Here is a 92,435-nt window from a genome sequence, read left to right as displayed (position 1 = left end):
TTAAGGCCACCTTACGGGCGTCACACGCCCGTAAGGTGGCCTTAACGGCATGACGTGCCACCGGGGGCGGAAGGTAGTGAAGGCCTCCTTCACGGCGCTGAGCGCTGTGAAGGAGGCCGAACGCGAGAATCAGGCGGGGTGTTCGGCCAGGAGGTTCGCGCAGCGGATCAGGCCCAGGTGCGAGTACGCCTGCGGGTGGTTGCCCAGCGAGCGTTCCGCGATCGGGTCGTACTGCTCGGGGAGCAGGCCGGTCGGGCCCGCCGCCGCCACGATCTGGTCGAACAGTTCCTGCGCCTCGGTGCGCCGCCCGGTGAGCAGGTACGCCTCGATCAGCCACGCGGCACAGATGTGGAAGCCGCCCTCGCCGCCTGGCAGACCGTCGTCGCGGCGGTAACGGTACACAGTGGACCCACTGCGCAGCTCCGCCTCGATCGCGGTCACCGTCTGCTGGAAACGCTGGTCCGACGGGTCGATCAGGCCGGTCAGGCCGACGAACAGCGAGGCCGCGTCGAGATCCGTGCCGTCGTAGGCGGTGGTGAAGGCCTGGACCTCGTCGTTCCAGCCGTGCTCCAGCACGTCGGCGGCGATCTGGTCGCGCAGCGCGGGCCAGCCGCCGGGAATCCCGCGGCCGTACTTCTCGCCCAGCTTCACCGCGCGGTCGATCGTCACCCAGCACATGACGCGCGAGTACACCCGGTGCCGCGGCACGTGCCGCTCTTCCCAGATGCCGTGGTCGGCCTCGTTCCAGCGCCGCGTGACGGCCTCGGCCATCGCGCGCACCATCTGCCAGTCCTCGTCACGCAGCTCGCCACGCGCCTCGGCGAGGGTGCCGACCAGCTCGACCACCGGCCCGAAGACGTCCAGCTGCACCTGGTGGTTCGCCAGGTTGCCGACCCGCACCGGCCGCGAGCCCGAGTAACCCGGCAGCGATTCGATCACCGCTTCGGCACCGATCACGCTGCCCGCCAAGGTGTACAGGGGGTGCAACCGTTCCGGTCCGGCCAAAGTGGACAGAACGCCGTGCAGCCAGCGCAGGTAACCCTCCGCCTCCTCGATCGAGCCGAGGTGCACCAGCTCGCGCACGGTCATCGCCGCGTCGCGGATCCAGCAGTAGCGATAGTCCCAGTTCCGGACGCCGCCGATCTCCTCGGGCAGCGAGGACGTCGCCGCCGCCAGCACACCGCCGCTGTCGGTGTTGCACAACCCGCGCAGTGTCAGCGCCGAACGCAGCACGAGGTCGGTCTGCACGCTGGGCAGCCGCAGTTTGGTCGCCCAGTCGCTCCAGTACCGGCCCGCGCGATCGCGACGCTCCACTTCGGACAGTTCATGCGGGCGGGTGTCCCTGGTGCCGCAGCGCAGTTCCAGCACCACCGGCGCGTCGGCGGTCGGTTGTACCAGCGCCGTCGCGGTGTCGTGCAGACCGTCCGAGGTGATCGTCCACTCGACACCCGGCGAGCGCAGCGCGAACGGCTCCGACGTTCCGAGCACGCGCAGGCCACCCTCGACCTTGGTCAGGGTGACCGGCACGCCACCGAATTCCGGGCGCGGGGCGAACACGACGTCGGCCGCCGCCTCACCGGAGATGACCCGGACCAGGTCCGTCCGATGTGGAGCGCTCTCCGGCTCGAGGTAGTCGGTGACGAGCAGGCGTGACCAGCGCGTCTCGACGGTCATCGTGTTCGGCAGATAACGCTGGCCGAGCGGAAGACCGTTGCGGTGCGGCTTGATGGAGAAGTGACCCGCGCTCTCGCTGCCGAGCAGATCGGCGAACACCGCGGGCGCGTCCGGGCCGGGGTGACACAGCCAGGTGAGCTTCGCGTCCGGCGTCAGCAGCGCGACCGAACGCTCATTGGCCAACATGGACAGTCGCTCGATCGGCGGCGCCGATTCGCCGTACAGCCAGTTCCGCCGCTCCTCCAGCAGGAACGCCAGCACCATCGCGACGTCGACGGTGTCCGGAACCCGGTACTGCGCAAGGGTTTCCCCGTCGCCGACCTTGATGCCGAGGTCCGGACCGGACAACCGGGCAAAGGCTTTCTCGTCCGTGACGTCGTCCCCGAGGAAGATCGCCGCCGTCGCCCCGACCTGATGGCGCAGGATGTCGAGCGCGTGCCCCTTGTCGGTCTGGACCACCGCGAGCTCGACCACCTCCTTGCCGTCCGTGGTCGACACGCCCTCCCATGTGGACGGTCCATTGTGTACGGAAGCCAGCACGCGGCGGCCCGCCTCGTGCTCGGCTCGGCGGACGTGCACGGCGATGCTCGCCGGCTTGACCTCCAGCGACACCCCCGGCACGTCCAGTACCAGCTGTTCCAGCTCGGCCTCAAGCCTGCGGTGCAGTTCGCGGGCCTTCGCGTCGAGCGCGTGTATGAACCCGATGTCGAACTCGGACCCGTGGCTGCCGACGAGGTTCACCTCGGCGGGCAAGCGCGACAGTGTCGCGAGGTCACGCAGGGCGCGGCCGGAAATGACCGCGGTGGTGGTCTCGTGCAGGCCCGCGAGGGACCTCAATGCGCCTACCGATTCGGGCAGCGGCCGGGCTTCGTCCGGGTTGGCCGTGATCGGAGCCAGCGTGCCGTCGTAGTCGCAGGCGACCAGCAGGCGCGGAGTACGGGCGATCTGCACGATCGCACGCCGTAGCTCGGCGGGCAGTGCCTCGGCGGTCAACACTCCTCCTGGAGAGCTCAGGGGGTATGGGGATCGGTCTAGTCGACCGGTTCGGCACCCAACGCCTGCAAGAACGAGCGCGCCCACCGATCGACGTCATGGGTGAGGACCTGGCGACGCATGGCGCGCATCCGGCGACGGCCCTCGGCTGGGTCGAGAGTAATGGCAGCCACCAAAGCGTCCTTCACCCCGTCCAGATCATGCGGGTTGACCAGGAACGCACTGCTGAGCTCGGCCGCCGCGCCCGCGAATTCCGAGAGCACCAGCGATCCGCCGAGATCGTGTCTACACGCGACGTACTCCTTGCACACCAGGTTCATCCCGTCACGCAGGGGTGTCACGACCATGACATCGGCGGCGGAGAAGAACGCGGCCAGTTCGGTGCGATCCACCGATTGGTGCAGATAGTGCACGACCGGGTGGCCCACACGCGCGAACTCGCCGTTGATGCGCCCGACCATCTGCTCGATCTCGCCACGCATGCGCTGGTAGTGCTCGACGCGTTCGCGGCTCGGCGTCGCGAGCTGCACGAAGGTGACGTCCTCCGGCCGGAGACGGCCTTCGTGCAACAACTCGTGCAACGCCTGCAAACGCAGGTCGATGCCCTTCGTGTAGTCGAGCCGGTCGACGCCGAGCAGCACGGTCTTCGGATTGCCGAGGTCACGGCGCAGCTGCGCGGCGCGGTCGGCGACTCCCTTCGTGCGGGCCAGCGTGTCGAGGCCGTTCGCGTCGATGGAGATCGGGAACGCGCCGACCCGGACGGTCCGGTCGCCGACCTGCATGGTGCCCGGCCGGGTGCGGATGCCGACCGCGCCGCGCGTCGATTCGAGCCCGATCAGCTGACGGCACAGCCACAGAAAGTTCTGCGCGCCACCCGGACGATGGAACCCGACCAGGTCCGCGCCGGTCAGGCCGCGCACGATCGGGGCGCGCCACGGCATCTGCATGAACAACTCGACCGGCGGGAACGGGATGTGCAGGAAGAACCCGATCCGCAGGTCCGGCCGCAGCTCGCGGAGCATCGCGGGCACGAGCTGCAGCTGGTAGTCCTGGATCCACACCGTCGCGCCCTGCGCGGCGACTTCGGCGCTGGCGCGCGCGAAGCGCTGGTTGACCTTGACGTAGCTGTTCCACCACGCGCGGTCGAACACCGGGCGCTCCACGACGTCGTGGTAGAGCGGCCACAGCGTGGCGTTGGAGAAACCCTCGTAGTAGTCGCTGTACTCCGCAGAGGTCAGCGACACCGGGTGCAGCACGAGCCCGTCGTCGTCGAACTCCTCGACGTCGACGTCCGGGACGCCGGGCCAGCCGACCCAGGCCCCCTTGCGGGAACGGAGGAACGGCTCCAGCGCGGAGACGAGCCCGCCGGGGCTCGCCGTCCATCGCTGCCCGCCGTCCGCGGTGGGTTCGAGGTCGACCGGCAGCCGGTTCGCCACCACCACGAAATCCGCGGAGTTCTTCGTGCCCCGGTCTGCCAGTACCTCGTTGGAGAATGCCTCGTCCGACACAGCTGCTCCCTCGTTTCCCGGGTCGCGGCCCGGGGGAAACCCTATCGCGAGCCAGGTGACCAGCCGGTGATCGAAGGGTTACTCCAGGCGCCTCTCCGCCGGTTCGAGCGGCCCTGCCATCCGCGGACCGGCCAGCCGGCGTTCCAGCCTGCCCAGCCCGGTGCGCACCGGCTGCGCGAGGTACTCGCCGAGGACAACGCCCGCTGCCAGGGCGAGGCCGATCGCGACCGCCGTCATCAGCGTCGAGATGTTGCCGCCCGGTTCGACGCCGAGCTGGTACAGCCCACGATAGGTCGACAGGCCGGGAAGTAGCGGGGTGATCCCGGACACGGCCACCACGAGTGGGGTAACCCGCAGCCGCCTGGCCATGACGCCGCCACAGAAACCGACCAGCGTCGCCGCGATCGCGGACGAGCTCACCGCGTCGAACTTCGTCAGCATGAGCGCGCCGTACACGACCGCCCCGATCGCGCCCGCCGCCGCGGCGACGAACATCGCGCGGATCGTCGAGTACGACGCGAGCGCGAAGCACGCGGCCGCCCCGGCGCCGCCGACGACGATCACCGGCAGGTGCTGCGGGGTCGAGCTGACGACCTCGGGCAGCGGGGTGCGCGGCATCTCGAGCATGACCGCGATCCGCAGCGCGAGCACGACGCCGGTGATCAGCCCGGCGGTCATCAGCGCCGTCTCCATCGTGCGCCCCGCGGCGGTGACGTTGAAGCCGGTGATCGCGTCCTGCACCGCGGACACCGTGGACAATCCGGACAGCAGCACGGTGACCGCGGCCGCCACCACCAGCGTCGGCTGATCGGTGGTGAGGATCTTGGTGTTGACGATCGCCATCGCGGACAGTGTCGCGAACAGGCCGCCGACCACCTGCTGGAAGAAGAACGGCAGCGAGTACCGGTTGAGCAGCCTGCCGATCCGGTCGATCGCGGCGCTGATCACCACCGCCACCAGCGCGATGTCGATCCCACCGCCGATGATCAGCGTGATGAACCCGGCCAGCCCGCCCCAGGCGAGCGTGGCGACCCAGCGCGGGTACGGGTGCGGCGCCGAGGTGATGCGGCGCAGCTCGGCCTGGGCCTGCTCCGCGCCGACGTGCCCGCGGACGATCTTGCGGACGAGGATCTCGACGTCGGTCAGGCGGGTGTAGTCGAGGCTGCGGGACCGGACCACGCGCAGCGCCGTCACCGGCTCGAGCTCGGTGCCGCGATGACACGTCACGGTGATCGACGTGAAGATGACGTCGACCTCGCAGTGCGGGAGACCGAGCGCGGAGGTGAGCGCGAGGATCGTCGCGGTGACGTCCGAGGCACCCGCGCCGCTGGCCATCTGGACCTCACCGATGCGCAGCGCGAGGTCGAGCACGAAGTTGACCGTCGCGTCGTCCGGCAGGGCGGGGCCGATCGCCTCGTCGGAGTCGACCGCGGGCTGTTCCGCGGTGGGCGCTTCGAGGATGTGCCAGGCGCGTCGGCGCAACAGGGGCCGATGTGTCCGGTTGGTGCTCTTCCTGGAACGCTGCTTGCCGTCACGCTGCCGCGGTGGTTCCAGGATCGGCCACTGCGTGGTGTGCGTTGTCGTCTCGGCGTCCTCTTCGGCGCGGCCGTTGACACTCATGCGTCAGCCACCTCCTCTCGTGCTCATCGGGTTTCCCGGGGGACCATCGACGGGCCTGCCCCGACCGTTGCATGGATCAGGAAGTGGCGTCCACCACGTTCGGGGAAGATCATCCGCGACGGCTCTTCCAGCGGCCTGCTTTCGGCCCTGAAGATCGCCTTGACCAGGGGATCTTGCGATAGCCGGGTCAGTGTCGGACCTGAGTGAAGAGTCAAGACGATCACCCGTCCGGACGCACCGGCTGCCGGGGTTCACGCACCGTGCCGTCGTCAAAGGCTGGGATGGTCATCCGGCGGCCGCTCCGGTCGGCCGACCGGTCCACCGATATACTGGGCGTGCTCCTCGGCGTGTGCCGGGGTGGCGTCGGCCGGTATAGCTCAGTTGGTAGAGCATCTGTCTTGTAAACAGAAGGTCAGGGGTTCGAGCCCCCTTGCCGGCTCCCTGCTTCCTTGCCCTGCCGCCGTGCCCGCGTTTGCCTCGATGTGCTGAAGGACGCCTTCGGTGCATCCAGCGCACTGAAAGCGTCCTTCAGCTCGCTCAACGCACTGAAGGCGTCCTTCGGCTCTCCCGCCCTCGCGAAGTCCACAGTGGACGGAAAGCGGGGTCAGTGGCCGGGTGTCTTGCCGAGTTCGAGGACGCGCTGGAACTGTGCCCAGGCGTTCGAGAAGCGCCCGGCCGCGACGTAGCACTCGCCCAGTCGCCGCCGGATCTCCCGCTCCAGCTCGACGCTGGTCTGGTCGGTGACCGCGGTGAGCGCGCGCTGGTGCAGGTCGAGGGCTCGCGGGTGGTTTCCCAGCCCCAGTTCGGCCGAGCCCCAGCGGGTCAGGCAGGAGGCCTGCAACGGCAGGTCACCGACCTGCTCGGCGAGTTCGGCGGCCTGGCGTAACGCCGCGACGGCGTCGGGGTGCTGGTCGAGATCGAGGTGCAGATCGCCGATGAACCGGAGGACCTTCGCGATCAGCCGCGGATTCTCGGCCTTCTCGGCGTAGCGCATGGCCTGGCCGAAGCAGTCCAGCGCCTCCTCGTGCCTGCCGAGGCAGTGCAGCACTGCGCCGAGGTCATTGACCGCCATCCCGGTGAGGCAGTCGTCCTCCAGCCGCAGCGCCAGTTCCCGCATCCGCACCAGGTACGCGACGGACTCGGGATACCAGCCGGACAGCCGCGCGACCACGCCGAGCCCGTTCAGTGCCCGTGCCTGCTCGCGCAGGTCACCGGCCCGGCGGCTGATCGCCAGCGCGTCGGAGAACCAGGCGCGCGACTGCTCGTACCGGTCCTGCATCCCATACGCGATACCGAGGCCGGTACGCAGCGACGACACCATGCGCTGGTCGGACGCCTCATCGACCAGCGGCAGCGCGAGATCCAGCGCAGCGCGGCTTTCGTGGTGACGGCCCTGCCTGCTGAGGTAATGGACGAGGCTGTCGGCGATCCAGCAGGCGTAGTCGGCTTCGCCCACCGCCGCCGCGTACGCGACGACGTCGGTGAGGTCACCGGCGGACGCGTCCAGCCAGGCCACCGCGTCCTGCCAGCCGTCGAACGGGACCGGTCCCAACTCCGGCCCGGTCGGGAAACCGGCCGGGCCCCAGTCGCTCGCGTAGCGGCCCGCGGCGAGGTAGAGCCGGAGGACACCGGTGCGGGCCGCGGCCACCAGGTCGGCGGAGTCCTGCTCGGCGAGGCGCCGCGCGTACACCGCGACCAGATCGTGCAGCCGGTACCGGCCGGCACTGGGCTGTTGCACCAGGCTGGTGTCGACCAGGCTTTCCAACGCCAGCTCGGCATCCCGCGGCGACCAGCCCAGCATCGCCGCCAGCGCGTGCCCGTCGGTCGTGGGCGTCGGTGACAGGCCCAGCGCGCGGAAGGCACGTTGTTCGGGGCTCGGCAACTGCTCGTAGGACAACCGGAACGCCCCCTCGACGCTCCGGTCCTCCGCGGTCAGTTCGCCGAGCCGCCGTTCCCCGTCCGCCAGCCGCGTCACCAGGTATTCGAGCGTCCACATAGGACGGTTCTGCAGCCGCGCGCCCGCGATGCGCAACGCGAGCGGCAGCCGTCCGCACAGCCGCGCCAGATCCCGCACCGCGTCGCGCTCCCGGTCCGCGCGGGACTCCCCGACGATGCTGCTCAGCAGTCCCTCGGCCTCGTCGAGGGCGAGCGGGCCGAGGGAGACCCGCCTGCCGACGTCCAGCCCGGCGAGCCGCCGCCTGCTGGTGGCCAGCACCCGGCTGCCCGTCCCGGCCGGGAGCAGCGGGCGGATCTGCTCGGCGCCCGCCACGTCGTCCAGTACCAGCAGCAGCCGCAACGAGGCCGTCGCGGCCCGCCAGGAAGCCGCGAGTTCGTCGAGGTCGTCCGGCACGTTGTTGACGTCGACGCCGACCGCGCGCAGCAGTCGCCGCAGCGCGCGGTGCGGGGTCAGCGCCTTCCGGCCTTCGGTGTGCCCGTGCAGGTCCACGAACAGACAGCCGTCGGGATAACGCTCGCGTACGAGGTGAGCCACCCGCACTGCCAGCGCGGTCTTCCCCGACCCCGCGACGCCGTCCACCGCGTCGACCGCCGGTGCCCCCGCATCGCTCGGCGCGGTGAGCAGCGCCAGCTCCGTGCTGCGGCCGACCAGTTCGGCGACGTCGGCGGGCAGCTCGTCGCGCACTCGGCTGACCGGCGCGGACGGCCGAGGAGCGGTCGATGGCGGGAGGGTGATTCCGAGGCCGGAGTCGTTGCCGCGCAACACATCCTGATGGACCCGCCGCACCTCGTCGCCCGGTTCGACGCCCAGGTCGTCGATGAGACGGCGGCGCAACTGCGTGTACACGGCCAGCGCGTCGGCACGACGGCCGGAGGCGTACAGGGCTCGCATCGACAACACCGCGAGCGGCTCACTGTGCGGGTACGCGGGCAGCAGGGCCGACAACTCGCCGACCGCGTCCGCGTGCCGTCCCAGTCGCAACTGACGGTCCACTTTCTCCTGAACCAGCGAGATCCGCCGCTCCGCCAGCCGCAGCCGCTGCCCCTCTGCGAACGGCCCCGGCAGCCCGGCGAGGGGCTCGCCCTGGAACAGTTCGAGAGCGTCGGCGTACCGGTCCACCGCGGTCGGCAGATCACCGGACCGCTCGGCCGCACCGGCCTCGGCGACGATCTCGTCCAGCCGGGCGGCGTCGACCCACACATCACCGCTGACGAACCGGTAACCGCCGCGGCTGCGCCCGATCAGCTCCTCCGGGGCGGCTTGCAGGCAGCGGCGCAGGCGGTGGACGTAGACGGGCACGACCTTGGCACCGGTGCCCGGCGGCTCCAAACCCCAGACGCCGTCGAGCAGTTCGTCCCGGCTGACGGTCATGTCCGGCCGCAGCACGAGCGCCGCCAGCATCGCCTGCTGACGGATCGGCCCCAGGTCCAGCTGCTCTTCGCCGTGCCAGGCCCGTAGCGGGCCGAGCACCGAGAACCGCAGCCGAGGCTCGGTCACGAGGGAACGCGGAATAGTCATTTCTTGGCCGTCCTAGCCAGGCGTGACGATGCCGTGGTCGAACGCGTAGACGATCGCCGCGGCACGGTCACGCAACCCCAGTTTGGTGAAGATCCTGCCGATGTGGCTCTTCACGGTGAGCTCGGAGATGACCAGCGCCTCCGCGATCTCCGAGTTGGTCAGACCCCGCCCGAGCGCGCGGAGCACGTCGTGTTCGCGCGGGGTGAGCAGTTCGGGCGCCGGGCCACCGCACCTGGGCGCCGGGGCCTGCCGATACGTCGTGAGCACGCGCGTGGTGACCGTCGGGTCGAGCCACGCGTCGCCCGCGGCGACCGCGCGTACGGCACGGATCAGATCCTCGGCCGCGGAGTCCTTGAGGACATACCCGGCGGCGCCCGCGCGCAGCGCGCCGGCCAGCAGCTCGTCGTCGTCGAACGTGGTCAACGCGAGCACCGGCGGACGGGCGCCGGCCTGCCGCAGCCGCCGCGTCGCCTCGATGCCGTCGACGTCCTTCATGCGCAGGTCCATCACGACGACGTCGACTTCGCCCTCGGCCAGCGCCGCGGGCACGTCGGCTCCGTCGCCGCATTCCCCGGCGATCACGAACCCGTCCCGGCGGCGCAGGATGCGGCGCAGCCCCGACCGGACCAGTTCCTGGTCGTCGACGAGCAGGACGCGGATCTCGGTCTCGGTCATGGCGTCACCTCCTGGCGGGCGTTGGTGGCGGGTTCGTTCTGTTCGGACTTCTGTTGTGGCGGGCTGGGAACCGCGACTTCGACCACCCAGTGCCCGCCGCTGGGCCCGGCGCGGAGGTCGGCGCCCAGCTGGGTGGCCCTGGCGCTCATGCCCGCGATACCGGACCCGCTGGCCGTCTCCGTTGGCGTCCCGGCGGGCAGTGTGTTCCGGATGGTGAGCGTGGTGCCCGTCGCGTCGACACGCAGGCGGACGCGCGCCGCCGCGGTGGGCGCGTGCTTGGCGATGTTGGCCAGCGACTCCTGCGCGATGCGGTAGAGGCCGAGGCCCGCGGACGCGCCGACGACGCTCAGATCGCCGTCCTGCTCGTACCGGACGTCGAGCCCGGCGGCGCGGGTGCGCTCGACCAGCCCGGCGATGTCGTCGATGCCGGGGAGCGGCCGCGTGCCCGTCGACGTGCTGGCGAGCAGCCCGACCGTCCGGCGGATGTCGGCCATCGCCGCGCGGCCCACCCGCTCCGCTTCGGTGAGCGCCTCGACGGCTTCGTCGATGTCGCGGTCCTGCTGGAGGCCGTGCCGGGCCCCGGTCAGATGCAGCAGGGTGATGCTGAGCGAATGCGCGACCACGTCGTGGACTTCGCGTGCGATGCGCTGGCGCTCGGCGAGGATCGCCTGCTCGCGCGCGGCGTCCTGCTTGCCGCGTTCGGCGTTCAGCGCCCGGTGGTACCAGCGGAGCGTCACCCCGCCGCTGAGCCCGAGCAGCACCGCGACGATGTACACCGGATAGCCGGACAGCCCGTTCCACACCTGGGCCACGATCAGTTCCGCGATGCTCAGGCCGGTCACGGTGAAGGCCAGCGTGAGGCTGGCGATCGCGGCGACCTCGGTCGCGAGCAGTACCAGCAGGACCGGCGCGAAGTCCGGGGTCACCGGGTCGGTGAGCAGGATCGGCACGCCGACGAGGACGGCGATCGCGCCCAGCCACGGCGGGATCAGGTTGCCGGTGACGGGCCAGAACATGAACCGCACCAGGATCAGCAGCCCGGCCAGCGCGATCGGCGCCGGCGGGATCAGCGCGTGCCGCTGCACCAGCGCGACGATCACGCCGACGGCGTTCATCACCGTGGTGCAGGTGGGGAGCCACCAGGGCAGGGACACGTCGTAGCGGGCGAGGCTGTCCTCCAGCCGCGCCCGGTACCTGTCCACCAGAGTTCCCCGCACCGCCCCAGCGTAGAAACTCCCGGGGCGTCCCGTCTTGCTGCGGTGGTCGGCACCGGGTATCCGACCGTGGTAGGAGGCCGACTGGGTACCACAGCGCGAGGTGGCCCACCGGTTTCCGGGGCTACTGTCGAGTATCCACTTGGCCGGACCGACCCGGGGGTGTCCGATGACCAGCAGTGATCACCGTTTCGAGCCGAGGATGACGCGCCCGGTGGCGGCCACGCGGTCCGCCGTGGCGTGGGTGCTCAAGTACGGCTTGGCGGGGCTCGCCCTCCGGGTGGGGGCACGCCAGGGCGATCTGCTCGCGCGCAGCGTCGTCGACCCGGCACGCCGGGCCGACCCGTTCCCGGCCTACGACGAGATCCGGGCCAGGGGACCGCTGCTGCCCGGCCGGTTCGTCATGGGGACCGCGAGCCATGCCGCCGCGAACGACATCCTGCGCGGCGACCGCTTCCTGGCCGCGCCCGCGGCGGCGCCGACGAAGTCCCTCGACAAGCTGCTCGACCTCGTGACCGACCCGCGCGCGCTCGGCCCGGTCGATCCACCGTCGCTGCTGGCGATCAGCGCGCCGGAGCACACCCGGATCCGCAAGCTCGTCGCGTACGCGTTCACCCCCAGGGCCATCACCGCCCTCACCGGCCGCGTGCAGGAACTCGCGGACGAGATGCTCGACAAGATCGCGGCCGAGAACACGGTCGACCTGATCGAGGCCTACGCGTCGCTGTTGCCGGTGACCGTGATCGCCGAGATCCTCGGCGTCCCCGAAGAACTGCGGCGGCCGTTCGTCGAGCTGGTGAACGAAGCCGCGCTGTCCCTGGAACCCGGACTGTCCTATCGGGACTACCGGCGTGCCACCGAGGCCGTCCGGAACGGGCACCGGTTCCTCGACGAGCACATCGCGCGGCTGCGCCGGAATCCCGGCGACGACCTGCTCAGCCGGATGATCGAGGCGGCCGACGGTTCGGACAGGCTCACCGACACCGAACTGCGGGTCACCGCGCTCCTGGTGCTCGGAGCCGGGTTCGAGACCACGGTCAATCTCATCGGCAACGCCGTGACGCTGCTGCTCGCCCACCCCGACCAGCTCGACCGGCTCAAGGCGGAACCCGACGGCTGGCCGAACGCGGTCGAGGAGGTGCTGCGGTACGACTCCCCGGTGCAGGTCACGCTCCGAGTGTCCAAAGCGGACACAGAGGTCTTAGGTGTTCCTGTGCGCGAGGGGCAGGCCGTGGTCGTCATGCTCGGCGGCGCCAACCGCGATCCCGACGTCTTCACCGACCCGAACCGCTTCGACACCACCCGCGCCAACGCCCGTGAGCACCTGGCCTTCTCCGCCGGGCCGCATTTCTGCCTCGGGGCGCAGCTCGCCCGGCTCGAAGGGGCCACCGCGCTGCGGACGTTGTTCGAGCGGTTTCCCAATCTGGCGTTGGACGGCTCGCCGACGCGACGCGGTACGCGGGTTCTGCGCGGCTATCGGCGTCTTCCGGTGCGAGTGGGGGCGTAGCGCGGTTTTCGGCATGCTGGGGATGTGACGCGATTTCTGGGGTTGCTGTTTTCGGTCGTGCTGGTCGCCGGTCTCGCGGGCGCGGCACCGACGGCTCGTCCGGTTCCTGCCGTTTATGCCTATCTGGACGGTGCTATCGCGCTGATTCGGAAGAACGCGCTGGACCGCGACCGGGTCGACTGGCCGGTGGTCCGGGCGAACGCGCTCCGGATGGCGGGAGACGCGACCACCACCGCGGACACCTACCCGGCCATCGAGTACGTCATCGCCGCACTGCACAACCGGCACAGCTTCCTCCGCAGGCCGGGCACGATGACGCCTCCCGGTGCGGATGTCATCGAAGTGCCTTCGGGCGGTATGGCAGACGAGCGCGTCGCGCACCTCACCATTCCCCATTTCCAGCTGGATCCGGCCGGTGAACGCCGGTACTTCGAGGCGGGCGTCGCCGCTGTCCGGCAGTTGGACAGCGCCGCGCTCTGTGGCTGGATCGTCGATCTTCGCGACAACGGCGGCGGCAACATGTGGCCGATGCTCACCGTGCTCGCGCCGCTGCTCGGCGACGGGACGCTCGGCGCGTTCGCCGGGCCGGACGGCACGCGAACCGATTGGGTGCTGCGCGATGGCCGGGTGAGCGTGGGCGGGGAGGTCGTGGCAGCGGAGACGAACACCACGCGGCTCGCGCGCCCGCGACCGCCGGTGGCGGTTCTGGCCTCCTCGAACACCGCCAGTTCCGGCGAGGCGACCTTGATCGCGTTTCGCGGGCTGGATCGCGTGCGGACTTTCGGGCAGGCTACCGCGGGATTCGCCACCGCCAACGAGATCTACCCGCTCAGTGACGGTGCGCGGATCATCCTGACGATCGCCCGCGACGTCGATCGCACGGGGCGTGTCTACGACGGCGGTCCCATCGCGCCGGACGTGTCCATTCCCGCGAAAGCGCCGCCCGGCGACGTCGTCGAGGCGGCGCGGGCGTGGCTGCACACTCGGTGCTGAAGTCCATTGAGGCCTTCACGGACCGATCGCCGCGCGTTTGCGGCGCAGCAGTGCGCGTTCGGCGGCGTTTTCGGTGCGTTCCACGGCCGCGTCGTAGGCCTGCGCGGCCTCGGTGTCCCGGCCGAGCCGGTGCAGCAGATCGGCGCGGATCGCTTGGTACAGATGGAAATTCGCCAATTCCAGTTCGTCTACAAGGGACAGTGCGACGGCGGGGCCGTCGATCTCGGCGACGGCGACAGCGCGGTTGAGCGCCACGATCGAGGTCGGGGTGAACGTCAGGAGCTGGTCGTAGAGCGTCACGATCTGCGCCCAGTCCGTGGCCGCCGCGATCGGCGCGTCGCTGTGCACGGCGTTGATCGCGGCCTGGATCTGGTACGGCCCCGGCTGGTCCCGTCGCAGGCAGCGCCGCACGATGCCCTGCCCCTCGGCGATGAGCACGCGATCCCAGCGGTCACGGTCCTGTTCGGACAGCAGGACGAGGTCGCCGCCGGACGTCGTGCGTGCCGCGCGGCGCGACTCGATCAGCAGCATCAGCGCGAGCAGACCCCAGACCTCGGGTTCGTCGGGCATCAGTTCGGCCAGCAGCCGACCGAGCCGGATCGCCTCCGCGCACAGGTCCTCGCGCACGAGCCGGTCGCCCGAACTCGCGGTGTATCCCTCGTTGAAGACCAGGTACACCACCGCGAGGACGGCCCGCAGCCGATCCGGGAGGTCCGCGTCGCCGGGCACGCGGTAGGGGATCCGCGCGTCCCGGATCTTGTTCTTCGCCCGGACGAGCCGTTGTGCCATGGTCGGTTCGGGCACCAGGAAGGCGTGCGCGATCTCGGCGGTGGTGAGCCCGCCGAGCAGCCGCAGGGTGAGCGCGACCCGGACGGCGGGAGCGAGCGCGGGGTGGCAACAGGTGAAGATGAGCCGGAGCCGGTCGTCGCGCACGGGGCCCTCCTCGGCCGGTTCGTCCTCGGCGTGGAGGAGCGCGGCCTGTGCGTGCCGGTCCTCGCGGGACGCTTCGCGCCGCAGCCGGTCGATGGCGCGATTGCGGGCGGTGGTGATGATCCAGCCTGCCGGGCTCGGTGGTACGCCCGACGTCGGCCATTTCTCGATCGCGGCGGCGAAAGCGTCCTGGACCGCCTCCTCGGCGATGTCGATGTCGCCGAAGACGCGGACCAGGACAGCCACCGCACGTCCGTACTCCGCGCCGAAGACGCGTTCGACGTCGGTGGTTTCACGCCTTGTCACGGCCGGCAGTCGTCCGGGGATTCGTCCTGCAGCGGCCGGACCTCGATCGGGAGCATCCCGATCGCCTCGGCGAGCTTGCGTCCCCAGCCGAGCGCCGTGTCGAGGTCGGGCGCCTGGATCACGGTGAACCCGCCGAGATGCTCCTTGCCCTCGGTGAACGGGCCGTCGGTCATCAGGACGTCGCCGTCCTTCACCCGGACGACGGTCGCCGAACTGGCCGGATGCAGCCCACCGCTGAACACCCACGCGCCCGCGTCCCGCATCTCCTGGTTCAGCGCGCGGAGGTTCTTCATGATCGGTTCGAGCACCTCGGGCGCGGGCGGCTCGCCGTCGGGCTGGTAGATGCTGAGCAGGTACTGCTGCATGGGGGCTCCTCCTCGTCGGCTCCGGCACCGTGCCGGATTCTCACCCCCTATACGAGCGGCCGCCGCCCGGATCGACAGATTGCCGAAGGGGACTTTCATCCCCGTCGTTCGCGCTGGAGGGCCGCGGTGATGTCGCTCGAGGTCAGGATCATCGCGACCAGGAAGTCGACGAGGTGCTCCCGCGTCACCTCGACCTCCCCGCGCAACCACGTCACGAGCAGGTCGAGGCAGCCGTTGACCATGGTCAGCGCGGCCAGCGTCTGGTCGACCGGATCGGGGACCGCGGCGCCGAGCATCTCGCGGCCCTGCTCGGCGACGATGTCGGCGACCTGTCGCACGCTGGCGTGACGACGGCGGCGCAGCGCCTCGGTGGTCTGCGACTCGATCAGCAGTCGCGCATACCGCTTGTCTCCCGCGAAGAACGTGACGATGGCTTCGATGACGGCCCGAACGCGCGAAGGAGGGTCCGGCTTCGTGGTCTCGATCGCCACGGTCAGCGCGCCCAGCGCGTCGGCCGTGACGACGTCCCACGCGGCGGGCAGCAGTTCGTCGCGGTCGCCGAAGCTGGCGTAGAAGTACCGGTCGTTCAGCCGGGCGTGCGCGCAGACGCGGCGGACGGTGATGGCTTCCGGGCCGTCGGTGGTGAGCAGGTCGAGCGCCGCGTCCAGCAACGCCGCCCGCCGCGCGGCCTTCCGCTGCGGGCCGGTCGCGCCCGCGTAGTTCCGCTCGGACACCGGACACCTCCGATCTTGACGTCCGGATGGTATCTGGGGGACAGTGTCCCCAGATATCTGGTGACGGTCGTACCCACAATGATCGTGCCCGCACGTCGAGGAGGTTCGCGCCATGACCGAGGTGCAGGAGAAACCGCGATCGGCCATCGCGCGGCCGGAACGTCGTCCGTTCGGGCCGGGCGGTCTGCTGTGGGAGACGCAGGGGCTGGTCACGTTCTCGCTGTCCACCGGGGCGGCGTTCCTGCTGCAGACCATGCATCCCACCGTCGGCGAGGTCGTCGCCGAGCATTCGGTGTACCGCACGGACGCACTCGGCCGCGCGGCGCGCAGTATCGCGTCGGTCATGACCTGGGTCTACGGCGGCGAGGAAGCGCTTTCCGAAGCCGACCGGCTCCGGAGCATGCACGCCACTTTGAACACCACCGACGCGGACGGCGTCGCCCATCACGCGCTCGCGTCCGGGCCGTGGGCTTGGATCATCCTCACTGCGCCGTACGCGCTCACGACGTCGTCGCGGTATTTCTCCCGCCGTCCGTACACCCGCGAGGAAACCGAGCAGCTGTACGCGGAAATCGTCCAGCTGATGCGGAATCTGCATGTGGCGGAGAAGGAAATCCCGCCCACGTACGACGAATACCTCGCCCGGTTCGACGAGATCATGGAAAACACCCTCGTCGCGCATCCGACGGCGTATTCGTTCCTGGAGACCACGCGGCACATCCCGCCGCCGATCCAGCTGCCGACGCCGCTCCATCCACTGTGGAGGGTCGTGGCACTGATCCCCGGCCGCGTCCAGTACTTCGTCACCGTCGGCACGCTGCCCGAGCGGGCTCGCGCGAAGCTCGGCCTCCCGTGGTCGTCGCGTGACGAACGCAGGCTCCGGGCGCTGGGCCGGACCGTCGCCCGGATCGTGCCGTTGCTGCCCGAGCGGCTGCGGTATCTGCCGATCGCCTACGAAGCGCGTCGCGCCGAACGCGCCAAGCGACGGCTGCGGACCGCGCTCGCCCGGCGTCCGTTGTGATCAAAGGGAACGCGGCATTTTCGGATATCCGGGCACGCGCGCTCCACATTACTGTGATCGTCGGCTGGAGGGCAGACAAGTGGCGATCACACAACAACGCTGGGACGCGGTCCGGGTGGCCCTGCCGCAGGCGGGCGCCCGGTTCGCGGACCTCGTCACCGGGGCACCGGACCCGGCCACCGCGGTGACCGCGGACTGGGACATCACGCAGACCGCGGCACACGTCGGCTACATCGCGCTCCTGTACACGACCATGGTCCGCGGCACGGACGAGCCGTTGCGGCTGCCCGGGCTCGCGGAGTCGATCGCGCGGGCCCGCACCGACAGCGTCGCGGCGATGAACGAACTCGCGTTCGGGGAGTACCGGGAACGGGATCCGGTGCGGTTGAGCGAAAACCTGCGCGCCGACATCGACGAGATCCTGCGCGAGAGCGCGGATCTCGACCCGGAGAAACCGGTGTCCTGGCTCGGCGGTTCGCTCGTCCCCGTCGCCGGGGTCCTCGCGCACCTGCTCAACGAGTTGCTCATCCACGGCCTCGACATCGCCCGCGCGGTGGGCGTTTCGTGGCCGATCCGGTCGGCCGACGAAGCGCTGTTCCTCGAACTGTTCCTGATCGGTATGACGCGCAACGGTGTCGGCACTTTGCTCGACGGCGCGGTGCCATCCCCGCGCCGGATCGCGGTGGAGTTCCGGTCCGCGTACACGGAACCGGTGGTCATGGCGCTTCAGCACGGCCACGTCACGGTCGAGGAGCCGGACGGCGCGAGCGACGTCCGGCTCTCCTTCGATCCCGCGGTGCTGGTGCCGATGATGTTCGGCCGCATCGGAAAGCTTCGCGCGGTGTTGAGCCGCGGAGTCGTCATTCGCGGACCGCGGCCGTGGCTCCTGCGGGAGTTTCTCAAGACGGTCCGGATGCCCTGAAAGGACTCGTGAGCGTTCCCGCCGGTAAGAACCGGCCGGAACGCTCACGAGTCCGGCCAGGCGTCACCCCATTCGACGTCGCGCGCGGCGCGGTAGAGAGCGCCGTGGCGCTTGGAAACCGTCGTCTCGGTCAGCGTCGCCCCGGCGGTGCACAGGTCGAGCACGACGAGGCCCTTGCGTTTGCGCGGGTGCCGCACGATCCGCGCTTCGGGCAGCTTCGCGGCCTCCGGCGACGCGGCGACGTAGGAGAACTTCTCGTCCTCGAAACCGAGCGTGCCGGACTTGAGCTGGCGGTGCAGCCCGGTGCGCGACAGCCGCGCCGAGAAGTGGCACCAGTCCTCGCCGGGGACGATCGGACAGCCGTGTTCGTGCGGGCACGGCGCGATCAGGTGCGCGCCGGACGCCGAAAGAATGTCCCGCGCGGCGCGGATCCGTTCGAATCCGGCCGGTGTTCCGGGCTCGATCAACACGACCGTCCGCGCCTTCGCTGCCAGCCACCGGACGGTGTCCTCGCGGATCCGGTCCGGGAGTTCACCGAGCACATAGGACAGCGTGACGAGGTCGGCCTCGGGTGGCGGCGACCCGGGATCGATCAGTCCGCGTCGCCACTCCGCCGTCCGCACCGATTCCGACGTCGCCTGCGCGACCAACCGCTTGCCGAGCGTGATCGCGGCCGGAACCTGCTCGATCACCGTCGCCTTCTCCAGGGACGGCCAGACGGAAGCGGCGGCCCAGACGGCCGCGCCCGTGCCACCGCCGACGTCCACCTGTGTACGCGGCGCGAAGTCCGGAGTGCGGGCGGCCGTCGCGGCGAGCGCCGCGTGAACGGCCGCGTACGTCGCGGGCATCCGGTACCCGGCGTACGCGGCGACGTCGACATCGGAGGCGAGGATCGGCGCGCTCGCGGCGCCGCCCTGCCGGTACCGCGTGCTGAGCCGCTCGACGGACTGCGTGAGCCGCTGCTGGGGATACCGGGAGAGTTCGCCGTCGAGCGCGGACCGGAGGTCTTCGGGGAGTGCCGCCACGGTCACGGATTCTCCCACCCGGGTGAGTTTTGTCCGTTCCCCGGTGCCTGACCTGCTAGTTTCGTGCGCGACGAACTGGGTGGAAAAAAGTTCAGCCGTCGTGTCGATCCCGCGCCCGCCCGGTCGACGCGTTGGTGAAGCAGGAAGACCAGAACGACTTAGAGGAGTAACCCCATGCGGTTCATGGTGATCATGAAGGCGTCCGAGGAGTCCGAAGCGGGCCAGCTGCCCAGCACCGAGCTGCTCACCGAGATGGGCAAGTTCAACGAGGAGCTGGTGAAGGCCGGTGTCATGCTCGCCGGCGAGGGACTGACCGCCAGCTCGGAAGGCGTGCGGGTGCGGTTCTCGGGCAACGAGGAACCGCAGGTCGTCGACGGCCCGTTCGCCGAGACCAAGGAGCTGATCGCGGGCTTCTGGATCCTCCAGGTGCGGTCGAAGGAAGAGGTCGTCGAGTGGGTCAAGCGGGTGCCGAACACCGACGGCGCCCACCACACCATCGAGATCCGGCGCGTCGCCGAGCCGGAGGACTTCGGCGAGAACATGACGCCGGAGATCCGCGAAGCCGAGGAGCGGCTCCGCGCGGCGACCGAGCAGCGGTAACGGCATGCGGTTCGCGGTACTGGTCAAGGGCGATCCGGAGGTCGAGGCGGGGCGGCTGCCCACGACCGAGGAACTCGCGACGATGACCGAGTTCAACGAGGAACTCGCCCGTTCCGGGATGCTGGAGCTTGCCGAGGGACTGCAACCCACCGTCGAGGGCGCCAGGGTGTTCTTCGCCGGTGACGCCGAGCCCCAGGTGACGGACGGTCCGTTCGCCGAGACCAAGGAACTGATCGCCGGGTTTTGGATCTTGCGGGCGGACTCGATGGCCGAGGTGGTCGAGCTGGTGAAGCGGGTGCCGAACCCCGAGGGCAGGGACGGGGAGATCGAGATCCGGCCGATCGCGGAGTTCTGACCCGCTTGCCTTGGCCGCGGCGACGCTGTCTTATGGCGTCGTGACGGCAACGGCGACCGATGCTCGCGGAGCGATCGAGGCGGTGTGGCGGATCGAGTCGGCGCGGCTCATCGCGGGGCTCGCGCGGATGGTCCGCGACGTCGGCCTCGCCGAGGAACTCGCGCAGGACGCCCTGGTCGCGGCCATGGAACAGTGGCCGGGCGAGGGCGTCCCGCGCAATCCCGGCGCGTGGCTGATGACCACGGCGAAGCGGCGCGCCATCGACCTGTTCCGCCGCAACGAACGTTTCGAGCGGAAACTCGACGAGCTGGGTCGCGAGCAACAGCTCGGCGAGGGCGTCCTGCCGGACTTCGACGCCGTGCTCGACGACCGCATCGAGGACGATCTGCTGCGGCTGGTGTTCACCGCGTGCCACCCGGTGCTGAACACCGGGGCACGGGTCGCGCTGACGTTGCGGATGCTCGGCGGGCTCACGACCGACGAGATCGCGCGGGCCTTCCTGGTGAAGGAATCGACGATCGCCCAGCGGATCGTGCGGGCGAAGCGTTCGCTCGCGGAGGCGAACGTCCCGTTCGAGGTTCCCGAGGGCGAGGAGCGGATCAACAGGCTGTCTTCGGTACTCGAAGTCATCTACCTGATCTTCAACGAGGGCTATTCGGCGACGCGCGGCGACGACTGGATGCGTCCCGCGCTGTGTGAGGAGGCACAACGGCTCGCGCGAGTGCTCTCCGGTCTGATGCCGAACGAGCCCGAGGTGCACGGACTCGCGGCGCTGGTCGAACTCCAGGCGTCGCGCAACGCCGCCAGGACCGACGCGAACGGGGACCCGATCCTCCTGCTCGATCAGGACCGTTCGCGGTGGAACCAGCTGCTGATCCGCCGTGGTCTGGACGCGCTCACCCGTGCCGAGGAACTGGCCGAAGGGGCGTACGGTCCCTACGCGGCGCAGGCGGCGATCGCGGCGTGTCACGCCAGGGCACGTACGCCGGAGCAGACCGACTGGGTCCGGATTTCGGTGCTGTACGCGGGTTTGGCGCGGTTGCGGCCGTCACCGGTCGTGGAGCTGAACCGCGCCGTCGCCGTTTCGATGGCGTACGGACCCCAAGCAGGACTGGACCTGGTGGACCGATTGGTCGACGAGCCCGCGTTGAAGGGGTATCACCTGTTGCCGAGTGTGCGGGGAGACCTCCTGGCGAAACTGGGCAGGCATGCCGACGCGCGTGCCGAATTCGAGCGCGCCGCGGCGATGACCGGCAACGCGCGGGAACGCGCGCTGCTGCTCAACCGGGCGGCCGAACAGGGCTGAACCTCACGCCTCGATGAAGACGATCCGTTCCGGTTCGACGGTGAGCTGAAGTGTCTGGCGGCGCACCGAAACGAGCGTTTCGAACTCCGTCGCGTGTCCGTCCGGGATGGTGAACAGCCGGTCGTTGCGCGTGCTGAGGTAGTGCGAGAAACCGGCCAGCGACACCCCGCCCGACTCGTCGATCGACAGGTAGTCCACGAGCCTGCGGAACAGTTTCGGCAGGATCACCAGGTCGGTGCTCAGCTGCGTGCGGGACTGCAGCCGGAACCCGGAATTCGTCACGTCGTGTTTCCACACCCCGCTGCCCGAACCCCGGGCCGCGACGGCAGCGTCGGAAAGCGCCTGCCGGAGATCGGGGTAGAGCAGGGAATAGAACGTCGGGTAGACGAGGCCCTCGGCGAGCAGCTGGTAATTGGCGGAGTTCTTCAGTGCCTTGACGTCGAGGTGGACGTCGCTCAGATCCGTCGACCGGCCGGGCCGCTGGCCGGGAAAGGCGAAGGCGACCGCGCGGCCGTATTTGTCCGCAAACCGGGTCAGGATGTGGCCGGTGACCTTCGGCGGGACCGCCCTGGTGACGGTGCCGTTCTCGTCGCGTTCGGCCTTGGTGAACCCGAGCAGGGCGAGCAGCCTGGCGGACGCGGCGTCGGCGAGTTCGGCGGGCTGGTGCAGCATCGCCCCGTGGCCCTGCGGCCGGTAGTGCGTCTCCAGCGCGTCGATCGCGTCGAGCCGCAACTGCATCCCGCCGCGCGAATTCAGCCGGACCTTGAGCCCGGCCTTCTTCGTGGCCTGCGGGTCGTCCGGATAGAACCGCACCGAATCGCCGTCCGGTGAAGCCCCGACGATCTGGAACGTTCCTTTGATCAACGTCATCGGCATGACCTCTACGTTAGGTCGCGGACGCGTGGTTTCCTCCCCGGTTCATCCGGACAGAGCAACGTGGACGCCTTCTGTCCACTTTGGATTCGCGCCGAATTCGCCGGATGCGGCGAAAGCCGTGACCGAATTCCCGGATCGCCCGCGGCGAGGTGAACTGTGGACGGCGCCGCCGCGGTTTCCGCGCGGGCTGGAAGGCCGTGAATGGCGCGTTGGTGATTGAACCTGGGTCGGCAATCCATCGCGCCCTCAACGCTCCGTTGGTGGGGAGAACGTCTCGAACGCGTCGTTCGGGACATCCTGGGCGCCGCCGGGTCGATGTGCCGAGGGACGCCCTTGGTGCGCTGAACGCACCGAGGGCCCCCTTCGTCACAGCCAACGACCGAAGGCGTCCCTCGGCACCTCTGGCAGCACGAACGGACCGTTCGACACCCAGCTCGGCCGCACTACAGGCGTCGCGAACGACGCGTTGGGGACGTTCAACGTCGCGACCGCGTCGTTCGCGACAGGCGTGCCGTCGCGCGAGACCCGCGTCATCGCGGTCCCGGCGCCCCGCCCTAAGGCGACGGGATCATGAAGCTCAGCACCGTGGCCTGGAGCAACGAGAGCACCCCGACCACGGCCGTCAACGCCAGCGACCACAGGAAGGTCTGGCGCAGCAAGGATCCTTCCTTCCCGCTCTGCCCGATCGCGGTCGCCCCGATGGACAGGTTCTGCGGGGAGATCATTTTGCCCATCACGCCGCCGGACGTGTTCGTCGCGCCCGCGAGCACCGGGTCGAGGTGCAGTTGTTGCGCGGAGATCACCTGCATCGGCCCGAAGAGGCTGTTCGTCGAGGCGTCCGAGCCGGTGAGGAACACGCCGAGCCAGCCGATGTACGCCGAGAAAATCGGGAACAGCACGCCGGTGGTGGCCAATGCGAGGCCGAGGGTTTGGGTCGCTCCCGAGTAGTTCATGACGAACGCGATCGCGAGGATCATGAAGATCGTCGCGAGTGCCCAGCGCATCTGATATAGCGTCTGCCGGTACGCGCGCAGCAGTTTGTCCGGACGGGCGCCCATCACGAACCCGGCGATCACCGCCGCGAGCAAGGCGACGGTTCCGGGGGAGAACAGGAAGTCCACGGTGAGCGTCGCGGCGTACGGACTGTTCTTCGGGGTGATCGGCGGATGCTGCACGACCTGGTTGTGCAGGCCGGGCCAGGCGAACACCCAGTCCGCCTTGTGCAGCACCTTGGTCAGGTCCAGCCACACCGGCAGGTTCTTGAAGATCGTCCCGATCCGGGAAAGGAAGATCGCGAGAATCAGGATGATGTAGGGCGTCCACGCGTACAACGCGCCGCGCCCGGACGAGGCGGCCGCGCCGACACTGCGAGACTCGCGTGTCGATTCGCCGTCGAAGCGCCAAACCGTTTTCGGCTGCCAGAAACGGGTGAGAATCCACAACGCGGCCATGGCGGCGAGCGCGGCGAGGACGTCGACCAGACTGGGACTCACGAAGTTCGAGGCGACGAACTGCATCACGGCGAAAGCGACCCCGGACGACACCACGGCGGGCCACACCTCGAGCATGCGCTTCCAGCCCGCGAGCACCACGACGAGGAATGCCGGGATGATCAGCGCGAGAAACGGCACCTGGCGGCCGACCATCGCCGAGAACGCGTCGGTCGCCTGGTCCGGTTTGAGGTGGATGATCGGCGCGGTCAGCCTGCCGAGCACGATCAGCGGATTCCCGAGTCCGCCGAACGCGACCGGCGCGGTGTTCGCGAGCAACGCCAGCACCACGGCCTTGACCGGCGGGAAACCGAGGGCGGCCATCATCGCCGCGGTGATCGCGATCGGCGAGCCGCCGCCCGCGACACCTTCGAGCAGCGCGCCGAAGCTGAACGCGATCAGCAGTGCCTGCAGGCGCCGGTCCTCGCTGAACCCGGAAAGCGCGCGTTTGATCGACTCGAAGCGGCCGGTCGCGACCGTGACGTTGTGGAAGTACACCGCGTGGAAGGCGATCCAGGCCACCGACCACACGCCGAACACCACACCCATGGCCGCCGAGCCGAACGCCAGCCCGGCCGGCATCCGGTAGAGCAGCAGCGCGACGCCGAGCGCGGTGATCAGCGCGAGCGCCGCGGACAGATGTGCCGACAACCGGACGACGCCCAGCGAAACCAGCAGCACGATGATCGGCAACGCCGCGAGCAGCGCGGAAATCCACAAGCCGCCCGCGGGCTGGTAGTCCTGGAGCCAAGCCACGGGGTCAGCCCCGGGGAACGCGAACGTAGCCCAGCCGCATGGACAGCGCCGCCGCGGTGCCCGCGACGGTGGCGCCGAGTTCCTCGACGCGGCGCAGCACCCGCGCCGCGGGCCCGGCGACGCTGATCGCCGCGATCGGCCTGCCCGAGTGGTCGCGCACGGCCGCGGCGACGCAGCCGACGTCCGGCTCGTTCTCGACGTCGTCGACGGCCCAGCCGCGACGGCTGGTGCGCGCGAGGTCGTCGAGCAGCCGGGCCGGATCGACGATCGTGCGCAACGTGAGACTGTCCAGCCGCATCCGGCGGACCCGCTCCAGCCGGTCGGCCTCCGGCAGCGCCGCCAGCCATGCCTTGCCCAGCGACGTCGCGTGCTGCGGACGTCGCGTGCCCAGCCGGCAGGCCAGGGTCACCGCGCTCGCGCTGCGCTCGGTGGCGACGTAGACCATCGCGTCGTTGTCCGGCACCGCGAGGTAGGTCGTCTCGCCGGACCGTTCGGCCAGCGCGGAGAGGTACCGCGGCGCGCAGCGGTGCAGGTCCGTCGCGGCCATCGCCCGCGCCCCGAGTTCGACCAGCCGGGTGCCGAGGCGGACCCGTCCGGTGGCTTGATCGGCTTCGAGGTAGTCGAGATTCTTGAGCGTCCCTACGATGCGGTAGGTCGCGCTGCGCGAAAGGCCCAGTTGCCGGGCGATCGCGTTGGTGGAAATCTCCTGGTGGCGGCCGACGTGCTCGAGCACCGCGAGCCCGCGTTCGAGCGTGCCGCTCTGGTCGAGTCCGTTCTTGCCGATTCCGCGGTCCGGCTCCATGTTGCCCTCCGAGGGACGCCCGAGATCCCGGTCAGTGGAAACTCGTTCCGCTAAGCGGGGTTCGGACGGTAACACCTCCGATGTTTGCCAGGGAAGGGCTCTTAACAAAGTGGCAGCCAACCCGACTTTAGGGGTGGTCCATCTGGTTCAACCTCCGATCGATAACTTGACTTACGAAGGGCGGTGGGAGAGCCCGATCACGTACTCAGGAAAATCACAGTCTATGACGGGCAAGGTGCAACCGATGACTGCTCGCAGCCCCCTACGCACGCGTGCGTCCGTGGCTGCCGGACGGGCGACGGCGTGGCTCTCACGCAAATCCGGATTCGGCAGTGGCGGAATGATCGGCGGACGGGTCACGCTCAAACTGGACCCGCAGGCGTTGCGCCGGCTGGGCCGGGAGCGGACCGTTCTGCTGGTCACCGGCACGAACGGCAAGACGACGACGTCCCTGATGCTCGCCCGCTCCGTCGAGGCCCTCGCCGAGGTCGCGCACAACAGCGAGGGCGCGAACATGCCCGACGGCGTGCTCTCCGCTCTCGCGCGGCGCCCCTCGGCCCCGTACGCGGTCTTGGAGGTCGACGAGACCTACGTCCCGTGGGTGGCCGAACAGGTCGACCCCGCGGTGCTGGTCCTGCTCAACCTCTCCCGTGACCAGCTCGACCGCGTCGGCGAGGTCCGCTCGCTCGAACGCGACCTGCGCGCGGCGATCGCCAAGATGGAGAACACCCACGTCGTCGCCAACTGCGACGACGTCCTGGTCACCTCGGCCGCGTCGGCCGCGGCGAAGCCGGTCTGGGTGGGCACCGTCCGGCGCTGGACGGACGACTCGACGTCGTGCCCGCGCTGCGGTGGTCCCATCGTCCAGGACGGCAGGCAGTGGAGCAGCGAGTGCGGGCTCGTCCGGCCGCACCCCGGCTGGCAGCTCGACGGCGACCTGGTGCACACGCCCGAGGGCAAGTCGGTCGACCTCGACCTGCGGCTGCCGGGCGACGCCAACCGCTCGAACGCGGCGATGGCGCTGGCCGCCGCGAACTGTGTCGGCGTCTCGCCGCACACCGCCGCGAGCAAGTTGAGCAGCATCACCGACATCGGCGGCCGGTACCGCACGGTCCGCCGCAGCGAGCACTCCGTACGGCTGATGCTGGCGAAGAACCCGGCGGGCTGGGCCGAGACGCTGCACGTGCTGGAAAAGGACTCGCCTGTGGTGGTCGTCGTCAACGCCCACGAGGCCGACGGCCGCGACATGTCGTGGCTGTGGGACGTCCGTTTCGAGGAACTGAAGGGCCGCAAGGTGATCGCCGCCGGCGAGCGCTGCGCCGACCTCGCGGTGCGCCTGCGCTACGCCGAGGTCGACTACGTCATGCAGCCGGATCCGCTCGCCGCCATCGACGCGGTGCGGCCCGGTGGAGTGGACCTGGTGGCGAACTACACCGCGTTCCGTGACCTTCTGGGTAGGCTTCCGAATGACAACTGACAGTGATCGGCGCGGCCAGATCGTCGCCGAGCCCGCGAAGAAGAGTTCGATGTCCACCGCTCGAATCGGCCTGATCCTGCCGGAGGTGCTCGGCACCTACGGCGACTCCGGGAACGCCCACGTCCTGTGCAAGCGCCTCGAATGGCGCGGGTACGACGCCGAAGTCGTCCCGGTGCTGCTCGGCGAACCGGTGCCGCACGGGCTCGACATCTACCTGCTCGGCGGCGGTGAGGACGGCGCGCAGGCGCTGGCCACCGAACACCTGCGCAAGCACATCGGACTGGGCAAGGCGGTCGAGAACGGCGCGATCGTGCTCGCCATCTGCGCCGGTCTGCAGGTGCTCGGCACCCGGTTCCGCGGCAGCGACGGCGTCGACCACGAGGGTCTCGGCCTGCTCGACGTGGTGACCGAGCCCGGCGAACCCGGCACCCCGCGCGCGGTGTCCGAGCTGGTCGCCGAGGGCGGCGCGATCCTCGGCGGGGAAGCACTCACCGGGTTCGAGAACCACCAGGGCCGCACGAAGCTCGGCGAAGGCAGCATCCCGCTCGGGCGGGTCGTTTCGGGTACCGGCAACGGCGACGGCACCGAGGGCGCGGTGACCGGCCACGTCGTCGGCACCTACCTGCACGGGCCCGCGCTCGCGCGCAACCCGGCGCTCGCCGACCTGCTGCTGACCTGGCTGGTCGGCCACGAACTCGAGCCGCTGGACATGCCCGAGGTCGAGAAGCTGCGTGCCGAGCGGTTCGCGGCGGCCAAGCGCCGCCGGTCCTGATCTCGGCCGGAGCGGAGGAGCGACACCTTCGGGGTAGCGGTGTCTACGCTGCCCTGGTGAAAGCGGGACGGCTGATCGCGGCGACCGGCGTGCGGATGCGCACCACGGCGGTCGCCGTGTTCGTCCTGGCGCTGGCCATGGTCGTGGCCGGGGTGCTCGTCGTGCTGCTGCTCGAAAACTCGCTCGACCGCAACGTCACCGAAAGCGCGCGCAGCACCGGTCTCCAGGTCGCCCGGCAGCTGGCCAAGGTGGGCGCGGCGGGGCTGAGCGACACCGGCGTCGCCGCGACCGGGGACGCCGAGGCCGTCACCCAGGTCCTCGACGCGCGCGGCCGCCCCGCGACGAGTGATCCGGCCATCGCCGACCATCCACCCATCACGGACGCGCGGCCGGCGCCGGGCCAGGAAATCGTGGAGACACGATCGCTCGACATCCACGGCGACGTCAGCAGCTACCGGACGGTGTCGCGGCTGGTGAACGGGCCCGGCGGGCCCTACACGGTGATTTCCGCGCGCTCGCTGGTGCCGGTGACCGAGGCATCGACGCGGTTGACGCTGCTGCTCGCCCTGATCGCGCTCCCGCTGCTGGGCATTTCGGGGCTCGCGGTGTACCGGTCGGTCGGTTCGGCGCTGGTGCCGGTGGAGCGGATGCGGCGCACGGTCGCGGAGGTTTCGACGCGGGACCTGAGCGCGCGCGTGGCGTTGCCGCCGGGCAGCGACGAGGTGCACCGGCTGGCCGCGACGTTGAACTCGATGCTCGACAGGCTCGCCTCGGCCCAGGCCGCGCAACGCCGGTTCGTCGCCGACGCGAGTCACGAGCTGCGCTCGCCGTTGTCCACGATCAGCGCCGCGCTCGACGTCTCCAGCCGGCACCCGGAGAGCATGGGCACCGACGAGCTGGTGCCGGTGATCTCCCGCGAGACGGCACGGCTGCGCGAGCTGGTCGACGATCTGCTGATGCTCGCGCGCACCGACGACGCGACCGACCGGCCGTCCCGCACCGAGGTCGACATGGACGACATCGTGCGGGCCGAGGCCGAGCGGGTGCGCGGGGAAAGCACCCTCGAAATCGAGGTCAGGGCCTGGCCCGCCAAGGTCCACGGCAGCGAGGCGCAGTTGCGCCGCGCGGTGCGGAACCTGGTCGACAACGCGCGTGAGCACGCGAAGGAGCGGATCCGGGTGAGCAGCTCGGTGCTCGACGATCGCACGGTCATCGAGGTCGGCGACGACGGGCCCGGCGTGGCACCCGCCGACCGCGAGCGGATCTTCGAGCGGTTCGTCCGGCTCGACGCGTCCCGCCAGCGCTACCACGGCGGCACCGGGCTCGGGCTGTCGATCGTGGCCGGGATCGCCGCCCGGCACGGCGGCCGGGCGTACTACGCCGACGAGGTCGAGCCGAACTATCCTGGGGCGCACTTCCGGATCGAGCTGCCCCGGATACACCTTCCGGTGGACATCGACCTTCCCGCGGAGGACTGATGCGGCTGCTGATCGTCGAGGACGAGCGCGAACTCGCCGAGACGTTGCGCAAGGGGCTGGTCGCGGAGGGCTTCACCGTCGACGTCGCGCACACCGGCAAGGACGGTCTCTGGTCGGCCACCGAGGGCGACTACGACGCGGTCGTCCTCGACATCATGCTGCCCGAGCTGTCCGGGTACGAGGTGCTGAAACGCTTGCGGGAACAGCGGAACTGGACGCCGGTGCTGATGCTGACCGCCAAGGACGGCGAATACGACGAGGCGGACGCGTTCGACCTCGGCGCCGACGACTACCTGAGCAAACCGTTCTCCTTCGTGGTGCTCACGGCCCGGCTGCGGGCGCTGCTGCGTCGCGGCGCGCCCGCTCGTCCCGCCGTACTGGCGGCCGGTGACCTCCGGCTCGACCCCGCCGCCCGGACCGTCCACAGGGGACAGCAGCGGATCGAGCTGACCGCGCGGGAGTTCGGCCTGCTGGAGTTCTTCCTGCGGCGCCCCGGCGCGGCGCTGACCAAGAACGAGATCCTGAACCACGTCTGGGACGCGCACTACGAGGGCGACGAGAACGTCGTCGAGGTCTACGTCGGCTACCTGCGGCGCAAGATCGACGCACCGTTCGGGACACACACGATCGAGACCGTGCGGGGCGTCGGCTACCGGCTGGCCGCGGACTAGGTGAGCTGGAACGGAACAGTTCCTGAACTCGCGCGGGCGACCTACTTTGGTCCCTGGCTCGGCGGCGGCGGCCGCGCGATGCTGTGCCCGTGCCAACCGGGACACTGGTCAGCGACGCCTCCTCGGTCGAGCAGGGCGAGCGGATCACCTTCAGCTACTCGACGCCGCCGTCGACGGTGGCCCCGAAGAACTGGGTCGGGATCTACGCCGATCCAGGCAACGGGCCCGTCGACCAGCGTTACGTCGGACCTTCGACGCTCTGGGAGTACACGCCGCTGGCGAGCGGGACCGTGTCGTTCTTCTCGGGGGCGCTCGCGCCGGGCAACCACATCGCCTTCTACCTCGCTGACGACGGCTACGCCTGGCTCGCCGATCCGGTGCGGTTCAGCGTCCGGGCGACGCCGCAGACCGCGCCGCCGGTGTTCCGCGACGCGTTCGGACGGCGCGGTCCCGGGCCTGGTCAGTTCAGCAGTCCGGCGGGCGTCGCGGTCGACGCTCGCGGCCAGCTGTGGGTCGCCGACACCGGCAACGACCGCGTCCAGGCGTTCACCCGCAGTGGCAAGCTCGTGCGGGTGCTGGCCGGCCGGCTCGACGCCCCGCAGGCCGTCGCACTCGACAACGCGGGCAACATCTACGTCGCGGACACCGGGAACAACCGGGTCGTCGAATATTCGTGGTGGGGCGGGTTCGTCCGGGAGTTCGGTGCGGGCGAGCTGGACAATCCGCGCGGGGTCGCGATCGACACCGCGGGCCGGCTCTGGGTATCGGACACCGGGCACCAGCGCGTCGCCCGGTTCGACACCCGCACCGGTGCGGCGCTGGCCGACGTCACCGAGAAGGTCAGCTCGCCGCAGGGGATCACCAGCGACGGCGCCGGTGGCGCCTGGGTCGTCCACAATGGACGCGCGGCGAGCGGGAACGTCGCCGTGGTGCGGTATTCGGCCTCCGGCAAGGCGGTCGCGTCGATCGGCGCGTCCGGTGGTCTGGCCACCCCGGCCGACGTCGCGGTGAACGCGGGTGACGATGCCTACGTCGTGATGCCCGGCTACGGCGGGGTCGCGCAGTTCCGGGCCGCCGGTCGCTGTCGCGCCGACTTCGGCACGGACGGGCCGGGAGCGCTGAGTTCCCCGCTCGGTGTCGCCGTCGATACGGCAGGCCAGATCTTCGTCGCGGACACCGGAAACCACCGCATCGTCCACTTCGGAGTCCCGGTGTGAACGGTCCTGCCGCCGAACGTGCGCAGGGCGATTGCCGAACCGTCGGCCAAGGGCGCCAAGACCACGGCGTACCACGACGCGAGGACCTCGGCGTTCCGCTTCAACCGCCCGCCCATGGGTTTTCCGCAGGACAATGCCGATTTCCGTTATCCCGCAACGGTTTCCAAGATGCTTCAGGCTCAGGTCGATGTCCGCGGCAACCCTGCGCCGAGCGTGCCTGCCGACCCCGGCACATGCCATGAGCCTGCTTCACTCTCCGGGGCGCGCGGGTGCTGACGTGGCCGCCCTCCGGTCCTGCGCGGCGAGCCAGTCGCGCAGGTTGGCGTGCCTGAACTGGTAACTCCGTGCCGCGATGCGGAGCAGGTACGGGCGGTGCGCTTCGACCTCGCAGAGGAAGCGGACGAGCCGCAGCGGGGTCCCGTCTCGCGCGGCCAAGTACAACTGGGCGACGGCCGCGGCCCAGACCCGCGAGTTCGCCAGTCCGGCGGCGATCCCCAGCGGGATACCCAGTACTGGACCGAACAGGAACCAGCCGGTGTTGGCGGACCGCAGCAGCACCATCGCCGTGCCGGTGGCGAGACCGACCACGACGCCGAACACGAGCCCGGTCTTGAGCGAGGACGAAAGATCCGTCCACCAGGCGTCCGCCGGTCCGGCGGTGTCCGTGGTGGTGAAGTGCGCGGCGAGCCCGGCCGCGAGCGCGACGGCGACGCCGACAAGTGTCCCGCCGGCGAGCCCGAGGTCGCCGCCAGGCGGAACTCCGGCCGCCGTGCCCGCCACCAGCGCGACCGTCAGCTTGAATTCGGGCAGTTGCGGCGACACGAGATGCCGCCATACCCGGAGCGGGCGACGGGCGTGCTTTCTCCCGCCGAAGACGGCGATCACGAGTCCCCCGATGGTCCCGAACGCCGGGCCGTAGACGAGCCCGCCCACGAGCCAGGCGGACAGCGGGGCCGGGTATCCGTACATGATTCCGTGCGCGCCCAGGTACATGAGCCCCCACAGCAGGCCGAACACACCGCCGAGTGTCGCGCCGAGAACGGCGTTGAGGACAATGCGCGGTGTGTTCGGGACCCAGTCCGGGAGCTGCCACCAGTCGAGATCGTGGGCGCCGTCCTGCTTGAGTCTGCGGGCGAGAGTGGTCAGGGCGGTGCGGACGGTTTCCGGGGCATATCCGCCAGGGCGAGCCTCGCAGACGAGGGTGGTCGCCTTGCCGAAGAGATGATTTCGGATGTCTTCGGGTTTCCGGAAGGTCTTTCCGTCGAGAAGCTCGTCGACGGGGTCGCCGAGGTGATAGACGTCGAGGAGGAAGGCGACGTTCAGCGGCGTGTCGAGGGCTTGGGCGAGACGGCTGCGAGGATGTTTTTCGACCTTCGCGATCACCTTCTTCCACGCGGTGGGCACAGGACGTAAGGGGTCCTGGATGTAGGCGCGGAGGTAGGCGGCCACGACTTCTGCCTCCAGCGGCTGGAGTTCCAGCGCGATGGCGTTCCTGAGCACGCCGTTCTTGGCCGCCTCTTTCAGTTCGCCGGTGCGAGACAGCAGCACGAGCCGGAAGGTGGTCTCGTCCAGCGCTTCGAGGGCCGCGCTCCGATGGTTTTCGGGCATTTCGTCGAGCCCGTCGAGGAACACCGCGATCCGGTCGTTTTCGAGCAGTGCGGCGGCCTGCCGGCGGCTGAGGTTTCCCACCCGCGGGAGTTCGGTGATCTTGCCGATCAACCACTCTTCCAGCTGAGTGGTACTCCGCCAGCCGCGCATCGTGAGAATGACCGGGACAGGGATCTTGCGGACGTCGTCCGGGTTCGCTTTGTTTCCGTGCTCCAGGACATCCAGGAGCAACAGGATGGCGGCGGAACTCTTTCCCGCCCCCGGCTCACCGACGATGATCAGCCGCCGATCGCCCAGTCGCTCATAAATCTTGTACAGGTCACGATAGTCACCGCCCCTGTTCAAGAGCGCTTCCGGGGCTCGCCCGGCGCCCGGTTCGGCGAAGAGTTCCCATCGGACACTCAACGGCGGTCTCTGAAGCCCGCGGCTCCTCGCACTGCGCCGTGATTCGTTGGTCGCGGCGCGGGCGACCTTGGCGGCGAGACGGTCCAGTTCCGCCGTGTCCGGGTCCTCGGCCGCCTTGGTCATCCGGTCGAAGACGGTCACCGTCGGGACGACCGTGCCGAACGCCAGTGCGATGAGAGCGACGGCGAATTGACCACGGCCGGTCGCGTCCGAGTGAAAAGCCCACCCGATCAGGCCACAGAATACGAGTGCTCCGCAGGCGAAAATCCAGGTTCGCTTCCGGGCGCACACCCGGTTTCGATTCCGCACGAAAACATCATGGCGTACCCGGCGGCAGCGGGGTGTCAACCTGAGGCGTTTTGGGAAATGCTCGCGACGGCACGGACGACGGCGGTGCAGCGGTCCTCGACGTATTCGAGCCCGCCCTCCTCTGCGATGCGGCGTGCCTCGGCGGAGACGATTCCCTGCTGGAGCCACAGGGCTTTCGCGCCGATGGCGACAGCCTGTTCGGCGATGCCCGGGGTTTCGGCCGCGGGACGGAAGACGTCGACGAGGTCGACCGGCCCGGGGATGTCCGTCAGCGACCGGTAGACCTTCTCGCCGAGCAGTTCGTCGGCGGAGGGATGTACCGGGATGATCCGGAAACCGTGTGCCTGCAACACCGCGGGCACGGCGTGTGCTTCCTTCGCCGGATCCCGGCTCAGGCCGACGACCGCGATCGTGTTCGCGCTCGCGAGGATCTCCTCTGGCTTCATACCGGTGGAACGCTCAACCACGGGACGGCATTCCGCTACAGCTTCCAGAGCCGCAGTCCGCGAACCCGGTACACCGGCCACAGCACGTGCCACGGTTTCCGCCGGGCGAACGTCGCAGCGCAGGTCAGGAAGTTGCGGGCGGCGGTCGTCGCGACCTCGTGCCGGTCCGGCCAGACCTCACCGCGGGTGCCCACGGCGATCCGGAACACGGTGAGCAGGCCGCGGCCCTGCAGGTCGTACTTGGCGCCGGTGTCTCCGGAGGCGGGAGTCAGTGTCGCGATCTCCGCCCCGAACGCCCTCGCCGCACCGGATCGGGCTTCGGCGGGAACGGCGCCGACGCTGCGGGTGATCGCCTTGCCGTGGACGCGGCGGGCGTACCGGGCCAGCAGCGCGCGCTCCCAGCGCGGCAGGAGACGTCGATGCGCCAGCAGCGCCGCGCATTCCGCGTGCCCGATCGCGAAGATGTCGGCGAGTTCGTCATAGCTGCCGTTGGGCACCGGCTCGTTGAGGTGCAGGCGTACCTCGAAGCGGCTGCGCGCGACGAGTTCGTCGAGCTGTTCGCGGCGATCGAGCCGTGCCTTCGCCTGGGACTGCGACCAATCGGACATCGGACCCCCAACCTTGGTTGGCGGAAAGGCTAGGCGTCGCGGGGGCCCGAAACCACAGTTCAGCCGATTTTTTCGCCGTACATCTCGCCGAGCGGGTCGGAGATGAGTTCGAGCCGGACGCCGTCGGGGTCGGGCAGGTAGATCGAGTTCTCGCTCTCCAGCTGGTAGGCGACTCCGGCCTCGTCGAGCCGCTTGCGCGCGGCTTCCCAGTGTTCCGGCGTCACGGACAGTGCGAGGTGGTGCAGGCCGCCGAGCACCTCGGCGTACGGGCCGAGGTCGAGGCCGGGCAGGTCGAAGAACGCGACCGCGTTCCCGTTGCCGACGTCGAAGAAGAAGTGGCTGGACCCGGGGTAGTCGCGGTTCTCGAACAGTTCGGTCAGCGGGAAGCCCAGGATGTCCTGGTAGAAGGTGATCGTCCGCTCGACGTCGCTGGAGATCAGCGCGGTGTGGTGGATGCCGCGCCCGATGGTGGCGGGCCGTTCCGCCGCCGGGTGGAGATGACGTTCGCGGAGGTCGTCCCGGACTTCGGCGAGCTTCGCGACCTCGGCTTCGGGCAGTGCCACGGTGACCACGTCCTTTCTCTCTGCGGACGACGGTACGCCGATAATGTCTCGCGCGCAAGAGATTGTCTTGCGAGAGGTTTCTGTTCTGCTCAGTGGAACGAGGGTCTTGTCTGGTCCCGTCCCGCGCGGCAGAGTTCGCGTGTCGGAAGGACCCCATGGACGCACCTGCGCTGCAAGAAGCCGCCACCAGCCTGCTGAGCGCCTACGAGACGCGGAAGCCGATCGAGCCGCTCGTGACGAGCTACCCCGAGGCGACCGTGGAGGACGCCTACCGGATCCAGCAGCGGGTGGTGCGGCACTGGGTCGAACGCGGCGACGTCGTGCGCGGGCACAAGGTCGGCCTCGCCTCGGCCGCGATGCAGCGCCAGATGGGCGTCGACCAGCCGGACTACGGTCACCTCACCGGCACGATGTTCCACCTGGAGCACCAGCCGATCCCGAGCGGGCACTTCCTGCAGCCGAAGATCGAGCCCGAGGTCGCGTTCGTGCTCGGCTCCGCGTTGCGCGGACCCGGCGTCACGGTCGCCGATGCCGTGCGGGCCGTCGATTTCGTGCTGCCGGCGCTGGAGATCGTCGATTCGCGGATCCGGGACTGGCAGATCTCGCTGGTGGACACGATCTCCGACAACGCCTCTTCCGGCGGTGTCGTCCTGGGCAGCAGGCCGACCGCGCTCGGCGACGTCGACCTGCGGCTCGCCGGATGCGTCCTGCACGCGGACGGTGAACTCGCGGCGACCGGGGCGGGGGGCGCCGTGCTGGGCTCCCCGATCAACGCGCTGGTGTGGCTCGCCAACACCGTGGGCCCGCTCGGGGTGACGCTCGAACCCGGCCACGTGGTGCTGCCCGGCTCGATGACGCGAGCCATCCCGGTCCGCCCCGGCGGCACGGTGGTCGCGACGATCGCGGGACTGGGCAGTGTCACCGCTGTCTTCTCCGAGGAGGAAGAAGCCTGATGAGTCTCGGAGTGAGCACCGCCGCGGAACTCCTGCTGGCGGCGGCCGACGCGGTCGCCGACCGGGAGCCGCTGACCGACACCTGGCCGGAGTTCGACCTCAGCACCGCCTACGCCGTCCAGGACGAGTCCCTGCGCCTGCGGCGTGCCAGGGGCGAGACGCCGATCGGCGTCAAACTCGGCCTCACGTCACGGGCCAAGCAGCAGCGGATGGGTATCGATTCGCCGTTGCTGGGCTGGCTCACCGACGCGATGGTGCTCCCGGCGGGCGAACCGGTGCCGCGGGCCAAGCTGATCCATCCCCGCGCCGAACCGGAACTCGTTTTCGTACTGGGCAAGCGACTTGCGGGCCCTGGTGTGACGGCGGCGAGCGCGCTGGACGCCGTGTCCGCGGTGTACGGCGGGGTCGAGATCATCGACAGCCGCTACCGCGACTTCCGCTTCCAGCTGCCGGACGTGGTCGCGGACAACGCCTCCTCGGCCTACTTCGGCCTCGGACCCGTCGGTCTCGATCCGTCCACAGTGGACCTCTCGCTGGAGGCGGCCCTGGTGGAGGTCGACGGCCAGATCGTCGACACCGCCACCGGAGCCGCCGTCCAGGGACATCCCGCGCAGGCGCTCGCACTGGCGGCCAACGCCCTCGGCGAACGCGGCCTGGCACTGGAGGCGGGCTGGCTGGTGCTGACCGGCGGGATGACCGACGCGGTCGAGGTGCGCCCTGGCTCCCGGGTGGCGGTGCACTTCTCGCACCTCGGCTCGGTGACCCTCGCGGGCTGACACCGTCGCCCCGAGGGGCGCCCTGGGTGCACCCGACGCACCCTGCCGAGCGCTGTGAAGGACGCCTTCACAGCGCTGAGCGCACTGAAAGTCCCCTTCAGTCCCTCAGTGTCCATAAAGGACCACCATGGTGTGAAGGGAACCGTCATCGCGAAGCGCGGAGCCTGCTGATGGTTACCGGTGCGATCTGGATCCACCGCGGTGTCCTGAACGCTCCGTTGGCGACAGTGAACGTCTCGAACGCGTCGTTCAGGACATGGGCACGGCAGCCCTGGGTGTCGCGTCCCTTGTCGCGAACGCTCCGTCGTCACGGACAGTCCCGTGGGCGCCACGTACCCCACGTACCCCACGGAGGCGCATCCCCGCCTCGCCGAATGCCCCCAGGGAGCCTTCGCGGCACTCAATGCCCGCCGGGGGACCCTTCGCGGCATAACCATCCACAAAGGACAAACCTGGTGGCCCCGAATGCCGCCCATTCGAGCTATCCGGGCGGTGGAGCCAGCGAAACGCCGTTCATGCTCCCCGCCCGTCGGGGCCCTTGCTCCGAACGCGTCGTTGAGGACGCTCACCCTGTTTGTCCTTTGTGTATTGATGGGCCGGTAAGGAGGCCTTCACGGCATGGTGGACGCTGCGTTTGAGCACTGCTGTGTCGCCAAGGTCCATCCCCAGTCGTCATATGCAGTCTATCGGTATATACTCCTGACATGACTGACGGTGCTTTGCGGGAGCCGACCTTCCTGGTCCTCACCGCGCTTGCCGCCCAGGCGCAACATGGTTATGGCGTGTTGCGTGATGTCGCGGCGATCTCGGACGGACAGGTCACACTGCGGGCCGGAACCTTGTACGCCGCGCTGGATCGGCTCTCCGCGGAGGGCTGGGTCGAGGTCGATCGTGAGGAAGTGGTGGAGAGCAGGCTGCGCCGCTACTACCGCCTGACCGAAACGGGGGCCGCCCGGCTGGCGGCCGAGGTGCAGCGGAGGCAGAGACACACGAGCGCCGCCGAACAGCGGCTTCAGCTGCGTGGTGCGGGAGGGCTGGCGTGAACGAGCGCGATGCGGGACGTACCGCGATAGAGCGGCGCTACCGACGTTTGCTGGCCGTGTATCCGCGTGCGCACCGAGCCGCCCATGGTGAGGAAATGCTGGGCGTGCTGCTCGACGGTGCCGCCGGCCGGAGCCGCCCGGGGACGGCGGAGACGGTGGACCTGGTGTGGGGCGCCGTCCAACTGCGTTGGCAGCACGCCCTGGGCGGGCATCGAGGGCGGGACCGGCGAGACACCCTGGCGATGGTGAGCCTGGTGGCGCCGGTGCTCCTGATGCTCGGGGCTTCCTGGTCACTGCGCGAGATCGTGGGTTTGGCCCGAGCGGACGTGTGGGTGCAGCGGCTTTGGCTCGGCGCGCTCGCCGACGTACTGGTCTTCTCGGCCTGGCCGGCAGCACTTGTGCTCGGCTTGTTGGGCATGCGCCGAGCTTCGGTGGTTCTCGCCTGGCTGGCCACCGCCGCCTTGATCATGGTCATCGTTGTCGACCTGGGCCTGCACTGGCCGGCGGAGCTGGCAGCGGGCTGGGTGCTGCTCAGTGTGTTCGCCGCGGTCGCGGTGACCGTGTCGCCGGGGCCTCGCCGTGGCCGGGACCTGCTGGGCCTGTCACGAATGATCATTCTCGTCGGCACGGTTGCCGTCTTGTTTCTGCTCACGGCGACCCGGCTGGGCACGTACCTCCCCCTCGCCGAGCTGGTGCGGATGGTGGTGCTGGTGGGCGGCGTCCTGGCCGCCTGCCGCCCGAGAACGCGAAGCGGCCGCCGCACGGCGCCGATAGTCCTCACGCCACTCATCGCGGTACCGGTCGCCAGCCGGATGTTCGGAAAGTTCGAGGCGTACCGGATCTTCACCGACTCGATTCTGTACCTCCTCACCTACAGTGCGCCGGTGGTCGTCATGGTGGGAATCGCCGCCTTGCTGCACCGCTTCGACCGACACCCCCACCCCGGACCGGACCTCGGCCGGACGGCTCCCTGACGCGGCGGCCGGGGTGAGGATCGGCTGACCGGTGTCAGGCCGCCTCACCCCGATAGGCGCGGGCCTGGATTTCGTACAGTTCGTGGTAGAGACCTCCGGCCGCGACGAGTTGCTCGTGTGTGCCCTCCTCGACGAGCCTGCCCTTGTCCAGCACCAGAATCCGGTCGGCGGTGCGGATGTTCGCCAGCCGGTGCGTGACCAGGACGGTGGTGCGCTTGCCGCCCTCGGCGGCGCTGGCGCGCTGGAGCCCGGCGAAGACGCGCGCTTCGGCGCGGGCGTCCAGCGCGGCCGTGGGTTCGTCGGCGACGAGCACGGACGCGTCCCGGTAGATGCCGCGGGCGATGCCCATCCGCTGCCACTGCCCGCCGGAGAGATCCCGGCCGTCCTCGAACTGCTTCGACAGCACGGTTTTCTCCTTGTGCGGCAAGGAAGCGATCACCTCGTCGGCGCCGGAGGAGGTGATGGCCTCCTGCCACGAGGCGCGGCCCGGATCGACCCTGCCGAGCCTGCCGACCGTGACGTTGTTCTCCGCCGTCATCGGCCATTCCGCGGGCTCCTGCGCGATGACCGCGATGTTCTCGTGCACCGACGCCGGATCCGCCCGCGCGAGATCGACGCCGTCCCAGTGCACCGTGCCCTCCGACGGTGGATACAGGCCGGTGAGCAGCTTGCCCAGCGTCGTCTTGCCGGATCCGTTCTCGCCGACCAGCGCGACCACCTCGCCGCGCCGCAGGGTCAGCGAGATGTCCTGTAGTGCGGGGTTTTCCTGGCCAGGGTAGGTGAACGACACACCGTCCAGCCGGATCTCGGCCGGGTCGGCGGGGGCGCGCAGGGTGGACGGTGCCGGTCTGCGCTTGGCGGACTCGGCTATCAGCTCGTGGTAGAAGCCGATGTAGAAAGAGTCCTCGTAGAGCGAGTTGACCGCGCGAATGGTGTTGGACAACGCGTTCGACGCGGTGCGCATCGCCAGTACCGCGGTGCCCGCCAGCGCGAGCTGCATCCCACCGGCGTAGAGGAGCCAGCCCAGGACGAGGTAGGCGACCGCGGTACCGACCCCCGCGGCGGCTCGCCCGGTGGTGCGGATCAGGTTGCTGCGATGCGCCAGTGCCACCTCCTCCCGCATCAGGCTGGCCGAGATCCGTTGGTACTCCGCCAGAAGCGGCTCCTGCAGGGTGAGCGCGTGCCGCTCCAGCGCCATGGTGCGCCAGGTCGCCACCTCCTCGACGATGGACTTGCGGATGTGCCGGCTCACGGTGTCGAGGAAATGCCGGTAGTTCAGCTTGGCCACGCGCGCGGACGCCCAGCCGTCGGCGGCCGCTGCCAGCAGCAGCACCGGGGCGAGCCACGGGTTCAGCAGCGCCGCGGTGATCATCGCGGCGAGCAGGGAAATGAGCGAGGACGTCAGATCCGCGAGCCTGCGCAGGCTCGTTTCGATCGCGCGGACCCCGTGCCGGGCGCCCTGTCTGGCCAGTTCCCGGAAATCGGCGTCCTCGAAGGCGAGCAGCCCGACACGGACCACCGACGCCGTCACCGCGTGGTCCGCCGCGGTGGTGATACGCGGGCGCAACGCCCCCTCGACAGCGGCGACCGCGGCGTCGAGCAGCGCGCGTGCCGCGTAGGAGGCGGTGACCACCGCGAGCGCGGGCAGGGAGTGCAGGACGCGCTCCGGGGTCGGGCCCTGCGTCAGCAACGCGGTGAACACGTTGGCCGTGGCGAGCAGGCCGAACGCGGTCACACAGCCGGACACCACGTGCACGACCGCGGCCAGCACCGTCAGCCGTGGGGCGGTACGCCAGGCCAGGCGCAGCACGACCGCGATCGCGGTGGGCAGCGCGCGCACGGCCTGGCCGAACCCGGCGGCGGCCACGCGTTCGTCGACGCGGGCCCACTCGGGCATCTTGACGTGCTCCACCCCGATCAGCGGGGCGGAGCCGCTCGGGGTTTCGGCGGTTCTGCGCACGCCTTCATCTCTACTCCGGGGGTCCGACAATTTCGGCGTCGCGCGTGTATCGGGCACGCAGGAAAGGGCTGAAAGTTTCCGCTTCACCCATTCGGACGTCGATGTCGTGCCGGAGGACGCCGCCGTCCGGGGTCAGCCGGTGCACGGCGGTGCCGCGCGGGGTTTTCTTTTCCAGCACCAGGGTTCCGCCGTCCCAGCCGCCGCGGGCCGCAGCCTCGGGCGGGAAGCCGTAGCTGTCGAACCCGTACCAGAGGGTTTCGCCGGTTTCCGGGTCCGCGGTGAACACGTTGTGCGCCAGGAACTCCGGCCCGCCATCGGCCCGAACCTGCCGGTAGTCCTGGACGACGGCGAACCCGTCGAGCGCGGACCGGTACTCGCACCACGCGGTCGCACTCGTCGCGGGTGCCCACGGCGAAGCGGCGATTTCCTCGGTCCCGGACCATTTTCCGATGAGCGCCGTGAGCGCGTGGTGCGCGGTGCCGATGCTGGGCATGCCCTCTCCTTTCGACAGGTACCTGTCAATATGGGAGACTAGCATCATGCCCCGACGCACCGCACGCGCGCAGACGTTCACCGAGGTGATCAACGAGGTCTTCCTGGTGAACGGTGAGCTGCTGGCCGCGGGTGACGCGCTGACCGCGCCGGTCGGGCTGACGGCCGCGCAATGGCAGGTGCTCGGCTTCCTCGAACACGGCCCGTCGACCGCCGCCGAACTCGCGCGGCGAAGGGGGCTGCGGCGGCAGAGCGTCCAGGAAACGGTGAACCGCTTGCTGCGCAACGGAATGCTCGAACGCTCGGTGAACCCCGGCGATGCCAGGGCGCCGTTGTTGCGGCTCACCGACCGGGCGCGGACGGCGCTGCGGCAGCTCGGGGAGTCGCAGGTGTCCTGGGCCGACGGGGCCGCCGCCCAGGTTTCGCGGGACGACCTGGAGACGACATTGCGGACATTGCGCCGGCTGCGCGAAGTCCTGCGGGAGGGCTGAGCGAGCGCTGGTGCTTCAGCACCTCCCGCCCCCAGCGGCGCCGGAGTGTCGGTATCCCCGCCTAGGCTGTTTGGCAGGGGGCTTCAGGGTGTCCCGAACGACGCGTTCGCGACAGACCCAGCCGTCCCGGGAAGACCCGGCCGGAGGGTGACGGGAACCCGTTACGGCTTCGTGCCCAGTAAGGCCAGGAAGTCGCGGAAGCTCTGTGGCATGTCGACCTCGTCCGGGTCGAGCAGCCACTGCAGCTGAAGCCCGTCCAGCACCGCGATCGCGATCGGCGCGAGCTGCTCCGGGGTGAGCCCCGGCGGCAGGAGTTCGCGGTTGCGTTCCAGCAGCCGGGTCATCCCGGCGCGCACCCGCCGGTACCGGTCGTGGAAGTACTGCCGTGCCGGATGTCCTTCGGTGACGCTGTCCGCGGACAACACGGTGTAGGTCTGCACTATCCCCGGCCGGGTCGCGTTGTAGTCGACGAGGTCGGCGAGCTGGGTGGCGGTCATCGCGGGCGGGGCGGCGGACTGGCCGAAGTTGAGCAGGTCCCATTCGTCCCTGGTCTCGAGCACCGCGGTGAGCAGGTCCTCCTTGGTGGGGAAGTAGTGCATCAGGCCCTGCTGGGTGAGCCCGACCCGTTCGGCGACGGCCGCCAGCGACGTGCCGCGATAGCCGCGTTCGGCGATGACCTCGAACGCGGCTCGGATGATGCTCTCGCGACGATCGGTGCCCCTGGCGCGGCTCATGATTCGAAGCCTACGGGACGGTAGCGATAATCACAAATATGTAACGACACCTACCGATCACCAGGGTGCCCGGTAAGGCTGGTGGGACCAGGCCTCGACGACGGGGAGGTGTCCGTGCCCGAATCGACTCCGGCGGCCGGATGGATCCGGCAGCCGCGCGCCTTCGCCGTCAAGCTCGGCCTCGCCAACCTCGGGCTGTTCACCGCGCTCCTCGCGCCGGCGCTGATCACTCTCGCCATCCGTATCGGTGACGTCGCTCCGGAGCGCAAGGAAGCGTCGCTCGGTCTGGTCACCGCGGTCGGCGCGTTGCTCGCGCTCGTCGCGAACCCGTTGTGCGGCAGGCTTTCCGACCGGACCAGGGTGCGGGCGGGACGTCGGAGGCCGTGGCTCGCGGGCGGCGTCATCGGCGGCTCGGCCGGGCTGGTGATCGTCGCGCTCGTGCCGTCGGTGCCGGCGATCCTCGTCGGGTGGTGCCTCGCCCAGGTCTCGTTCAACGCCGCACTCGCGGCGCTCACCGCGACGATCCCGGACCTCGTGCCGTCCGCCGAACGCGGCCGCGTTTCCGGTGCGATGGGTTTCAGCCAGCTCGCCGCGGTGCTGCTCGGCGCCGGTGTCGCCGCCGCGTTCTCCCACGCGATCACGCAACTGCTCGTGCCCGCCCTGATCGGCTTGGTGCTGGTCGTCCTCTTCGCGGTGACACTGCCGGATCGCCCTGCCGCGCCAGGGCTCCCGAAGTTCTCCGTGCGCGAATTCCTCGGCAGCTTCTGGGTGAACCCCGTGCGCCATCCCGATTTCGGCTGGGCATGGCTGACCCGGTTCCTCGTGGTGCTCGGCGCGTTCGCCCCGGTGTCCTATCTCGCCTTCTTCGCGAGTGACCGGATCGGCGTCCCGAAGGAACACGTGGCGGCCACCGTGGGCCTGCTCGCCATGACCACGGCCGGCGTCGGCGCGGTGACCGCGATCCTGGGTGGCCGGCTGTCCGACCGCACCGGAAGGCGCAAACCGTTCGTCATCGGCGCCGCACTGGTGATGACACTCTCCGGGGTGATCATGGCGAGCGCGCACAGCCTGCCGGTGGTATTCGTGGCACAGGTGGTCGGCGGGCTCGGTACCGGCATGTTCTACGCGGTCGATCTCGCGCTCGTGTCGCAGGTGCTGCCGCGAAAGGACGAAAGCGGCAAGGACCTCGGGGTGATCAACATGGCCAACGCGCTGCCGCAGTCGTTCGGCCCGGCGCTGGTGCCGTTCCTGCTCGCGGCAGGTGGCGGAAGGAACTACACCGCGCTCTACCTCATCGCGGCCGTGGCCGTGCTGCTTGGCGCGGTGCTCGTGACCAGGATCAAAACCGTCCGCTAGGAAAGGAAATCCATGACGTTCGACGTCGACGCGATGCTCGGGAAGCTCGATCTGGACGCGAAAACGCGGCTGCTCGCCGGGCAGGACGTCTGGACGCTGGCCCCGCTTCCGGAGATCGGGCTGACGTCGATCGTGATGTCCGACGGTCCGGTCGGGGTGCGCGGCGTACGCTGGACGCCGGACGACCCGTCGCTCACACTGCCCAGTCCGACAGCGCTCGCGGCGACGTGGGATCCCGCGCTGGCCGAACGCGTCGGCGGCGTGCTGGCCCAAGAAGCTCGCCGCAAGGGTGTCGATGTTCTCCTGGCACCGACGGTCAATCTGCATCGATCGCCACTCGGCGGACGGCATTTCGAGTGCTACTCCGAGGACCCGTTGCTGACCGGGTACATCGGCGCCGGGTACGTCGCGGGAGTGCAGGCGGGCGGCGTCGGGACGACGGTGAAACACTTCGTGGCCAACGACTTCGAGACCGAGCGGTTCACCGCGGACGTGGCCGTGACCGAAAAAACGCTGCGTGAACTCTACCTCGCGCCGTTCGAGTACATTGTGGACAAAGCATGGCCGTGGGGGATCATGGCCGCCTACAACGGGGTCAACGGATCGACGATGACCGAGCACGGCCGATTGCTCAACGATGTGCTGCGCGGCGAATGGGGCTTCGACGGTTTCGTCGTGTCGGACTGGCTTGCCGCCCGGCACACCGTGAACGCCGCGAAGGGCGGTCTCGACGTCGCGATGCCGGGGCCGAAGACCGTGTTCGGCGCGCGTCTCGCCGACGCGGTGCGGGCAGGCGAGGTCGACGAGCAGACCGTCGATGACATGGTGCGCCGAGTCTTGCTGCTCGCCTGCCGAGTCGGTGCGCTCAACGCGACCGAATCGCCGATGATGTCCGAAGTGGACGGTGAGGCGTTGGCTCGCGAGGTCGCGCATCGCTCCTTCGTATTGCTGCGCAACGAGAACGACGTTCTTCCGCTGATCAGGCCGCGCAGTATCGCCGTGCTCGGCGCACTCGCCGACGACCCGAAGATCCTCGGCGGCGGCAGTGCGACGGTCTTCCCCGCCGACGTCGTCTCGCCCCTCGACGGCCTCCGCGCGGCGCTGCCGGACGGCGTCGACCTGCGCTACTCGCTCGGTGCCGATCCGCGGACGACGTTGCCGACGGCGTCGGACGGCTTCGAGCTGACGGCGATCGCCCGTGACGGCGAAGGCCGCGAACTCGCCACTTTCCCGTTGCCGGAAGGGCGGATCCGCTGGATCGGCGAACTGCCGGGCGAGCTGACCATCGACACGCTCGGTTCGGTCGAGATCGCCGGTACGCTCACGCCGCAGGCGTCCGGCGAGCACACCTTCGGTGTCACCGGTGCGGGGCTGCTCACCCTGACCGTGGCCGGGAAGACGTTGTTCGACGGTTCCACCATCCCCGACGGTGTCGACGCCGTCACCGCGGTCACTCATGTCGAGGAACAACGGCACACCACGGAACTGGCCGCGGGCGAACGCGTCGACGTCCGGCTCGTCTACCGCGTTCCCCCGGCGATGGCAGGTGGGATCGCCTGGATTTCCTTCGAGCTGGGGCATTCCGGCCCGGTCGCCGATCCCGGGGCCGCGCTGGAGGCGGCGGTCGCGCTTGCCACCGACGCGGAGGTCGCGGTGGTCGTCGTCGGTACCACCGCGGACGTCGAGAGTGAGGGTTTCGACCGGAAAACACTGGCACTGCCGGGAAAGCAGGACGAACTCGTCGCGCACGTCGCCGCCGTCAACCCGCGCACGGTCGTCGTGGTGAACGCCGGAGCACCGGTCGAAATGCCGTGGCGGAACGACGTCGCGGCGGTGCTGCTCGTCTGGTTCCCCGGGCAGGCGGGCGGGGCGGCGCTCGCGGACGTTCTGTTCGGCGCGCGGGAGCCTGGCGGTCGGCTGCCGACGACGTGGCCGGACCGGCTCGCGGACTGTCCAGTGTGGAACGTCGAGCCGAAGGACGGCGCGCTGCACTACGAGGAAGGTGTGTTCATCGGCTACCGCGCCTGGGAACGGACGGACGTCGCGCCGGCGTACTGGTTCGGGCACGGCCTCGGCTACACCGTCTGGGAGTACACGACGATGTCGGTCGAACCGGAGGGCGACGGTAGTGCGGACGTCCGGGTCCGGCTCCGCAACACCGGGACGCGGTCCGGGCGTGAGGTCGTGCAGATTTACCTGGCGCCTCAGGGAACCGACGACGACCGCCCCGCGCGCTGGCTGGCCGGATTCGCGAACGTCGAAGCGGGACCAGGCGAAGAGGTCGAGGCCGTCGTGCGTATCGAGCCGCGGTCGGCGTCGATCTGGGACGAGGGCTGGCGGTACGTGTCCGGCGAGTACGCCGTCGAGGCCGCACGCTCATACGGCGAGCCACGGCTGAGCACCACCGTGCGGCTCGCGAAAACCGGTTGATCCTCGCCGAGAGGCTGGAATACGGTGCTCCGGCACCCTCGACCAGGAGAAGGAGGTGGGAACGATGGTCACCACGATCACGCGCTCCCGTCTCGTGCCGAGGGTGCCGGGGAACTGAACCGGGAGCGCATCGCGTACTTCCCGGAAGGAACCCCATGACCGATCTGGTCATCCGCCCGCTCGTCGCGGGTGAGGAAGCCCTGTTCGACTCACTGCCCGATCGCGGCCTCGTCGGCCGTGCCCTGCTCGGGCAGACATCCCTGGAAATGACCGGCGGCTACCGTCCGGAGTGGACTTGGGTGGCGTTGCGTGATGGCGTCGTCGTCGCTCGCGCCGCCTGGTGGGCCGCGCCCGAGGACGACGTCCCGATCGCGCTGGACTGGTTCGACTTCACCGATTTCGACGCCGGTGTCGCCTTGCTGCGGGATTCGCCGCTGCGCACGGAGTACTCCCTGCACACCCCGCCGGGCTGGCGGGCGGATCCGGACGTCGCGGAGGCGGTGAACACGCGGGTCGAGGCGGCCAAGGCGGCCGGGATGTCGGTGCTGGTCGAACGGTATCGCTACTGCTGGACACCGGAGTGCGGCCTGCCGCCGCGGCCCGGACGTCTGGAGTTCCGGCCGGAGCCGGACGACGACGTGATCCTCGGAATCTTTCGTCGGGTGAACGAAAACACCCTTGACGCGCATGCCAGGCGCGCGATCGAACAGTCCGGTGTGGACGGTGCGGCGCGGGAGGACCTCGATCTCCTGCGGTGGATGCCGAGCCCACGGGACTGGTGGCGCGTCGCCTACACGCCGGACGGCGAACTCGTCGGCTTGGCCATTCCGTGCCGTAATCCCAACAACCCGGTGGTCGGCTACATCGCCGTCGTCCCGGAGCAGCGGGGTCACGGCTATGCCTACGACCTGCTGGTCGAGGTCACGCACGAACTCGTCGGGCACGGCGCCGACCGCGTCGTCGCCGCCACCGATGTCACGAATGTGCCGATGGCCGCGAACTTCGCGAAGGCCGGCTACCCGGTCGTCCATCATCGGATCGACCTGGTCTGAGCCGTCCCGCTCGACAACCGGGTCCGCGAGGGCTTACCCTTCTCTCGCTAGAGCGATCTATCAAGTCGCAAGGGGGCGGCCATGGACGAACTGCGGGAGAAGGGGTTGACCCCGCTGCGGGTCATCCTGGGTTTCTCGGTGCTGACCACGACGTTTCACTACGCGCACAACGTGATCAGGGCGGCGGACTATCCGCAGGTCCCGGGGATCAGCGTCCTCGTGGCGCAGATCCTGGTCGCGCTCGCCTACGTGGTGTTCACCGTGTTCGGGGTGCTCGGCTACCGCGACTACCTGCGCGGACGGTACTGGCGCGCGCTGGGGTTCCTGATGGTCTACTCGCTGTCCGGGCTGGCCAGCGCTGGGCACTTCCTGGTCGGCGTGCCGCAGATCCCGGCGTTCTGGTTCGCGACGATCTTCACCGATACCGCGGCCGCGCTGGCGCTGTGGGCCTTCGTCACCTGGGCCGCGTCGAGGCTGAACCGGGTCCCGAGCACGGTCGCGAGTAGCTGAAGTCCCCTTCAGCTCGCGCCGTTGACCGAGCGCAGGGTGCGCATGGCCGAGGCCAGGGTGGCGGCGTCGTCGCCGAGGGGCTCCAGCACGATGCGCCGGAGGATTCCGGCGGCCGCCGTCCGCGCGCGCCGCGCGATGTCGAGGCCGTTGTCGGTGAGCGCGGCGAAGGTGACGCGCCGGTCGTCGGGGCTGGGCACCCGGCGGATGAGATCCGCGGCGGCCATCCGGTCGGCGACCTTGGTGAAGCCGCCGCTGGAGAGCGCGGCCTCGGTGGCCAGCCGGGTCATCGGCATCCGGTGCTCCGGCGAGCGCAGCAGCCGCAGCAGGATGTCGAACGACGCGGGCGCGAGGCCGTAGCGCTCGGAGATCTCGCCCATCAGGACGTCCTGTGTGGCGAGGTACCCCTCGATCACCAGGCCCCACCAGCTGACGATCTCGTCGTCGTCGGTGTGCGGATCGGGTCTCACGGGTTCACCTTAGCCCAGTTCTCTCGCGTGCAAGAGACTTTGTTCTCGCTTTGCTCGCGCGTCCGCCGCACGGCGTGCCCCATACGATCGGGGCATGACTTCTCGGGACCTCGAGCGCGCGTCGGCGCTGCTGGAATCCACCATCCTGGCCGACGGCCACAACGACCTCCCGTGGGAGCTGCGTGACCTGGTCGGGCCCGATCCGGTCGACGCCGCACACGGTCTCGACCTCACCATCCGGCAGCCCGCGCTGCACACGGACCTGGTGAAGCTCCGCGAGGGCAAGCTCGGCCTGCAGTTCTGGTCGGTCTACGTGCCGTGCTCGTTCGAAGGCCACAGCGCCGTCACCGCCGTGCTGGAGCAGATCGAGGTCGTCCACCAGCTCGCCGAGCGCTACCCGGAACACCTCGCGCTGGTCACCACCGCGGACGAGGCGGAGGCCGCGTTCGCCGACGGCAAGATCGCCTCGCTGCTCGGCGCCGAGGGCGGCCACAGCATCGCCGAATCCCTTGGCGTGCTTCGGATCCTGCGCCGTCTCGGCGTCCGCTACATGACGCTGACGCACAACTACAACACGTCGTGGGCCGACTCCGGCACGGACGAACCGGCGCACAACGGCCTGACCGAGTTCGGCCGCGACGTCGTCCGCGAGATGAACCGCATCGGCATGCTCGTGGACCTCTCGCACGTCGCGCCCAGCACGATGCGGGCCGCGCTCGATGTCAGCGCCGCGCCGGTGATCTTCAGCCACTCCTCGTGCATCGCGGTCAACGATCACCCGCGCAACATCCCCGACGACGTCCTCGAGCGGCTCCCCGGCAACGGCGGTGTCGCGATGGTGACGTTCGTGCCAGGGTTCATCTCGCCCGCCGTGACGGAATGGGACCGGCAGCTCAAGGCCGCGATGGCCGAGGCAGGCCAGGACCACCGCGACCTCGCCCAGCGCGGGAAGTTCGCCGCGAGCTGGGACGGGCCGCCGAAGCCGAAGGCCACCGTCGAAGACGTCGTCGCGCACGTCGAGCACGCCCGCGAGGTGGCCGGGATCGACCACATCGGCCTCGGTGGCGACTACGACGGCGTCGCGGAACTGCCGCAGGGGCTGGAGGACGTCTCCAAGTACCCGGTGCTGTTCGCCGCGTTGCTCGAGCGTGGCTGGAGTGAGGAGGACTGCGCGAAGCTCGCCGGCCGCAACACCCTCCGCGTGCTCCGAGATGTCGACACTGTGCCGTTCTTTACTAATCCGACGGCAGCCACGGCGGAAACGGGTCTCTGAGAGCTGGTCGGCTGCGGTCCGCCTCCGCCTACTTTCGGTCGGATTAGTAAATGCACCCGTTAGGGGCATACCAGTCGGCGAACTCCCGCAGGTCGGCGGACACTGAGGGCTATGACTCACGCCCGTGGTGGAGGTGACGACCCCGCCCGCACCAGCCCGTCCGAGACCCCCGGCGGGGGGCACGGGTATGTGGAGCCGCCCGCCGCCCTCGACCCCGCCGCCGAGACCCCGGTACGGCCCGCCGGGACCACGCGCCCCGGGAAGCGGCCGGGGAAGTCGGGGAAGCTCAAACCCACCCGGATCAGCGGTACCTGGGTGGCGGTGATCGTCGCGCTGATCGTGCTCGCGCTGCTGCTGATCTTCATCCTGCAGAATCTCGACTCGGCGACCGTGCACTTCTTCGGTGCCTCGGGCAGCATGCCGCTCGCGGTGGCGATGCTGTTCTCCGTGCTCGCCGGCGCCGCGCTCGTCGCACTGATCGGCGGCGCGCGGATCCTCCAGCTGCGGAAACAGGCCCGGCGGCGCCGCTGAGATGAGCTGAAGGACGCCTTCGGTGCGGTGGGCGCGCTGAAGGACGCTTTCAGTGCACTGGATGCACTGAAAGCGTCCTTCAGCACATCGCGACCATCCCGAGCACCGCCGCGCAAACGTTTTCGTCACCCTTGGCGGTGACTCGGTCCGCGACGTCGCCGACGCGGAGCATGCCTGCGGACAGCCGCCAGAAGGTGTCGGCGTCGGTCGTCACGGAGGCCAGCGGGGAGCGGGACGTCGGCGCCGCGCGGTCGAGCGTCCAGCCGTCGGCTTCCCGGCGGGCGGTCCAGCGGCCACCGCTCGCGCCGGTCACCGTGTAGGCGACCTGCCTGCCGGTCCGCGCCTCGACGTCGCGCAGCGCGAACGGAAGCGCGCGCAGAAACGTGTCCACCACCGGGCCGCGGAACTCCGGCGCGTCGAGAAGCGGAACGCCCGCCGCCTCGCGGATCTGCTGCTGACGGGTCCAGAACTCGCTGTACTCCGCGGCGGCGTCGAGCCACCTCGGCGCCGGTTCCGGCCCCGCCCAGCTCAGCGGTTCACCGGGTTCGTCGAGGTCGATCCTGCCCCAGTGGTCGGCGATCTGCGCCGTGCTGTCCACGATCAACGCGAACAGGACCTCCGGAGAGAGCCGTCGACACGCCGTCACCCACGTCTCGGGTGAGTCACGCGGTTCGAGCGCGCGGTAGCCGTCGCGATCACGGGAAAGCCGTCCGAGCTTGAGGCCGAGGATGTGTGCGGCCAGGTCGTGGACCGTCCAGTCACGACACGCCGTCGGTGCCGCCCACTGCTCGGCGTCGAGCCCGGTCAGCACGTCCACGAGCGCTTGTTCCTCACGGGCGAGCAAGGGGAGGACGGCGATCGGCGGTCCCCAGTACGGCGCGCGCATGGGAGCCATCCAACACCGTCCGCCGGATCACGATGCGGCGCCATCACGCCGCCATTCGGCCTACCCGCAGGTAGCATCAGCGCGAACAGCGAGGGAGTGGGGCCCGTGAGCACAGAGCGAGCCAACGGCAGTGGCACGAAAAACGGCACGGTGGAGGACGTCGCGAACTTCGCCAGGCGGGCGGGTCAGCTGGCGGGCTGGGCCGCGCGCACCGGGTTCGATCTCACCAGGAAACTGCCGGGCGTGGACACGGCCGAGCGCGGTATCCGCACGGTCGAACGCCAGCTGCTGACCGAGCTGCGCCGCCGTCTCGACGAGGTCGACGACCCGTACCACGCCGCGCTGACCGCCGCGTCCGCGATGAACCGCGCCCGGCTGGACGGCGAGCCGGTCGAGGCCACCGTGACGCTGGTGCCGGCACGCGACAACCACGTCGAACCGCTGCGCGCGGCGATGGCGGAGCTGCTGAATCACTCCATCGGCTTCGGGCGTGAGCGGGCCCGTGAGTACCTCTACGCGATCATCCTGCGTCAGCTCACCCCGGACGAGGCCCGCATCCTCTCCGCGCTCTCCGACGGCTCGCCGTTCCCCGCGGTCGACGTCGTCGAGCGCAACGGCCTCGGCGGGAGCGGCCGGGTCGTGCTGCGCAACGCGTCCACGGTCGGCAAGACGGCCGGGGTGTCCCTGACCGACCAGGTGCCCGGCTACCTGACCCGGCTGATCGGGCTCGGCCTCGTCGACCTCGACGAGGAGGTGCCCGCGCTGGAGACCCAGTACGAGATCCTGCTGACCGACGAGACCGTGCGCGAGGCCGAGCAACTGGTCAAACGCGCGAAGTTCGTCCGGCGCACCGTGCACATCTCGCGTCTCGGCGCGAGGTTCTGGCAGGCCTGCGACCCGAGCCTCGGCTGAGCCCGGCCATGGGCGCGTTCGTCAGCGGCATTCTCGACGACTTCGGGCGGCACTGGGCGCTTTACGTCTCCATCCCGATCGTCGCCGCGCTGATCGGGTACTTCACCAAGATCGTCGCGATCCGGATGATGTTCCAGCCGGTCGAGTTCATCGGGATCAAGCCGTTCCTCGGCTGGCAGGGCATCGTGCCGAAGCGCGCGGCGCGGATGGCGAGCATCGCCTGCGACACGATGACCGAGCAGCTCATCAAGCCGTCCGAGGTCGTGTCCAGACTGGACGCCGGGCGGATCGCGAAGGAGATCGAGAAACCGCTGCTCGCCGGGGTCGAGGACATCGTCCGCGAGGTGGCGGGGCACTACCAGCCTGGGCTGTGGGAGTCGCTGCCGATCGGCGTGCAGCGGATGGTCATCCAGCGGGTCCAGGCCGAGTCGCCGCGCATGGTCGCCGCCGTGCTCGACCTCATCAAGTCCGATGTGGACAGTGTGTTCGACCTCAAGGGCATGGTCGTCACCAGCCTCGTCAAGGACAAACGGCTGCTGAACCGGATCTTCCAGGAAGCGGGCCGGGACGAGTTCAAGTTCATCCAGCGTTCCGGGCTCGTTTTCGGCGGATTCATCGGCGTCATCCAGATGACCGCCTGGATCCTGTTCAAATTCCCGCTGATCATGCCGCTGTTCGGCCTGTTCACCGGCTGGTTCACCGACTGGCTCGCGTTGCGCATGATTTTCTACCCGATCGAACCGAAGAAATATTTCGGTATCCAGTGGCAGGGGTTGTTCCTCAAACGGCGCGCCGAGGTCGCCGAGGCGTACGGGGAGCTGATCGCGAAGGAGATCATCACCCCGCACAACGTGATCGAGGCGATCCTGCGCGGGCCACTGTCCGATCGGGTCCTCGCGCTCATCCAGCGGCAGCTCGACGTCGAACTCGGCAGGCGCAGCGGGCTGGCGAAACCGCTGCTGTTGTTCGCCGTCGGCGGGAAGCGCTACCAGGACCTGAAGCTGTCGATCTCCGAGCAGATCATGGCGCGGCTGCCCGAGACCATGGCCTACATCGAGGACTACGCCACCGACGCGATGGACATCCGTAACGTCCTGGTCTCGAAGATGAAGGAACTGTCCCCTCGGGAATTCGAGCGCCTGCTGCGCCCGGCGTTCGAACAGGACGAATGGATCCTCATCGCGACCGGCGCGGTGCTCGGGTTCGCGGTCGGTGAAGCACAGGTGCTGTTGCTGGAGCATTTCGCCGACTGATTGCTCCGGCCGGTTAGAACCGGGAACGATTTCCGCCGCCTGCCCTTATCCTTCGGAGTATGGCTGAGGGAGTGCGGGAGAACCGCGGCGAGGAGCGTACTGACGGCACGACAGCGGTTTCCCTCAAGGATTCCCCAACGGATTCCCCATCGGGCAAGGAAACCCCGGAACCGTGGCGGCAGGAAATCCGGCTCGCGATGACAATGGTGGGCGGCGCGAGTCTCGCCGTCTGGATGGGCGGCATCGCGAGCGAGACGTCGCAGGTACTACATGCCTCGCGGGACGAGAAAACGGAAAGCGTGTACCGGAGGTTGATCGATCTCCTGCACGTCACGGTTTCGATCGACGTCCTCACCGGAACGAGCGCCGGTGGCATCAACGCGGCCTGTCTCGGGCTGGCCGAGGCGTTCGGCTCCACTCCGGAGGTGCTGCGCGACACCTGGATCGGCACCGGTTCGCTGGACAACCTCATCCGCGATCCGAACGAGAAACTGCCGCGCTCGCTGCTCGACGGCGACCGGGTCCTGCTGGGTGACCTGGAGCGCGCACTGCACAGCATCACCAGCGGTGGCACCCCGCCCGCCGAGGAGCCGGACATCACCGTGCTGCTCACCGGCACCATGATCGACGGCGAGACGGCGCGCTTCGACGACGCGCTGGGAAACCTGGTGCGCGACACCGACCACCGGATGCTCTTCCGCTTCGATGGTCCTTTGTGGACTCCCGATGTGCTCGGTCCGCTCGCGCTCGCCGCGCGGTCGAGCGCGTCGTTCCCCGGCGCCTTCGAGCTGTCGAGGATGCCGATCGGCAAGGACGGCACCGATCGGCTGCACCCGGACATGACGCGCTACACCGAACTCACCCGTTCGCACTGGCTCACCGACGGCGGAGTGCTGCTCAACAAGCCCCTGCGGCCCGCGCTGCGGGAGATTTTCGAACGGCCGTCGCACGCCGACGTCCGGCGGCTGCTGTTGTACGTGGTGCCGACCGGGGAGCGTGAGGCCGATGTGGTCGAGGTGGACGCGGGGAATCCACCGTTGCTCGGCACCGCGCTCAGCAAGGTGGTTTCGACCGTGCTGAACCAGACCATCAGCACCGATCTGGAGGACCTGACGCGGCACAACGACGCTGTCGTGCGGACGCGCGACACCCGCGTCTCCCTCTCGGCGATGGGGCTGCGCGGCGATCCGGACACGTTCGTCGACGCCAGGCTGATGGCCGCCTACCGCGAACGCCGGGTGGCGGAGGACGCCAGTGAGCTGGTGCGCGCGGCGAGCCGAGTCTACGTGGTGTCCGAAGTGGACGGTCTGAAAGCGCAGTGGGCGTCCGGGATGTCCGCGCAGCTGCGGACCGTCGCCGCCGATGGCCTGCGGGACGGCGTGCCGGACCAGCCGCCGGGCGGACGAGTCTCGCTCGACGAGCTGATCGGGTTCCGCACCACGGCGCTCGACGACGCCGTCGGCACCGGCATCCAGGTGATCAACGCCGGGTTCCGGCTCGGCCCGTCGCCGGAACAGGCAGCGCAGCTCAACGAATGCCGCGCGCTGCTGCACCAGGCCCGGCGCGCGGCGGCACGCGGCGTGAAGCTGACGCCGTGGGTGGTGGAGCACGAACCGCCGCCCGCCGGGATGTCGCTGGACGGCTGGATCGCCGCGCTGGCCGCGGAATGGGCGGGGAAGGGCCGGGCGGACACCCTACGCGAGGCGTGGCCGAGCGTGGCGGGCGCGCTGCGTCAGGCGGCACCGGTACTGCGGGCGTTGGTGGGTGAGCAGACCGAAGGAGCGGCCGACACCGTCCGCACACTGCTCGACTGGTTCGGGCTCACCGCGGACGACAAGAGCGCGGGCGACGACGTCGTGCTGGCCAGGTTGCTGGCCTTGCACGTGGCGACGCGTGGGCTGCTGGCGCAGCCTCCGTCGGTGGACCAGCGCGTCGACCTCGTCCAGGTCAGCGCGGACACCCGCACCCTGCTGGACATGAGCCGCACGCGTGCGCACACCAAGCTGACCGGGATGCAGGTGGGTGACTTCGGCGCGTTCTACAAGGCTTCGTGGCGGGCCAGCGACTGGATGTGGGGCCGGATCGACGGCGCGGGCTGGCTGATGCAGTGCCTGCTCGACCCGAAACGCCTGCGGTTGCTGCGTGATCTCGCCGGGGCCGGGGCGTTCCGGGAACGGGTGCGGGAAACGTTCAAGTCCGTCGGCTGGATCCTGCCCGGTCCCGCGGACAATCTCGGTCCGGGGGAAGCGGAATCGTTCGCCGGGCAGCTCGCCGAGGAGCTGGGTTTCCTCGGTCTCGACGCGCAACTCCGGGACGTCGAAGTCGCGGAGGCCGTGCCGCTGAGTATGCCGGTCACCGCGATGGTGCTCGCGCGGGCACGGCAGCTCGAAATCGCGCGCGAAGAGCTTCCCGTGGTGTGCCGGCACGCCGAGGAGGATCTGGAAACGGCCAAGGGCAACGGAAAGGCGTCGGCGGCGTTCCGCAAGGTCGGGGCCGAGCCTACGGCCGACGACGCCGCGACGCAGCGGGTTTTCCAGACGTGCCGGGTGTCCGCGGAGAAGGTCGAGGACGAACGCGGGACGATGCTGCTGACGTCGACGCTGATCAAGGCGGGCGCGGCCGGGATGAACGCCGCGGCCGGGGCGGCGCGGGTGCCGAAGTCGGTCCAGCCCGCGGTCGGTTTCGCGCAGACGACCGGGCGCAGCGCGTGGTGGATCACGCGCGGCGCGGTGCGGCTGGGGCGGCCGTGGAACCTCGTGGCGGCCGCGGTCACCGTGCTGGCGGGGTTCGTGCTCGGCGGGAACGGCGGTCAGGTCCTGCAGTGGGTGGGTATGCCGGTCGCGGCGGGCGCGCTGGTGTTCCTCGTGGTCAGCCTGATCACGCTGCGGCGGACGTGGCGGATGGTGCTCACCGTGCTCGGGGTGCTGGTCGTGGCGGCGCTGTTGTTCGCCGCGTTCCTGCCGCCGATCGCCGATCCGCTGTTCGGCTGGCTGGGCGGCGTGGTCGCGGGCTGGCGGCGCGGCGAAGCCCCGGTGTGGTGGCTCGTGGTGGCCGCGCTGATCGTGCTGCCCGCGGTCTGGACGCCGCTGGGCAGCGTCACCCGCCGCCTGCGCCGCCCGGCCCCGAAAGACCGCCCCTGACGCCGTTCTCGGCCTGGGGCAGGGTCTCGGCAAGTCGAAACGCGCCGGTCGCCTCGCGGTGTCCTCTCGCTCCGCGGGTGTTGGTGATGTGTCGAGGGGGCCTTCGCCGCGATGAGCCCGTCCATCGCGGTGTCCTGAACGCTCTGTTGGGGACGGTGAACGTCGCGAACGCGTCGTTGACGGCATCGGCAGGGCGAGATCACCCAGCCTCAGCCCCGCCCGAACGCCGTGAAGGCCTCCTTCACGGCACTCAGCGCCGTGAAGGAGGCCTTCACGGCGCCGCGCTCCATAAAGGACACGTCGACAGCCCTCATAGGACTGATGAACGGGCGCACGGAGTGCTGTCACGAGCTTGCGGGGCGCCCCCCACATTCATCGTATCGCCGGAGCACGACAGAACCGGGGGTCCGGAGGCGCTGGGGGCATTAGTTGTCCACAAGCGGGATGGCCTTGTGGATAGCGGGATGAGAGCTTGTCCGTGAATGCCACATCGAGGGAATCAGAGTCCCTCGATGTGGCATTCACGGACCTCCGAACGCGACTCCAGTCCGCCGGTGGCGCTACGAAGTTCGGTGGCCACGCTTCGTCATCTTCACGAGGGCGACGTGCCTGTGCTCCTGCTCGCAAAGCACCGCGATCGGCTACAGGAAAGGGTGAGGATCGCCTGGTGAAAGGGAGAATTCGGTGACCAGGAAAACACTGTGGCGCGCGGCGTGGTAACGCGCCCGGCGGAACGCGCGATGAGGGGTCAGGCACGGAAAGTATGCGTGTCCGCCTTGCGAAGCGAGTCATTTCGGTTCATCGTCGAGTAGTGACCGGACTGGAGGCCGCTGACGACAGGTGGGCGGCCCAGCCGCATGTCGTACCCAGATCATGGCCCGATCAAACGCATATGTGGGACTAGTCACGCGAGTTTTTCCGTCCTCGCAGGTAGGCGCGCTGTCCGAGGCGCTGTCGCTGGCGGGAAGAAAATTCTCTGTTACGTTTCATGAGTATGTCCGGAAAGCTCTTGATCGAATCCCCGACCAAGGCCGATGGCGCCGCGCTCTGGCGAATCGCTCGCGATTCGGCAAAGCTTGATCTCAACTCGCCGTATGCGTACATGCTGTGGTGCCGCGATTTCGCGGAGAGTTCGGTTGTGGTCTCCGAAGGCGGCGAACCCGTTGGTTTCGTGATCGCCTACCGCAGACCCGACGAGCAGGAGACGGCGCTCGTCTGGCAGGTGGCCGTCGACGCGTCGCAGCGCGGGAAAGGCCTGGCCGGGACGCTGCTCGACGAGCTGTTCACGCGGCTGGTCGAGCGCGGGGTGCGCTATCTGGAGACCACGATCACGCCGGACAACGAGGCCTCCATCCGGCTGTTCGCGTCGTTCGCGAAGCGCTGGAACACCTCGTGTGAAACCAGCAGGCTGTTCGAGGCCGAGGATTTTCCGGACGACGAGAACGTGCACGCACCCGAGGACCTGTACCGTATCGGGCCGCTGCAACCGCTTAATCGTCAGTAATACGTTAATTCCCCGCGATAGGGAGAAAAGAAAACGTCATGAGCATCTTCGAAGAGCTCGAATCCGAAGTTCGCAGCTACAGCCGCGGCTGGCCGGTCGTCTTCGACCGGGCACAGGGCAGCTGGCTGCACGACGAGAGCGGCAAGGCGTACCTCGATTTCTTCGCGGGCGCCGGCGCGCTCAACTACGGGCACAACAACCCGGTGCTGAAACAGGCGCTGCTCGACTACATCCAGCGTGACGGCGTCGTCCACGCGCTGGACATGTTCACCGTGGCCAAGCGCGATTTCCTGCAGACGTTCCAGGAGAAGATCCTCGGTCCGCGCGAACTGGACTACAAGATCATCTTCCCCGGCCCCGGTGGCGCGAACGCCGTCGAGGCCGCGCTGAAGCTGGCGCGCAAGGTGACCGGCAAGGAATCGGTCATCAACTTCACCAACGCGTTCCACGGTATGACGCTGGGCGCGCTGTCGGTCACCGGTAACTCGATGAAGCGCGGCGGCGCCGGCGTCCCGCTGGTGCACGCCACCCCGATGCCCTACGACAAGTACTTCGACGGCGCCATGCCGGACTTCCTGTACTTCGAGAAGCTCCTGGAGGACTCCGGCAGCGGGCTCAACGAACCCGCCGCGGTGATCGTCGAGGTCGTGCAGGGCGAGGGCGGCATCAACGCCGCGCGCATGGAATGGCTGCACGGGCTGCAGGAGCTGTGCCGGCGGCACAACATCCTGCTCATCGTCGACGACGTCCAGATGGGCTGCGGCCGCACCGGACCGTTCTTCAGCTTCGAGGACGCGGGCATCAAGCCGGACATCGTGTGCCTGTCGAAGTCGATCAGCGGCTACGGCCTGCCGATGGCGCTCACCCTGATCAAGCCCGAGCTCGACGTATGGGAGCCGGGCGAGCACAACGGCACCTTCCGCGGCATCAGCCCCGCTTTCGTCACCGCGACCGAGGCGATCCGGACATACTGGAACGACGACGACCTGGAGAAGTCCACCAGGGCGAAGGGCGAGCGGATCGGCGCCGCGTTCTCCGGCATCGTCGAGACCTATCCCGAGGCCGAGCTGACGGCCAAGGGACGTGGGCTCGCGCGCGGTCTCGAGTTCGCCAGCGGCGACCTCGCCGGCCGGGTCTGCGCCGCGGCGTTCGACCGCGGTCTGCTGATGGAGACATCCGGACCGGATGGCGAGGTGATGAAGCTGCTTCCGCCGCTGACGTTGTCCGACGAAGAACTGACCCAGGGGCTCTCGATCATCGACGAGTCCGTCGCCACCGTACTGAAGAACTGAGGAGCGCCTGTGCTTGTCCGCACCCTGGACGAGGTCACCGACACCGAGTCCGACATCAAGACCCCGAACTGGCGAAGCAAACGGATCATCCTCGCCAAGGAGGGAGCCGGGTTCTCGGTGCACGAGACCACGCTCTACGCGGGGACGGTGAACGACTTCTGGTACGCCAACCACGTCGAAGCCGTGTTCATCGTCTCGGGCGAAGGGGAGATCGAGGACAAGGCGACCGGAAAGGTCTACCCGCTCAAGCCGGGCTCCCTCTACCTGCTGGACGACCACGACAAGCACCAGGTCCGGCCCAGGACCGAGATCAAGTGCGTGTGTGTGTTCAACCCGCCGGTCACCGGCCGCGAGGTGCACGACGAGAACGGCGTGTACCCGCTGGTGACCGAAGAAGCCTCATAAGCCGAACCCGTCCGACAACGTCAGGAGGCGAACCACTGTGACACTGATGGGCACCCGCGTCGAAGATTCCTACCCGACGCGGATCACCGGCACGCCGGAGCACCTGCCCCGCGTGCACCCCACCGTGTGGGGTACCGACGCCGATGGCCCGATCGACGCGGCCACGCTGGCCAACCACGAGACCAAGGGCTACACGGTCGTCGAGGACCTGCTTTCGCCGGCCGAGGTCCAGACGTACTGGCAGGAGCTGGTCCGGTTGTCCTCGTCCGATGACCTGCACGGCGACGAACGGGTGATCACCGAGCAGAAGACCGGTGAGGTGCGGTCGGTGTTCGACGTGCACGAGATCAGCGAGCTCATCGCCGAACTCGTGCGCGACCCGCGGGTGCTCGACAGGGCGCGGCAGATCCTCGGTTCCGAGGTCTACATCCACCAGAGCCGGGTCAACTACATGCCCGGTTTCAAGGGCACCGGGTTCTACTGGCACTCGGACTTCGAGACCTGGCACGCCGAGGACGGGATGCCCGCGCCGCGCGCGGTCAGCTGCTCGATCGCGCTGACCGACAACTACCCGTTCAACGGCGGGCTGATGGTCATGCCCGGTTCGCAGCGCACGTTCGTCCAGTGTGTCGGCGAGACGCCCGACGACAACTACAAGAGCTCGCTCAAGGACCAGCGCGTCGGTGTCCCGGCCGAGGACGACATCACCAAGCTGGCCGCCGAGTACGGCATCGACCAGTTCACCGGCCAGGCGGGTTCGGCGCTGTGGTTCGACTCGAACATCATGCACGGCTCGTCGAACAACATCACCCCGTATCCGCGGTCGAACATCTTCCTGGTGTTCAACAGCGTGGAGAACGCGCTGGGCGACCCGTACGCGGCCGCGCAGCCGCGCCCGGCGTTCATCGCGGGCCGGGACTCGACGCCGCTGAGCCGCTGACCCCCGCGGGGGACCCGGGCACGGAGGGGCGGCTGTAGCCGGGTCTGTGCGCCCTGTTACCTTGTCGCCACCGCGCGGGCAGTGGTCCGCGCACCGACGTCGCCGAAAGTCGTCCGGGTTCTTGAAGCTCGGGGTGAGCCCGCCCGGACGGCCGGACGGTGGCAGTCGGGTGGACCGTGCCCCCTGGCGGCCCAGCCGACGGCTCCAAGTCGGGCCCTGCACCATCAGATCGGGACTGATGGTGCAGGGCCCGACTTTTTTTGTGAATGCGATATCCGTGGTTACGTACGAATGCATTACGACATCCGGCGTAATCGACGTCCCTGATGTGGCATTCGGTGAGAAGGCGCCGTTCTTGCGGCGAACGGAGCACCCGATTGGCACCCTTGTCCGCGTGTTCTTCTCGCGAGAACCGTGTGTGTCAGCCCCCGATCACGGTAAGTTGACATTTCTGGCGGGGGAGACGCCGGAATCACACGGGGAGGTGGGCGCGAGCATGGCCGAAATCGGATCGACCGCACGATTCCGGCTGCTCGGGCCGGTCCAGCTCGTCGTCGGCGAACGGACGGTGCCGATCGGCGGCCCGGGTGTCCGCGGCCTGCTCGCCCTGCTGGCGCTGAACGTCAACAAGGTCGTCGCGCTCGACGAAATCATCGACGCGCTGTGGGACCACGACCCGCCCGCCACCGCGCGGACCATCGTGCACGGCAACGTCTCGCATCTGCGGCGGGTGCTGCGCAACGTCCAGGGCGAGGACGGTGCCCGCATCCTCACCAGCCCGCCCGGTTATCTGCTCAAGGTCGACCCGATGCGGATCGACGTCCACCACGCGCGGTCCCTGCTCGGCCGGGCCGCGCACGCCCGTCCGGAGGCCGCCGCGGCGCTGCTGGCCGAGGCGCTGGCCCTGTGGCGTGGTCCCGCGCTGTCCGGGGTGCCCGATTCGCTGCGCGCGCCGGAACTGGAGGATCTGCGGCTCGCGGTGCACGGCGCCAGGGTCGACGCGGACCTCGATCTGGGCCGCCACGCGGAGCTGATCGCCGAGCTGAGCCCGATCGTGCGGGCGAACCCGCTCGCCGAGCGCACCGCGGGCCAGCTCATGCGCGCGCTGTACTACGCGGGCCGCCGGGGTGACGCGCTCGAGCTGTACCGGACCGTCTCCCGCGCGATCATGGACTCGCTCGGCGTCGAGCCCGAGGCCAAGCTGCGCTGGGTACACGAGCGGATCCTCAACGACGATCTGCCGCCCCGCGCGGAGGCCGCCGGGACCCGCGGCGCCCAGCCGGATCCCGAGCCCGGCCCCTCCCAGCTGCCGGCCGCGGTGCCGAGCCTGCCGGGGAGACAGGCCGATCTCGCGTGGCTCGACGGGCTGGTCGGCCGGGGCGACGGCACCGTCGCCGTCGTCTCGGGCACGGCAGGGATCGGCAAGAGCGCGCTCGTCGTCTGGTGGGCACACCGGGTTGCCGACCACTTCCCGGACGGCGTGTTGTTCGCGTCGCTGCGCGGGTTCGACTCGCGGCATTCGCCGCTCGAGCCCGCCGAACTGCTCACCCAGTTCCTGCTCGGCCTCGGCGTGAAGACGTCGCAGATCCCGGAGCGGGTGCACGAGCGGGTCGCGCTCTACCGGTCACTGATCGCCCGGCGCCGGATGCTGGTGCTGCTCGACGACGCGCGCTCGGCCGACCAGGTGCGGCCGTTGCTGCCACCGAGCTCGGGGTCGATGACGGTGGTGACGAGCCGTTCGCGGCTGGACGGGCTCGCGGTGTCGAACGCGGCGAAGCTGCGGGTGCTCGGGACGCTCGCCGAGCCCGACGCCGTCCAGGTCATCGAGGAGCTGGCCGGTCCGGCCGCGCTCAACCACGAACTGGCGAGGCTCTGCGGGTATCTGCCGCTCGCCCTGCGGATCGCCGGTGCCCGGCTGGCCGCGGGTCCGGAGTGGACGGCGCAGGACCTCGTCGCGGAACTCCGGGACGAGCACACCCGGCTGGCCGCGTTGCAGGTCGAGGGTGCCGACGGTGGAGTGCGCGCAGCCTTCGACGTCTCCTTCCGCAGTCTGTCCCCCGAAGTCGCCGAGATACTCCTCCAGCTCGGCGCGGTACCGGGGCCGGCGGCGGGCCCGCACCTGATGGGCGCGATCGCGCGGGTGCCGGTGGCCGAGGCCCGGCGGCGGCTGCGGGCGCTCGCCGCGCACAACCTGATCGCCGAGACCGAACGCGACGTGTTCGCGTCGCACGATCTCGTCCGCGTCTACCTGCGTGAGCTGGCCGAAACGGAACTTCCCGCCGAGCGCAGGGCCGCGATACTGGACCGGCTCGTGGGGTTCTACCTGCGCACGGGTGATCTCGCCCGCCGCCGGATGCTGCGGATCGTCGACCCGTTCGACTTCTCCGGCGAGCTGGACGACGTCGAGCTGCCCGCGCTGCCGTCCTTCGCCGACGCGGCCGAGTGGTTCGCCGCGGAGTGGCCGAACGTGCTGGCGACGCTGAACGCACTGAACGCCGAGGGCCGGTACGAACAAGCCTGGCGACTGGCGCAGGTCGCGCACAGCTACCGGCTCGTCTCGCCGCTGCTCGACGAGTGGACGCGGATGGTGGACTGCGGGCTGCGCGCGGCCGAGGGCGCGGACAACCTGGCGGGGCAGTGCTGGATGCTCATCGCGCGGGCCGCGATCGCGCTGACGTTCGAGGTGCCGCACAGCGGTCTCGCCGACGCCGAGCGGGCCGGGGAACTGGCCGCCAAACTCGGCGACCCCCGGCTGTCGATCTGTGCCGGTATCCACTACGGCAGCCTGCTCAGCCTGTCCGGCGAGCACGAACGGGCGGTCGAACGGCTGCGCTGGGCACTGTCGGAGGCCGAACGCGGCGAGGACATCGAACTGCTCGGACAGGTGCTGAACGACTGCGCGGTGGTCGAGAAGCGGGCAGAACGGTACGTGGACGCGATCGCGCACCAGCTCGAGGCGCTGGCGATCGACCGGGAGCTGGGCGACGACTGCTACGCGGTCGTGTCGCTGAACCGGCTCGCCGAGCTCAACCTCCGGATCGGCGTGTTCGACGACGCCGAGCGGTACGCCAGGGAGGCCATCGACCTCGCCGTGCGCTGCGGGTTCGATCTGCAGGAGGGCGTGCTGCGCCTGACGCTGGGCCGGGTGCTGCGCACCAGGGGTGAGGCCGAGGCCGCGCGCGAGGAGTTCGCGACGGCACTGCGGATCTACGAGCGCGCGAATCCGAAACTGACCGGCACTGTCCGTGTCGAACTGACCGGTCCGGACTGAACACACGGGTTCTCCGCCCGAACACACGAGATCTCCGTCCGGACACGGGAGTTGCCCGTTCGAACACGCGAATGTGCCCTTTCGGTCCCGGAATCGGTGTGCCATCGAGCGGAAAATGACCTGTCAGGGGGTGCCCAAGTGCGCACCCTTAGTGGATTCTTAGTGACGCAGGCCGAGATCCGCGTAGGGTCCGGCCAGTGCCCGCTGAGCCCTAGGGGAGGGGCGGTCTGTGAAGCGGGCGCGTCGAACCCGCAACCCCTAGCCGGGTTCGACCAGGAGCCGTCCCGTGACGGCTCAGGCGGCCCGGCCGGGGACCGGCGGGGGGGAGAACCGGCCGGGCGCCAGGCACCACACGTGGTGTGGTGGGGCTCCCCCGAAAGCCCTTTCCCGGGACGGTTTCAGCCGACGTTGGCCGTGCACAGCGCGATCGTCGTGCCGGTGTTCTCGGCGACTTTCTTGCCGTCCACTGTGATCGAACAGCTGATCTGGTTGTTGACGCTGCCGTTCGGCGAGTCTGCGGTCAACGTCAGCAGGTACGCGCCCGAGTTGTAGGACGCCTGCTGCCGCCACGCGTCCGTGCTCGACGGCGCGGTCTCGGTCCGCTGCGTGTTGAGGCTCCCGTACCGCACGTTCGCCCCGCCGTTCGCGGTCACCACGAAACCGACGGTGTGCTTGTCGCCGTTCACCGCGGGCATGTGCAAGCCCGCCTCGGTGCCGCCGCTGAAGAAGGTCCGGTACACGAGCCAGCCCGCCGTCGCGAGGATCGCGAGCACACCGACGACCACGCCGGCGACGGCCGCGCCCCGGTCGCCCACCGTGCCGCGGCGCGCTTGGACGACACCGACGATCGAGAGCACCAGACCGCCTGCCGACAGCGGCCAGGCCGCCAGGTCGGCGACCGGAAGGAAAGCCACCCCCAGCGCGGCCACGCCGCATACGAGACCGATGAGGCCGAGCACGTTCCGGCGCGGTTTCACCTTGCTCGCTCTGCGTCGCTGGCTGGCGGCGATCGGATCCTCTCCTCGGCCGTGTCGCGCGGTCGAGCGCGGGTACGGCGGCTCGGTGATCATTTGCACTGCCCTTCGGCTCGGAGAGGGCCGACGTTAACCCAAAAGTGTGGCGCCGAACGAAATCGTTACATACTGGAAAACGTCATTGTCCCACCTTCACCGCGAGTGTCCCGTCATTCGTTGACCAGTGCTAACGATGGTCAATGCAGGAATTATCGGATTTCCCAGCAAATGCCAATGGAGATGGGTCTTTCGGACAAGTCGGCCCGCTGGATCGGTCCGTTTTTTCCGCATCGCCGGGTGCCGACGGAATTCGCAATGCGCACGGGCGTTCGCGGGAACGGGGAATGAGCCGTGCGGCCCAGTTGGCAACTCTGGGTAATCGGTGATGCGCTGAAGGACGCCTTCGGTGCGTCGAGCGCACTGAAGGCGTCCTTCAGTGGTTGGGTGGGCTTGCGTCGCCTCAGTGGTCGAACAGGCTCACTTCGGGAGTGATCTCGAGCAGTTCGTGCACCGGACGCCCGCGGCGACCGTCGATGGTCGTGGTGCGCACGACCCGCAGCCGCGCGGTGACCGGACGGTCCAGGTTCTCCTTGATCTGGTCGAGCAGGTCCTCGGCGACCGCGCCCTGGATCGTGCCGCCGGATTCGCGTTCGAGGTAGAAGATCCGCCGCCGCGTGCGGACGCCGTCGAGCCGCCCGCTGACCGTCTCGTAGCCGACGGCCTCGCGGGACTCCCGCAGGCTGCCCTGCAGGATCCTGGCCTGTTCGGTGGTCATGCTGCGGGTCACCTGCTCGCCGGACGTCGGTGTCAGCGCCATCCCGATCCCGGCGTGCTTGCTGACCGCGTTGACGACGTCGCTCACCGCGTTGCGGACGGTGTCGCGCTGGAGCAGGACGGCGTCGAGCGCGCCGTCGTCGGAGCCGTTGGCGGGCAGGAAGTCGCACAGCTCCTTGACCGCGCGCTCGGAGAGCGTCTCGATCCCGTCGTGGATCAGCGCGTCGGCCTGGTCTTCCAGTTCGGGGAAGCCGAAGAAGATCGCGTTGCCCGCCTGGCCGCGCTGGATGAGCGGGGCCTTGTCCCGGTCGGCCTGCTGGACGATCGTGACCTCGTTCGACGGGTTGCGGATGATGTGCCCGATCTTCGCGGTCGCGTCCTGCAGCGCCCGGCTGATGTCGGAGAACGTGTACGCGTCGATGTGCGTCTCGCCGATGACCGACACGTGCAGCAGCGGCGAGCGGCAGGTCCGCTCGAACTTGGCGTTCGCGGCCATCGCCGACGCGCGCGCGAGGTCGTCGAGCCAGGTGCCGCCGGGGATCTCGTCCGCGACGCGGCGGAATTCGTTCCTCACCAGACCATCTCCGGATATCCCTTGCCGCCTTCGGCCCAGACCTCGGCCCAGACGTCCTCGTCGCCGGGGCGGCACAGGAAGCCGTCCAGCATCCCCCCGACCGGTTGAACCTGATCGAGGTACATCGCGGGCTGCCCGACGAACACGCCCCGCAGCGTCAGCAGGCCGTACAGGGCAGACCGGCCGGCGTCGTCGAGGCGCTTCAGCGCACCCCATTCGTCCGGGATCAGCACGACGTCGAGACCGTGCGGCGGATGCGGGGTCCGCGTCACGAAGGCGCCGCCGATCCACGCCCGCCCGGACGGGATGATCCGCCTGGCCACGCCCAGATAACTGTTCAACGCGCTGAACAGGATCTCGCGCTCGTTCTGGTGCGGCGCGTCGAAGACCAGCCGCTCGTAGACGTCGGCGAGGTCGGCGTGATGGCGGCCGGGTGGCAGCAGGTTCTCCGCCGTCCAGCGCGGGAGCGCCATCGACAGCCTCCTTCGTCGCCTCGGGGCTCCCGATCGAAGAACGTGCTCGGCTCCCGCTCACAGTGCGTAGCCGAACTTACCAGGTGGGTGTCAGCTCCTGCGCCCCGGTTGGTGGGAGCGGGGCGATGGGCCGTCCGGGGTGGGCCCGTCCTGGTGCTCCGACGGCCAGTCGTCGGCGGCGGGCCAGGCGGGCTCCTCCTGGACGTGCTGTGCGTGCGGTGGTGCCGACGCGGGGAGCTGGCCTTCGCGATGTCCCTCGGGTTCGGGAACGTCCGGTTCCTCGTCCAGGTAGTGCGGTTGTTCATCGTGCGAGTACTCGTCGGGCGGGTAGTGGTAGTCGTCCTCGTGGTGGCCGTGGTCCTCTTCGGCATAGGCGGCCTGCGGGATGTACTGGGTTTCCTCCGCCGCATGTGGTGCCGGTTCGTGGGTCTCGTGGACCTCGCGGTCCGGTTCCGGCTCGGGTTCGGCGTACGCGGCTTCGGCGGATGTCTCGCGGCGTTGCGCGGCCCGCATCAGCAGCCACGTCACGACCATCCCGAGGAGGAACGCGACGAGCAGCCAGAGCCAGATCTGTGCGAAGAGCCAGAACATCGCCATCACCCCTGTTCGACCGTGATCTCGGCCCGGCGGTCGTCGCCGCCGGCGGCGGGCCGGGTGTCGCCGTAGCCCTGCGCGGTGACCCGATCCTGCGGAACACCGTTGGCCTGCAAGAGTTTCGCGACCGCCCTGGCGCGGTCCTGGGACAACCGGAGCGCGGCGCGTTCGCCACCGGGGCCGCGCGCGGCGTGCCCGCCGACGCGGAACTGGAAGCCGTCCGGAGCCTTCGTGAGCACCTTCGCCACCTCACGGACGGCTTGGGTGCCTCGGGCGGTGAGCCGGGAGCTGTCCGGGGTGAAGGTGATGGGCGTGGCGGCCAGGACGCGATCGATCTCGGCCTGCAGCCCGGCCTTGTCGGCCGGTGGTGCGGCGGAACTCGGTGGCGTGCTTGGCGGTTCCTGCGACGGCGGCGTCGCGGGCGGTGGCGGGGAAGCGCTTCCCGGCGGTGGCCCCGCGGGCCGGACGTCGCCGGAGATCCCGGCCGCCCCCACCCCGTCCACGGACTGGACGACGTCGAGCGCGCGGGTCGCCTGCTCCGGCGGGAACCCGCTCAGCGTCGCGTCCCGCCCGGAGAAGCTCACGGTGCCCGGCGGCAGCCCGGCCGCGGCCAGCGCGGCCTGTGACCGTGCGGTCAGGTCCGACTCGATGGCACCCGAACGCAGCCAGGTCACGATCCCCGCGAGCAGGGCAGTGACCAGCAGCGCGATCGGAATCAGCCGGATCCAGCTGCGTGCGCCGGGCATAAGGGGACTGTAAGCCGGGCGGCCCGACTTGGCGACTCAGCGCCACCCCGCGTCCGGGTCAGCTGGCGGCGGCGCTGCCGGGCAGTTCGACCGGCAGCTCGACGGGAGCCAGCGGAGCCAGCTGGGGTCGCTTGGGGGACAGGCCGTCGCCCATGGACTCGCCCTTGAGCTGACGCCTTATCCACGGCAGCAGGTGCACCTTCGTCCACTCCAGATCCGAGCGGCGCGAGGTGATCCACGTGTGGGGCTCGCCGGTCTCCGGCCACGGCTCGCGCCAGTCGCTCTCGACGGGAACGCCGAGCACCTCCGCGGTACGCAGCGCGATCCGCCGGTGCGCCTCGGGCGTGAAGTGCAGCCTGTCGTCGCTCCACGCGCGACGGTCGTGCAGCGGTTCCATGCCCCACATGTCGACCATCTTGGCGCCGTGCCGGTCGGCGATCGCCCACAGATGGGCGTTGTAGAGGCCGACCTTGCTCCGCAGCACGTGCATGACCGACAGCGACTTGGTGTCCGGGCCGTTGAAGATGACCACCGGGATCCCGGCCGCGCGCAGCGAGGCGATCCCGGCCTCGAAGCGGGCGGCCACCGCGTCGACGTCGGCGCCGGGCACGATGATGTCGTTGCCGCCGGCACACACGGTGACCAGATCGGGCTTCAGCTCGAGGGCGATCGGCAGCTGCTCGGTGAGGATCTCGTCCATCATCTTGCCGCGCAGCGCGAGGTTCGCGTACTGGAAACCGGCTCGCCCACCTGCGAGGATCTCGGCCAGCCGGTCGGCCCACCCGCGAAAGGTGCCATCGGGCAACTCGTCGTTCAGGCCTTCGGTGAAGCTGTCGCCGATCGCCACATAACTGTCAAACACGCTGGGTCCCCTTCCCGTCCGTCGCGCTGCCCCCGACATATAGTTGTACACCCCAACTAACCTTCGGGCGCAGTCCCCCTGAGCCCGTCGGGTTCAACCGGCAGTCACAGTCTCTTATCTTGCCGGATGTCGGCGCATCTCCATTACGTCGATTTCACAGCTCGTGACGTAAATCGCTCCACTGGGCCATGCGCTACGCATGTGGTGTAGGTCTCCCCGTGCCCAGGGCGCTCACCGGCTTCGGGCAGGCTGGAGAGCGTGACCGACGAATCCGTGCGCCGCGAGTCGCTCGCGCAGGTACTCGGCGGCCGCCAGGGTGCCATCGACGCGAGCATCCCGCCGGTCGCGTTCGTCGTCGGCTGGCTCGTCTCCGGCCGGTCGATCGCCTGGGGCGCCGGTGCGGCCATCGCGGTGGCCGCCGCGCTCGCCGTGTTCCGGATCGCCCGCGGCGGCAAGGCCCGCGCGCTGGTGGTGAGCGTGGCCGCCGTGGTGGTCGCCGCGCTCATCGCGCTGCACACCGGGCGTGCCGAGGACTTCTTCCTCATCCAGCTGCTGTCCAATGTGGCCAGCGCGCTTGCGTGGGCGGCGAGCATCGTCGTCCGCTGGCCGCTGCTCGGCGTCGTGGTCGGCTTGGTGACGGGACAGAAGACGCGGTGGCGCCGCGATCCCGCGCTGCTGCGCGCCTACTCACGGGCGAGCTGGGTCTGGGTGTTCGGCCAGTACACCCTGCGGGTGCTGGTGTACGGCGGGCTGTGGTGGTCCGGCCAGGTCGTCGCGCTGGGTGTGGCCCGCACGGTGCTTTCCTGGCCGCTGGTGGCGCTGACCGTCGCGGTGAGCGGCTGGGTGCTCTTCCGGACGTTGCCGGCGGGACATCCGGGCTTGCGCGCTGTGCCGGATGACCCGCCGGGTGACGTACCCAAGGCATAAGGCGGCCCCCGGCGAGGGGGGAGGGTCCGGGGGCCGGTTCCTACGGTACCCGGACAACCCGGCTCGCGTCGATGTTTTCGACTCGTTGTGCCACCTTTTGCCGATTTTTATTGTTCCGAAGGGCGCATCGCGTCGCCCTTGAAGGCGGCCAGAGCGGCAAGCCACGCCGCGCCGAGGACGCCGTCGGAGCTGGTCAGCACCTCGCAACCGGTCAACCGGGCCCGTACCAGTGCGCCGACTGGTCCTTCGGGAGACAGCACACTGCCGACCAGCACAACGGGTGACGACTCGCCGGGCTCGCGTGTCGCGAGGGCGTTCGCCACGAGAAGTTCGGCCGCGGACGAGGTGATCCGCTTCGCCGCGGGGTCCCCGGCGGCGTCGGCCGCGCTCACGAGCGGAGCGAAACGCGCGAGGCGGATCGGCGCGTCGGCGTTCGCCTTCGTGATGAGAGCACGGGAAGCGGTGATCCGGTCGCTGTCGGTCACAATGTCCACAGCGGACAGTGCCAGTGCCTCGGCGAGCACCGCGGCGGCGAGCCCGTCGAGCGGCAGGCCCCTGCCGAGTGCCTCCAAAGTGGAGCGCACGGCCTCCCTGCCGAGCCAGAACGCCGATCCCTCGTCGCCGAGCAGCCAGCCGTACCCGCCCGCCGTGCCGGCGAGCCGGTGGTCCCGGATGCGCCCGGCGATCGAGCCGGTGCCCGCGACGAGGACCGTTCCGTCCGGTGAGGACGTTGCCGAGGCGAACGCCACCTCCGCGTCGGTCACGGTCCGCACCACGCCGCTCAGCCCGATCCGCTCCCACGCGGCGGCGAAAACCGCCGCCACGGACGGATCGGACAGTTTGCTCACCCCGGCCATACCGACCACGCAGGCGCGCACGCGCGCGGGATCGAGCTCGCCGAGCGCCGCGACGATCGTGTCCGCGACGCGTCCGGCGGCGACGGCGGGCTCGTGTGCGTTGGGGTTGGCGCCTTCGCCACGTCCCCGGCCCAGCACGACGCCGGTGGCATCGACCACGACCGCGCGGGTCGAGGTGCCACCGGCGTCCACGCCGATCGTGTAACTCACCGGGTCTTGGTCACCTTGAGCAGCCCGCGCGGGCTGTCCGGGTCACCGCCGCGCGCGAGCGACAGGCCGAGCGCGATCCGCTGGATCGGCAGGATCTCCAGGATCGGCGCCAGCTCCTCGACCGTGGGCGCGACGCCGATGCGCAGCGCCGCCGGGACGTCCTCGGCCGCCGAGCCGACGGCGAGCACGTCCGCGCCCCGCTTGCCGACCGCGTCCAGCACCTCGCGCATGGCCTGACCGCCGTGCCCGTTGCTGGTCACCGCGAGCACCGCGGTCTCGCCGTCGACGGCCGCGACCGGGCCGTGCAGCAGGTCCGCGCCGCTGTACGCGCGGGCGGCGAGGTAGCTCGTCTCGGCCAGCTTCAGCGAACCCTCCAGCGCGGAGGCGTAGGAGTAGCCGCGGCCGGTGGTGAGGACCCGGTCGACGAAGCGGTAGCGGTCGACCGCGCGCTGGACACCGGCGTCCGCGCTGTCGAGCGTCTGCTGCGCCAGCTCGCCGATCTTCGCCGCGTCGGCCGCCTTCCCACCGCGCACGGCGTCGATGAGCAGGTACAACGCCATCAGCGTCGCGGAGTACGTCTTGGTCGCGGCGACGGCCTTCTCGACCCCCGCGCCGATGTCGACACCCAGCTCGGACGCCGCACGCAGCGGCGATTCGGGGGTGTTGGTGACGGACACGGTGAGCGCGCCCTGGCTGCGCGCGGTTTCGGTGACCTCGATCAGGTCGGGGGAGCCGCCGCTCTGGCTGACCGTGACGAAGAGCACGTCCCGCAGGTCGGGACGGGCTCCGTAGAGCGTGGCGGTGGACGGCGAGACCAGGCCGGCGGGGAGGCCGAGCAGTACCTCGATCAGGTATTTCGCGTACAACGCAGCGTGATCACTGGAGCCACGCGCGGCGAGGAGGGCGAATCGCGGGGGCCGCTGTGAGATTTTTTCCGCCACCTCGGCGATTTCGGCCTGACGCTCGACCAGCCCGGCGAGAACTGCCGGTTGCTGGGCGATTTCCGCGGCCATGTGCTCGCCGGGACGTTGTTCGGTCATCACTTTCCTCTCCACCGGGACGTGCTGTCCCGAAGCGCTGGCGGCGTCGGTCAGGTCTAGACCAATGCTAGCCGGGCGGGGCGTTTGTGGAGAAGGGTACGTTTCCTACAGGGAGCGTGGCGCGTCAGAGCGGGAAGGCAGAGGGAGTTCGGTCATGTTGGAGACAACCACCACGGGTGAGGCAGGCTCGGTGAGCACGATTCGCGGCCAGCGGGAGCCCAAATACTGGGCATTGAAGCAGCATCTTCTCGACCTGCTCGACGCGTTGCCGCCCGGCTCGCCCATTCCCACCGAACGCGCGCTCGCCGGCGAGTTCACGGTGTCCCGCACGACGGTCCGGCAGGCGCTGGCCGACCTGACCGCGGAAGGCCGCTTGCACCGTGTTCAAGGAAAGGGCACCTTCGCGGCCGAGCCGAAACTCGCCCAGCGTCTCCAGTTGTCTTCCTACACCGAGGACATGCGCAGGCAGGGCCTCAAACCGTCGTCCAAACTGCTCGATCTCGAAGAGCTGTCGGCCGAGGGCGATCTGGCGAAACTGCTCGGAATCCGGTCGGGCGCGAAAATTCTTCGCCTCAGCCGGTTGCGCCTCGCCGACTCCCAGCCCATGGCGCTCGAGACCACGCACCTGCCGCTCGGCCGATTCCGCGGGCTGAAGAAGCACATGTCCGCAGGCGGCTCGCTCTACGCCACGCTGCACGAGCATTACGGCGTCGAACTCGAACGCGCCGAGGAGACCATCGAGACGTCGCTCGCCGGGCCGAGGGAAGCCGAGATGCTCGGTGCCGACGTCGGCATGCCGGTGCTGCTGCTGACCCGGCATTCCTTCGCGACCGACGGCAAACCGGTCGAGTTCGCCCGCGCCACCTACCGCGGCGACCGCTACAAGTTCGTCACGACCCTGCTTCCCTGATCACGCTGCCGCCGTCCCGGGGCCGCGTCTTGCGTTCCCCGGGGACGCGGGCCACGGTGATCCCATGCGACTACTGGGCGGAACGGCACAGTGACGGCGACCGCGGACGCCGGGATCCGGTGGGGCACCTCGGCCGCGCGCGGGGTGCTGGCCACGACCATCCTCGGCTCCGGTATGGCGATGCTCGACGGCACGATCGTCAACGTCGCGTTGCCCCGGATGGGTGAAGAGCTGCACGCCTCGGTCGCGGGTCTGCAGTGGATCCTCGACGGCTACATGCTCGCGCTCGCCGCGCTGATCCTCGTCGCGGGATCGCTCGGCGACCGCTACGGCAGGCGCCGGATGTACGTCGCGGGCGTGATCTGGTTCGGCGTCGCGTCCGGCCTGTGCGCGGCCGCGGTGACCACCGAGATGCTCGTCGTCACGCGGATTCTCCAGGGCATCGGCGGGGCGCTCCTGACGCCGGGCTCGCTGGCGATCCTGCAGGCTTCGTTCGCCCACGACGACCGGGCCCGCGCGATCGGCGCGTGGTCCGGGCTCGGCGGGATCGCGGCCGCGGTCGGGCCCCTGCTCGGCGGGCTCCTCGTGCAGCTGTGGTCGTGGCGGCTGGCGTTCCTGATCAACCTCCCGCTGGCCGTCGTGGTCGTGCTGATGGCCCGCAGGTTCGTCCCCGAATCCTGTGACCAGCAGAGCAGCGGGCATCCGGACTTCGGCGCCGCCGCGCTCGGCGCCATCGGGCTCGCCGGGATCACCGCCGCGCTCGTCGAGGCCCCGGGACGCGGTATCGGCGACCCGCTCGTGCTGATCGCGGCGGTCGCCGGCGTGCTGGGACTCGGCGCCTTCGTCTTCGTCCAGCACCGCTCGGCGGATCCGCTGGTGCCGCCCGCGCTGTTCCGCGACCGGACGTTCACCCTGGCCAACGCGCTGACGTTCGTCGTCTACGCGGCGCTCGGCGGGGTCATGATGCTGATGGTCATGCAGCTGCAGGTCTCGCTCGGCTACTCGCCGACGGCCGCGGGGCTCGCGGGACTGCCCATCACCCTGATCATGCTCGTGTTGTCCGGCCGGTCGGGGGCGCTCGCCCAGCGCATCGGCCCTCGGACGCAGCTCGTCGCCGGGCCGCTGCTGATCGCCGCCGGCATGCTGCTCCTGATGCGGGTCGGCCCCGGCGCCTCCTACCTCGGTGCGGTGCTGCCCGCGGTCTGCGTGTTCGGGTTCGGGCTGTCGGTCGTGGTCGCCCCGGTGACCGCGACCGTGCTCGCCGCGGCCCCCGACCGGTTCGCGGGCGTCGCCTCCGGGGTCAACAACGCCATCGCCCGCTCGGGTGGTCTTCTCGCGGTCGCGGTGCTGCCCGCGGCGGCGGGACTCACCGGCGCGTCGTACACCGATCCGGCGGCGCTCACCGCGGGCTGGCGGACGTCGCTGGTGATCTGCGCGGTGCTCGCCGCCGCGGGCGGATTGATCGCGCTCGGCATTCACAACGGCGTTCTGGGTACTCCGCCCGAAGAGCATCCAGTCGGCGAATGTCCGCACCCCGGCGAGTGTTTCCACTGTGGCGTGGAAGGACCGCCGACCCACGTGCGGCCGCTCGCGCACGACTCCTGAAACCGTCCACTGTGGACTTCAAACGTGGTGTTCCTCACGCCGCGCCAACGGATGGATAGCTCCGGACGCCTTATTCGTTGGGAGTCGTAGAAGACGTCGGACAGATCGGGATCATGAGCAAGGAGAACGAACAAACCGCGGAGAAAAAGGAAGAGAAGACGGGTCTGCGCGTGCCGCAGATTCTCGCCGCGGCACTGGCCGCGGTGACGGCGGCGTTGCTGGGGTCCACGCTCGGTGTGGCGGGAACGGTGCTCGGCGCCGCGCTGGCGAGTGTGGTGACGACGGTCGGCAGCGAGATCTACCTGCGTTCGCTGCACGGCACGACCAGGGCCGCGCGGAAGGCACGCGAGGTGCTGGCGACGTCGGGCAAGATCAAACCCGTCGGGCGCGACGGGGGCCCGGTTACCCAGATCGACCTGGCGAACCAGCCGACGGTCAAGTTGCCGAGGCCGGAGCTGGACGGCCCGCCCGAGGACGCGCCCGGCAAGCTCCGGAAGCTGCGCTGGCCGTTGATCATCGGCACGAGCGTCGTCGCGTTCGTGGCGGCGATCCTGCTGTTGTTCGGTTTCGAGAAGACCACGGGGAAGACGATCGGCGGCGAGCACGGGATAAGCGGCATCTTCGGCGGGGGTACCGGGCAGAGCCGGGACGACCACAAGGACGTCCCTGCCACCGGCGATCAGGCACCGCCGCCGAGCGAGTCGAGGCAGGCGCCGCCCACGTCGACGCCGAGCCTGCCGCCGAGCACCACGCCGTCCTCGCCGCCGCCGTCCACGAGCAGCGCGCCGCCGACCACGTCGGCCCCGCCGTCGACGTCGAAGCAGCAGCCCACGCCGACACCGACGCCGGCGCAGCAGCAGCCTTCGCAGGAACAGAAGCCGCCGCCCGGCGCGCAGTGACCGTCCTTTGTGGACACGGTTGCTGAAGGGGACTTTCCTCGCGGGGCATGGGCGGGAAGTCCCCGTACGTGGGGCCGGGGAGAGGAAAGTCCCCTTCAGCCCGCGCTGGGTTCGAGTGCGGAGCGCAGTGCCCGTGCGGCGGCGGCCGGGTCCTCGGCCTCGGTGATCGCCCGGACGACGACGATGCGGGAGGCACCCGCGTCGAGCACCTCGGGCAGCCGGTCGAGGTCGATGCCGCCGATCGCGAACCACGGCCTGGAGGTGCCGGAGGCGGCGGTGGAGCGGATCAGGCCGAGGCCGGGGGCGTCCCGGCCCGGCTTCGTCGGCGTCGGCCAGCACGGTCCGGTGCAGAAGTAGTCCACGCCGGGCTCCTCGGCCGCCGCGGCGGCCTGCTCCGGCGAATGCGTCGACCGGCCGATCACGACGTCGTCGCCGAGGATCCGGCGGGCCAGTGACACCGGGATGTCGTCCTGGCCGAGGTGCAGGACGTCGGCGCCGACGGCGAGAGCGACGTCGGCCCGGTCGTTGACCGAGAGCAGTGCTCCGTGTCGAGAGCAGGCGTCCGCGAGGATTTCGAGAGCACTGATCTCCTGTTTGGCCTCGAGCGGTGCGCCCCCCGTCTTGTCGCGCAGCTGGACGATGTCGACACCGCCGGCGAGCGCGGCGTCCACGAACTCGGCGAGATCGCCACGCGCCGTGCGCGCGTCGGTACACAGGTACAGCCGGGCCTCGGCGAGGCGGGCACGGATCTTGTCGCCAGTGAGGTGGGGCATGGCGGGGACGTTACCCGCGCGCTACGGTGGGGTGGTCCGCACGGGAGCCCGAGGCACGGGCTGAGAGGGAGCCGTCACCGCTCCGACCGTGGAACCTGATCCGGGTCATGCCGGCGCAGGGAGCGTGATCGCATGAATGCATTGACCATCATCGGCGGCGGCGTGATCGGCCTCGCCACGGCTTGGCGTGCCGCCGTCGAGGGGCACCGGGTCACCCTGTACGACCCCGATCCCGGGCGCGGCGCGTCCTGGGTGGCGGGTGGCATGCTGGCTCCGGTCACCGAGGCCTGGCCGGGCGAGGAGGACGTCCTCCGCCTTGGCGAGGCGTCGCTGCGCCGATGGCCGGGCTTCGCCGGCGAGCTGGCCGCCGAGGGCGTCGATCCCGGCCTTGCCGGGCACGGCACGCTCGTCGTCGCGCTGGACAGCGCCGACGCCGGGCAGCTGGACATCCTGGCCGGGTTCCTGCGGTCCCTCGGCCGCGACGCCGAACTCCTCACCGGCCGCGCGGCCCGCCGTGCCGAACCCGGCATCGGGTCCGTCCGAAGTGGACTCCTGGTGCCCGGCGACCTGGCCGTGGACAACCGAAAGCTGCTGCTGGCACTCGAACACGCCTGCCGTCGGCGCGGGGTGGTGTTCCACAGCGACCGGGTGGACACGCTCGACGACGTCCGCGCGGACGCCGTGGTGCTCGCCGCGGGCGCGTGGACGGGACGGCTGCATCCGCTGCTGGCCGACGCCGTCCGCCCGCTCAAGGGCGAGATCCTGCGGCTGCGGCCCCGTCGCGGCTGCCTGCCGCCGCCGGTCAACACCGTCCGCGCACTGGTCGAGGGCCGCCCGATCTACCTCGTGCCCCGTGCGGACGGCGAACTCGTGCTCGGCGCGACCCAGTACGAGGCCGGATTCGACGAGAGCGTGACCGCGCGCGGCGTACGCGAGCTGTTGGAAGGCGCCGAGCGCGTGTTCCCGGCGATCGCCGAGTACGAGCTGGTCGAGACCGCGGCCGGGCTGCGGGCCGGAAGTGTCGACGCGCTGCCGTTCGTGGGTGAACTCGGCGACGGCGTCTTCGCCGCGACCGGGCATCACCGCAACGGCCTGCTGATGGCCCCGGTGACCGCGGACGCCGTGGTCGCCTGGCTGGCCGGTGAGGCGCCGCCGGACGAGGTCGTCGCGGCCTCGCCCGCGCGACTGCGGGAAAGGGAACGAGTGTGATGGAGATCCAGGTCAACGGCCACTGGCGTGAATTCCCCGACGGGGCGACCGTGGCCCAGGTCCTCGACGCGCTGGGCACCGCCCGGCAGGGGGTGGCGGTGGCGCTGAACGGCGAGGTCGTCCGCCGGGGCGACTGGCCGGACGCCGTGGTGCCCAAGGGTGCCAGCGTCGACGTGCTGACCGCGGTCCAAGGAGGTTGAGAAAATGACCGACACCGTCAACGACGGCGACCAGCTGGTCATCGGCGAGTACAAACTGTCCTCCCGGCTGATCATCGGCACCGGCGGCGCGGCGAACCTGGCCGTGCTGGAGCGTGCGCTCGTCGCGTCGGGAACCGAACTGACGACGGTCGCGATGCGACGCGCCGACGCCGAGGGCGGCTCCGGAGTCCTCGAATTGCTGCGCAGGCTCGGAATCGCATTGCTGCCCAACACCGCGGGTTGTCGTACAGCGGCCGAAGCGGTCCTCACCGCACGATTGGCGCGCGAGGCGTTGGATACCGATCTGATCAAGCTTGAAGTCCATGCGGATGATCGGACGTTATTGCCCGATCCGCTGGAAACTCTCGACGCCGCCGAACAACTCGCCGCCGACGGATTCACCGTTCTGGTGTACACGAACGACGATCCGGTGCTCGCGCTGCGCTTGGAAGAGGCGGGCTGCGCCGCCGTCATGCCGCTGGGCGCGCCGATCGGAACCGGCCTGGGAATCCGGAATCCGCACAATATCGAGCTGATCGTGTCCCGAGCGTCGGTTCCGGTCATCCTCGACGCCGGAATCGGTACCGCTTCGGACGCGACACTCGCGATGGAACTCGGTTGTGACGCGGTTCTGCTCTCCACCGCCGTGACACGCGCGGCGGATCCGGAAAAAATGGCCTCCGCCATGCGTTCGGCGGTGCTCGCGGGCCGGCTCGCTCGGGGAGCTGGACGTGTCCCGCAGCGCTTTTGGGCGCATGCTTCGAGTCCACCTCGGTGAATCCTCGGTACCTTCACGCGGAAAGAGTCCCGGGCGCCGTAAGGTTGACGGCACTTTTCCAGCGGGCAGAAGGAGCCAGCGGTGACCACCACATCGGTCCAGGACGTCTCGGGCAGGTTGTACCTCGCCGTGGGCAGGCTGTCCCGGTCTTTACGGCAGGCGGGAGTGCCCGGTCCCGGGCACGGCGCCATCTCGGCGCTCGCCACGCTGGTGCACCTCGGCCAGATGCGCCTCGGGGACCTGGCGGCCAAGGAGGGCGTCGCCGCCGCGACCATGTCCCGGATCGTGGCTTCGCTCGTCGAGTCCGGCTACGTCAGCCGCGAGTCGGACCCGGTGGACCGGCGGGCGTGGCTGGCGAAGGCCACAGAGGAGGGTGAGCGGCTGGTCTCCGGCGTCCGGTCGACGCGGGTGCAGGAGCTGAACCGGAGACTCGATCGCCTGTCGGACGAGCATCGCGAGGCGCTCGCCGCCGCTCTGCCCGTCCTGGAGGCTCTCATCGCCGACGAATGAGCTGAAGGGGACTTTCCTCGCATGCCATGCGAGGAAAGTCCCCTTCAGTGCTCCTCGGGAGCCAGCCGCCAGAAGGCCGAGACGGGACCGACCTTCGCGCCCATCGGGTAGGCGTGCTCGACGGCGTTGGACACGAACCACTTGCCGTACCGCGCCGCCTCCACAACGGACATCCCGCGCGCCAGCCCGGCCGTGAGCGCGGACGCCATGGTGTCCCCGGCGCCGTGGGTGTGCGGGGTCGCGTAGCGCCTGCCCGGGAGTTCGACGAACGTCGAGCCGTCGAACAGCACGTCGACGCATTCCGGGTCGGACACCAGATGCCCGCTCTTCACCAGCACGTACTTCGGCCCGAGCCGGTGCAGCACGATCGCGGCCTGGTGCATCTGCTCGCGATCGGTCACGGTCATGCCGGTGAGCAGGCGGACCTCGTCGAGGTTCGGCGTGAGCACGGTGGCGCGCGGCAGCAGTTCGTCGCGCAGCGCGATCAGCCCGGCGTCGTCGAACAGCGGGTGGCCGTGCATGGACGCGGCCACCGGGTCGACGACGAACGGGACCTTGCGGTCGCGCCCGATGTCGGCCCTGTCACACGCCGCCGCGACGGCGTGGATGATCTCGGCCGAGGCGAGCATCCCGGTCTTCGCCGCGCCGACACCCATGTCGGCAGCGACGGCCTCGATCTGCCCGGCGACGATGTGCGGCGGCAGATCGGCCCGGTCGTGCACGCCGAGCGTGTTCTGCACGGTCACCGCGGTGACGGCGACCAGGCCGTGCACTCCGCAGGTGAGGAACGTCCGCAGGTCCGCCTGCAGGCCGGCGGCGCCGCCCGAGTCGGAGCCCGCGATCGTCAGCGCCGAGGGCGGGCTCGGGTTCTCGCTCATGTTTCTTCCCGACTTCCGGTCTGAGCCATTTGGTCAATCATCCTTCACCAGTAGTCCATCACGGCGGCTGAAAGTGAAAGCTATTGCACATTCGGTCGAAGGAGTGTGGATGAAGGTCTCCTCAGCAGTCCTCGCGGTGGCTCTCGTAATGGCCGGGGCCCTCGCCGGGGCGACGGCGGACGCGGACAGCCCGAAGGTCTCCCACGTGACGACCGTCGGCGTACACAACACCTACGAGACTGGCGCGTACGACTACCTCGCGCGCTCGCTGGACGCCGGGACGTCCCTGATCGAACTGGACGTCTGGCCGGACATCGTCACGCACGAGTGGAAGGTCAGTCACTCGAACCCGCTGGGGAACGACAACAACTGCGTCGCGGCGTCCTCGGCCGACCAGCTGTACTCCGGTGGGCGGAACAAGAACCTGGAGTACTGCCTCGACGACATCCGGCTCTGGCTCGCCGCGCATCCGGGGCACTCGCCGATCACCCTCAAACTGGAGATGAAGACCGGGTTCTCGGACAACCACGGCCTCGGCCCCGACGAGCTCGACGCCACCTTCCGTGCCCACCTCGGCCCGGCGGTGTTCCGCCCGGCGGACCTGCTCGGCCGTTACTCCACTTTGGACGAAGCGTCTCGGGCGGACAACTGGCCTTCGCTGGATGCCTTGCGGGGCAAGGTGATCACCGAGATCATCCCGGGCACCGTCGAGGAGGGGAATCCGACCGACACGCTCAAGGCCGACGTCGAGTACGCGCGCTACCTGCGTTCGCTCGCCGGGGCCGGCCGAATCGGCGAGGCGAACATCTTCCCGGCCGTGCACGGCGCTGCGCCGGGTGACCCGCGTACGAAATACTCGGACACCGGGCTGCGGCCGTGGTTCGTCGTCTTCGACGGCGACGCGAAGGCGTGGGTCACGCAGACCGGGCCCGCCTGGTACGACGCCAACCACTACTACCTCGTGATGACCGACGCGCAGAACGTCGAGCCCGCGATCGACGGGCACGCCCCGACCGTCGACCAGGCGAACCGGCGCGTGGCGGAACTGGCGAAGCAGCACGCGTCCGTGGTCACCGCCGACTGGACCGGCCTGACCACCGTGCTCCCGCAAGTCCTCCCGCGCGGCTGAGCATTGGTGGTCCGTGAAGGCCTCCTTCACAGCGCTCAGCCCTGTGAAGGAGGCCTTCACGGCGCGTTCACACAGTGGACAGGTGAGGCCCTTACCCTCTCGATAATTGGTTCGAACAAGTTATCTGGAGGGTTCATGCGCAGAACGCTCTGCCTGGCCGCGGCCGTGGTGGCGGTCGCCGGGCTGACTTCCGGGGTCGCCGTGGCCCAGGTGGCCAAAACGCCGAAAGCCCTGGTGATCGGCCTCGACGGGGCTCGGTTCGACAAGCTTCTCGCCGCCGACACCCCCAATGTCCACGCGCTCGTGCAGCGCGGCTACGCCTCACGAAGCGCGCTTTACGGCAGCGGGATGGCGCAGACTTCGAGCGGTCCGGGCTGGTCCACGATCCTCACCGGAGTGTGGCCGGACAAGCACAAGGTCAAGGACAACTCCTTCAGTGGCAACAACCTGGCCGCCAATCCGAGCTGGCTGGCGCGGGCCGAAACCGCGAACCCGGCACTCGACACGTATGCGGCGGTGGACTGGAAGCCGATCGGCGACCAGATCCTGCGTACCGGGCAGGACCGCAAGTTCGTGCTCGACGGCGACACCGCCGGGTATGTCAAGACCGACGAGCAGGTGGCCGTCGACGCCGAGAAACATCTCAAGCAGGACAAGGCCGACGCCTCATTCGTCTACTTCGGACAGACGGACGAAGCAGGCCACGCGCACGGTGCCGACTCGCCCGAATACTCCGCCTCGCTGCGCACCGACGACGCGCTGATCGGCCGCCTGCTCGCGGCGATCGACGCACGGGCCGGACGGGCGAACGAGGACTGGCTCGTCATGATCAGCACCGACCACGGTCACACCGCGGCGGGCGGCCACGGCGGCGACAGCCCGGAGGAACGCATGACGTTCGTGATCGCCGCGGGCGGGGCTGTCCCGCCGGGAACTCCTGCCGTGCAGCCGAAGATCGTCGACATCGCGCCGACCGTGCTGCGTCATCTGGGGATCGCCGCGCCCGTGGGATACGACGGCTACCCGCTGGGCGCGGTGCCGCCGGATGCGTTCGACAGCGCGGTGCTGAAGCCGCGTCAGGACGAAACCGTTGTCCCGTCCGGGGTTCTGGGCTGGACTCACGAAGGCCCGGGTGGCTGGACCGTGCGGAACGCGTCCGGAATGCCTTCGGGGACAACGGAATGGCAGGGCTGGGCCTTTACGACCGACGACTTCTGGACCCGGACGGCGCCAGGCCAGCAGCGTGAGGCGAACGTGCGGGCCCGCGGTGTCTTCGCCGTCGCCGACCCCGACGAGTGGGACGACAAGGGCTCGCCGTCGTCGAAGGGTACGTTCGATTCTTCGCTGGTCTCCCCGGTGATCGACGTGACCGGCAAGGGGCGGGCGGACATCGGTTTCGTGTCGCACTACCGCCAGGACGGCACGCAGCGCGGCGCGCTGACGGTGTCCTTCGACGGTGGCGCCGAGCAGTCCGTGCTCGCCTACGGCCCGGAGTCCGGCACCGCGAACAAGGGCGGCGACATCCTGGCGGCGCCGACATCCGCGTCGGTCGCGGTCCCGGCCGGTGCGCGCTCGATGCGGGTCACCTGGCGTCTCTACGCCGCGGGCAACACCTGGTACTGGGCCGTCGACGCCCCGCACATCACCACCCGTTAGCGCCCCCAGGCGGGTATTAGGGAGCCAGGCGCCAGAAGGGGGAGACGGGGCCGACTCCGGCGCCCAGCGGATACGACTCGGCGACGCAGCGCTCGATGAACCGCTTGCCCTCGGCCACCGCGGTCGGTACGTCCGCACCTTTCGCCAGGGACGACGTGATCGCCGAGGCGAGGGTGTCCCCACCGCCGTGCGTGTTTTCCGTGTCGTAGCGCGGTCCGGACAGCGAGATGAACTCCGTGCCGTCGGAGAGCAGGTCGACGCAGTCCGCCGCGTCGTGCATGTGCCCGCCCTTGACGAGCACCCAGGTCGAACCGAACTCCAGCAACGCTTCCGCCGCCGCCCGCTGTGACGCCGCGTCGGACACCGTGACGCCGGTGAGCAGCCGGACCTCGTCGAGATTCGGCGTGATCAGCGTGGCGCGCGGGAACAACTCGGTCCGGATGGCCTCCAGCGCTTCCTCGCGCAGCAGGGCGTGCCCGGTCATCGAGGCGGCCACCGGATCGACGACGAACGGGACGTCCGCCGATCGTCCGATGTGGACCTCGTCGAGGGTTTTCGCCACCGCCTGGATGATCTCGGCGGTCGCGAGCATCCCGGTCTTGGCCGCGTTCACGCCCATGTCCGTGGCCACCGCCTTGATCTGCGCGGTGACGACATCGGCCGGGATCTCGCTGAAACCCTGCACGCCCAAGGAGTTCTGCACGGTGACGGCGGTCAGTGCGACCATTCCGTGCACGCCGTTCGCGAAGAACGTGCGCAGATCGGCCTGGATGCCCGCACCACCGCCGGAGTCGGATCCGGCGATGGTGAGAGCGGTCCTCGGCGCGGTCGTCACTGACCGACCACGGGCAGGTAGACCTTGCCGCCGTGGTCGGCGAACTCGGCGGACTTCTCCGCCATTCCGGCCTCGATGGCCTCCACAGTGGACAGTCCGTGCTCCTCGGCGTACTTGCGCACGTCCTGGGTGATCCGCATCGAGCAGAACTTCGGGCCGCACATCGAGCAGAAGTGCGCCGTCTTCGCCGGTTCCGCGGGCAGGGTCTCGTCGTGGAACGCGCGCGCGGTGTCCGGGTCCAGCGAGAGGTTGAACTGGTCGTTCCAGCGGAACTCGAAGCGGGCCTTGGAAAGCTCGTCGTCCCACTCCTGCGCGTACTGGTGCCCCTTGGCCAGATCCGCGGCGTGCGCGGCGATCTTGTAGGTGATCACGCCGGTCTTGACGTCGTCGCGGTTGGGCAGGCCAAGGTGTTCCTTCGGTGTGACGTAGCACAGCATCGCCGTGCCGTACCAGCCGATCTGCGCCGCGCCGATCGCGGAGGTGATGTGGTCGTAGGCGGGCGCGATGTCGGTCGCGAGCGGGCCGAGCGTGTAGAACGGCGCCTCGCCGGTGAGCTTCTCCTCCAGCTCGACGTTCTCCTTGATCTTGTGCATCGGCACGTGGCCGGGGCCTTCGATCATCACCTGGACGTCGTGCTCACGCGCGATGTGCGTCAGCTCGCCCAGCGTTTCCAGCTCGGCGAACTGCGCGCGGTCGTTCGCGTCGGCGATCGAACCGGGGCGCAGGCCGTCACCGAGGGAGAAGGTGACGTCGTACTCGCGCAGGATCTCGCACAGCTCGGAGAAATGCGTGTACAGGAAGGATTCCTGGTGGTGCGCGAGACACCACGCGGCCATGATCGACCCGCCGCGGCTCACGATGCCGGTGACCCGGCGCGCGGTCAGCGGGATGTAGCGCAGCAGCACGCCGGCGTGCACCGTCATGTAGTCGACGCCCTGCTCGCACTGCTCGATGATCGTCTCGCGGTAGATCTCCCACGAGAGCTTTTCCGGCTCGCCGTTGACCTTTTCCAGCGCCTGGTAGATCGGCACGGTACCGACCGGGACCGGCGAGTTGCGCAGGATCCATTCGCGGGTCTCGTGGATGCGCTTCCCGGTGGACAGGTCCATGATCGTGTCGGCGCCCCAGCGGGTGGCCCACACCATCTTGTCGACCTCTTCCTCCACAGAGGACCAGACGGCCGAGTTTCCCATGTTGGCGTTGATCTTCACCAGGAAGTTCTTGCCGATGATCATCGGCTCGCTCTCCGGGTGCCTGCGGTTGACCGGGATCACCGCGCGGCCGCGCGCGACCTCGTCCCGCACGAATTCGGGAGAGCAGCGCTCACGCGCGGCGATGTACTCCATCTCGCGCGTGATCACCCCGGCCTTGGCCCAGCCGAGTTGCGTGTTGTGCTCACGCCCGTCGGCCCAGCCGGCCCGCAGCCGGTGAAGTCCACTGTGGACGTCGATGTTCGCGTCCGGATCGGTGTACGGGCCCGACGTGTCGTACACGTCGAAGTGTTCCCCGTTCGAGAGATCGATCCGCCGTGCGGGAACCCGGAGCCCGGATTCCGTCTGGTGGTACACCTTCCGCGAGCCGGTGATCGGACCCGTGGTCACGGTCGGCGTGATGGCGGCGTTGTTCTCCAGCGTCGTCAACGACGTTCACTCCCTACGCCGGCATTACCCGGTCAGGTTCATGCGGTCGGCGGCACCGGGTGTCCGGATCGACACCAGCCGCCCTCTCAGCCCGCCATGGCGCGAGCTCCCGCGGTTTTTCAAGGTTGTGCCCCGACCATGCCACGCCGAGCCCGAGTACTCAACCCTGGGGGCTGTGATAGCACGAACGGACCGTTCGTGCCGGAACGCCGATCTTGTCGGTTTCCGGCGGTATCCTGGGCAGGACAGAGCGGAGGGAGGTGGAATCGATGAGCGCCGCTGCTGTGGGACAGGGCTGGGATGCGTTATTGCGCACCTGGCGGGAGCTCGACGTGCCGGAGGGATGGCGCGCCGAGATCATCGAGGGGGGAATCGTAGTCATGACACCGCCGCCCGGCAGGGGGCACAACCTCATCGCGGATGTGCTGCATCCGGCGGTGAAAACGGCGGTGCCGAGGGAATGGGCCGTGCTGCAGACCCTTGGCGTCTCCGTCCCGGGCTTGTGCCGGATCTACGAGCCTGATCTCGTCGTGGTACCGCGGGCGGTCGTGTCCGCGGGTGCGGACAGTGAACCGGTACCGGCCGAAGAGGCCAAGCTGGCAGTGGAGATCGTCTCGAAGAACAACGCGCGTACGGATCGGGTGGAGAAGCTGCGTGCGTACGCGGTCGCGGGTATTCCGCTCTACCTGCTGATCGACCGGTTCGCTGATGAGGGCCCGTGGGTCACTCTGTTCTCGAAGCCGGTCGATGGGCACTACCGCCATACGGATGGTGTGCCGTTCGGCGGGAAGATCACCATTCCCGAGCCCGTCGGGCTGGTGCTCGACACCAAGGAGTTCGACTAGGCAGGTTGCCGGTTCACCGGATCGGGCCATGCGCGGGGGAGGCTTTACGGCCAGAATCTCCAGGTGTTCTGTAACGGTGCAGAACCCTGACCTGGGGGTCACTTATGCGTAGAATCCTGCTTCCGGCGCTGGCCGCGTTGCTGGTCACGAGCCTGGTCCCGGCCGTGGCGGCGGCGTCCGGCGAGGCGCCGGGCGCGCCCGGCTCGCATCCGAGCTGGCTTCCGGCGAACAAGACCGGCTTCGGCACCGCGCGTGACAAGGCGAGCGACGTGTGGTTCACGTTGCAGGGCGGCCGGATGTCCGAGGTGTACTACCCCGATTTGTCCACGCCGAGCGTTCGCTCGCTGGAGTTCGTCGTCACCGACGGCCGGAGCTTCGCGGTGACCGACTCTTCGGCGCGTGCACAGCGGGTCCGGCGTCTCGACGGCCTGACCTACGAGCAGACCATCACCGACGACCAGCACCGCTGGACCCTGCGCAAGACGTACGTGACCGATCCGGCACGGCCGACCGTGCTGGTCGACGTCGACTTCACGTCCTTGACCGGGCAGCCGTACCAGCTCTACGCGGTCGCCGATCCCGACCTGACCAACAACGGCGCCGACGACACCGCCGCCGCTTCGGGTGCGGAACTGACCGCGCACGACGCGAGCAACGCGGCCGCGCTCACGGCGGCTCCGGCGTTCACGCATACGAGCGTCGGCTACGCGGGAGTGTCCGACGGCGCCACGCAGCTCGCGAAGACGTTCCGCTTGGCGGAGTACGCCACCGCCGCGAAGGGCAATGTCGTGCTCACCGGGCAGACCGCGGCCAACGGCGTCCGCGCGCGGCACGTCACGCTCTCCCTCGGGATGGGCGACAAGGCTTCGGTAGCGCTGGACAACGCCCGCGCGTCGCAACGGCGCGGCTGGCGTGACACTGCCCGCGCCTATGACCAGGGCTGGCGCGATTACCTCCGCCGGGTCGAGGACACGCCGTCGTCGCTGCGGACGCGGAGCGAACGTGACCTCTATCAGGCGTCGGTGCTCACGCTGGCCGCGAGCGAGGACAAACACCACCCTGGCGCGTTCATCGCTTCGCCCAGCATGCCTTGGCGCTTCGGCAACAACGATCCGGAGTGGTCGCCGTCGGGCACCTACCACCTCGTGTGGCCGCGCGACCTCTACCAGATCGCGACCGGCCTGCTCGCCGCCGGCGACCGCGATGCCGCGAACCGTTCGGTGGACTACATGTTCGGTACGCAGCAGCTGCCGGACGGGCATCTGCCGCAGAACAGCAACGTCGACGGAAAGCCGTACTGGCCTTCGATCCAGCTCGACGAGACCGCGTTCCCGATCGTGCTCGCCCAGCAACTCGGCCGTACGGACGGGAAAACCTGGCAGGGTGTCCGCATGGCGGCGGAATTCCTGTTGTCCTACAAGGGATCCAATGGGCTCGCCTCGCCGTACTCGCAGCAGGAGCGGTGGGAGGAGCAGGACGGCTATTCGCCGTCGACCATCGCCGCGGTCATCGCGGGCCTCGTCTGCGCGGCGAATCTGGCGAAGCACAATGGCGCCGCGGCCGACGCGCAGCGGTACCTCGCGGCGGCCGACGCCTTCAAGGCGAACCTGGCGCGGTGGACGGTGACCGCGAACGGTCCGCTGTCGAAGGACCCGTACTTCGTCCGGCTGACCAAGGACGGCAACGCGAACGCGGGCACGCGCTACAACCTCGGCAACTCGAGCGTCACCACGGACCAGCGCGCGGTCACCGACGCGGGATTCCTCGACCTCGTCCGGCTCGGCATCTATCGCGCCGACGATCCGGTGATCCGCAACAGCGTCAAGGTGACCGACGCCGACATCGCGTTCACGACGCCGACCGGACAGTTCTGGCACCGCTACACGAAGGACGGCTACGGCGAGAGGCCGGACGGCTCGCCGTGGGACTACACCTTCCCGGCGGAGAGCCGGACGACCTACGGCCGGTTGTGGCCGCTGCTCGCCGGTGAGCGCGGCGAGTACGACCTCGCGAACGGCGACCCGGCGTCGGCGGCGCGGCGGCTACGGGACCTCGGGCGAGTGAGCAGTTCGTCGGGCACCATGCCGGAGCAGGTCTGGGACGAGAACGCGCCTTCGGGGCAGACCGGCTTCCCGGCCGGAACCCCGACGACGTCGGCGACGCCCTTGGCCTGGACACACGCGCAGTACATCCGCCTCGCCCAGGCCGTCCGCGCCGGCTCCGTCATCGAACAACCCACCGTCGTCCGCTGCCACTTCCTGGGCTGCTGATGCGCCCAGGGCGTCCCTCGGACTTGCCTCCGTTCGCCTGATGTCGCGAACGCTCCGTTGCCGACGATGAGCGTCCCGAACGGAGCGTTCGCGACACGCGCCCCGGGCCCACCGCATGCCGTGAAGGCCTCCTTCACAGCGCTCAACGCCGCGAAGGACCCCTTCGCCGCACCACCAAGCCCCCGGGAGGTGCCCACCAGCAAAACCGCACCCCCGCACCTACCGAGAAAACCTCACTGGGGCGCTCGACCCCGGTGAGTCAGTCTTCGGAGTGGTCCTTCGGGGGGAGCCAGGAGAGGCCGGGGACGCCCCACTTGTTGTGCTTCAGCATCTTCTTCGCGGCGCGCGCGTGCCGCCCGACCAGGCGGTCGAGGTAGATGTAGCCGTCCAGGTGATCGGTCTCGTGCTGCAAACAACGCGCGAAGTACCCGGTGCCCTCGACCTCGATCGGGTTCCCCTCGACGTCGAAACCGGTGACCTTCGCCCACGAGGCGCGGCCGGTCGGGTACGACTCGCCGGGCGCGGACAGGCAGCCCTCCCAGTCGTTGTCGGGGTCCGGCATGGTCTCCGGGATCTCCGACGTCTCGAGCTTCGGGTTGACGACGACACCCTTGTACTGGTTGCCCTCGTCGTCATGGCAGTCGTAGACGAACAGGCGCAGGTCGAGGCCGATCTGGTTGGCCGCGAGGCCGACCCCCTCGGCGGCGTACATCGTCTCGAACATGTCTTCGGTGAGCGTGCGCAGCTTCTCGTCGAACTCGGTGATCTCCCGAGTCGGGTTGTGCAGCACGGGGTCACCGGCGATTCGGATGGCATGGACGGTCACGAGGCGGCAGTTTAGTCGGACCCTTCTGGTAGACCTTCCCTAGACCGTGACGCGCCGACGTGGATGCCCACGACGGCCGGTGCTTCCGTGGTGTAATGGCGCCGCGGAACGACAGCCCTGTGATTTGCCTAGCACCTCAGTGATTGCGAGGAGTCAGATGGACGCCGCGGAGTCGATGGCTGAGCCGGAACAGCCGTCCCCGCCGGAGCTCGTGGACGGCCTGACCGAACGCGAGATCGACATCCTCGCCTTCGAACGCCAGTGGTGGCGGTACGCGGGGGCGAAGGAGCAGGCCATCCGGGAACGGTTCGGGCTGTCCACCACGCGCTACTACCAGGTGCTGAACCAGCTCCTCGAGAAGCAGGCGGCGATCCAGGCCGACCCGATGCTGGTCAAGCGGTTGCGCAAGACCCGCGCGGCCCGCCAGCGCACCCGGGCCGCCCGGAGGCTGGGGTTCGAGCTGCCATGAGCGATGCTTGCGAGCGAATCATGGGCATCATGCTCATGCGTGACAAGGGATTGGACACTGTCTCGCGGAGCGAGGCGATCGCATGAGCTTGTTTTCCGGACTTTCCCGGCCGCTGAAGGCCGCGGGGCTCGCCCTGATCGGTGTCGCCGTGATCGCCGCGGTCATCGGCGGGGTGTCCGCGCTGACCGGTGGTGAGTCGAACAACACCGCGGCGTCGAGCCCGGCCCCGCCGCCGTCCACTCCGAGCGACGCGGTGCCATCGACCTCGGCGCCCGCCTCACCGCCGTCGTCCTCGGGTCCGCCCTCTTCGCCGACGCCGCCCTCCTCGGCCTCGCCGAGCAGCGGCGCGCCGACCTCCGGCCAGCCGGGTCAGCCCGGTCAGCCGCAGCCGGGGCAGCCGGGTGGTGACCAGCAGGCGTCCAACAAGTGGGTCACCCTGCGCGTCTACAACAACAGCTTGATCAAGGGCCTCGCCGAGCGGGCCGCCGAGGACTTCCGCAAGGCGGGCTGGACCGTCTCGGACGTCAGCAACTACCCGGACGGCGTCATCCCGGAGACCACCGCGTACTTCCGCCCCGGCACCGACGAGGAAGCCGCCGCCAGGCAGCTCGCGAAGGAGTTCGGCATGCGTGCCGAACCCCGCTTCCCCGGCATCGAGCGGTCCGCCGCCGGTGTCATCGTGATAGTGACGAACAACTACCACCCGTCCGGCAAGAGCTGATACTCACGCGCCCGAGTCCCATACCCGGGCGCGTGAGTTTCGCGGTCACTCGCGGGACTTCGCGTAGGCCTCCAGCTCGGCCAGCTGGACCGGGTCCAGCGACGGCCGGACGGTCTTGCGGGCCGTGTCCAGGTGGGCGGCGGTGACCTCGGTGGCCTCCAGCGACTCCCGCATCGCCGTCAGCGCGGCCTCCCTGATCAGCGCGGCGCAGTCCGCCGCCGAGTAACCGTCCAGAGTGGACGCGACCTCGGCGAGGTCCACATCGGACGCCAGTGGCGTGTTCCGCGCGCTGGCGCCGAGAATCGCGGCACGGGCCTCGGCGTCCGGCGGCGGGACGTACACGCGGCGCTCCAAACGCCCTGGGCGCAGCAGTGCCGGGTCCACCAGCTCGGGCCGGTTCGTGGCGCCGAGGACGACGACCTCGCGCATCGGCTCGACGCCGTCCAGTTCGGTCAGCAGCGCGGCGACGACTCGGTCCGACACGCCCGAGTCCGACGACTGCCCGCGGCGCGGCGCGAGCGCGTCGATCTCGTCGAGGAAGATCAGCGCGGGCGCGGCCTCGGCGGCGCGACGGAACAGCTCCCGTACCGCCCGCTCCGACTCACCGACCCACTTGTCCATCAGTTCGGCACCCTTGACCGCGAACACGTTGAGCGCGCCCGTTCCGGCCAGCGCCCGCACCAGGAACGTCTTGCCGCCACCGGGCGGCCCGTACAGCAGCACGCCGCGCGGCGGCTCGACACCGAGCCGCGCGAAGGAATCCGGGTAGCGCAGCGGCCACAGCACGGCCTCGGTGAGCGACTGCTTGACGTCGGTCATGTCGCCGACGTCGTCCAGCGTCAGCCCGCCGGTGGCGAGATTGTCCGAAGTGGACATCGAAATCGGACGGACGGTTGTCAGCGCGTCCAGCAGATCCTGTTGGGAGATCCGGGGTTCGTTCTCCTCGCGTTGACGCAGTGCCGCCCGCAGTGCCGCGTCCCGGCGCAGTGCGATCAGGTCGGCCGCGACGAATCCCGGTGTGCGCTCCGCGATGGCGCCGAGGTCCACACCGGACTCCAGCGGGACGTCGCGCAGCAGCACCAGCAGCAGCTCCTTGCGGGTCCGCGCGTCCGGCAGCGGCAGGCTCAGCTCGCGGTCGAGCAGGTCCGCCGCCCGCAGCCGCGGATCGGCCGATTCGGCGCGAGCGGTGGTCGCGATGACGGCGAGCCCGTCCCGCCGCAACGCGCCGCGCAGTTCCTCCAGCACCACGGTCGCGACCGGCGGCGGCTGCGAAGCGGGCAGCAATGCGTCGATGTCGGTGATGAGCAGCACGGCCGGGCCGTCGGCCGAGGCGGCCGAGGTGATCGCCTCGCGCAGCCGTGCCGCGGCGGCATTCGGCTCCAGCACGGCGATGTTCGGCGCGGCGAGCGAGACCACGCCGACGTTCTCCGCCTGTGCCACCGAACGCACCATGGTGGCCTTGCCGACGCCTTCCGGCCCGGACAGCAGGACGCCGAGGTGTGCCGTCGTGCCCAGTTTGGCCAGCAGTTCCGGCCGATGGAAGGCCAGGTCGAACCATTCGGCGAGCTTGCGCGTGGCAGATTCGACGCCCACCAGGTCGGCGACCGGTGGCACGGCCTCGACGACTTCGGGCAGCGTCTCGTCCTCGACGATCTCCGCCTCGATGTACTCCTCGACCGCGGTCACGGCCGTGCTGCGCACGATCGCGGTCGCCGAACGGGCCGGGGAGGAGGACGAGGTGGCGGGTTCGCCGGTGCGCGCGCCGTCCCGCCAGCTGACCACTGTGGACGGTCCAACCGCGACAGGCCCGGCCGGGTCGGTCGCGGTGACGGTCAGCAGCTCGTTGGTCCAGGTGCCGCCGATCGCCCGCGACAGCTGCCCGCGGACGGCGGAGACGTCCGATCCCGCCGGGGGCGCGAGGTCCTGGGGGAGCAGCGAAACCGCGTCGCCGACCGTGAGCACCTTGCCGATCAGCGCCAGCCGCAGCGTGTGCGGCGGGACCGACACGCTGGCCAGCCGGGATCCCGCGACCGTCACGGTCCTCGCCGCGGACACCGCCGCCGGGGCCACCACGATCTCCGAGCCCTCGGACACGCCGAGGTTCGACATCGTGACGTCGTCGGTGAGCACCACCCCCGGCACGCCGCCGTCATCGGCGGGCGCGGCGAGCGCCGCGCTCACCCGCGCGCCGGTGAGATGCACCGCGTCCCAGGCACGCAGGCCCAGCGCGTCGAGCACCTCGGGGTGCAGCCGGACTACACCGCGGCGCGAGTCCAACGCGGACGGGGTGTGCCGGACGGTCAACGTGATCTGGGGGTCGCTCACACCGATCACCCTAGCGACGCGGACGCGTCCCAGGCGCCGAAGTAGGCGATGTCGGTGACCGGCGGGCGTGCCGCCGGTCACCGCTGGGGCCGTCGCGCAGGCGACGGCGACGAGGGAGATCCGGCTGACGTAGCCGCGATCGCCCGGCCGCCCGGCGCCAGGCCGCGGGAGCGATAGCAAAGGTCCCTTGCTCCACTTCCCGAGGTGGCCCGAACGCCCCAATGTGGCATTGGGTGCGTTGGACGCAGCGAACGCCACATTGGGGCGCATGACCGGGGGCAGACGACCGGCGGGATGGGCGGTGCGGCGGGGTGCGGGTCCGGAGTGGGGACGCCTTGTGCCGAGGGACGCCCTTGGTGCGCTCAATGCAGCGAAGGCGTCCCTCGGTGCGGCCAACGCACTGAAGGCGTCCCCACGGTGCATCGCCCGTACACGCCGCCCGCCCCGCGAACCCTCCAATGCCGTGAAGGCCTCCTTACCGGCGTTGAGTGCCGGTAAGGAGGCCATCACGGACTGATGGGTCAGTCGCGGTAGCGGGTGC

Annotated in this window: 82 protein-coding genes, 1 tRNA gene and 2 riboswitches; of the genes, 46 read left to right on the top strand and 37 right to left on the bottom strand. The window is 69.7% G+C overall.

From position 1 onward, the window contains the following. Nucleotides 1-129: 129 nt before the first annotated feature. From otsB to ACFW0G_RS30560, 3 genes are all read right to left on the bottom strand, one after another. Entirely contained in the window at nt 130-2,667 is a 2,538-nt protein-coding gene (gene otsB / locus ACFW0G_RS30570) for a trehalose-phosphatase (RefSeq protein ID WP_378328893.1), read from the bottom strand. A 38-nt stretch (nt 2,668-2,705) separates the two neighbouring features. Next, nucleotides 2,706-4,175, bottom strand: a complete 1,470-nt coding sequence (locus ACFW0G_RS30565) for a trehalose-6-phosphate synthase (protein ID WP_378328892.1) — start codon at nt 4,173-4,175, stop codon at nt 2,706-2,708. A 78-nt stretch (nt 4,176-4,253) separates the two neighbouring features. Further along, nucleotides 4,254-5,795, bottom strand: coding sequence for a threonine/serine exporter ThrE family protein (locus ACFW0G_RS30560; RefSeq protein ID WP_378328891.1), 1,542 nt, complete (start codon nt 5,793-5,795; stop codon nt 4,254-4,256). Nucleotides 5,796-6,161: 366 nt separating this feature from the next. Between ACFW0G_RS30560 and ACFW0G_RS30555 the strand changes: the two genes are divergently transcribed. Next, nucleotides 6,162-6,234, top strand: a tRNA-Thr gene (locus ACFW0G_RS30555). A 165-nt stretch (nt 6,235-6,399) separates the two neighbouring features. On the opposite strand, the gene ACFW0G_RS30550 is transcribed toward ACFW0G_RS30555, so the two are convergent. Genes ACFW0G_RS30550 through ACFW0G_RS30540 form a run of 3 tightly spaced genes read right to left on the bottom strand, consistent with a single transcriptional unit; the run spans nt 6,400 to nt 11,162 of the window. Then, nucleotides 6,400-9,249 carry a BTAD domain-containing putative transcriptional regulator gene (locus ACFW0G_RS30550; protein WP_378328890.1) on the bottom strand — a complete coding sequence of 950 codons (2,850 nt, stop codon included), beginning with the start codon at nt 9,247-9,249 and terminating at the stop codon, nt 6,400-6,402. A gap of 33 nt (nt 9,250-9,282) precedes the next feature. Then, a complete protein-coding gene (locus ACFW0G_RS30545) occupies nt 9,283-9,945 on the bottom strand; it encodes a response regulator (protein WP_378328889.1) in 663 nt (220 codons plus the stop codon). Further along, nucleotides 9,942-11,162: a sensor histidine kinase gene (locus ACFW0G_RS30540; protein WP_378328888.1), complete on the bottom strand. Its 1,221-nt coding sequence runs from the start codon at nt 11,160-11,162 to the stop codon at nt 9,942-9,944. Before ACFW0G_RS30540 ends, ACFW0G_RS30545 begins: the two co-directional genes overlap by 4 nt. Before the next feature lie 166 nt (nt 11,163-11,328). Between ACFW0G_RS30540 and ACFW0G_RS30535 the strand changes: the two genes are divergently transcribed. Both ACFW0G_RS30535 and ACFW0G_RS30530 read left to right on the top strand, forming a co-directional pair. Further along, a complete protein-coding gene (locus tag ACFW0G_RS30535) occupies nt 11,329-12,666 on the top strand; it encodes a cytochrome P450 (RefSeq protein WP_378328887.1) in 1,338 nt (445 codons plus the stop codon). A 24-nt stretch (nt 12,667-12,690) separates the two neighbouring features. After that, the gene (locus ACFW0G_RS30530; RefSeq protein WP_378328886.1) at nt 12,691-13,659 is read left to right on the top strand and encodes a S41 family peptidase; all 969 of its coding nucleotides are present in this window, start codon (nt 12,691-12,693) and stop codon (nt 13,657-13,659) included. Between the two features lie 15 nt (nt 13,660-13,674). On the opposite strand, the gene ACFW0G_RS30525 is transcribed toward ACFW0G_RS30530, so the two are convergent. From ACFW0G_RS30525 to ACFW0G_RS30515, 3 genes are all read right to left on the bottom strand, one after another. After that, nucleotides 13,675-14,895, bottom strand: a complete 1,221-nt coding sequence (locus ACFW0G_RS30525) for an RNA polymerase sigma factor (protein ID WP_378328885.1) — start codon at nt 14,893-14,895, stop codon at nt 13,675-13,677. Next, nucleotides 14,892-15,260 carry a YciI family protein gene (locus tag ACFW0G_RS30520; protein WP_378328884.1) on the bottom strand — a complete coding sequence of 123 codons (369 nt, stop codon included), beginning with the start codon at nt 15,258-15,260 and terminating at the stop codon, nt 14,892-14,894. The genes ACFW0G_RS30525 and ACFW0G_RS30520 overlap by 4 nt, the downstream gene beginning before the upstream one ends. A gap of 95 nt (nt 15,261-15,355) precedes the next feature. Then, nucleotides 15,356-15,994 (bottom strand): TetR/AcrR family transcriptional regulator, encoded by a 639-nt coding sequence (locus ACFW0G_RS30515; RefSeq protein ID WP_378328883.1) that lies wholly within the window; start codon nt 15,992-15,994, stop codon nt 15,356-15,358. A gap of 112 nt (nt 15,995-16,106) precedes the next feature. Between ACFW0G_RS30515 and ACFW0G_RS30510 the strand changes: the two genes are divergently transcribed. Then, entirely contained in the window at nt 16,107-17,015 is a 909-nt protein-coding gene (locus ACFW0G_RS30510; RefSeq protein ID WP_378328882.1) for an oxygenase MpaB family protein, read from the top strand. A 79-nt stretch (nt 17,016-17,094) separates the two neighbouring features. Continuing rightward, on the top strand, nt 17,095-17,937 hold the full coding sequence (locus ACFW0G_RS30505; RefSeq protein ID WP_378328881.1) for a maleylpyruvate isomerase N-terminal domain-containing protein: 843 nt from the start codon (nt 17,095-17,097) through the stop codon (nt 17,935-17,937). Between the two features lie 44 nt (nt 17,938-17,981). Here the strand turns inward: ACFW0G_RS30505 and ACFW0G_RS30500 are convergent, their stop codons facing one another. Continuing rightward, the gene (locus ACFW0G_RS30500) at nt 17,982-18,980 is read right to left on the bottom strand and encodes a small ribosomal subunit Rsm22 family protein (RefSeq protein WP_378328880.1); all 999 of its coding nucleotides are present in this window, start codon (nt 18,978-18,980) and stop codon (nt 17,982-17,984) included. Between the two features lie 156 nt (nt 18,981-19,136). On the opposite strand from ACFW0G_RS30500, the gene ACFW0G_RS30495 reads away from it, so the two are divergent. From ACFW0G_RS30495 to ACFW0G_RS30485, 3 genes are all read left to right on the top strand, one after another. Beyond that, nucleotides 19,137-19,562, top strand: a complete 426-nt coding sequence (locus ACFW0G_RS30495; protein ID WP_378328879.1) for a YciI family protein — start codon at nt 19,137-19,139, stop codon at nt 19,560-19,562. 4 nt (nt 19,563-19,566) lie between these two features. Continuing rightward, nucleotides 19,567-19,917, top strand: a complete 351-nt coding sequence (locus ACFW0G_RS30490) for a YciI family protein (RefSeq protein ID WP_378328878.1) — start codon at nt 19,567-19,569, stop codon at nt 19,915-19,917. A 127-nt stretch (nt 19,918-20,044) separates the two neighbouring features. Then, nucleotides 20,045-21,223 carry an RNA polymerase sigma factor gene (locus ACFW0G_RS30485; RefSeq protein WP_378328896.1) on the top strand — a complete coding sequence of 393 codons (1,179 nt, stop codon included), beginning with the start codon at nt 20,045-20,047 and terminating at the stop codon, nt 21,221-21,223. Nucleotides 21,224-21,226: 3 nt separating this feature from the next. Here the strand turns inward: ACFW0G_RS30485 and ACFW0G_RS30480 are convergent, their stop codons facing one another. The 4 genes from ACFW0G_RS30480 to ACFW0G_RS30465 all read right to left on the bottom strand — a co-directional run bounded on the left by ACFW0G_RS30480 (nt 21,227) and on the right by ACFW0G_RS30465 (nt 25,147). Next, nucleotides 21,227-22,099: a nuclease gene (locus ACFW0G_RS30480; protein ID WP_378328877.1), complete on the bottom strand. Its 873-nt coding sequence runs from the start codon at nt 22,097-22,099 to the stop codon at nt 21,227-21,229. A gap of 366 nt (nt 22,100-22,465) precedes the next feature. Next, on the bottom strand, nt 22,466-22,633 hold the full coding sequence (locus ACFW0G_RS30475) for a hypothetical protein (RefSeq protein WP_378328876.1): 168 nt from the start codon (nt 22,631-22,633) through the stop codon (nt 22,466-22,468). A gap of 20 nt (nt 22,634-22,653) precedes the next feature. Next, nucleotides 22,654-24,345, bottom strand: a complete 1,692-nt coding sequence (locus ACFW0G_RS30470; protein WP_378328875.1) for an L-lactate permease — start codon at nt 24,343-24,345, stop codon at nt 22,654-22,656. A gap of 4 nt (nt 24,346-24,349) precedes the next feature. Continuing rightward, nucleotides 24,350-25,147: an IclR family transcriptional regulator gene (locus tag ACFW0G_RS30465; RefSeq protein ID WP_378328874.1), complete on the bottom strand. Its 798-nt coding sequence runs from the start codon at nt 25,145-25,147 to the stop codon at nt 24,350-24,352. 244 nt (nt 25,148-25,391) lie between these two features. Here ACFW0G_RS30465 and ACFW0G_RS30460 point away from each other — a divergent pair, with 244 nt between their 5' ends. From ACFW0G_RS30460 to ACFW0G_RS30440, 5 genes are all read left to right on the top strand, one after another. Next, on the top strand, nt 25,392-26,624 hold the full coding sequence (locus ACFW0G_RS30460; RefSeq protein ID WP_378328873.1) for a MurT ligase domain-containing protein: 1,233 nt from the start codon (nt 25,392-25,394) through the stop codon (nt 26,622-26,624). A 49-nt stretch (nt 26,625-26,673) separates the two neighbouring features. Next, nucleotides 26,674-27,396 (top strand): type 1 glutamine amidotransferase, encoded by a 723-nt coding sequence (locus ACFW0G_RS30455; protein WP_378328895.1) that lies wholly within the window; start codon nt 26,674-26,676, stop codon nt 27,394-27,396. A 56-nt stretch (nt 27,397-27,452) separates the two neighbouring features. Then, on the top strand, nt 27,453-28,874 hold the full coding sequence (locus tag ACFW0G_RS30450; protein WP_378328872.1) for an ATP-binding protein: 1,422 nt from the start codon (nt 27,453-27,455) through the stop codon (nt 28,872-28,874). After that, nucleotides 28,874-29,545: a response regulator transcription factor gene (locus tag ACFW0G_RS30445; protein ID WP_378328871.1), complete on the top strand. Its 672-nt coding sequence runs from the start codon at nt 28,874-28,876 to the stop codon at nt 29,543-29,545. Before ACFW0G_RS30450 ends, ACFW0G_RS30445 begins: the two co-directional genes overlap by 1 nt. A gap of 89 nt (nt 29,546-29,634) precedes the next feature. Then, a complete protein-coding gene (locus ACFW0G_RS30440; RefSeq protein WP_378328870.1) occupies nt 29,635-30,762 on the top strand; it encodes a hypothetical protein in 1,128 nt (375 codons plus the stop codon). Nucleotides 30,763-31,011: 249 nt separating this feature from the next. Here the strand turns inward: ACFW0G_RS30440 and ACFW0G_RS30435 are convergent, their stop codons facing one another. The 4 genes from ACFW0G_RS30435 to ACFW0G_RS30420 all read right to left on the bottom strand — a co-directional run bounded on the left by ACFW0G_RS30435 (nt 31,012) and on the right by ACFW0G_RS30420 (nt 34,701). After that, nucleotides 31,012-32,916: an NACHT domain-containing protein gene (locus ACFW0G_RS30435; protein ID WP_378328869.1), complete on the bottom strand. Its 1,905-nt coding sequence runs from the start codon at nt 32,914-32,916 to the stop codon at nt 31,012-31,014. Nucleotides 32,917-33,119: 203 nt separating this feature from the next. Beyond that, a complete protein-coding gene (locus ACFW0G_RS30430) occupies nt 33,120-33,530 on the bottom strand; it encodes a CoA-binding protein (protein ID WP_378328868.1) in 411 nt (136 codons plus the stop codon). Between the two features lie 35 nt (nt 33,531-33,565). Continuing rightward, on the bottom strand, nt 33,566-34,138 hold the full coding sequence (locus tag ACFW0G_RS30425) for a hypothetical protein (RefSeq protein ID WP_378328867.1): 573 nt from the start codon (nt 34,136-34,138) through the stop codon (nt 33,566-33,568). A 59-nt stretch (nt 34,139-34,197) separates the two neighbouring features. After that, on the bottom strand, nt 34,198-34,701 hold the full coding sequence (locus ACFW0G_RS30420) for a VOC family protein (RefSeq protein ID WP_378328866.1): 504 nt from the start codon (nt 34,699-34,701) through the stop codon (nt 34,198-34,200). Between the two features lie 155 nt (nt 34,702-34,856). Between ACFW0G_RS30420 and ACFW0G_RS30415 the strand changes: the two genes are divergently transcribed. The 4 genes from ACFW0G_RS30415 to ACFW0G_RS30400 all read left to right on the top strand — a co-directional run bounded on the left by ACFW0G_RS30415 (nt 34,857) and on the right by ACFW0G_RS30400 (nt 38,447). Then, nucleotides 34,857-35,654 (top strand): 2-keto-4-pentenoate hydratase, encoded by a 798-nt coding sequence (locus ACFW0G_RS30415; RefSeq protein ID WP_378328865.1) that lies wholly within the window; start codon nt 34,857-34,859, stop codon nt 35,652-35,654. Further along, nucleotides 35,654-36,430, top strand: coding sequence for a 2-keto-4-pentenoate hydratase (locus tag ACFW0G_RS30410; protein WP_378328864.1), 777 nt, complete (start codon nt 35,654-35,656; stop codon nt 36,428-36,430). Before ACFW0G_RS30415 ends, ACFW0G_RS30410 begins: the two co-directional genes overlap by 1 nt. 704 nt (nt 36,431-37,134) lie before the next feature. Beyond that, complete coding sequence (locus ACFW0G_RS30405) at nt 37,135-37,473, top strand: PadR family transcriptional regulator (protein ID WP_378328863.1); 339 nt, start codon at nt 37,135-37,137, stop codon at nt 37,471-37,473. Then, nucleotides 37,470-38,447: a hypothetical protein gene (locus ACFW0G_RS30400; RefSeq protein ID WP_378328862.1), complete on the top strand. Its 978-nt coding sequence runs from the start codon at nt 37,470-37,472 to the stop codon at nt 38,445-38,447. The genes ACFW0G_RS30405 and ACFW0G_RS30400 overlap by 4 nt, the downstream gene beginning before the upstream one ends. Before the next feature lie 34 nt (nt 38,448-38,481). Here the strand turns inward: ACFW0G_RS30400 and ACFW0G_RS30395 are convergent, their stop codons facing one another. Then, complete coding sequence (locus ACFW0G_RS30395) at nt 38,482-40,407, bottom strand: ABC transporter ATP-binding protein (RefSeq protein ID WP_378328861.1); 1,926 nt, start codon at nt 40,405-40,407, stop codon at nt 38,482-38,484. A 10-nt stretch (nt 40,408-40,417) separates the two neighbouring features. Further along, complete coding sequence (locus tag ACFW0G_RS30390) at nt 40,418-40,900, bottom strand: DUF1579 family protein (RefSeq protein WP_378328860.1); 483 nt, start codon at nt 40,898-40,900, stop codon at nt 40,418-40,420. Nucleotides 40,901-40,946: 46 nt separating this feature from the next. Between ACFW0G_RS30390 and ACFW0G_RS30385 the strand changes: the two genes are divergently transcribed. Continuing rightward, nucleotides 40,947-41,390 carry a MarR family winged helix-turn-helix transcriptional regulator gene (locus ACFW0G_RS30385; protein ID WP_378328859.1) on the top strand — a complete coding sequence of 148 codons (444 nt, stop codon included), beginning with the start codon at nt 40,947-40,949 and terminating at the stop codon, nt 41,388-41,390. 161 nt (nt 41,391-41,551) lie between these two features. Here the strand turns inward: ACFW0G_RS30385 and ACFW0G_RS30380 are convergent, their stop codons facing one another. After that, entirely contained in the window at nt 41,552-42,124 is a 573-nt protein-coding gene (locus ACFW0G_RS30380) for a TetR/AcrR family transcriptional regulator (protein ID WP_378328858.1), read from the bottom strand. A gap of 114 nt (nt 42,125-42,238) precedes the next feature. On the opposite strand from ACFW0G_RS30380, the gene ACFW0G_RS30375 reads away from it, so the two are divergent. The 4 genes from ACFW0G_RS30375 (at nt 42,239) to ACFW0G_RS30360 (ending at nt 47,472) form a co-directional block, all read left to right on the top strand. Beyond that, the gene (locus ACFW0G_RS30375) at nt 42,239-43,480 is read left to right on the top strand and encodes an MFS transporter (RefSeq protein ID WP_378328857.1); all 1,242 of its coding nucleotides are present in this window, start codon (nt 42,239-42,241) and stop codon (nt 43,478-43,480) included. A 12-nt stretch (nt 43,481-43,492) separates the two neighbouring features. Beyond that, nucleotides 43,493-45,910: a beta-glucosidase gene (locus tag ACFW0G_RS30370; RefSeq protein ID WP_378328856.1), complete on the top strand. Its 2,418-nt coding sequence runs from the start codon at nt 43,493-43,495 to the stop codon at nt 45,908-45,910. 155 nt (nt 45,911-46,065) lie between these two features. Beyond that, nucleotides 46,066-46,962, top strand: a complete 897-nt coding sequence (locus ACFW0G_RS30365; RefSeq protein ID WP_378328855.1) for a GNAT family N-acetyltransferase — start codon at nt 46,066-46,068, stop codon at nt 46,960-46,962. Between the two features lie 81 nt (nt 46,963-47,043). Then, the gene (locus ACFW0G_RS30360) at nt 47,044-47,472 is read left to right on the top strand and encodes a hypothetical protein (protein ID WP_378328854.1); all 429 of its coding nucleotides are present in this window, start codon (nt 47,044-47,046) and stop codon (nt 47,470-47,472) included. An 8-nt stretch (nt 47,473-47,480) separates the two neighbouring features. On the opposite strand, the gene ACFW0G_RS30355 is transcribed toward ACFW0G_RS30360, so the two are convergent. Beyond that, on the bottom strand, nt 47,481-47,939 hold the full coding sequence (locus ACFW0G_RS30355; protein WP_378328853.1) for a MarR family winged helix-turn-helix transcriptional regulator: 459 nt from the start codon (nt 47,937-47,939) through the stop codon (nt 47,481-47,483). A gap of 94 nt (nt 47,940-48,033) precedes the next feature. Here ACFW0G_RS30355 and ACFW0G_RS30350 point away from each other — a divergent pair, with 94 nt between their 5' ends. Beyond that, nucleotides 48,034-49,212, top strand: a complete 1,179-nt coding sequence (locus ACFW0G_RS30350; protein WP_378328852.1) for a dipeptidase — start codon at nt 48,034-48,036, stop codon at nt 49,210-49,212. A 111-nt stretch (nt 49,213-49,323) separates the two neighbouring features. Next, entirely contained in the window at nt 49,324-49,743 is a 420-nt protein-coding gene (locus ACFW0G_RS30345; protein ID WP_378328851.1) for a lipopolysaccharide assembly LapA domain-containing protein, read from the top strand. A 79-nt stretch (nt 49,744-49,822) separates the two neighbouring features. On the opposite strand, the gene ACFW0G_RS30340 is transcribed toward ACFW0G_RS30345, so the two are convergent. Next, nucleotides 49,823-50,638 carry a maleylpyruvate isomerase family mycothiol-dependent enzyme gene (locus tag ACFW0G_RS30340; RefSeq protein WP_378328850.1) on the bottom strand — a complete coding sequence of 272 codons (816 nt, stop codon included), beginning with the start codon at nt 50,636-50,638 and terminating at the stop codon, nt 49,823-49,825. Nucleotides 50,639-50,734: 96 nt separating this feature from the next. Here ACFW0G_RS30340 and ACFW0G_RS30335 point away from each other — a divergent pair, with 96 nt between their 5' ends. The 8 genes from ACFW0G_RS30335 (at nt 50,735) to ACFW0G_RS30300 (ending at nt 63,346) form a co-directional block, all read left to right on the top strand. After that, nucleotides 50,735-51,541 (top strand): Abi-alpha family protein, encoded by an 807-nt coding sequence (locus ACFW0G_RS30335; protein ID WP_378328849.1) that lies wholly within the window; start codon nt 50,735-50,737, stop codon nt 51,539-51,541. 8 nt (nt 51,542-51,549) lie between these two features. Further along, nucleotides 51,550-52,794: a DUF445 domain-containing protein gene (locus ACFW0G_RS30330; protein ID WP_378328848.1), complete on the top strand. Its 1,245-nt coding sequence runs from the start codon at nt 51,550-51,552 to the stop codon at nt 52,792-52,794. Nucleotides 52,795-52,853: 59 nt separating this feature from the next. Further along, the gene (locus ACFW0G_RS30325) at nt 52,854-55,934 is read left to right on the top strand and encodes a patatin-like protein (RefSeq protein ID WP_378328847.1); all 3,081 of its coding nucleotides are present in this window, start codon (nt 52,854-52,856) and stop codon (nt 55,932-55,934) included. Nucleotides 55,935-56,928: 994 nt separating this feature from the next. Beyond that, nucleotides 56,929-57,438, top strand: a complete 510-nt coding sequence (ectA, locus tag ACFW0G_RS30320) for a diaminobutyrate acetyltransferase (protein ID WP_378328846.1) — start codon at nt 56,929-56,931, stop codon at nt 57,436-57,438. A gap of 38 nt (nt 57,439-57,476) precedes the next feature. Then, on the top strand, nt 57,477-58,730 hold the full coding sequence (ectB, locus tag ACFW0G_RS30315) for a diaminobutyrate--2-oxoglutarate transaminase (protein WP_378328845.1): 1,254 nt from the start codon (nt 57,477-57,479) through the stop codon (nt 58,728-58,730). 9 nt (nt 58,731-58,739) lie between these two features. Continuing rightward, the gene (locus ACFW0G_RS30310) at nt 58,740-59,135 is read left to right on the top strand and encodes an ectoine synthase (RefSeq protein ID WP_378328844.1); all 396 of its coding nucleotides are present in this window, start codon (nt 58,740-58,742) and stop codon (nt 59,133-59,135) included. Between the two features lie 37 nt (nt 59,136-59,172). Further along, complete coding sequence (gene thpD, locus ACFW0G_RS30305) at nt 59,173-60,075, top strand: ectoine hydroxylase (RefSeq protein WP_378328843.1); 903 nt, start codon at nt 59,173-59,175, stop codon at nt 60,073-60,075. 496 nt (nt 60,076-60,571) lie between these two features. Beyond that, entirely contained in the window at nt 60,572-63,346 is a 2,775-nt protein-coding gene (locus ACFW0G_RS30300) for a BTAD domain-containing putative transcriptional regulator (RefSeq protein WP_378328842.1), read from the top strand. Nucleotides 63,347-63,744: 398 nt separating this feature from the next. On the opposite strand, the gene ACFW0G_RS30295 is transcribed toward ACFW0G_RS30300, so the two are convergent. From ACFW0G_RS30295 to ACFW0G_RS30270, 6 genes are all read right to left on the bottom strand, one after another. Continuing rightward, nucleotides 63,745-64,416 carry a DUF4190 domain-containing protein gene (locus tag ACFW0G_RS30295; protein WP_378328841.1) on the bottom strand — a complete coding sequence of 224 codons (672 nt, stop codon included), beginning with the start codon at nt 64,414-64,416 and terminating at the stop codon, nt 63,745-63,747. Between the two features lie 403 nt (nt 64,417-64,819). Continuing rightward, nucleotides 64,820-65,707 carry a hypothetical protein gene (locus ACFW0G_RS30290; RefSeq protein WP_378328840.1) on the bottom strand — a complete coding sequence of 296 codons (888 nt, stop codon included), beginning with the start codon at nt 65,705-65,707 and terminating at the stop codon, nt 64,820-64,822. After that, on the bottom strand, nt 65,704-66,180 hold the full coding sequence (locus ACFW0G_RS30285) for a DUF6932 family protein (protein ID WP_378328839.1): 477 nt from the start codon (nt 66,178-66,180) through the stop codon (nt 65,704-65,706). The genes ACFW0G_RS30290 and ACFW0G_RS30285 overlap by 4 nt, the downstream gene beginning before the upstream one ends. Before the next feature lie 90 nt (nt 66,181-66,270). Beyond that, the gene (locus ACFW0G_RS30280; protein WP_378328838.1) at nt 66,271-66,771 is read right to left on the bottom strand and encodes a hypothetical protein; all 501 of its coding nucleotides are present in this window, start codon (nt 66,769-66,771) and stop codon (nt 66,271-66,273) included. Between the two features lie 5 nt (nt 66,772-66,776). Further along, nucleotides 66,777-67,520 carry an OmpA family protein gene (locus tag ACFW0G_RS30275; RefSeq protein ID WP_378328837.1) on the bottom strand — a complete coding sequence of 248 codons (744 nt, stop codon included), beginning with the start codon at nt 67,518-67,520 and terminating at the stop codon, nt 66,777-66,779. 58 nt (nt 67,521-67,578) lie between these two features. Further along, the gene (locus tag ACFW0G_RS30270) at nt 67,579-68,382 is read right to left on the bottom strand and encodes an SGNH/GDSL hydrolase family protein (protein ID WP_378328836.1); all 804 of its coding nucleotides are present in this window, start codon (nt 68,380-68,382) and stop codon (nt 67,579-67,581) included. A 258-nt stretch (nt 68,383-68,640) separates the two neighbouring features. Here ACFW0G_RS30270 and ACFW0G_RS30265 point away from each other — a divergent pair, with 258 nt between their 5' ends. Continuing rightward, a complete protein-coding gene (locus tag ACFW0G_RS30265; RefSeq protein WP_378328835.1) occupies nt 68,641-69,309 on the top strand; it encodes a DUF3159 domain-containing protein in 669 nt (222 codons plus the stop codon). Nucleotides 69,310-69,416: 107 nt separating this feature from the next. On the opposite strand, the gene ACFW0G_RS30260 is transcribed toward ACFW0G_RS30265, so the two are convergent. Both ACFW0G_RS30260 and ACFW0G_RS30255 read right to left on the bottom strand, forming a co-directional pair. Beyond that, complete coding sequence (locus tag ACFW0G_RS30260; protein WP_378328834.1) at nt 69,417-70,376, bottom strand: N-acetylglucosamine kinase; 960 nt, start codon at nt 70,374-70,376, stop codon at nt 69,417-69,419. Further along, a complete protein-coding gene (locus ACFW0G_RS30255; RefSeq protein WP_378328833.1) occupies nt 70,373-71,416 on the bottom strand; it encodes an SIS domain-containing protein in 1,044 nt (347 codons plus the stop codon). The genes ACFW0G_RS30260 and ACFW0G_RS30255 overlap by 4 nt, the downstream gene beginning before the upstream one ends. A 154-nt stretch (nt 71,417-71,570) precedes the next feature. Between ACFW0G_RS30255 and ACFW0G_RS30250 the strand changes: the two genes are divergently transcribed. From ACFW0G_RS30250 to ACFW0G_RS30240, 3 genes are all read left to right on the top strand, one after another. After that, nucleotides 71,571-72,326, top strand: a complete 756-nt coding sequence (locus ACFW0G_RS30250; protein ID WP_378328832.1) for a GntR family transcriptional regulator — start codon at nt 71,571-71,573, stop codon at nt 72,324-72,326. 90 nt (nt 72,327-72,416) lie between these two features. Further along, nucleotides 72,417-73,931: an MFS transporter gene (locus ACFW0G_RS30245; RefSeq protein ID WP_378328831.1), complete on the top strand. Its 1,515-nt coding sequence runs from the start codon at nt 72,417-72,419 to the stop codon at nt 73,929-73,931. A 113-nt stretch (nt 73,932-74,044) separates the two neighbouring features. Next, complete coding sequence (locus ACFW0G_RS30240; RefSeq protein ID WP_378328830.1) at nt 74,045-74,830, top strand: hypothetical protein; 786 nt, start codon at nt 74,045-74,047, stop codon at nt 74,828-74,830. A 95-nt stretch (nt 74,831-74,925) separates the two neighbouring features. On the opposite strand, the gene thiE is transcribed toward ACFW0G_RS30240, so the two are convergent. Next, on the bottom strand, nt 74,926-75,603 hold the full coding sequence (thiE, locus tag ACFW0G_RS30235; RefSeq protein ID WP_378328829.1) for a thiamine phosphate synthase: 678 nt from the start codon (nt 75,601-75,603) through the stop codon (nt 74,926-74,928). A 30-nt stretch (nt 75,604-75,633) separates the two neighbouring features. Then, a riboswitch (TPP riboswitch) is annotated at nt 75,634-75,742 on the top strand. On the opposite strand from thiE, the gene thiO reads away from it, so the two are divergent. From thiO to ACFW0G_RS30215, 4 genes are all read left to right on the top strand, one after another. Further along, complete coding sequence (gene thiO / locus ACFW0G_RS30230) at nt 75,736-76,812, top strand: glycine oxidase ThiO (RefSeq protein ID WP_378328828.1); 1,077 nt, start codon at nt 75,736-75,738, stop codon at nt 76,810-76,812. Its footprint overlaps the riboswitch before it by 7 nt. After that, entirely contained in the window at nt 76,812-77,012 is a 201-nt protein-coding gene (gene thiS, locus ACFW0G_RS30225; protein ID WP_378328894.1) for a sulfur carrier protein ThiS, read from the top strand. Before thiO ends, thiS begins: the two co-directional genes overlap by 1 nt. A 4-nt stretch (nt 77,013-77,016) precedes the next feature. Then, nucleotides 77,017-77,790, top strand: coding sequence for a thiazole synthase (locus tag ACFW0G_RS30220; RefSeq protein WP_378328827.1), 774 nt, complete (start codon nt 77,017-77,019; stop codon nt 77,788-77,790). Between the two features lie 81 nt (nt 77,791-77,871). Further along, entirely contained in the window at nt 77,872-78,300 is a 429-nt protein-coding gene (locus ACFW0G_RS30215) for a MarR family winged helix-turn-helix transcriptional regulator (RefSeq protein ID WP_378328826.1), read from the top strand. Between the two features lie 44 nt (nt 78,301-78,344). On the opposite strand, the gene thiD (ACFW0G_RS30210) is transcribed toward ACFW0G_RS30215, so the two are convergent. Continuing rightward, nucleotides 78,345-79,178 carry a bifunctional hydroxymethylpyrimidine kinase/phosphomethylpyrimidine kinase gene (gene thiD / locus ACFW0G_RS30210; RefSeq protein WP_378328825.1) on the bottom strand — a complete coding sequence of 278 codons (834 nt, stop codon included), beginning with the start codon at nt 79,176-79,178 and terminating at the stop codon, nt 78,345-78,347. Nucleotides 79,179-79,287: 109 nt separating this feature from the next. On the opposite strand from thiD (ACFW0G_RS30210), the gene ACFW0G_RS30205 reads away from it, so the two are divergent. Together ACFW0G_RS30205 and ACFW0G_RS30200 are read left to right on the top strand one after the other, a co-directional pair. Continuing rightward, on the top strand, nt 79,288-80,307 hold the full coding sequence (locus ACFW0G_RS30205) for a phosphatidylinositol-specific phospholipase C domain-containing protein (protein WP_378328824.1): 1,020 nt from the start codon (nt 79,288-79,290) through the stop codon (nt 80,305-80,307). A gap of 135 nt (nt 80,308-80,442) precedes the next feature. Further along, entirely contained in the window at nt 80,443-81,963 is a 1,521-nt protein-coding gene (locus ACFW0G_RS30200) for an alkaline phosphatase family protein (protein ID WP_378328823.1), read from the top strand. A gap of 16 nt (nt 81,964-81,979) precedes the next feature. On the opposite strand, the gene thiD (ACFW0G_RS30195) is transcribed toward ACFW0G_RS30200, so the two are convergent. After that, nucleotides 81,980-82,798 carry a bifunctional hydroxymethylpyrimidine kinase/phosphomethylpyrimidine kinase gene (gene thiD / locus ACFW0G_RS30195; protein WP_378328822.1) on the bottom strand — a complete coding sequence of 273 codons (819 nt, stop codon included), beginning with the start codon at nt 82,796-82,798 and terminating at the stop codon, nt 81,980-81,982. Next, nucleotides 82,795-84,438 (bottom strand): phosphomethylpyrimidine synthase ThiC, encoded by a 1,644-nt coding sequence (gene thiC / locus ACFW0G_RS30190; RefSeq protein ID WP_378328821.1) that lies wholly within the window; start codon nt 84,436-84,438, stop codon nt 82,795-82,797. The genes thiD (ACFW0G_RS30195) and thiC overlap by 4 nt, the downstream gene beginning before the upstream one ends. Continuing rightward, nucleotides 84,432-84,561: riboswitch (TPP riboswitch) on the bottom strand. (Overlaps the previous gene by 7 nt.) A 146-nt stretch (nt 84,562-84,707) precedes the next feature. Here thiC and ACFW0G_RS30185 point away from each other — a divergent pair. Then, nucleotides 84,708-85,283, top strand: coding sequence for a Uma2 family endonuclease (locus ACFW0G_RS30185; protein WP_378328820.1), 576 nt, complete (start codon nt 84,708-84,710; stop codon nt 85,281-85,283). 104 nt (nt 85,284-85,387) lie between these two features. After that, nucleotides 85,388-87,553 (top strand): glycoside hydrolase family 15 protein, encoded by a 2,166-nt coding sequence (locus tag ACFW0G_RS30180; protein WP_378328819.1) that lies wholly within the window; start codon nt 85,388-85,390, stop codon nt 87,551-87,553. A 259-nt stretch (nt 87,554-87,812) separates the two neighbouring features. On the opposite strand, the gene ACFW0G_RS30175 is transcribed toward ACFW0G_RS30180, so the two are convergent. Continuing rightward, entirely contained in the window at nt 87,813-88,379 is a 567-nt protein-coding gene (locus tag ACFW0G_RS30175) for a peptide deformylase (protein ID WP_378328818.1), read from the bottom strand. 157 nt (nt 88,380-88,536) lie between these two features. Between ACFW0G_RS30175 and ACFW0G_RS30170 the strand changes: the two genes are divergently transcribed. Next, on the top strand, nt 88,537-88,848 hold the full coding sequence (locus tag ACFW0G_RS30170) for a DUF3263 domain-containing protein (RefSeq protein WP_378328817.1): 312 nt from the start codon (nt 88,537-88,539) through the stop codon (nt 88,846-88,848). 82 nt (nt 88,849-88,930) lie between these two features. Then, nucleotides 88,931-89,569 (top strand): LytR C-terminal domain-containing protein, encoded by a 639-nt coding sequence (locus ACFW0G_RS30165; protein WP_378328816.1) that lies wholly within the window; start codon nt 88,931-88,933, stop codon nt 89,567-89,569. Between the two features lie 45 nt (nt 89,570-89,614). On the opposite strand, the gene ACFW0G_RS30160 is transcribed toward ACFW0G_RS30165, so the two are convergent. Continuing rightward, entirely contained in the window at nt 89,615-91,894 is a 2,280-nt protein-coding gene (locus tag ACFW0G_RS30160) for an AAA family ATPase (RefSeq protein ID WP_378328815.1), read from the bottom strand. Nucleotides 91,895-92,435 lie beyond the last annotated feature (541 nt).

The organism is Amycolatopsis sp. NPDC058986 (genome assembly GCF_042741125.1).
Lineage (GTDB): Bacteria > Actinomycetota > Actinomycetes > Mycobacteriales > Pseudonocardiaceae > Amycolatopsis.
The sequence above is the reverse complement of the archived record's forward strand: the minus strand, read 5'-3'. Positions and strand labels throughout refer to the sequence as shown.

Bases quoted from the DNA above. Each gene is read 5' to 3' on its own strand.
- ACFW0G_RS30560 (WP_378328891.1), bottom strand. From the start codon at position 5,795: ATGAGTGTCAACGGCCGCGCCGAAGAGGACGCCGAGACGACAACGCAC.
- ACFW0G_RS30545 (WP_378328889.1), bottom strand. From the start codon at position 9,945: ATGACCGAGACCGAGATCCGCGTCCTGCTCGTCGACGACCAGGAACTG.
- ACFW0G_RS30535 (WP_378328887.1), top strand. From the start codon at position 11,329: ATGACCAGCAGTGATCACCGTTTCGAGCCGAGGATGACGCGCCCGGTG.
- ACFW0G_RS30520 (WP_378328884.1), bottom strand. From the start codon at position 15,260: ATGCAGCAGTACCTGCTCAGCATCTACCAGCCCGACGGCGAGCCGCCC.
- ACFW0G_RS30510 (WP_378328882.1), top strand. From the start codon at position 16,107: ATGACCGAGGTGCAGGAGAAACCGCGATCGGCCATCGCGCGGCCGGAA.
- ACFW0G_RS30495 (WP_378328879.1), top strand. From the start codon at position 19,137: ATGCGGTTCATGGTGATCATGAAGGCGTCCGAGGAGTCCGAAGCGGGC.
- ACFW0G_RS30490 (WP_378328878.1), top strand. From the start codon at position 19,567: ATGCGGTTCGCGGTACTGGTCAAGGGCGATCCGGAGGTCGAGGCGGGG.
- ACFW0G_RS30485 (WP_378328896.1), top strand. From the start codon at position 20,045: ATGGTCCGCGACGTCGGCCTCGCCGAGGAACTCGCGCAGGACGCCCTG.
- ACFW0G_RS30480 (WP_378328877.1), bottom strand. From the start codon at position 22,099: ATGCCGATGACGTTGATCAAAGGAACGTTCCAGATCGTCGGGGCTTCA.
- ACFW0G_RS30475 (WP_378328876.1), bottom strand. From the start codon at position 22,633: ATGACGCGGGTCTCGCGCGACGGCACGCCTGTCGCGAACGACGCGGTC.
- ACFW0G_RS30465 (WP_378328874.1), bottom strand. From the start codon at position 25,147: ATGGAGCCGGACCGCGGAATCGGCAAGAACGGACTCGACCAGAGCGGC.
- ACFW0G_RS30460 (WP_378328873.1), top strand. From the start codon at position 25,392: ATGACTGCTCGCAGCCCCCTACGCACGCGTGCGTCCGTGGCTGCCGGA.
- ACFW0G_RS30455 (WP_378328895.1), top strand. From the start codon at position 26,674: ATGTCCACCGCTCGAATCGGCCTGATCCTGCCGGAGGTGCTCGGCACC.
- ACFW0G_RS30445 (WP_378328871.1), top strand. From the start codon at position 28,874: ATGCGGCTGCTGATCGTCGAGGACGAGCGCGAACTCGCCGAGACGTTG.
- ACFW0G_RS30430 (WP_378328868.1), bottom strand. From the start codon at position 33,530: ATGAAGCCAGAGGAGATCCTCGCGAGCGCGAACACGATCGCGGTCGTC.
- ACFW0G_RS30425 (WP_378328867.1), bottom strand. From the start codon at position 34,138: ATGTCCGATTGGTCGCAGTCCCAGGCGAAGGCACGGCTCGATCGCCGC.
- ACFW0G_RS30415 (WP_378328865.1), top strand. From the start codon at position 34,857: ATGGACGCACCTGCGCTGCAAGAAGCCGCCACCAGCCTGCTGAGCGCC.
- ACFW0G_RS30410 (WP_378328864.1), top strand. From the start codon at position 35,654: ATGAGTCTCGGAGTGAGCACCGCCGCGGAACTCCTGCTGGCGGCGGCC.
- ACFW0G_RS30405 (WP_378328863.1), top strand. From the start codon at position 37,135: ATGACTGACGGTGCTTTGCGGGAGCCGACCTTCCTGGTCCTCACCGCG.
- ACFW0G_RS30390 (WP_378328860.1), bottom strand. From the start codon at position 40,900: ATGCCCAGCATCGGCACCGCGCACCACGCGCTCACGGCGCTCATCGGA.
- ACFW0G_RS30385 (WP_378328859.1), top strand. From the start codon at position 40,947: ATGCCCCGACGCACCGCACGCGCGCAGACGTTCACCGAGGTGATCAAC.
- ACFW0G_RS30380 (WP_378328858.1), bottom strand. From the start codon at position 42,124: ATGAGCCGCGCCAGGGGCACCGATCGTCGCGAGAGCATCATCCGAGCC.
- ACFW0G_RS30370 (WP_378328856.1), top strand. From the start codon at position 43,493: ATGACGTTCGACGTCGACGCGATGCTCGGGAAGCTCGATCTGGACGCG.
- ACFW0G_RS30365 (WP_378328855.1), top strand. From the start codon at position 46,066: ATGACCGATCTGGTCATCCGCCCGCTCGTCGCGGGTGAGGAAGCCCTG.
- ACFW0G_RS30360 (WP_378328854.1), top strand. From the start codon at position 47,044: ATGGACGAACTGCGGGAGAAGGGGTTGACCCCGCTGCGGGTCATCCTG.
- ACFW0G_RS30350 (WP_378328852.1), top strand. From the start codon at position 48,034: ATGACTTCTCGGGACCTCGAGCGCGCGTCGGCGCTGCTGGAATCCACC.
- ACFW0G_RS30345 (WP_378328851.1), top strand. From the start codon at position 49,324: ATGACTCACGCCCGTGGTGGAGGTGACGACCCCGCCCGCACCAGCCCG.
- ACFW0G_RS30340 (WP_378328850.1), bottom strand. From the start codon at position 50,638: ATGGCTCCCATGCGCGCGCCGTACTGGGGACCGCCGATCGCCGTCCTC.
- ACFW0G_RS30330 (WP_378328848.1), top strand. From the start codon at position 51,550: ATGGGCGCGTTCGTCAGCGGCATTCTCGACGACTTCGGGCGGCACTGG.
- ACFW0G_RS30325 (WP_378328847.1), top strand. From the start codon at position 52,854: ATGGCTGAGGGAGTGCGGGAGAACCGCGGCGAGGAGCGTACTGACGGC.
- ectA (WP_378328846.1), top strand. From the start codon at position 56,929: ATGTCCGGAAAGCTCTTGATCGAATCCCCGACCAAGGCCGATGGCGCC.
- ectB (WP_378328845.1), top strand. From the start codon at position 57,477: ATGAGCATCTTCGAAGAGCTCGAATCCGAAGTTCGCAGCTACAGCCGC.
- ACFW0G_RS30300 (WP_378328842.1), top strand. From the start codon at position 60,572: ATGGCCGAAATCGGATCGACCGCACGATTCCGGCTGCTCGGGCCGGTC.
- ACFW0G_RS30295 (WP_378328841.1), bottom strand. From the start codon at position 64,416: ATGATCACCGAGCCGCCGTACCCGCGCTCGACCGCGCGACACGGCCGA.
- ACFW0G_RS30285 (WP_378328839.1), bottom strand. From the start codon at position 66,180: ATGGCGCTCCCGCGCTGGACGGCGGAGAACCTGCTGCCACCCGGCCGC.
- ACFW0G_RS30280 (WP_378328838.1), bottom strand. From the start codon at position 66,771: ATGTTCTGGCTCTTCGCACAGATCTGGCTCTGGCTGCTCGTCGCGTTC.
- ACFW0G_RS30275 (WP_378328837.1), bottom strand. From the start codon at position 67,520: ATGCCCGGCGCACGCAGCTGGATCCGGCTGATTCCGATCGCGCTGCTG.
- ACFW0G_RS30255 (WP_378328833.1), bottom strand. From the start codon at position 71,416: ATGACCGAACAACGTCCCGGCGAGCACATGGCCGCGGAAATCGCCCAG.
- ACFW0G_RS30250 (WP_378328832.1), top strand. From the start codon at position 71,571: ATGTTGGAGACAACCACCACGGGTGAGGCAGGCTCGGTGAGCACGATT.
- ACFW0G_RS30240 (WP_378328830.1), top strand. From the start codon at position 74,045: ATGAGCAAGGAGAACGAACAAACCGCGGAGAAAAAGGAAGAGAAGACG.
- thiE (WP_378328829.1), bottom strand. From the start codon at position 75,603: ATGCCCCACCTCACTGGCGACAAGATCCGTGCCCGCCTCGCCGAGGCC.
- thiO (WP_378328828.1), top strand. From the start codon at position 75,736: ATGAATGCATTGACCATCATCGGCGGCGGCGTGATCGGCCTCGCCACG.
- thiS (WP_378328894.1), top strand. From the start codon at position 76,812: ATGGAGATCCAGGTCAACGGCCACTGGCGTGAATTCCCCGACGGGGCG.
- ACFW0G_RS30220 (WP_378328827.1), top strand. From the start codon at position 77,017: ATGACCGACACCGTCAACGACGGCGACCAGCTGGTCATCGGCGAGTAC.
- thiD (WP_378328825.1), bottom strand. From the start codon at position 79,178: ATGAGCGAGAACCCGAGCCCGCCCTCGGCGCTGACGATCGCGGGCTCC.
- ACFW0G_RS30205 (WP_378328824.1), top strand. From the start codon at position 79,288: ATGAAGGTCTCCTCAGCAGTCCTCGCGGTGGCTCTCGTAATGGCCGGG.
- ACFW0G_RS30200 (WP_378328823.1), top strand. From the start codon at position 80,443: ATGCGCAGAACGCTCTGCCTGGCCGCGGCCGTGGTGGCGGTCGCCGGG.
- ACFW0G_RS30185 (WP_378328820.1), top strand. From the start codon at position 84,708: ATGAGCGCCGCTGCTGTGGGACAGGGCTGGGATGCGTTATTGCGCACC.
- ACFW0G_RS30180 (WP_378328819.1), top strand. From the start codon at position 85,388: ATGCGTAGAATCCTGCTTCCGGCGCTGGCCGCGTTGCTGGTCACGAGC.
- ACFW0G_RS30170 (WP_378328817.1), top strand. From the start codon at position 88,537: ATGGACGCCGCGGAGTCGATGGCTGAGCCGGAACAGCCGTCCCCGCCG.
- ACFW0G_RS30165 (WP_378328816.1), top strand. From the start codon at position 88,931: ATGAGCTTGTTTTCCGGACTTTCCCGGCCGCTGAAGGCCGCGGGGCTC.